Annotated in this window: 99 protein-coding genes, 1 tRNA gene, 1 other RNA gene and 2 pseudogenes (1 of these 103 running past the window's edge); 51 read left to right on the top strand and 52 right to left on the bottom strand. The window is 60.2% G+C overall.

Going from position 1 to position 115,343, the window contains the following annotated elements; all coding sequences use genetic code 11:
• Positions 1 to 948: the start of a DNA polymerase III subunit gamma/tau gene (dnaX, locus tag HX783_RS25910; protein ID WP_177018752.1), read on the bottom strand. Its footprint begins 1,113 nt before the window's first position; the window shows 948 of its 2,061 coding nt (coding positions 1-948); it begins with the start codon at positions 946 to 948; its stop codon lies off the left edge, out of view.
• A 133-nt stretch (positions 949 to 1,081) separates the two neighbouring features.
• Here dnaX and HX783_RS25905 point away from each other — a divergent pair, with 133 nt between their 5' ends.
• Positions 1,082 to 1,849, top strand: a complete 768-nt coding sequence (locus HX783_RS25905; RefSeq protein ID WP_177018751.1) for an ABC transporter substrate-binding protein — start codon at positions 1,082 to 1,084, stop codon at positions 1,847 to 1,849.
• A gap of 54 nt (positions 1,850 to 1,903) precedes the next feature.
• Positions 1,904 to 2,275 (top strand): VOC family protein, encoded by a 372-nt coding sequence (locus HX783_RS25900; protein ID WP_177018750.1) that lies wholly within the window; start codon positions 1,904 to 1,906, stop codon positions 2,273 to 2,275.
• On the opposite strand, the gene HX783_RS25895 is transcribed toward HX783_RS25900, so the two are convergent.
• Entirely contained in the window at positions 2,189 to 3,148 is a 960-nt protein-coding gene (locus tag HX783_RS25895; RefSeq protein ID WP_177018749.1) for a DMT family transporter, read from the bottom strand. The genes HX783_RS25900 and HX783_RS25895 overlap by 87 nt on opposite strands.
• Before the next feature lie 102 nt (positions 3,149 to 3,250).
• On the opposite strand from HX783_RS25895, the gene HX783_RS25890 reads away from it, so the two are divergent.
• Together HX783_RS25890 and HX783_RS25885 are read left to right on the top strand one after the other, a co-directional pair.
• Positions 3,251 to 4,114: a LysR family transcriptional regulator gene (locus HX783_RS25890; protein WP_177018748.1), complete on the top strand. Its 864-nt coding sequence runs from the start codon at positions 3,251 to 3,253 to the stop codon at positions 4,112 to 4,114.
• A 60-nt stretch (positions 4,115 to 4,174) separates the two neighbouring features.
• Positions 4,175 to 5,077, top strand: a complete 903-nt coding sequence (locus HX783_RS25885) for a DUF2167 domain-containing protein (RefSeq protein ID WP_177018747.1) — start codon at positions 4,175 to 4,177, stop codon at positions 5,075 to 5,077.
• 101 nt (positions 5,078 to 5,178) lie between these two features.
• On the opposite strand, the gene HX783_RS25880 is transcribed toward HX783_RS25885, so the two are convergent.
• The 3 genes from HX783_RS25880 to HX783_RS25870 form a co-directional block, all read right to left on the bottom strand.
• Entirely contained in the window at positions 5,179 to 5,769 is a 591-nt protein-coding gene (locus tag HX783_RS25880) for a hypothetical protein (protein WP_177018746.1), read from the bottom strand.
• Between the two features lies 1 nt (position 5,770).
• Positions 5,771 to 6,817 carry an N-acetylmuramidase family protein gene (locus HX783_RS25875; RefSeq protein WP_177018745.1) on the bottom strand — a complete coding sequence of 349 codons (1,047 nt, stop codon included), beginning with the start codon at positions 6,815 to 6,817 and terminating at the stop codon, positions 5,771 to 5,773.
• A gap of 156 nt (positions 6,818 to 6,973) precedes the next feature.
• Positions 6,974 to 7,969 (bottom strand): N-acetylmuramidase family protein, encoded by a 996-nt coding sequence (locus tag HX783_RS25870; protein ID WP_177018744.1) that lies wholly within the window; start codon positions 7,967 to 7,969, stop codon positions 6,974 to 6,976.
• A gap of 251 nt (positions 7,970 to 8,220) precedes the next feature.
• On the opposite strand from HX783_RS25870, the gene HX783_RS25865 reads away from it, so the two are divergent.
• The gene (locus HX783_RS25865) at positions 8,221 to 8,799 is read left to right on the top strand and encodes a hypothetical protein (protein WP_159958896.1); all 579 of its coding nucleotides are present in this window, start codon (positions 8,221 to 8,223) and stop codon (positions 8,797 to 8,799) included.
• 106 nt (positions 8,800 to 8,905) lie between these two features.
• Here HX783_RS25865 and ffs read toward each other — a convergent pair.
• The 6 genes from ffs to HX783_RS25835 form a co-directional block, all read right to left on the bottom strand.
• An RNA gene (ffs, locus tag HX783_RS25860) (signal recognition particle sRNA small type) lies at positions 8,906 to 9,002 on the bottom strand.
• A 232-nt stretch (positions 9,003 to 9,234) separates the two neighbouring features.
• Positions 9,235 to 10,401, bottom strand: coding sequence for a putative zinc-binding metallopeptidase (locus tag HX783_RS25855; RefSeq protein WP_177018743.1), 1,167 nt, complete (start codon positions 10,399 to 10,401; stop codon positions 9,235 to 9,237).
• A 162-nt stretch (positions 10,402 to 10,563) separates the two neighbouring features.
• Positions 10,564 to 12,921 (bottom strand): NAD-dependent DNA ligase LigA, encoded by a 2,358-nt coding sequence (gene ligA, locus HX783_RS25850; protein WP_177018742.1) that lies wholly within the window; start codon positions 12,919 to 12,921, stop codon positions 10,564 to 10,566.
• An 87-nt stretch (positions 12,922 to 13,008) separates the two neighbouring features.
• The gene (gene zipA, locus HX783_RS25845; RefSeq protein ID WP_034119293.1) at positions 13,009 to 13,872 is read right to left on the bottom strand and encodes a cell division protein ZipA; all 864 of its coding nucleotides are present in this window, start codon (positions 13,870 to 13,872) and stop codon (positions 13,009 to 13,011) included.
• A gap of 259 nt (positions 13,873 to 14,131) precedes the next feature.
• Complete coding sequence (gene smc / locus HX783_RS25840; protein ID WP_177018741.1) at positions 14,132 to 17,620, bottom strand: chromosome segregation protein SMC; 3,489 nt, start codon at positions 17,618 to 17,620, stop codon at positions 14,132 to 14,134.
• A gap of 2 nt (positions 17,621 to 17,622) precedes the next feature.
• Positions 17,623 to 18,282 (bottom strand): GntR family transcriptional regulator, encoded by a 660-nt coding sequence (locus HX783_RS25835; RefSeq protein WP_177018740.1) that lies wholly within the window; start codon positions 18,280 to 18,282, stop codon positions 17,623 to 17,625.
• 280 nt (positions 18,283 to 18,562) lie between these two features.
• Between HX783_RS25835 and xdhA the strand changes: the two genes are divergently transcribed.
• The 4 genes from xdhA (at position 18,563) to guaD (ending at position 24,668) form a co-directional block, all read left to right on the top strand.
• The gene (xdhA, locus tag HX783_RS25830; RefSeq protein ID WP_177018739.1) at positions 18,563 to 20,011 is read left to right on the top strand and encodes a xanthine dehydrogenase small subunit; all 1,449 of its coding nucleotides are present in this window, start codon (positions 18,563 to 18,565) and stop codon (positions 20,009 to 20,011) included.
• A complete protein-coding gene (gene xdhB, locus HX783_RS25825; RefSeq protein ID WP_177018738.1) occupies positions 20,004 to 22,391 on the top strand; it encodes a xanthine dehydrogenase molybdopterin binding subunit in 2,388 nt (795 codons plus the stop codon). Before xdhA ends, xdhB begins: the two co-directional genes overlap by 8 nt.
• A 120-nt stretch (positions 22,392 to 22,511) precedes the next feature.
• A complete protein-coding gene (gene xdhC, locus HX783_RS25820) occupies positions 22,512 to 23,351 on the top strand; it encodes a xanthine dehydrogenase accessory protein XdhC (RefSeq protein WP_159958910.1) in 840 nt (279 codons plus the stop codon).
• 12 nt (positions 23,352 to 23,363) lie between these two features.
• Positions 23,364 to 24,668 carry a guanine deaminase gene (guaD, locus tag HX783_RS25815; protein WP_177018737.1) on the top strand — a complete coding sequence of 435 codons (1,305 nt, stop codon included), beginning with the start codon at positions 23,364 to 23,366 and terminating at the stop codon, positions 24,666 to 24,668.
• Positions 24,669 to 24,794: 126 nt separating this feature from the next.
• On the opposite strand, the gene HX783_RS25810 is transcribed toward guaD, so the two are convergent.
• Complete coding sequence (locus tag HX783_RS25810; protein WP_015885332.1) at positions 24,795 to 25,559, bottom strand: GntR family transcriptional regulator; 765 nt, start codon at positions 25,557 to 25,559, stop codon at positions 24,795 to 24,797.
• A gap of 225 nt (positions 25,560 to 25,784) precedes the next feature.
• On the opposite strand from HX783_RS25810, the gene HX783_RS25805 reads away from it, so the two are divergent.
• Positions 25,785 to 26,975, top strand: coding sequence for a benzoate/H(+) symporter BenE family transporter (locus tag HX783_RS25805; protein WP_159958914.1), 1,191 nt, complete (start codon positions 25,785 to 25,787; stop codon positions 26,973 to 26,975).
• A gap of 37 nt (positions 26,976 to 27,012) precedes the next feature.
• Here the strand turns inward: HX783_RS25805 and HX783_RS25800 are convergent, their stop codons facing one another.
• Complete coding sequence (locus HX783_RS25800; protein ID WP_010208515.1) at positions 27,013 to 27,357, bottom strand: YggL family protein; 345 nt, start codon at positions 27,355 to 27,357, stop codon at positions 27,013 to 27,015.
• A gap of 236 nt (positions 27,358 to 27,593) precedes the next feature.
• Between HX783_RS25800 and dacB the strand changes: the two genes are divergently transcribed.
• Positions 27,594 to 29,069, top strand: a complete 1,476-nt coding sequence (gene dacB / locus HX783_RS25795) for a D-alanyl-D-alanine carboxypeptidase/D-alanyl-D-alanine-endopeptidase (RefSeq protein WP_177018736.1) — start codon at positions 27,594 to 27,596, stop codon at positions 29,067 to 29,069.
• Positions 29,070 to 29,177: 108 nt separating this feature from the next.
• Here the strand turns inward: dacB and HX783_RS25790 are convergent, their stop codons facing one another.
• A complete protein-coding gene (locus HX783_RS25790; RefSeq protein WP_177018735.1) occupies positions 29,178 to 31,562 on the bottom strand; it encodes a diguanylate cyclase in 2,385 nt (794 codons plus the stop codon).
• Between the two features lie 149 nt (positions 31,563 to 31,711).
• On the bottom strand, positions 31,712 to 33,976 hold the full coding sequence (rlmKL, locus tag HX783_RS25785) for a bifunctional 23S rRNA (guanine(2069)-N(7))-methyltransferase RlmK/23S rRNA (guanine(2445)-N(2))-methyltransferase RlmL (RefSeq protein ID WP_177018734.1): 2,265 nt from the start codon (positions 33,974 to 33,976) through the stop codon (positions 31,712 to 31,714).
• 532 nt (positions 33,977 to 34,508) lie between these two features.
• Here rlmKL and rmf point away from each other — a divergent pair.
• Positions 34,509 to 34,724: a ribosome modulation factor gene (gene rmf / locus HX783_RS25780; RefSeq protein WP_002553055.1), complete on the top strand. Its 216-nt coding sequence runs from the start codon at positions 34,509 to 34,511 to the stop codon at positions 34,722 to 34,724.
• Positions 34,725 to 34,843: 119 nt separating this feature from the next.
• Here rmf and HX783_RS25775 read toward each other — a convergent pair whose 3' ends face one another.
• The 4 genes from HX783_RS25775 to sctC form a co-directional block, all read right to left on the bottom strand.
• Positions 34,844 to 35,869: a quinone-dependent dihydroorotate dehydrogenase gene (locus HX783_RS25775; RefSeq protein WP_177018733.1), complete on the bottom strand. Its 1,026-nt coding sequence runs from the start codon at positions 35,867 to 35,869 to the stop codon at positions 34,844 to 34,846.
• 86 nt (positions 35,870 to 35,955) lie between these two features.
• Positions 35,956 to 36,411, bottom strand: coding sequence for a transglycosylase SLT domain-containing protein (locus tag HX783_RS25770; protein ID WP_177018732.1), 456 nt, complete (start codon positions 36,409 to 36,411; stop codon positions 35,956 to 35,958).
• Positions 36,404 to 36,805, bottom strand: a complete 402-nt coding sequence (locus HX783_RS25765; RefSeq protein WP_177018731.1) for a winged helix-turn-helix domain-containing protein — start codon at positions 36,803 to 36,805, stop codon at positions 36,404 to 36,406. The genes HX783_RS25770 and HX783_RS25765 overlap by 8 nt, the downstream gene beginning before the upstream one ends.
• A gap of 210 nt (positions 36,806 to 37,015) precedes the next feature.
• Positions 37,016 to 38,494 (bottom strand): type III secretion system outer membrane ring subunit SctC, encoded by a 1,479-nt coding sequence (gene sctC, locus HX783_RS25760; protein WP_371317712.1) that lies wholly within the window; start codon positions 38,492 to 38,494, stop codon positions 37,016 to 37,018.
• 251 nt (positions 38,495 to 38,745) lie between these two features.
• Here sctC and HX783_RS25755 point away from each other — a divergent pair, with 251 nt between their 5' ends.
• The 8 genes from HX783_RS25755 to cobA all read left to right on the top strand — a co-directional run bounded on the left by HX783_RS25755 (position 38,746) and on the right by cobA (position 50,203).
• Positions 38,746 to 39,972: a CmpA/NrtA family ABC transporter substrate-binding protein gene (locus HX783_RS25755; protein ID WP_159958926.1), complete on the top strand. Its 1,227-nt coding sequence runs from the start codon at positions 38,746 to 38,748 to the stop codon at positions 39,970 to 39,972.
• 13 nt (positions 39,973 to 39,985) lie between these two features.
• Complete coding sequence (locus tag HX783_RS25750; RefSeq protein ID WP_083357333.1) at positions 39,986 to 40,561, top strand: ANTAR domain-containing response regulator; 576 nt, start codon at positions 39,986 to 39,988, stop codon at positions 40,559 to 40,561.
• Between the two features lie 297 nt (positions 40,562 to 40,858).
• A complete protein-coding gene (locus HX783_RS25745) occupies positions 40,859 to 42,070 on the top strand; it encodes a NarK/NasA family nitrate transporter (RefSeq protein ID WP_177018730.1) in 1,212 nt (403 codons plus the stop codon).
• Positions 42,070 to 43,740 (top strand): bifunctional protein-serine/threonine kinase/phosphatase, encoded by a 1,671-nt coding sequence (locus HX783_RS25740; protein WP_177018729.1) that lies wholly within the window; start codon positions 42,070 to 42,072, stop codon positions 43,738 to 43,740. The genes HX783_RS25745 and HX783_RS25740 overlap by 1 nt, the downstream gene beginning before the upstream one ends.
• A 234-nt stretch (positions 43,741 to 43,974) precedes the next feature.
• Positions 43,975 to 46,428 (top strand): nitrite reductase large subunit NirB, encoded by a 2,454-nt coding sequence (nirB, locus tag HX783_RS25735; protein ID WP_177018728.1) that lies wholly within the window; start codon positions 43,975 to 43,977, stop codon positions 46,426 to 46,428.
• Positions 46,425 to 46,742: a nitrite reductase small subunit NirD gene (gene nirD / locus HX783_RS25730; protein ID WP_159958932.1), complete on the top strand. Its 318-nt coding sequence runs from the start codon at positions 46,425 to 46,427 to the stop codon at positions 46,740 to 46,742. The genes nirB and nirD overlap by 4 nt, the downstream gene beginning before the upstream one ends.
• On the top strand, positions 46,742 to 49,450 hold the full coding sequence (locus HX783_RS25725) for a nitrate reductase (protein WP_177018727.1): 2,709 nt from the start codon (positions 46,742 to 46,744) through the stop codon (positions 49,448 to 49,450). The genes nirD and HX783_RS25725 overlap by 1 nt, the downstream gene beginning before the upstream one ends.
• A 9-nt stretch (positions 49,451 to 49,459) precedes the next feature.
• On the top strand, positions 49,460 to 50,203 hold the full coding sequence (gene cobA, locus HX783_RS25720; protein WP_177018726.1) for a uroporphyrinogen-III C-methyltransferase: 744 nt from the start codon (positions 49,460 to 49,462) through the stop codon (positions 50,201 to 50,203).
• Between the two features lie 60 nt (positions 50,204 to 50,263).
• On the opposite strand, the gene HX783_RS25715 is transcribed toward cobA, so the two are convergent.
• From HX783_RS25715 to ppsA, 8 genes are all read right to left on the bottom strand, one after another.
• Complete coding sequence (locus tag HX783_RS25715; RefSeq protein ID WP_159958935.1) at positions 50,264 to 51,247, bottom strand: OmpA family protein; 984 nt, start codon at positions 51,245 to 51,247, stop codon at positions 50,264 to 50,266.
• A 107-nt stretch (positions 51,248 to 51,354) separates the two neighbouring features.
• Positions 51,355 to 51,945 carry an RNA polymerase sigma factor SigX gene (gene sigX / locus HX783_RS25710; RefSeq protein ID WP_003193286.1) on the bottom strand — a complete coding sequence of 197 codons (591 nt, stop codon included), beginning with the start codon at positions 51,943 to 51,945 and terminating at the stop codon, positions 51,355 to 51,357.
• Positions 51,946 to 52,032: 87 nt separating this feature from the next.
• A complete protein-coding gene (locus HX783_RS25705) occupies positions 52,033 to 52,857 on the bottom strand; it encodes a mechanosensitive ion channel domain-containing protein (protein WP_159958936.1) in 825 nt (274 codons plus the stop codon).
• Positions 52,858 to 52,859: 2 nt separating this feature from the next.
• On the bottom strand, positions 52,860 to 53,105 hold the full coding sequence (locus HX783_RS25700; RefSeq protein ID WP_005790375.1) for a hypothetical protein: 246 nt from the start codon (positions 53,103 to 53,105) through the stop codon (positions 52,860 to 52,862).
• Positions 53,106 to 53,190: 85 nt separating this feature from the next.
• Positions 53,191 to 54,186, bottom strand: coding sequence for a zinc transporter ZntB (locus tag HX783_RS25695; RefSeq protein WP_159958937.1), 996 nt, complete (start codon positions 54,184 to 54,186; stop codon positions 53,191 to 53,193).
• 25 nt (positions 54,187 to 54,211) lie between these two features.
• Positions 54,212 to 54,703, bottom strand: coding sequence for a ribonuclease E activity regulator RraA (gene rraA, locus HX783_RS25690; protein WP_177018725.1), 492 nt, complete (start codon positions 54,701 to 54,703; stop codon positions 54,212 to 54,214).
• A gap of 230 nt (positions 54,704 to 54,933) precedes the next feature.
• Positions 54,934 to 55,923: an alpha/beta fold hydrolase gene (locus HX783_RS25685; protein WP_159958939.1), complete on the bottom strand. Its 990-nt coding sequence runs from the start codon at positions 55,921 to 55,923 to the stop codon at positions 54,934 to 54,936.
• 106 nt (positions 55,924 to 56,029) lie between these two features.
• The gene (gene ppsA / locus HX783_RS25680) at positions 56,030 to 58,405 is read right to left on the bottom strand and encodes a phosphoenolpyruvate synthase (RefSeq protein WP_159958941.1); all 2,376 of its coding nucleotides are present in this window, start codon (positions 58,403 to 58,405) and stop codon (positions 56,030 to 56,032) included.
• Between the two features lie 178 nt (positions 58,406 to 58,583).
• On the opposite strand from ppsA, the gene HX783_RS25675 reads away from it, so the two are divergent.
• Positions 58,584 to 59,402 carry a pyruvate, water dikinase regulatory protein gene (locus HX783_RS25675; protein ID WP_058412273.1) on the top strand — a complete coding sequence of 273 codons (819 nt, stop codon included), beginning with the start codon at positions 58,584 to 58,586 and terminating at the stop codon, positions 59,400 to 59,402.
• Positions 59,403 to 59,522: 120 nt separating this feature from the next.
• Here HX783_RS25675 and HX783_RS25670 read toward each other — a convergent pair whose 3' ends face one another.
• Positions 59,523 to 60,947 (bottom strand): PLP-dependent aminotransferase family protein, encoded by a 1,425-nt coding sequence (locus HX783_RS25670; protein WP_159958943.1) that lies wholly within the window; start codon positions 60,945 to 60,947, stop codon positions 59,523 to 59,525.
• A 160-nt stretch (positions 60,948 to 61,107) separates the two neighbouring features.
• Between HX783_RS25670 and HX783_RS25665 the strand changes: the two genes are divergently transcribed.
• The 5 genes from HX783_RS25665 to HX783_RS25645 are packed head-to-tail and all read left to right on the top strand — an operon-like array spanning position 61,108 to position 66,602.
• Entirely contained in the window at positions 61,108 to 62,001 is an 894-nt protein-coding gene (locus HX783_RS25665; protein WP_017134754.1) for a DMT family transporter, read from the top strand.
• A 29-nt stretch (positions 62,002 to 62,030) separates the two neighbouring features.
• Complete coding sequence (gene moeB / locus HX783_RS25660; protein WP_177018724.1) at positions 62,031 to 63,911, top strand: molybdopterin-synthase adenylyltransferase MoeB; 1,881 nt, start codon at positions 62,031 to 62,033, stop codon at positions 63,909 to 63,911.
• A gap of 15 nt (positions 63,912 to 63,926) precedes the next feature.
• Positions 63,927 to 64,841, top strand: coding sequence for a PLP-dependent cysteine synthase family protein (locus HX783_RS25655; RefSeq protein WP_177018723.1), 915 nt, complete (start codon positions 63,927 to 63,929; stop codon positions 64,839 to 64,841).
• Between the two features lie 37 nt (positions 64,842 to 64,878).
• A complete protein-coding gene (locus HX783_RS25650; RefSeq protein ID WP_159958949.1) occupies positions 64,879 to 65,871 on the top strand; it encodes a serine O-acetyltransferase in 993 nt (330 codons plus the stop codon).
• A gap of 2 nt (positions 65,872 to 65,873) precedes the next feature.
• Positions 65,874 to 66,602 carry an alanyl-tRNA editing protein gene (locus HX783_RS25645; RefSeq protein ID WP_177018722.1) on the top strand — a complete coding sequence of 243 codons (729 nt, stop codon included), beginning with the start codon at positions 65,874 to 65,876 and terminating at the stop codon, positions 66,600 to 66,602.
• Positions 66,603 to 66,666: 64 nt separating this feature from the next.
• Here the strand turns inward: HX783_RS25645 and HX783_RS29820 are convergent, their stop codons facing one another.
• Positions 66,667 to 67,734, bottom strand: a complete 1,068-nt coding sequence (locus HX783_RS29820; protein WP_218175364.1) for a hypothetical protein — start codon at positions 67,732 to 67,734, stop codon at positions 66,667 to 66,669.
• Between the two features lie 360 nt (positions 67,735 to 68,094).
• Between HX783_RS29820 and HX783_RS25635 the strand changes: the two genes are divergently transcribed.
• Together HX783_RS25635 and HX783_RS25630 are read left to right on the top strand one after the other, a co-directional pair.
• Positions 68,095 to 69,840, top strand: a complete 1,746-nt coding sequence (locus HX783_RS25635) for an ABC transporter permease subunit (protein WP_177018721.1) — start codon at positions 68,095 to 68,097, stop codon at positions 69,838 to 69,840.
• Between the two features lie 14 nt (positions 69,841 to 69,854).
• Positions 69,855 to 71,174 carry an AAA-associated domain-containing protein gene (locus HX783_RS25630; RefSeq protein ID WP_177018720.1) on the top strand — a complete coding sequence of 440 codons (1,320 nt, stop codon included), beginning with the start codon at positions 69,855 to 69,857 and terminating at the stop codon, positions 71,172 to 71,174.
• A 131-nt stretch (positions 71,175 to 71,305) separates the two neighbouring features.
• Here HX783_RS25630 and prpD read toward each other — a convergent pair whose 3' ends face one another.
• The 6 genes from prpD to HX783_RS25600 form a co-directional block, all read right to left on the bottom strand.
• The gene (prpD, locus tag HX783_RS25625; protein WP_177018719.1) at positions 71,306 to 72,790 is read right to left on the bottom strand and encodes a 2-methylcitrate dehydratase; all 1,485 of its coding nucleotides are present in this window, start codon (positions 72,788 to 72,790) and stop codon (positions 71,306 to 71,308) included.
• Between the two features lie 117 nt (positions 72,791 to 72,907).
• Complete coding sequence (gene prpF, locus HX783_RS25620; RefSeq protein ID WP_159958959.1) at positions 72,908 to 74,098, bottom strand: 2-methylaconitate cis-trans isomerase PrpF; 1,191 nt, start codon at positions 74,096 to 74,098, stop codon at positions 72,908 to 72,910.
• 10 nt (positions 74,099 to 74,108) lie between these two features.
• On the bottom strand, positions 74,109 to 76,703 hold the full coding sequence (gene acnD, locus HX783_RS25615; protein WP_177018718.1) for a Fe/S-dependent 2-methylisocitrate dehydratase AcnD: 2,595 nt from the start codon (positions 76,701 to 76,703) through the stop codon (positions 74,109 to 74,111).
• Between the two features lie 196 nt (positions 76,704 to 76,899).
• On the bottom strand, positions 76,900 to 78,027 hold the full coding sequence (prpC, locus tag HX783_RS25610) for a 2-methylcitrate synthase (protein ID WP_177018717.1): 1,128 nt from the start codon (positions 78,025 to 78,027) through the stop codon (positions 76,900 to 76,902).
• Between the two features lie 40 nt (positions 78,028 to 78,067).
• Positions 78,068 to 78,961, bottom strand: a complete 894-nt coding sequence (prpB, locus tag HX783_RS25605) for a methylisocitrate lyase (RefSeq protein ID WP_021491517.1) — start codon at positions 78,959 to 78,961, stop codon at positions 78,068 to 78,070.
• Positions 78,958 to 79,671 (bottom strand): GntR family transcriptional regulator, encoded by a 714-nt coding sequence (locus HX783_RS25600; protein WP_177018716.1) that lies wholly within the window; start codon positions 79,669 to 79,671, stop codon positions 78,958 to 78,960. Before HX783_RS25600 ends, prpB begins: the two co-directional genes overlap by 4 nt.
• A gap of 272 nt (positions 79,672 to 79,943) precedes the next feature.
• Here HX783_RS25600 and HX783_RS25595 point away from each other — a divergent pair, with 272 nt between their 5' ends.
• The 6 genes from HX783_RS25595 to HX783_RS25570 all read left to right on the top strand — a co-directional run bounded on the left by HX783_RS25595 (position 79,944) and on the right by HX783_RS25570 (position 85,387).
• On the top strand, positions 79,944 to 80,480 hold the full coding sequence (locus tag HX783_RS25595) for an ATP-dependent zinc protease (protein WP_159958967.1): 537 nt from the start codon (positions 79,944 to 79,946) through the stop codon (positions 80,478 to 80,480).
• A 5-nt stretch (positions 80,481 to 80,485) separates the two neighbouring features.
• The gene (locus tag HX783_RS25590) at positions 80,486 to 82,018 is read left to right on the top strand and encodes an inactive transglutaminase family protein (RefSeq protein WP_159958969.1); all 1,533 of its coding nucleotides are present in this window, start codon (positions 80,486 to 80,488) and stop codon (positions 82,016 to 82,018) included.
• A complete protein-coding gene (locus tag HX783_RS25585) occupies positions 82,018 to 83,004 on the top strand; it encodes an alpha-L-glutamate ligase-like protein (protein WP_177018715.1) in 987 nt (328 codons plus the stop codon). Before HX783_RS25590 ends, HX783_RS25585 begins: the two co-directional genes overlap by 1 nt.
• 156 nt (positions 83,005 to 83,160) lie before the next feature.
• Positions 83,161 to 84,504, top strand: a complete 1,344-nt coding sequence (pabB, locus tag HX783_RS25580) for an aminodeoxychorismate synthase component I (protein ID WP_177018714.1) — start codon at positions 83,161 to 83,163, stop codon at positions 84,502 to 84,504.
• A 224-nt stretch (positions 84,505 to 84,728) separates the two neighbouring features.
• The gene (locus HX783_RS25575) at positions 84,729 to 85,031 is read left to right on the top strand and encodes a type II toxin-antitoxin system HigB family toxin (protein ID WP_177018713.1); all 303 of its coding nucleotides are present in this window, start codon (positions 84,729 to 84,731) and stop codon (positions 85,029 to 85,031) included.
• Positions 85,031 to 85,387: a type II toxin-antitoxin system HigA family antitoxin gene (locus tag HX783_RS25570; RefSeq protein ID WP_177018712.1), complete on the top strand. Its 357-nt coding sequence runs from the start codon at positions 85,031 to 85,033 to the stop codon at positions 85,385 to 85,387. The genes HX783_RS25575 and HX783_RS25570 overlap by 1 nt, the downstream gene beginning before the upstream one ends.
• 140 nt (positions 85,388 to 85,527) lie before the next feature.
• On the opposite strand, the gene thrH is transcribed toward HX783_RS25570, so the two are convergent.
• Positions 85,528 to 86,145: a bifunctional phosphoserine phosphatase/homoserine phosphotransferase ThrH gene (gene thrH, locus HX783_RS25565; RefSeq protein ID WP_122718003.1), complete on the bottom strand. Its 618-nt coding sequence runs from the start codon at positions 86,143 to 86,145 to the stop codon at positions 85,528 to 85,530.
• 150 nt (positions 86,146 to 86,295) lie between these two features.
• On the opposite strand from thrH, the gene HX783_RS25560 reads away from it, so the two are divergent.
• From HX783_RS25560 to HX783_RS25550, 3 genes are all read left to right on the top strand, one after another.
• A complete protein-coding gene (locus HX783_RS25560; RefSeq protein WP_159958981.1) occupies positions 86,296 to 87,030 on the top strand; it encodes a phosphoadenylyl-sulfate reductase in 735 nt (244 codons plus the stop codon).
• A gap of 473 nt (positions 87,031 to 87,503) precedes the next feature.
• Positions 87,504 to 89,033: an NCS1 family nucleobase:cation symporter-1 gene (locus HX783_RS25555; protein ID WP_177018711.1), complete on the top strand. Its 1,530-nt coding sequence runs from the start codon at positions 87,504 to 87,506 to the stop codon at positions 89,031 to 89,033.
• 13 nt (positions 89,034 to 89,046) lie between these two features.
• A complete protein-coding gene (locus HX783_RS25550) occupies positions 89,047 to 89,787 on the top strand; it encodes an aspartate/glutamate racemase family protein (RefSeq protein WP_177018710.1) in 741 nt (246 codons plus the stop codon).
• Here the strand turns inward: HX783_RS25550 and HX783_RS25545 are convergent.
• On the bottom strand, positions 89,762 to 90,697 hold the full coding sequence (locus HX783_RS25545) for a LysR family transcriptional regulator (RefSeq protein WP_177018709.1): 936 nt from the start codon (positions 90,695 to 90,697) through the stop codon (positions 89,762 to 89,764). The two genes, HX783_RS25550 and HX783_RS25545, sit on opposite strands and share 26 nt — an antisense overlap.
• Positions 90,698 to 90,803: 106 nt before the next feature.
• Here HX783_RS25545 and HX783_RS25540 point away from each other — a divergent pair, with 106 nt between their 5' ends.
• Positions 90,804 to 91,550, top strand: a complete 747-nt coding sequence (locus HX783_RS25540; protein WP_177018708.1) for a 3-oxoacyl-ACP reductase family protein — start codon at positions 90,804 to 90,806, stop codon at positions 91,548 to 91,550.
• Between the two features lie 140 nt (positions 91,551 to 91,690).
• Here HX783_RS25540 and HX783_RS25535 read toward each other — a convergent pair whose 3' ends face one another.
• Positions 91,691 to 92,380 (bottom strand): HAD-IA family hydrolase, encoded by a 690-nt coding sequence (locus tag HX783_RS25535; RefSeq protein WP_177018707.1) that lies wholly within the window; start codon positions 92,378 to 92,380, stop codon positions 91,691 to 91,693.
• Between the two features lie 312 nt (positions 92,381 to 92,692).
• On the opposite strand from HX783_RS25535, the gene HX783_RS25530 reads away from it, so the two are divergent.
• Together HX783_RS25530 and HX783_RS25525 are read left to right on the top strand one after the other, a co-directional pair.
• Positions 92,693 to 93,019, top strand: a complete 327-nt coding sequence (locus tag HX783_RS25530) for a helix-turn-helix domain-containing protein (protein WP_177018706.1) — start codon at positions 92,693 to 92,695, stop codon at positions 93,017 to 93,019.
• A 105-nt stretch (positions 93,020 to 93,124) separates the two neighbouring features.
• Positions 93,125 to 93,481: a DUF2784 domain-containing protein gene (locus tag HX783_RS25525; RefSeq protein WP_177018705.1), complete on the top strand. Its 357-nt coding sequence runs from the start codon at positions 93,125 to 93,127 to the stop codon at positions 93,479 to 93,481.
• On the opposite strand, the gene HX783_RS25520 is transcribed toward HX783_RS25525, so the two are convergent.
• The gene (locus HX783_RS25520; RefSeq protein ID WP_177018704.1) at positions 93,468 to 94,436 is read right to left on the bottom strand and encodes an NAD-dependent epimerase/dehydratase family protein; all 969 of its coding nucleotides are present in this window, start codon (positions 94,434 to 94,436) and stop codon (positions 93,468 to 93,470) included. The genes HX783_RS25525 and HX783_RS25520 overlap by 14 nt on opposite strands.
• A 93-nt stretch (positions 94,437 to 94,529) precedes the next feature.
• Between HX783_RS25520 and HX783_RS25515 the strand changes: the two genes are divergently transcribed.
• From HX783_RS25515 to HX783_RS25485, 7 genes and pseudogenes are all read left to right on the top strand, one after another.
• Complete coding sequence (locus tag HX783_RS25515; RefSeq protein ID WP_177018703.1) at positions 94,530 to 95,414, top strand: LysR family transcriptional regulator; 885 nt, start codon at positions 94,530 to 94,532, stop codon at positions 95,412 to 95,414.
• A 54-nt stretch (positions 95,415 to 95,468) separates the two neighbouring features.
• Positions 95,469 to 96,047, top strand: coding sequence for a DUF4337 domain-containing protein (locus tag HX783_RS25510; RefSeq protein WP_177018702.1), 579 nt, complete (start codon positions 95,469 to 95,471; stop codon positions 96,045 to 96,047).
• A 225-nt stretch (positions 96,048 to 96,272) separates the two neighbouring features.
• Positions 96,273 to 96,448, top strand: a pseudogene (locus tag HX783_RS30085) ((Fe-S)-binding protein); the annotation flags it as partial.
• Between the two features lie 9 nt (positions 96,449 to 96,457).
• Positions 96,458 to 96,811 carry a gamma-glutamylcyclotransferase family protein gene (locus tag HX783_RS25500; protein ID WP_177018701.1) on the top strand — a complete coding sequence of 118 codons (354 nt, stop codon included), beginning with the start codon at positions 96,458 to 96,460 and terminating at the stop codon, positions 96,809 to 96,811.
• A gap of 48 nt (positions 96,812 to 96,859) precedes the next feature.
• Positions 96,860 to 97,045: pseudogene (locus HX783_RS25495) on the top strand (short-chain dehydrogenase); the annotation flags it as partial.
• 193 nt (positions 97,046 to 97,238) lie between these two features.
• Positions 97,239 to 97,616 carry a c-type cytochrome gene (locus HX783_RS25490; protein ID WP_177018700.1) on the top strand — a complete coding sequence of 126 codons (378 nt, stop codon included), beginning with the start codon at positions 97,239 to 97,241 and terminating at the stop codon, positions 97,614 to 97,616.
• Positions 97,617 to 97,845: 229 nt separating this feature from the next.
• On the top strand, positions 97,846 to 98,517 hold the full coding sequence (locus tag HX783_RS25485) for a hypothetical protein (RefSeq protein WP_177018699.1): 672 nt from the start codon (positions 97,846 to 97,848) through the stop codon (positions 98,515 to 98,517).
• 83 nt (positions 98,518 to 98,600) lie between these two features.
• Here the strand turns inward: HX783_RS25485 and HX783_RS25480 are convergent.
• Positions 98,601 to 98,690: transfer RNA gene (locus HX783_RS25480), tRNA-Ser, on the bottom strand.
• A 336-nt stretch (positions 98,691 to 99,026) separates the two neighbouring features.
• Here HX783_RS25480 and HX783_RS25475 point away from each other — a divergent pair.
• From HX783_RS25475 to HX783_RS25465, 3 genes are all read left to right on the top strand, one after another.
• Positions 99,027 to 99,719 (top strand): crotonase/enoyl-CoA hydratase family protein, encoded by a 693-nt coding sequence (locus HX783_RS25475; protein WP_159959005.1) that lies wholly within the window; start codon positions 99,027 to 99,029, stop codon positions 99,717 to 99,719.
• A gap of 214 nt (positions 99,720 to 99,933) precedes the next feature.
• Entirely contained in the window at positions 99,934 to 100,680 is a 747-nt protein-coding gene (locus tag HX783_RS25470) for a 1-acyl-sn-glycerol-3-phosphate acyltransferase (protein WP_177018698.1), read from the top strand.
• Between the two features lie 42 nt (positions 100,681 to 100,722).
• Positions 100,723 to 101,694 (top strand): magnesium and cobalt transport protein CorA, encoded by a 972-nt coding sequence (locus HX783_RS25465; RefSeq protein ID WP_159959009.1) that lies wholly within the window; start codon positions 100,723 to 100,725, stop codon positions 101,692 to 101,694.
• Here the strand turns inward: HX783_RS25465 and HX783_RS25460 are convergent.
• The 3 genes from HX783_RS25460 to HX783_RS25450 form a co-directional block, all read right to left on the bottom strand.
• The gene (locus tag HX783_RS25460) at positions 101,691 to 102,416 is read right to left on the bottom strand and encodes an amidotransferase (RefSeq protein ID WP_177018697.1); all 726 of its coding nucleotides are present in this window, start codon (positions 102,414 to 102,416) and stop codon (positions 101,691 to 101,693) included. The two genes, HX783_RS25465 and HX783_RS25460, sit on opposite strands and share 4 nt — an antisense overlap.
• Before the next feature lie 215 nt (positions 102,417 to 102,631).
• Positions 102,632 to 104,779: a 3-hydroxyacyl-CoA dehydrogenase NAD-binding domain-containing protein gene (locus HX783_RS25455; RefSeq protein WP_177018696.1), complete on the bottom strand. Its 2,148-nt coding sequence runs from the start codon at positions 104,777 to 104,779 to the stop codon at positions 102,632 to 102,634.
• Positions 104,780 to 104,795: 16 nt separating this feature from the next.
• Entirely contained in the window at positions 104,796 to 106,001 is a 1,206-nt protein-coding gene (locus HX783_RS25450; RefSeq protein WP_177018695.1) for an acetyl-CoA C-acetyltransferase, read from the bottom strand.
• A 645-nt stretch (positions 106,002 to 106,646) separates the two neighbouring features.
• Between HX783_RS25450 and HX783_RS25445 the strand changes: the two genes are divergently transcribed.
• Complete coding sequence (locus HX783_RS25445; RefSeq protein ID WP_177018694.1) at positions 106,647 to 107,453, top strand: cytochrome c; 807 nt, start codon at positions 106,647 to 106,649, stop codon at positions 107,451 to 107,453.
• Positions 107,454 to 107,599: 146 nt separating this feature from the next.
• Here the strand turns inward: HX783_RS25445 and HX783_RS25440 are convergent, their stop codons facing one another.
• The 9 genes from HX783_RS25440 to HX783_RS25400 form a co-directional block, all read right to left on the bottom strand.
• Positions 107,600 to 108,403: a transglutaminase family protein gene (locus HX783_RS25440; protein WP_177018693.1), complete on the bottom strand. Its 804-nt coding sequence runs from the start codon at positions 108,401 to 108,403 to the stop codon at positions 107,600 to 107,602.
• On the bottom strand, positions 108,400 to 109,350 hold the full coding sequence (locus HX783_RS25435; protein ID WP_177018692.1) for an alpha-E domain-containing protein: 951 nt from the start codon (positions 109,348 to 109,350) through the stop codon (positions 108,400 to 108,402). The genes HX783_RS25440 and HX783_RS25435 overlap by 4 nt, the downstream gene beginning before the upstream one ends.
• A 4-nt stretch (positions 109,351 to 109,354) precedes the next feature.
• Positions 109,355 to 110,764 (bottom strand): circularly permuted type 2 ATP-grasp protein, encoded by a 1,410-nt coding sequence (locus HX783_RS25430; RefSeq protein WP_177018691.1) that lies wholly within the window; start codon positions 110,762 to 110,764, stop codon positions 109,355 to 109,357.
• A 414-nt stretch (positions 110,765 to 111,178) separates the two neighbouring features.
• Positions 111,179 to 111,520 (bottom strand): ribonuclease E inhibitor RraB, encoded by a 342-nt coding sequence (locus HX783_RS25425; protein WP_003193463.1) that lies wholly within the window; start codon positions 111,518 to 111,520, stop codon positions 111,179 to 111,181.
• 213 nt (positions 111,521 to 111,733) lie between these two features.
• A complete protein-coding gene (locus HX783_RS25420) occupies positions 111,734 to 111,970 on the bottom strand; it encodes a hypothetical protein (protein WP_159959023.1) in 237 nt (78 codons plus the stop codon).
• A gap of 103 nt (positions 111,971 to 112,073) precedes the next feature.
• Positions 112,074 to 112,679: an START domain-containing protein gene (locus HX783_RS25415; protein WP_159959025.1), complete on the bottom strand. Its 606-nt coding sequence runs from the start codon at positions 112,677 to 112,679 to the stop codon at positions 112,074 to 112,076.
• 41 nt (positions 112,680 to 112,720) lie between these two features.
• Positions 112,721 to 112,975, bottom strand: a complete 255-nt coding sequence (locus tag HX783_RS25410; RefSeq protein WP_159959027.1) for a YkgJ family cysteine cluster protein — start codon at positions 112,973 to 112,975, stop codon at positions 112,721 to 112,723.
• Between the two features lie 162 nt (positions 112,976 to 113,137).
• A complete protein-coding gene (locus tag HX783_RS25405) occupies positions 113,138 to 113,629 on the bottom strand; it encodes a translation initiation factor 2 (RefSeq protein WP_177018690.1) in 492 nt (163 codons plus the stop codon).
• A 114-nt stretch (positions 113,630 to 113,743) separates the two neighbouring features.
• Entirely contained in the window at positions 113,744 to 115,186 is a 1,443-nt protein-coding gene (locus HX783_RS25400; RefSeq protein ID WP_159959031.1) for a PLP-dependent aminotransferase family protein, read from the bottom strand.
• Positions 115,187 to 115,343 lie beyond the last annotated feature (157 nt).

Genomic DNA, 115,343 nt, shown 5'->3' with positions numbered 1-115,343 from the left:
GGCCAGCGCCAACACGCGGTCGCGGTCGCCATGGCCGTTGTCGACGCCTTCAGGCAAGGCCTGGGCGATGGCAACGCGGTGCAATACGTTAAGGATTTCCGAGAGCACGCCGTTCCAGTCCGGGCCTTGCTCCGACAAGTGGCGCACGGCTTCGAGCAACGCCTTGGCGTCGCCTTCGATCAGCGCGTGCAGCACATCAAACACCTGGCCGTGGTCGAGGGTGCCGAGCATGGCGCGCACGTCGGCGGCCATGACCTTGCCTTCACCAAAGGCGATGGCCTGGTCGGTGAGGCTCATGGCATCGCGCATCGAACCATCGGCAGCGCGGCCAAGCAGCCACAGGGCGTCGTCTTCGAACGGCACGTTCTCAACACCCAGCACATGGGTCAAATGCTCGACCACGCGCTCAGGGGTCATGTTCTTCAGGGAGAACTGCAGGCACCGCGACAAAATCGTTGCAGGAAGTTTCTGCGGATCGGTGGTGGCCAGGATGAATTTGACGTAGGGCGGCGGCTCTTCCAGGGTTTTCAACAAGGCGTTGAAGGAATGGCTGGACAGCATGTGCACTTCGTCGATCAGGTAGACCTTGAAGCGCCCACGGCTCGGCGCGTACTGCACGTTATCGAGCAGTTCGCGGGTGTCTTCGACCTTGGTGCGGCTCGCGGCGTCGATCTCGATCAGGTCGACGAAACGCCCTTCGTCGATTTCCTTGCACACCGAGCAGGTGCCGCAAGGCGTCGAGGTGATACCTGTTTCACAGTTCAGGCATTTGGCGATGATGCGCGCAATGGTGGTCTTGCCCACCCCGCGTGTACCGGTGAACAGGTAGGCGTGGTGCAGCCGTTGGCTGTCCAAGGCATTGATCAGAGCCTTGAGCACATGGGTCTGGCCGACCATTTCGCGGAACGAGCGCGGACGCCATTTACGTGCAAGAACCTGATAACTCATCGAAAACCGTCGCAACTGGGAAGCGGAAGCCGGTAATGCTAGCGGAGCAAGGGGGAAATTGCATCCGGCACGCTCGTCTAATCTGACTAAGCTCTGTGCAATGGCCCCGCAAAGGCCTGAAACCGGAGAGTGTATGCGCGTAGTCCTGGGCGCCTTATGGATGATTTCGCTTGCCAGCCTCGCGGCACCCGCGCCGTTGCGCTTCTCGGTTTCCGACAGCTGGGGCATGCCCATGGCCCAGCTGGAGGGCAACCGGCCCACCCAGGGCATTTTGTATGACTTGATGCTGAGCCTGGCCACCCAGGTCGGGCGCCCCGCCGAGTTCCACGTGCTGGCACGGGCGCGCATCGCCAATGCCATGGCGCACGGCGACATTGATGTGCGTTGCTATGTGGCCCAGGCCTGGGTCGACAACCTGTCCGGCGACTACATCTGGAGCGTGCCGCTGATGGTGCAGCGTAACGTGCTGGCCAGCACCCACACCGCGCCGCACACCGTGCAAGTGGGCACTCTGCCCGCCCAGTCGATCGGCACTGTACTCAATTACCGCTATGCGGCCCTTGAGCCACTGTTCGCCAGCGGCCAACTGACCCGCGACGACTCACGCAGCGAAGAGTTGGTGCTGCTCAAGCTGGTGGCCGGGCGCTTTGAATATGCGGTCATCAACGAATGGATACTGGACCGCTTCAACCTGAACCTGCCACCCAACCAGCGCTTGCAGAAGGTCGCGATCATCGACGAGCAAAGCCTGGGCTGCATCGTGCGCAACGACCCGAATGTGCCGGTGCAGCAGATCTTGCGCACACTGCTGCGGATGAAAATGTCGGGGGAGATCAATGACATCATCAAGCTGTACACCGGTGAGGAGGCGCAAACCCTGCACACTCCTGACAAGAACTGACAGGACTGCCTTATAGACTGGGCCCACTTAACCGCCCGCTCTCAAGGAGCCACCATGCACACCGTCGCCCATTATTTCCTGCTCTACGTCGACAGCCCGGCCACCAGCGCCAACTTCTATAGCCGCCTGCTGGACACGCCACCGGTGGAGCTGAACCCGACCTTTGCGCTGTTCATCCTCGACAACGGCGTGAAGCTGGGCTTGTGGTCGCGGCACACCGTGGAACCGGCGGCGCGCCTCACCGGCGGCGGTGGCGAGGTTGGGTTTTCGTTGCCCGACCAGGCTGCCGTCGATGCCCTGCATGATCAGTGGGTCGCGCGCGGCGCCACGATCATCCAGTCACCGACCACCCTCGACTTCGGCTACACCTTTGTTGCCGAGGACCTCGATGGCCCCCGGCTGCGCGCCTTCAGCCTGAGCGACTGACCGCCAGCGCCCCTCCAGGCTGATCGCCGCCACGCTGGCCAGCACGATCACACCGCCCAGCATCACCTGCACGGCAATGTGCTCGCCCAGCAGCGTCGCCGCCAGCAACATGGCCACCGGCGGAATCAAGTACATCGCCACCGACGCGCGGCTGACCTCGACATGTTTCAACACATAGGCCCAGGCGAGGTACGCCAAGGCGCTGGGGAAAATGCCGAGGATCAGCACCGCCAGGTTTTCCGCCAGCGGCGCCTGCCCGACGGCATCGGCCAGGCCTGGCAAGTTCACGCACAGCATCAAAGTGCCCGCCCACACCATGTAGCACGCCATCGTCAGCGGGCTGTAACGGTGGGCGTAGTGTTTCTGGATCGCGAAATAAATGCTCCACGACACCGCCGCCACCAGGATCAGCAACCCGCGCGGGTCGATGTCCCCCACGCCATGATCGCCCCAGATCACCACCAGCACGCCGAGCAACCCCAGTAACACGCAACTCCAGCGCCAGGCACTGACGCGCTCCTTCAAGCAGAAAAACGCGATCAACACACTGAACAGCGGCGCCGACTGCGCCAGCACACTCGACGCCGCCGCCGTCACCCATTGCTGCCCGTAATTGAGGCTGGTGTGGTGCAGGAACACGCCGAAAAAACCCAGCACCAGCAGCCACGGCAGATCGCGCCAACGCGGCCGGCCAATGCCCACCATCAGCGCCACGCCGCCCATGAATACCGACGCAATCAGAAAGCGCAGCAGCGCCAGCTGGCCGGGGCTGTAGCTGTGCAGCCCGATGTGCACGCCAATCGGCGAATAGGCCCAACAGAGGATGACGCTGGCGATGACTAGCGTAATCTTTACGGGTGACGGGGTATTCATCGACGGCGTCCGGCAACTGAGTAGGAATGCCGTCAGTCTTGGCCCAGGCAAGGCGCAGGACAATTAAGCGTTTCTGACTTCTGAAATCACTGGAACTGAGCAATGGAACTGGCCCAACTGAAAATGGTGCGAGCCGTGGCGCAAACCGGCAGCGTGGCCCAGGCCGCCCTGCAATTGCACTGCGTGCCGTCCAACATCACCACGCGTATCAAGCAGTTGGAAAGCGAGTTGGGCACGCCGCTGTTTATTCGTGCCGGGCGCGGGCTGGCGATCAGCGCAGCCGGTGAGATTTTCCTGGATTACTGCGAGCGCATCCTGGCGCTGGTCGACGAGTCCAAACGCGCAGTGGATGCCAATGCGATTCCCCGCGGCACCTTGCGCATCGGCGCCGTGGAGTCCAGCGCCAGCGGCCGTCTGCCGCCGCTGCTGGCGGAATATCACCGGCGCTATCCCGATGTCAGCCTGGAACTGGTCACCGGTGCCTGGGCCGAGCTGCTCGATGATCTGCAACACCATCGTCTCGACGTGGCACTGGTGGCGGCCGGAGGCAAACGCGCCAAGCTCGAACACAGCGTGGTCTACAGCGAACGCCTGGTGCTGATCGCCAGCGCCTCCAGCGCCCCAATCAACAGCGCCGAAGACCTGGCCGGGCGCACCTTGCTGGTGTGGCCACCCGGCTGCCCGTATCGCGCCGCGCTGGAACACTGGGTCAAGCCCCACGACTTCAAGCCAAGCATCGCCAGCTATGCCAGCTGGGGCACGATCATCGGTTGTGTCAGCGCGGGCATTGGCGTGGCGTTGGCGCCGGAAGGCATTCTGGCCCGCTATGAGCAGGCCAATCAGCTGGCGTCTTACCGGTTTGAGGAACTGCAGGCGGTGGACAACCTGCTGTTCTGGCACAAGGACACCCAACGGCACCTGGCGCGGGATGCGTTTGCCGGGCTGCTGCGGGAGACTTTTGGCTAACTCGTTGGGCAAATTTCAGATATTCTCCCGCGAAATTAATTCAAAATGTAAGGGACTACCATGAATTACATCCGCGCGTTGATGGCGGCGGCCGCCCTGAGCCTGTCTGCCGCACCCGTTTTTGCTGCACCCGCACCGGCTCCTGCTGAAGCCAGCGCCCCCGCCGAAACGGCCGAACACTTCCTAGCCTCACTCAAGCAGAAGACCGGCACGGTCACCCTGCCGAGCGGCATCGCCACGCTCAAGCTCAACGATGAGTTCTACTACCTCGACCCGTCGGACACCGAGCGCTTGCTGACCGATGGCTGGGGCAACCCTCCCGGCTTCAAGACCTTGGGCATGATCGTGCCGAAAGCGGTGAGCCCGTTGTCGCAAAGCGGCTGGGGTGTGATTGTCAGCTACAAGGCTGACGGGCATGTTTCCGACGAGGATGCGGCGAAAATCGACTATGCCGAACTGCTCAAGCAGATGCAGGAAGAAGACGAAGAAGACAACAAACAGCGCCAGAAACAAGGCTACGCCGGCCTGCACCTGCTGGGCTGGGCCGAGCCGCCGCACTACGACGACACCACCCACAAGATGTATTGGGCACGCGAACTCAAAGCCGACGACGCCCAGCAGACCACCCTCAACTACAGCATCCGCGTACTGGGCCGCGAAGGCGTGCTGGAGCTCAACGCCGTCGCCGCCATGGCCGACCTCGCCACCATCAAGCAGGAAATGCCCAAGGTCCTGGCCTTTACCAACTTTACCGACGGCAACCTGTACACGGACTTCAACCCAAAGACCGACAAACTGGCCACTTACGGCCTGGCTGCCCTGGTTGCTGGCGGGATAGCCGCCAAGGCCGGGTTGTTTGCCAAGATCGGCATATTCCTGCTGGCAGCGAAGAAGTTTCTGGTGGTCGGTGTGGTGGCGCTGTTCGCCCTGATCCGCAAGTTGTTCAATCGCGATAAAGCCTGAACCCAGGCATAAAAAACGCCGCAGCGTGCATGACACGTTGCGGCGTAGCGAATGGGCTCGGATCTGCGCAGTGATCAGGCCCGACAGGCAGCTGTCGCGGCTCAGTTTTTCGGCGCAGACAGCCGGCTGTATTCGTCCTGGCTGATCCAGCCGGTGTACGTATGGTCCTTGGCGTTGGTGAACTCAACGTGGGCCCAACCCTCCTTGAATGCCAGTACGCCCACCACATCATCCTTGACGATATACGGGCGCTTGGCTGCATCGGTGCCCGGCTCTTCGAGCAAGTAAGCCTTGTCGGCCGACACCGTCACCAGGCCGATCCACTGCGTATTGGCAGTCTGGGTCAGCTCCAGGCCCGTGGCAATTTCCGGCATCAGCACGCTCAGGCAGCCAGGATGCTGGCGGCCCTTTTCTACGGTGAGCGTCACGCCATCGGACGAAGCCGCCACGCTGCCGGGGTAGGCCTCGTCAAGCCAGGTGGTAAGGGCTTCGGGCTTGCCTTGCAGGTAGAACGCACAGCTGCGCGTCACGCCCTCGCCCAATTCTTCCGCGTAATAACCTTCGACCTGATGCTCAGGCGTGACCGCCAGCATCAGCCCTTCGTATTTGCCTGAATGCAAGGCTGTTTCGCCCGCAAATGCAGGCGCGATAGCGCACAACGACAAAACACCTGCTGCCAGAAAACGCGTCATCTTATTTTTTCCCTTCCAATGCTTCGTAGGCCTTCTTGATACGACGGTCATAGTCGCCGTAATCCTCGCCGTTATAGTTGCGCGCCATGGCGACATAATCTTTATTTTTCATGGCTTTGATCAACGCCGGGCTCTGGCTGCAGAAGCCGATGAAGGCCTTTAGTTGGTTGCCGGCATTAATCTTTAATGCCGCCGCGAATTCAAACACGGTCTTGTAACCACAGGAGGTGAAGTTGAACCCCATGATCTGGAACATACCCCAGGACGCCGACATCAACGCCGCTTCCTGGTCCAGAGCAAACGCGGTGGCCATGGTTTCCCAGGCCTTGGTCTGGTCCTTGTTGTTGACCTGCCACTGCGGCCCGGCTTTTCGCACATAGGGGTAGGACAGCAGTGGATGCGCCTGGTCATAAATGTGCTTGGTGTATTTGCGAAACAGGTGCCCTTCAAAGGCGATCACTGGCAACTTGGCCGGCCCGAAACCGGAACGCCCGCCGGACTCGACAGTGGCGAAGGCCTTGATGATATTCACCGAGATGCCGCTGCCCAACTGGGTAGCGGCGTTCTGGAAGTCGGTGTCGGTGAGCGTCATGCCGCCGTCGCACGTGGCCTGGAGCATCAATTGCCGGTTACGCCGCTCGGCCTCGACCATCGCACGCATGCGGTCCAGGTACACATTGACCGTGGCCTGCACCGCGTCGCCGTTGTTATTGCCGAAGACATTCAGAAAACTGGGAATGCGCATGGTCGGGAAGGCCTTTACGGGCACCTTCACCGCTTCTTCGATCAGGCTATTGAAGGTCCGACCAGTTGGGTCGATCACGCCATCAGGGTGCGCATACTTGAGATGGCGAAACTGATACTGGCTGATGCACTGCACCAACTGGCCGTCACACTTGCCGTTTTCGGCCAGCGCAAACCCCATCTTGGGAATGATCAAATTGAAAAGATACTGGATGCACTGAACATCGGCAGGCAAGTTGCGCGCTTTACCTGGCGCGCCGACCGAAGCACTGATAAGACGGGGCAACCCTGGCAGGCTTTTCATCACAGACATCCTTGTTAGTTAAAGAAGTGATAGCACTTCAGTATCAAGCCGGCACACTTGTCATAAATTGAAACAAGTGGCCGGCGGAAACTAACAATATGGTTTTGGGTTGTCCAGAGGGCGTTTGGAATGTTGTGAAATAGCCGTCATGCGCGGCTATTTTTTCTTTTCCAGCGCCTCGAAGGCTTTCTGGATGCGCTTGTCGTAATCACCATAGTCGCTGCCGTTATAGATGCTGGCCATGCCCACATAATCCTTTTTCTTCATGGCATTGAGCAGTGTCGGGTTCTTGCGGCAAAAACCGACGAACGCCATCAATTGCTGGCCGGCATTGAGCTTCATCGCGGCGACGAAATCGTACACGGTCTTGTAGCCGCAGTTGGCGAAATTGAAGCCCATGATTTGAAACATGCCGTAGGACGCCGACAGCAACGCCGCCTCCGGGTTGAGGTTAAACGCGGCGACCAGCGTCTGCCACGCCTTCGCCTGGTCCTTGTTATTGGCCCGCCACTGCGGGCCGGCCTTTTCTTTGTAGGGGTAAGACAATAAGGGATAGGCCGCGTCGTACTTTCGTTGAGTGTGCTTGCGGAAAATGTGCCCTTCGTAAGCAATCACCGGCATTTTTGCCGGCCCGAACCCGGAACGCCCACCGGACTCGACGATGGCGAAAGCCTTGATGATATTCATCGCAACAGCACCGCCCAATTGGGTGGCGGCATTCTGAAAGTCCGCTTCGGTCAACGTGACGTTACCGTCGCAGGTGGCCTGGGTGACCAACTTCTGTTTGTCCACTGCTGCCTGGATCGGTGCCGGAGCGCGCTCTGGGGTCTGCTCGACTTTTACACCGGTCGCGTTATTGACTTGAGCAACGGCCTTGCGCGCTTCCTCAACCAGGCTGTTGAACGTCCGCCCTCCCGGGTCAATCACCCCGTCCGGCTTGGCCACCTTAAGATGGTTCAACTGATAGTCGAGGATGCGCTGGACCAACAACGGGCCGCACTTGCCGTCCACCACCAAGGGTGAAACAGATTTGGGCGCAATCAGATTAAACAGACGTTGAATGTGTTGAACATCGGCAGGCACATTGCGGGCCTTGTCTGCGGTGCCGACAGAGGCACTGATAACACTGGGTAATGCTTGAAGGCTGGTCATGGCAATCATCCTTGTTGATCAACGGAGTGCCATCACTTCTTCACTACTCCAGCACCGGCTCACGTGTATCAATGAAGCTAGCAGCCCGTCCCGTTTTGTCCAGCCACGAGACGGGGCGTTGTGAAACGCTCAAGAGCGCTCACAACCCAGTATCTTTGCAGGACGCGTGCTGCCAAGACCTTGCGAGTATTCAGCCGCCAATTGCACTATTGTGGCTGCGCAAGGAGCCTCTAAAACACTCAAGGATTGAAATGAAAGCCTCTCTACTTATTTTGTCGGTCGTGGCTCTGTTGTCCGGCTGCGCATCGTCCTCGACTGCTGTCGCCCCAGACCTTTCACGCGCCTCCATCGCCGAAACCAAGTCGGTGGTATTTAACGGCAAGACATTTGTCCTGAAATACCAGAAAAATGGCTTGTGGGAATATTTCCCGGAACACGAAAGCGTCGATGCATGGACTGAAATGCTGGACTTCACTGTCGTCCCTTTGGGCGATAAACGCATCGAACCGCTGGACCTGGGTCAACGCACTGTCCAGTTGCACCAGCAGGAAAACCCGGACATGCCGGCGGTCCTGACGACGGACAACAAGACCGGGATCCTGTATCTGATGCTGTTCTTCCCCTCGTCGCTGCGCAAAGACGGACATTTCTCTGAGTACAGCTTCTTCAAGTATTACCGCGACAGCGGCACGGGCCAGATCATCATTTTTCACTTCGCCAGAAACGTAGCGGCCAAGTCACAGACACCGGAGGAGCGCTGGGAAAGCACCACGGAAATAGGCCATGAAATCGTGCCGGTGATAAAGGCATTTCCCAAGTACCGCCCGTAATGCGGTTGAGCGCGCAGCAGAAATCGCTTCGCAGACATTGATTGTCGGCAAAAACGTAAAAAATTTGGGATTTGAGGGTTACTTCGGAAGAGCGTTATGGAGGCAACCCCACCAGCCACACCCCGGCACACAATGTTCCCGCTGTGGCTGCTGCCTTCCGGCTCTGACCAGGTTCACGGGTAATCGTTGCGGGGGGACCGATGGGGTCACCATAACGACGCTGGCCTCTCGGCAAGCGGGGCCATTGTACCGATCTCATCGGAAGTTACAACCGTTGGTGCCGGATTAAAAAGCCAAGGGGTTCAAGTACTTGCCATAGTGTCGGATTCACCCTCTTTCAAATGTGGGAGCTGGCTTGCCTGCGATTGCGTCACCGAGGTGTACCTGTCACACCGAAGCGCTTGCATCGCGGGCAAGCCAGCTCCCACATTTTGATCACTGGGCCTGTAGTACCTCGTCGGCCCTGCCGCCCTCTTCCTGAATGACCAGGTGTATGAAGTGCAGCTTGGCAATCACCGCCGGCGGTAACACGAAGGGATAGAAATCCGGCTGGCCCATGCTGCGCGACAGCTCGTTGAGCATGCCGGCCAGTTCGATCCAGGCGTTGACGAATGACAGGAACGCCGCACCGCCAGGGTGTTCGGGGTCGTAGAGCGTGGTGAGCGGAAACGGCTGATAATCCAGGTCCATCTCGCGGGCGCTCATGCCAAAACCCAAGGCGGTGTCGACGGCGTCCATCATGTGCAGGTAGTGAGCCCAGGTTTCGGCCCAGTCTTCCCAAGGGTGCATGGTCGCGTAGGCGCTGACGCAGGCTTGCTGCCAGTCGGGTCGCGGGCCGTTCTGGTAATGCTGCTCGAGCGCATCGGCATAGCTGGCGCGTTCGTCGCCGAACAGGGTGCGAAAGGGTTCGAGCCAATGGCTGTTGGCGATCAACCGGTCCCAATAGTAATGACCGACTTCATGGCGAAAGTGGCCGAGCAACGTGCGATAAGGCTCGCGCATCTGTACACGGATCTTTTCGCGATGGGCGTCGTCGGCCTCCTTGATGTCCAGGGTGATCAGGCCATTGGCGTGGCCGGTGGTGGGCGCGTTGCCCTCCAGGTCGATGCCGACGAAATCAAAGGCCAGGCCGGTGTCTTCATCGACGCTTTTGGGCACCACTTGCAAGCCCAGGCTGATCAGTTGCGCCACCAGCCGACGCTTGGCGGTTTCCACTTTGCGCCAGCGCTCGGGGTTTTCCGGCACGGACAGATCGGGAATGGTGCGATTGAGGCTGCAGGCCACGCACAACGGTGCGGTGCTGTGGGCAGGAATCAGCCAGTTGCAGGCTGCCGGAGTGTCGAGGTTGGCACAGCGACGGAAGGCGCCGGCGGCGAGGTTGTCGTCTGCCAGCCACGTATCGGCGACAGGCCCAGGCTGAAGGGAGGACAGGCGGCTTTGCTGCGGCTGATAGCCCAGCAGCGCCTGGCACGCCAGGCACTGGCTGTTGCGAAAGAACAGCGATTGGCCGCAACGGCATTGCCACACCTTGCTGTTACGCGAGGTTTCGGCCATGAACGGTGCGGCGATGCGCGAACTCAGTTGCTCGAAGTAGCGAAACATGGCGATCTCTCCCTGGATGACCAAGACTAGATCATCTCCCACTGAAGATCGTTCCCACGCTCTGCGTGGGAATGCCGCACTGGACGCTCTGCGTCCGCTCTTGAACGTCGTGACGCGGAGCGTCACAGGGTGCATTCCCACGCTGAGCGTGGGAACGATCAGTCAGACGGTGATGTTGTGCTTGGCGAGGAACGCAACGAAGGCTTCTTCGTCCAGCACCTTCAAACCGAGTTCGGTCGCCTTGGCCAATTTCGAACCGGCGCCCGGCCCCGCCACCACGCAGTGGGTTTTTGCCGACACCGAACCCGCCACCTTGGCGCCCAGGCTTTCGAGCTTCTCCTTGGCCACATCGCGGCTCATCAGCTCCAGGGAGCCCGTCAGCACCCAGGTATGCCCAGCCTCCGGCAAGCCTTCGACCACCTTCTTCTCGCTCTGCCAGTGCATGCCGAAGTCCTTGAGCTGCTGCTCAATGGCCAGGGCGTGGTTGGCGTTGTGGGGGTTATCGAAGAAGTCGCGCACGGCCTTGGCCTGCTTCTCGGGCAGCGCCTGGCGCATGTCCAGCCAGTCGGCCTTGATCACGCCTTCCAGGGTGCCGAACTTGTCCGCAAGTTTCTGCGCGGCGCCGGGGCCAACACTCGGCACGTGCAGCTTGTCGAGCAAACCGCCCAACGTGGTGCTGGCGGCGAACTCGGCGCTCAGGTCGCCCTGATCCTGCAATTGCAGGGCGCATTCGTCCGGCGACAACAGCGCGCCAATCACGTCCTGGTTATGGCTGTCCTCAAAGAAGCTGTGAATCTCGTGCGCCACTTCCAGGCCGACGTCCGGCAAGTACGTCAGCACTTCCGGCAAGGCCTTCTGCACACGCTCCAGGGACGCCAGCGAGCGCGCCAGCACCTTGGCGGTCTCCTCGCCCACGTCGGGAATGCCCAACGCGTAGATGAAGCGCGCCAGGGTCGGCGTCTTGCTGTTTTCGATGGCGGTGATCAGCTTCTTGCTGGAAATATCGGCAAAGCCTTCCAGGTCGATAACCTGCTCGTACTTGAGCTTGTAGAGGTCGGCCGGCGAACCGATGAGTTTTTCATCCACCAGTTGCTCGATGGTCTTGTCGCCCAGGCCGTCGATGTCCATGGCGCGGCGCGAGACGAAGTGAATAATCGCCTGCTTGAGCTGCGCGCCACACGCCAGGCGCCCGACGCAGCGGTACACCGCGCCTTCGCTGACGGTTTCCTTGCCCTTGCTGCGCTTGACCAGTTGCGTGCGCTCGACATGCGAGCCGCACACCGGGCAGCTTTCAGGGATTTGCACCGCGCGGGCGTGTTCCGGGCGCCGCTCGGAGACCACCGACACGACTTGCGGGATCACATCACCGGCGCGGCGGATGATCACGGTGTCGCCGATCATCAAGCCCAGGCGCGCGACTTCGTCCATGTTATGCAGCGTGGCGTTGGACACGGTAACGCCCGCCACCTTGACCGGTTTCAAACGCGCCACTGGCGTGACGGCGCCGGTGCGGCCGACCTGGAATTCCACGTCAAGCAGTTCGGTCAGCTCTTCCATGGCCGGGAATTTATGCGCAATGGCCCAGCGCGGCTCACGGGCACGGAAGCCCAGTTCACGCTGCGAGGCAATGCTGTTGACCTTGAACACCACGCCGTCGATTTCATACGGCAGGCTGTTACGCCGCTCGCCGATATCGCGGTAGTAATCCAGGCAATCCTGAATGCCCTTGGCCAGTTTCAGCTCATGGCTGATCGGCATGCCCCATTTCTTCAGTTGTTGCAGGTTGCCGATATGGGTATCACTGATGTCGGTGGTCACACCGTAGCAGCAGAATTCCAGCGGGCGGCTGGCGGTAATCTTCGAGTCCAACTGACGTAAGCTGCCGGCCGCGGCGTTGCGCGGGTTGGCGAAGGTCTTGCCGCCGACTTCCAGTTGCGAGGCATTCAAACGCTCGAAACCGGCCTTGGACATAAACACTTCGCCGCGCACTTCCAGGCTCGCCGACCAGCCGCTGCCGTGCAACTTCAGCGGAATATTGCGCACGGTGCGCACATTGACACTGATGTCTTCGCCGGTGGTGCCGTCGCCTCGGGTGGCGCCGCGCACCAGCTCGCCGTCCTGATACAGCAGGCTGACCGCCAGGCCATCGAGCTTGGGCTCGCAGCTGTATTCCACCGCCGCGCCACCGCCAAACAGATCGCCCACCGGCAGGTCGAGGCCTTCGGTAACCCGGCGATCAAACTCGAGCATGGTGGTTTCATCAAAGGCGTTGCCGAGGCTGAGCATCGGAATGTCGTGCTTCACCTGAGTGAACGCCGACAACGCCGCACTGCCGACCCGCTGCGTCGGTGAATCACGCGTCACCAGTTCCGGGTGCTCGGCCTCCAGGGCCTTGAGCTCGTGGAACAGCCGGTCGTACTCGGCGTCCGGAATGCTCGGCTCGTCGAGGACGTGGTAACGGTAATTGTGCTGATCCAGTTCAGCGCGCAATTCGAGGATGCGGGTGTGGGCGGCGGTCATGGGTGTTCTCTCAGAAAGCAAAAGAGCAGCCGAAGCTGCTCAATATGTTAGTGCGCTTATTCTACTGACAACGCTGAAGTCCAATCCTCAGCGTTTCTGTGTCAGGGCGCGACGCTCGAACTCGACGATGCGCTGACGGTAGTGTTCGATGGTCTGGGCGGTCAGGACGCTGCGTTGGTCGTCCTTGAGCTCGCCGTTGAGTTCCTGCGACAGCTTGCGGGCTGCGGCCACCATCACGTCGAACGCTTGTTTCGGGTGACGCGGGCCTGGCAAGCCGAGGAAGAAGCTCACCGCCGGGGTGCTGAACAGGTCGATATCGTCCAGATCAAAGGTGCCCGGCTTGACCGCGTTGGCCATCGAGAACAGCACTTCGCCGTTACCGGCCATGCTTTCGTGGCGGTGAAAAATATCCATCTCGCCAAAGCGCAGGCCGCTTTCGAGGATGTTCTGCAGCAGCGCCGGGCCTTTGAAGCCGGCAGCGTCACGGCAGATCACGCTGATCACCAGGACTTCTTCGGCGGCCGGCTGATCGTTGACCGATTGGCGTGGCGCGCTTTTGGTCGGGGTTTCGTCAGGGAAGTCATCATCACGGCTGCTGAAGCTCGGGCCATCATCGACGTCGAGGTTCAGGTCGCCCTGATGCGGCTCGGCCACGGCAGCGCTGCCGCGTTTGCCGCGCTTGGAAGAGGGTTCACGGGCCTCACGCACCGGCGCGCTCATCGACGGCAAGTCGTGTTCGTCCAGTTGCGGCTCTTTATGGGTGTCCAGCACACGAGGCGGCCCCAGCAGCTCGGCGCTGCCGTCGTCGTCGGGCAAGTTGGACAGGTTGCGGTCCAGACGGAATTTAAGCTTGCCCTTGCCACCGCGCATGCGGCGCCAGCCATCAAAAAGAATACCGGCAATGACAATAATGCCGATGACGATCAGCCACTCGCGCAGACCGATTTCCATGTAATCCCGTGCCTCTAATAAAAAATGCTGAAAAATAAGGGGTTTAGCACCGTGCAAACCGCTTTAAAACGTGGCGCCAACTCTATGTTCTGACTGACGTTTTGCCCACGCATACGAAAAATTGACATTAAACTAGCACGACCAAAGATAACTTTACACCGTCTGTCAAAATGGCTTGAACAAATATGTCCATTTGCCACTTTCGCCAGACCGGTAAACCCGCCTACAGCGTGCTAAAAAATTTCTCTAATGGCGCGACTCAAGATTCCACCATCGCCATCGCCTCTTCGACATCCACCGCCACCAAACGCGAACAGCCCGGTTCGTGCATCGTCACCCCCATCAGTTGATCGGCCATCTCCATGGCGATCTTGTTGTGGGTGATATAGATGAACTGCACCGTCTGGGACATCTCTTTAACCAACCGAGCGTAGCGTCCAACGTTAGCGTCATCCAGCGGGGCGTCAACTTCGTCGAGCATGCAAAACGGCGCCGGGTTCAACTTGAAGATCGCAAATACCAGGGCCAATGCCGTCAGTGCCTTCTCGCCACCGGACAACAAATGGATGGTGCTGTTCTTCTTGCCCGGAGGCCGCGCCATGATCGTCACCCCTGTATCGAGTAGATCTTCGCCCGTCAGTTCCAAGTAGGCGCTGCCGCCACCGAAAACTTTCGGGAATAACGCCTGTAAACCGCCATTAATCTGATCAAAGGTATCTTTGAAGCGATTACGGGTTTCCTTGTCGATCTTGCGGATCACGTTTTCCAGCGTATCCAGGGCTTCCACCAAGTCGGCGTCCTGGGCGTCCAGATAACGTTTGCGCTCGGACTGCTGCTGGTACTCGTCGATGGCCGCGAGGTTGATCGCGCCGAGGCGTTGAATGCGTGCAGCAATACGCTCAAGTTCTTCTTCGGCGTCTTTCTCGTTGGCCTGGGCGGTCAGCGTATTAAGCACGCCGTGCAGGTCGTAGCCGTCTTCCAGCAACTGGTCTTGCAGGGTCTTGCGGCGCACGGTCAGGGCTTGCCATTCCATGCGTTGTTGTTCGAGCTGGCCGCGAATCAGCTGGGATTGCTGCTCGGCCTGGGTGCGGCGTTTTTCCGCATCGCGCAACTCGCGGTCGGCGTCTTCCAGGGCGATCTGCGCGGTCTTGAGTTCTTCATCGACGGTCATGCGCTTGTCGAGCAACTCTTCGAGCTTGAGGCGCAGCTCTTCCAGCGGCGCTTCGCCCTCCTCCAGATTGAGGCTCAATTGCTCGCGTTTTTCGGTCAGGCGTTCGGACTGCATTTCCAGGCGCTCAAGGGCCTGGCGCGTGGACGTGTGCTGAGCCTGCAGCGAACCGAGGCGCACCGCCAATTGGTGGGCGTGGTCCTTGTGCTGGCGGGCTTCCTGGCGCACACGGTCGAGGCGTTCGCGCAGGCTGTCACGCTGGGCCAGCAGCAGCTCGCGCTGCTCGGTGTCGAGCGCCATGCTGTCGAGGGCTTCCTGCAACTGCAGGCGCGCTTCGCCGATCTGTTCGTGTTCGAGGGCGCGTTGTTCGCCCATCTCGGCCACTTCCTCGTCGAGGCGAGTACGGCGCAAGGTCAGTTGCTCGACCTTGGCCTTGCTCGCCGACAGCTGGGCCTTGAGTTCGCCTTGCTGGCGCGCTTCGTCCTGCAACAGGCGGCGCAAGTGTTCGCGGCCGGTCTCTTGCTGGCGCTGGGTGGCGCGCAGGGTTTGCAGTTCGTTTTCCAGGCTTTCCAGGGTGGCTTCGCGCTCTTCGCGTTCGGCAGTCAGGTTGACGATTTCCTGGCCACGGGCCAATACGCCGCTTTCCGCTTCGCTGGCACGGCGTACGCGCAGGAAGTGCCGACCCACCCAATAGCCATCACGGCTGATCAGGCTTTCGCCGGCCGCCAGCTGACCGCGTTGGGCCAAGGCTTGCTCCAGCGACTCCACCGTTTTGACCTGACCCAGCCATGGCCAAAGATCAATCGCCGCCTCAACTTTATCCAGCAAACTGCCCGGCACTCGCGTGCCGTCAGCCGCAGGGCTGAGCAAACGCAGATCGCCCTGGGTGAAACCGGCCAGGTCGAAACCGCCAAAATCATCCACCAGCACAGCCTGCAGGTCGGCGCCTAAAACAGTCTCGACCGCCAGCTCCCAACCCGCTTCAACTTTTAACCCTTCCGCCAGGCGCGGGCGCTCGGCCAAATGCTGGTCGCGCAGCCACTCGGCAGTGCCGGTGCCAGGGTCCAACGCGGCTTGCTGCAAGGCTTCCAGGGAGGCCAATCGGCCGTTCAGCCGCTGCAAATCGCCCTGGGCCTGCTGCTGCGCCTGGGTCGCCTGTTGCAGTTGCTGACGCAATTGCTCCAGGCGCTCCACTTGTTGTTCTTCGCTGGCTTCCAGCTCTTCCAGCGTCATCTCGCTTTCGGCCAGTTGCTCGCTCAGCTCCATGATCGCCGCGTCTTCCGGGTCGGCGGCGAGCAACGCCCGCTCCTCCTGCATGCGGCGCTGGCGCTCGGCCAGACGTTCCATGCTGGTTTCCAGCTGCTGGATGCGCGACTGCTGCACCTCAGCCTGGCGGCGCGGCTCGGCAGATTGCAGGTTGAAGGCGTCCCACTGCTCCTGCCAGCCGTGCATGGTGGTTTCGGCTTCTTCCAGGGCCGCGGCGGCTTCTTCGGCGGCAGCACTGGTGATTTCCTGCTCGGGGGTGAGCATGTCCAGCTCTTCGCCCAACGTCAGCAGCAAGGTGCGGTCATGGCCCAGGTGCGATTCGGTTTCCAGGCGCGCGCGTTCGGCTTCCTTTAAATCCTCCTGCAACTGGCGCAGGCGCTGCTGGCCGTGCTGGATGCTCTGCTCCACGCGGGCGATATCGCCGCCCACCGAATAGAAGCGCCCCTGCACCAAGTTGAAGCGTTCGGAGAGGTCATGGTGGCCGTCACGCAGGCGTTCGATACTGGCATCGGCGTTACGCTGCTCGGCCACCAGCGCTTCAAAACTGATTTCCTGGGTACCGATGATCGCTTCGCGCTGGCCGACCTGATCATTCAGCGCCTGCCAGCGCAAGGCCGAGAGTTGCGCCTTGAGCTGGCGCTCTTCGCCTTTGTACTCCTGATACTTCTCGGCCGCCTGGGCCTGGCGGTGCAGGCGTTCCAACTGGCGTTCCAGCTCTTCGCGCAGGTCGGTGAGGCGAGCGAGGTTTTCGTGGGTGCGGCGGATACGGTTTTCGGTCTCGCGGCGGCGCTCCTTGTATTTGGAGATGCCCGCCGCTTCCTCGATAAAGTTACGCAGGTCTTCGGGCTTGGCTTCGATCAGCTTGGAGATCATGCCCTGTTCGATGATCGAATAGCTGCGCGGGCCCAGGCCGGTGCCGAGGAAGATATCGGTAATGTCCCGACGCCGGCACTTGGTGCCGTTGAGGAAGTAACTGTTCTGGCTGTCGCGGGTCACCTTGCGGCGAATGGAAATTTCCGCGTAGGCCGCGTATTCGCCCACGAGGGTGCCGTCGGAGTTGTCGAACACCAGTTCGATGCTGGCCTGGCTCACGGGCTTACGGCTGGTGGAGCCGTTGAAGATGACGTCGGTCATCGACTCGCCGCGCAGGTTTTTTGCCGAGCTCTCGCCCATCACCCAGCGTACGGCGTCGATGATGTTCGACTTGCCGCAGCCATTGGGCCCCACCACTGCCGCCATGTTACTGGGGAAGTTCACCGTGGTCGGGTCGACGAAGGATTTGAACCCCGCCAGTTTGATGCACTTGAGCCGCACGCTTAGGCGTCCGCCAATGCAGCGATGACCAGCGAGCAACTGCGCTGGCCGTAAGCCGAGAGCACCTGGCGAATCTGCGCCAGGTCACGCGCCAGCACGGCGGCGAGCAGTTGCTCGAACAGCGCCAGGTACTCGCTCATGGACGCCTTGCGTTGATCCAGCGCCAGGTAATAGGCGCGGTTCATCGCCGGCTGCAGGTTCTCGACGGTTTCCTGCAAATACGGGTTGTTGGCGAACGGGTACGCGGCGCGCATCACATTGAAGCTTTCTTCGACAAAGGCGCGGATGTCCTGGCGCTCGAAACTGCTGACCAAACGCTGCTGGATCTGCAGGAACGGCGCCATGTCAGCCTGTACCTGCCAGCCTTCAGCCACGGCATTACCGAGCAGGATGTACAACTCGCCCATCAACGTGCACAGGCTCTGCACCTTGTGCGCGGTGAGTTCGGTGACGTGGGCGCCACGGCGCGGCAGGATCGCGATCAGGTGGCGGCGTTCGAGGATCAATAAAGCTTCACGCACGGAACCACGGCTGACATTGAGCGCCAGCGTGACCTTCTGTTCCTGGATCCGCTCCCCAGGCTTGAGATCGCCGCGAATGATACGTTCGGCGAGGTGGTGAGCGATTTGCTCGGCGAGACTGTCCGGCGCCTTGAACGTCATGTTTTCCCTTCAAAATCTTCTATCGGTACAAGCGCGGCAGTGTAGCGCATTGGTTGGCTGATGGCGCTACGCCCACAAGCGCGAATTTGGCATGAAATAAGCAATGATTAAAAGCCAGAAGCCCCGAAAAACGCCGGTCTCAGAAGACTGGACCATAATTGAAAGTGTTGTAATCGCAGTTTCTTGACCTTCTGGTCAGAAAATCGTTGACCGAAAAGTCAGACATGACTAGATTCGGCGCAAAGCGGTTAACAACAATAATGAGTCTGCGAGGCCTTCCGTGATCCAGTTTTTACTTAACCAGGAACTCCGTAGTGAGCACGCCCTGGACCCCAACCTGACCGTGCTCAACTATTTGCGTGAGCACCTGGGCAAATCCGGCACCAAGGAAGGCTGCGCCAGCGGCGACTGCGGCGCGTGCACCGTGGTCGTCGGCGAGTTGCACACCGACGATCAAGGCGCGCAGCAGATTCGTTATCGCAGCCTCAACTCGTGCCTGACCTTTGTGTCGTCACTGCACGGCAAGCAACTGATCAGCGTCGAAGACCTCAAGCACCAAGGCCAACTGCACAGCGTGCAACAGGCCATGGTCGAGTGCCACGGCTCGCAATGCGGCTTTTGCACACCGGGTTTTGTCATGTCGCTGTTCGCCCTGCAAAAGAACAGCGACGCCCCCGACAGCCAAAAGGCCCACGAAGCCCTGGCCGGCAACCTGTGCCGTTGCACCGGCTACCGCCCGATCCTCGCCGCAGCCGAACAGGCTTGCTGCAATAAACCTGTGGACCAGTTCGACAGCCGCCAGGCCGAGACCATCGCCCGCCTCAACGCCATTGCGCCAACGCAAACCGGCGAACTCAACAGTGGCGACAAACGCTGCCTGGTGCCGCTGACCGTCGCCGACCTCGCCGACCTCTACGACGCCTACCCGCAAGCCCGCCTGCTGGCTGGCGGCACCGACCTGGCGCTGGAAGTCACGCAGTTCCATCGCACGCTGCCGGTGATGATCTACGTCGGCAACATTGAAGAAATGAAGCGCATCGACGACTTCGACGACCGCCTGGAAATCGGCGCCGCCACTGCCCTGTCCGACTGCTACGGCGCGCTGCATCACGAATACCCGGACTTCGGCGATTTGCTGCACCGCTTCGCCTCGCTGCAAATCCGCAACCAGGGCACCTTGGGCGGCAACATCGGCAACGCCTCGCCGATTGGCGATTCACCGCCACTATTGATCGCCCTCGGCGCGCAGATCGTACTGTGCAAGGGCAACACCCGCCGCACCCTGGCGCTGGAAGATTACTTCATCGACTACCGCGTCACCGCGCGCCAGGACAGCGAGTTCATCGAGAAAATCATCGTGCCCAAGGGCCACACACTGTTCCGCGCCTACAAGGTGTCCAAGCGCCTGGACGATGACATTTCCGCGGTGTGCGCCGCCTTCAACCTGAAGATCGAGAACGGCGTCATCAGCGACGCCCGCGTCGCCTTCGGCGGCATGGCAGCCACGCCCAAACGCGCGAAAAGCTGCGAAGCCGTATTGGTCGGCGCCACCTGGAATGCCGCCACGGTGGAGAAAGCCTGCGCCGCCCTGGCCGAGGATTTCACCCCGCTGTCGGACTTCCGCGCCAGCAAGGAATACCGCCTGCTCAGCGCACAGAACCTGCTGCGCAAATACTTCATCGAACTGCAAACGCCGCACATCGAGACTCGGGTGACCGCTTATGTCTAACCATCACGCCGTCGTTAAAACCCAGGCTGAGCTCGCCGAGCTGTTCGCCCAGGACCTGACTTCCGGAGTCGGGCGCAGCGTCAAGCATGACAGCGCCGCCAAGCACGTCAGCGGCGAGGCGCAGTACATCGATGACCGCCTGGAATTCCCCAATCAATTGCACCTGTATGCGCGCATGTCCGACCGCGCCCACGCGAAAATCCTCAGCATCGACACCGCGCCCTGCTACGCCTTTGACGGCGTGCGTATCGTCATCACTCACGAAGATGTGCCGGGCCTGAAAGACATCGGCCCGCTGATGCCGGGCGACCCGCTGCTGGCCATCGACACCGTGCAGTTCGTCGGCCAGGTGGTGCTGGCCGTGGCCGCCCGCGACCTGGAAACCGCGCGCAAGGCCGCCATGGCGGCGGTGATCGAATACGAAGATCTCGAACCGGTGCTGGACGTGGTCGAAGCGTTTCGTAAAAAACACTTCGTGCTCGACAGCCACACCCACCAGCGCGGTGATTCGGCAGGCGCGCTGGCCACGGCGAAAAACCGTATCCAGGGCACGCTGCACATCGGCGGCCAGGAACACTTCTACCTGGAGACCCAGATTTCCTCGGTAATGCCCACCGAAGACGGCGGCATGATCGTCTACTGCTCCACGCAGAACCCCACCGAGGTGCAGAAGCTGGTGGCCGAAGTGCTCGACGTGTCGATGAACAAAATCGTGGTCGACATGCGCCGCATGGGCGGTGGTTTCGGCGGCAAGGAAACCCAGGCCGCCAGCCCGGCGTGCCTGTGTGCGGTGGTGGCGCGCCTCACCGGCCAGCCGACCAAAATGCGCCTGCCGCGCGTCGAAGACATGCTGATGACCGGCAAGCGCCACCCCTTCTATATCGAATACGACGTGGGCTTCGACGACAGCGGCCGTCTGCACGGGATCAACCTGGAGCTGGCGGGTAACTGCGGCTGCTCGCCGGACCTGTCCAACTCGATTGTCGACCGCGCCATGTTCCACGCTGACAACTCGTATTACCTGGGCGACGCCACGGTCAACGGCCATCGCTGCAAGACCAACACCGCCTCCAACACCGCCTATCGCGGCTTTGGCGGCCCGCAAGGCATGGTCGCCATCGAAGAAGTGATGGACGACATCGCCCGCCATCTGGCCCTCGACCCGCTGGCCGTGCGCAAGGCCAATTACTACGGCAAGACCGAGCGCAACGTCACCCACTACTACCAGACCGTCGAGCACAACATGCTCGAAGAGATGACCGCTGAACTTGAGGCCAGCAGCCAATACGCCGAGCGCCGCGAAGCGATTCGCCTGTACAACGCCCACAGCCCGATCCTGAAAAAAGGCCTGGCGCTGACACCGGTGAAGTTCGGCATCTCGTTCACGGCGAGCTTTCTTAACCAGGCCGGCGCGCTGATCCACATCTACACCGACGGCAGCATCCACCTGAACCACGGCGGCACCGAGATGGGCCAGGGCTTGAACACCAAGGTCGCGCAGGTGGTGGCCGAAGTGTTCCAGGTTGAAATCGACCGCGTGCAAATCACCGCCACCAACACCGACAAGGTGCCCAACACTTCGCCGACCGCCGCGTCCAGCGGTGCCGACCTGAACGGCAAAGCCGCGCAGAACGCTGCCGAAACCATCAAGCAACGCCTGGTGGAATTTGCCGCGCGCAAGTACGACGTGAGCGAAGCGGATGTGGAATTCCACAACGGCCATGTGCGCGTGCGTGACCAGATCCTGACCTTTGAAGCGTTGATCCAGCAGGCGTATTTCGCCCAGGTCTCGCTGTCGAGCACCGGCTTCTACAAGACCCCGAAAATCTTCTACGACCGCAGCCAGGCGCGCGGTCGGCCGTTCTATTACTTCGCGTTCGGCGCGGCCTGCTGCGAAGTGATCGTCGACACCTTGACCGGTGAATACAAGATGCTGCGCACCGACATCCTTCACGATGTGGGCGCCTCGCTGAACCCGGCCATCGACATCGGCCAGGTGGAAGGCGGGTTTATCCAGGGCATGGGCTGGCTGACCATGGAAGAGCTGGTGTGGAACAACAAAGGCAAGCTGATGACCAACGGCCCGGCCAGCTACAAGATCCCGGCCGTGGCCGACATGCCGCTGGATTTGCGCGTGAAGCTGGTGGAAAACCGCAAGAACCCGGAAGACACGGTGTTCCATTCCAAGGCCGTGGGTGAGCCGCCGTTCATGCTCGGGATTGCCTCGTGGTGCGCGATCAAGGATGCAGTGGCGAGTTTGGGTGACTATCGCCATCAGCCGAAGATTGATGCGCCGGCGACGCCGGAGCGGGTGTTGTGGGGCTGTGAGCAGATGCGGCAGTTGACCGCTGCAAAAGCCGTCGAAACTGAGTTGGCTTGATCGTTCCCACGCTCTGCGTGGGAATGCCGGCATGGACGCTCTGCGTCCGCTCTTGTGACGCAGAGCGTCACGGTATGCATTCCCACGCGGAGCGTGGGAACGATCTGACTGGAGGTGACTATGAACAACTGGATCAGCGCCCTCGCCGACCTGCAAAATCAGGGTGAACCCTGCGTGCTGGTGACCATCATCGAAGAGCTCGGCTCCACGCCGCGCAATGCCGGTTCGAAGATGGTCATCAGCGCCGCGCAGACCTTCGACACCATCGGTGGCGGGCACCTGGAATACAAGGCGATGCAGATCGCCCGCGACATGCTCGTGCGCGGCCAGCAGAACACTCATCTGGAACGCTTCAGCCTCGGCGCCAGCCTGGGCCAGTGCTGCGGCGGCGTGACTGTGCTGCTGTTCGAACCGATGGGCCAGGTGCAGGCGCAGATTGCCGTATTCGGCGCCGGCCACGTCGGCCGTGCACTGGTGCCTTTGCTGGCGAGCCTGCCGTGCCGGGTGCGCTGGATCGACTCGCGTGACCAGGAGTTTCCTCAACAGATCCCCCAAGGCGTGCGTAAAATCGTCAGCGAAGAGCCTGTCGACGAAATAGCCGACCTGCCGGTGGGCAGTTACTGCATCGTCATGACCCACAATCATGCACTCGACCTGGAACTCACCGCCGCGCTGCTCAAGCGCAATGACTTTGCCTACTTCGGCCTGATCGGCTCGAAAACCAAACGGGTCAAGTTCGAACACCGCCTGCGTGATCGCGGCTTCGACACCGCGCAATTGCAACGCATGCGCTGCCCCATGGGCCTCACCGAGGTGAAGGGCAAACTACCGGTGGAAATCGCCATCTCCATCGCCGGCGAAATCATCGCCACCTATAACGCGAATTTCGGCCAGCACACCGCCAGCGCCGAACCCATTGCCAAACTGCTGCCGGCCTCGCGTCGCAGCCAAGCACTCTAAATTGAGATAATCATGCCTTTGACTCGCAAAGCCTACCGTGCCGCCATCCTGCACAGCATCGCCGACCCTGCTGAAGTGGGGATCGAAGCCTCCTATGAGTATTTCGAAGACGGCCTGCTGGTGATCGATAACGGCCAGATCAGCGCCTTGGGCCATGCCAGCGATTTGCTGCCCACACTGCCCGCCGATATTGACGTCACCCATTATCAGGATGCGCTGATCACACCGGGCCTGATCGACACCCACATCCACCTGCCGCAAACCGGCATGGTCGGCGCCTATGGCGAGCAGTTGCTGGATTGGCTCAACACCTACACCTTCCCGTGTGAAAGCCAGTTCGCCGACAAGGCCCATGCCGAAGAAGTCGCGGACATCTTCATCAAGGAACTGCTGCGCAACGGCACCACCACCGCGCTGGTGTTCGGCAGTGTGCACCCGCAGTCAGTCAATGCGTTTTTTGAAGCGGCCGAAAAACTCGACCTGCGCATGATCGCCGGCAAGGTGATGATGGACCGCAACGCGCCGGACTACCTGACCGACACCGCCGAAACCGGCTACCAGGAAAGCAAGGCGCTGATCGAGCGCTGGCACGGCAAAGGCCGTTTGCACTATGCGGTGACGCCACGTTTTGCGCCGACCAGCACCCCGGAACAATTGGCCTTGGCCGGGCAACTGCTGGGTGAATACCCGGACCTGTACATGCAGACTCACATCAGTGAGAACAAGCAGGAAGTCGAGTGGGTGAAGGAGCTGTTTCCGGAGCGCAAAGGCTATCTGGACGTGTACGACCACTACAAATTGCTCGGTGAGCGCTCGGTGTTTGCCCACGGCGTACACCTGTGTGATGACGAGTGCGCGCGACTGGCGGAAACGGGTTCGGCGGTGGCGTTCTGCCCGACCTCGAACTTCTTCCTCGGCAGTGGCTTGTTCAATTTGCCGATGGCCGAGAAGCACAAATTGAATGTCGGTTTGGGCACAGACGTGGGCGGCGGCACCAGCTTCTCGCTGCTGCAAACCCTGAACGAAGCCTACAAGGTCATGCAGTTGCAAGGCGCGCGGTTGAGCCCGTTCAAGTCGCTGTACCTGGCGACCTTGGGCGGCGCGCGGGCGCTGCGTCTGGAAGACAAGATCGGCACCTTGCAGCCGGGCACTGACGCGGACTTTTTGGTATTGGATTACAACGCCACGCCGCTGCTGAGCTATCGCTTGAAGCAGGCGAATAACATTGCCGAGACGTTGTTTGTGTTGATGACGCTGGGGGATGATCGGACGGTGTTGCAGACCTATGCGGCCGGGCAACTCGTGCACCAACGCTGATCTAAACACACCGCAAAACAAATGTGGGAGCGGGCTTGCTCGCGAATACGGAGTGTCAGTCACCAAATGCATTGACTGATCTACCGCATTCGCGAGCAAGCCCGCTCCCACATTTTTTGATCGGGTTTACAGCTTTATGGACGAGCGACCCGGTTTTTTCGTCTGTAAAAGATGCGAAAACACCGCATGCAAATCATCCGACGCGCTTTCCTCATCGAGGTTGAGCTTGCTGTCGATGTGATCCATGTGGTGCATCATCAAATTCACCGCCAGCGCCGCGTCGCGTGCTTCGATCGCGTCGATCAGCTGCGTGTGTTCATCGTAGGAACAGTGCGAGCGGTTGCCGCTTTCGTACTGGGCGATGATCAACGAGGTCTGCGACACCAGGCTGCGCTGAAAGCTGATCAGCGGCGCGTTCTTCGCCGCTTCGGCCAGCTTGAGGTGGAATTCGCCGGAGAGGCGGATACCGGCACCGCGATCGCCGCGTGAGAAGCTGTCGCGCTCGTCGTTGACCATCTGGCGCAGCTCGGCCAACTGTTCGGCCGTGGCGTGCTGCACGGCCAATTCAGTGATCGCTCGCTCGACCAGACGCCGAGCCAGGAATACCTGACGCGCTTCTTCTACACTTGGGCTCGCCACCACCGCGCCGCGATTGGGCCGCAGCAGTACCACGCCTTCATGGGCCAGGCGCGAGAGCGCGCGGCGAATGATGGTGCGGCTGACGCCGAAGATTTCGCCCAGTGCCTCTTCACTCAATTTGGTTCCGGGCGCCAGGCGTTGTTCGAGGATCGCCTCGAAGATATGCGCGTAGACGATATCGTCCTGGGTTCCGCTGCGACCGGCCTTGCCGGCTCGCGGTTGTTTCTTGAGAGGTTGCAACTGTTCGTTCATGGGCACTCGGGTTTGGAGAACGGCGGCGAATTAACGGTAATACGGCAAGCGCGTGTTGCTGGCAAGTATCACCTAAAAACACGGCACATTGTACACAACCCAATGCGCCAACACACTGTACGGCTGTTTGCGGCTGCGGCTGTATTGCAATGAGTGGTTACGTTTGAGTTTAGGCTTGAATCCGCGCCTTCACCGGCTAAACCCAGGTAAAAGGAACACCTCCCCATGACCGACGCCACCCAAGCGCCTTTGCGCCCGTTGGCCGACACTTCTGCGTCGGCCGTCGTCGCCGGCTTCATCGCCATGATGACCGGCTACACCAGCTCCCTGGTCCTGATGTTCCAGGCCGGCCAGGCCGCCGGCTTGACCACCGCGCAGATTTCTTCGTGGATCTGGGCCATCTCCATCGGCATGGCGGTGTGCAGCATCGGCCTGTCGCTGCGCTATCGCACGCCGATCACCATTGCCTGGTCCACACCCGGCGCGGCGCTGTTGATTACCAGCCTGGGCGGCGTGAGTTACGGCGAGGCCATCGGCGCCTACATCACCTGCGCAGTGCTGGTGACGCTGTGTGGGTTGACCGGCAGTTTTGAAAAACTGGTCAAGCGCATCCCGTCGTCGTTGGCGGCGGCCTTGCTGGCGGGGATTCTGTTCAAGATCGGCAGCGAGATTTTCGTCGCCGCGCAGCATCGCACCGGCCTCGTGCTGGGGATGTTTTTCACCTACTTGATCATCAAGCGCCTGTCGCCACGCTATGCGGTGCTGGCTGCGCTGGTGCTCGGCACACTGCTGTCGGGTTTTATGGGCTTGCTGGATTTCAGTGCTTTTCACCTCGAAGTGGCGACACCGGTGTGGACCACGCCGCACTTCTCGCTGGCCGCGACTATCAGTATCGGCATCCCGCTGTTCGTGGTGGCGATGACCTCGCAAAACATGCCCGGCGTCGCCGTGCTGCGGGCCGACGGCTACAACGTGCCCGCCTCGCCCTTGATCACCGCCACCGGCCTGGCTTCATTGGTACTGGCGCCGTTCGGCTCCCACGGCATCAACCTGGCGGCAATCAGCGCAGCCATCTGCACCGGGCCGCATGCCCATGAAGACCGCAACAAGCGCTACACCGCCGCGGTGTGGTGCGGGGTGTTCTACGGCATTGCCGGGGTGTTTGGCGCAACATTGGCGGCGTTGTTCGCAGCGCTGCCAAAGGAGCTGGTGCTGTCGATTGCGGCATTGGCGCTGTTTGGCTCGATCATCAATGGCTTGAGCATCGCCATGAATGAGCCGAAGGAACGGGAAGCGGCGCTGATCACCTTTATGGTCACCGCGTCAGGCTTGACGCTGTTTTCCATCGGTTCGGCGTTCTGGGGGATTGTGGCGGGAGTGTTGACGCTGCTGATTCTGAACTGGCGCAAGGCATAAAAAAACGGCGACCCTCAGGTCGCCGTTTTTTTCAGTATCACTTAGCCGCGTTGATCGGCTTTTCCGGATACCACACGTCCAGCAACGGGCTGACTTCAGCCTTGGTCAGCTCGGAACGGGTTTTCAGCCAGGCTTCGACAGCAGCGCGCTGCTCTTCGGAGACCGAGCCACGCTTCTGCAGGCAAACCAGACCGTAGTCATCGCCGCCGACATAGCCCAGGCCGTTGGCTTCCATGGCTTCTTTGATGAATGCTTCGAGGAAAGCGTCGATAGCTTCTTCACTCAGGCCTTCTTTGAAGTCCAGGTTCAGTTCGAAACCCAGCTCTTGAAATTCATCAACGCACAGTTTTTTGCGCAGACGCTGGGAACGGTTAGTCGCCATTGGAACAATCCTCATAAGTAATAACGGGCGGCACTTTAGCAGTTTAAGACGGCAATTGCCCGACTCTCTGGGACAGGCGGCCATCTGTCTGCAAAAAAACGCGCAATACCAGCTATCGTTCAGCTACAACTGGAACCACCTTGGGGCATAATGCCGACACTTTCGTGACCAATGAGGGATTTTCTTCCATACCCCTCGCCTTTTTCACCCTCCTCAGCAGCAGGGTTTTATTCTTTATGATCAAATCTTTCCGTTCCCATTCTTTACGTTCAATGTTTTTTGCCGGTCTTCTTCTACCGCTGGCCTTTTCTGCCACTGCCGCCCCGATCAACAACACCCTGCCACCCAACGTTGCGCAGGCCCTGCAAAAAGCCAAACTGCAAAATACCGCGCTGTCCTTGGTGATGCTGCCCCTCACCGGCCCAGGCACGCCGACGGTGTTCAACGCCGACGTTTCGGTGAACCCGGCCTCGACCATGAAGCTGGTCACCACCTACGCGGCCCTGGAAATGCTCGGCCCCAACCACCAGTGGAAAACCGAGTTCTACACCGACGGCACCCTCAGCGGTGGCGTGTTGCACGGCAACCTGTACCTCAAGGGCGGCGGCGACCCCAAGCTGAACATGGAAAAACTCTGGCTGCTGATGCGCGACCTGCGCGCCAATGGCGTGCAGCAAGTCACCGGCGACCTGGTGCTCGACCGCAGCTTCTTCAACCAGCCGCAATTGCCCGAATTCAATGACGACGGCAACGACGAGAACAAGCCGTTCCTGGTCAAGCCCGACGCCCTGCTGGTCAACCTCAAGGCGCTGCGCTTCGTCACCCGCAATGACTCGGGCCGCGTGATCGTGTCGGTCGAGCCGCCGATTGCGAGCATTCGCATCGACAACCAGGTCAAAGTCTCCAACGCCAAGCAGTGCACCGGCGACGTGCGCTACAGCCCGGTCACGGCCGCCGATGGCAGTGTCACCGTAACCGTCAGCGGTCAGTTGGGCGATGGCTGCAGCTCGCAGACTTACCTGTCGCTGCTCGACCACGCGACCTACACCGCCGGCGCCGTGCGCGCGATCTGGCAGGAATTGGGCGGCACCATCCAGGGCCGCGATATCCAGGCGCCTGTGCCCAAGGACGCCAAAGTCCTCGCCCGCGCCTTCTCGCCGGACCTGGCGGAAATCATCCGCGACATCAACAAATACAGTAACAACACCATGGCCCAGCAGTTGTTCCTGAGCCTGGGCGCACAGTTTCGCAACGATGCCGACGGCGACGATGCCAAGGCGGCACAGCGCGTAGTGCGCCAGTGGCTGGCGAAGAAAGGCATCACCGCGCCGCACCTGGTGATGGAAAACGGCTCCGGCCTGTCGCGCGCCGAACGCGTCAGCGCTCGCGAGATGGCAGCCATGCTGCAAGCCGCCTGGAAAGGCCCGTACGCCGCTGAATACATCAGCTCGCTGCCGATTGCCGGCACCGACGGCACCATGCGTAAACGCCTGAAAACCACGGCCATGCGCGGCGAAGCCCACGTCAAGACCGGCACCCTGAACACCGTGCGCGCCATCGCCGGCTTCAGCCGCGACAACAACGGCAATACCTGGGTGGTGGTGGCGATCCTCAACGACTCGAAACCGTGGGGCGCGTCGTCGGTGCTGGATCAGGTGCTGCTGGACCTGTATCGCCAGCCGAAGCTGACGGCGGCGGCACCGGTACTTTAAAAACCACACAGATCCAAGGTGGGAGTTGGCTTGCCTGCGATGCAGGCACCGAGGTGTATCAGTCACAGTGCGGTGATGCGATCGCAGGCAAGCCAGCTCCCACATTATTCAGGCACGCAGTCTTTCGGCTTCCACCCGATCCCTGCCCGCCTGCTTGGCCACATACACCGCCGAATCTGCGCGCAGCAGCAGCCCATCAATGCCTTCATCGATGCGCCAGCTCGCCACACCAAAACTGGCGGTCACGATGCCCACCGCGTCCATCGGCGCACTGCGCAGCGACTGCCACAATTCCATTGCCAGGCTGTACGCCTGATCGCGATCGGTGTGCGGGCACAACACCACAAACTCTTCACCGCCCAGGCGACAGAACACATCGGTGCGCCGCAGGCGCTGGCTGATACGCGTGCACACCTCCTGCAACACACCATCGCCGACCGCGTGCCCGTACTGGTCGTTGATGCGCTTGAAGTGGTCGATGTCGAGCATGATCAACGACAGCGCCCCCGAGGTACGGTTAAGCCTGAGCATCTCGGCCTTGAGGCGATCGTGGAAATAGCGGCGGTTATGAATACCCGTCAGCGAGTCGGTGATCGACAGCGCGCGCAGTTCTTCCTCCACGCGCTTGAGATCGGAGATATCCGACACATAGCCGTGCCAGAGCGTGCCGCCGCCCGGTAATTCTTCTGGCGTAGCTTCGCCGCGAATCCAGCGCAGGCCGCGTTGCGGCAGCAGCACGCGGTATTCTTCGCGCCAGTGGCTCAATTGCAGTGCCGACAAGCGAATCGACAGGCGTACCCGCTCGACATCCTGCGGATGGATGCGCTCGAAGACTTTGCCCGCGTCCTGCTGCAGCACGCCGGGCTCGATTTCATAGATATCGCGCATGCCATCGCTGGCGTAGATGAAACGTCCGTTGTCCTGGTGTTCCAGGACGAATTGGAAGATCCCGCCGGGTACATGGGCACTGAGTTTTTTCAGCAACCGGTCCCGCGCCGCCAGCGCCTCGTAGGCGCGTTTCTGTTCGGTGACATCCAGGTAAATCGCTAAATGCCCGACCCATAAACCATGGTCATCCAGCAGCACGGTGCCGAGCATGTTCACGGTCAACGGGCTGCCATTTTCACGCAACAGCGTCCACTCCCGCGCCTCGTGCAGGTTGTCCGGGCTCTCCACCAGCATCGCCTGGCTCGGCGGGATGCGCTTGCCCATGGCCACACTCAAAGCGGCCGAACGCGCTTCGAGTTCGGCGGCCAGGTGCAGGCTTTCCAGGGTCATGCGCCCCAGCACGTGCTCGGACTTATAGCCCAGCATCTGCTCGGCACCGGCATTAAACGTATTGATCACACCGCGCAGGTCGGTGGCGATGATCGCCACTTGAGTCGCCGCGTTCAGCACGCTGCGCAATTGCCCGTGCGCATCGCGCAACTCTTGCTCACGCAGGCGCAATTGCACGGTGCGCTGCTCCACCAGTTTGAGTGCGCGCTGGCGTTGGCTGACCAGCACGTACAGCAAAGCGCTGAGCAATAAGCTCAGCAGCCCGCCCATGGTCAGGATGGTACTCATCGAGGAATGGTTGGCCTGGTCGAAGACCTGGCTCGCGCGCAATGTCAGTGCATACACGTGGTCGCCGAGGGTCAGACGCCGCGCGGCGCTGAGGTCACTGATGCCGACCGCATTGCTGGAGGCATACAGCACGCGCTGCTGGGCATCGGAGGTGTCGACGATCTGCATCACCAGGTTGTCGCGGTTCGGCTTGGGCAGACCATCGGCCACCAACTGACGCATGCTGATCACCGCCATCACAAAACCGCTGGGTTCAGCGTTGGGCAGCTTGCTCACGGGCGCCACCAATAAAACCCCGGCGGCATAGGCCGGCTCCACACCCACCAGTTGCATCGGCTGGGACACCGCCGGCTTACCGCTTTGTTGCGCACGCTCAAGGGCCGAGCGCCGCAGCGGCTGGGCCAGCAGATCAAAACCCAGGGGTGAGCCCAGCAGGCTTTGGGTCTGGCTGTACAGCACCGGCACGTATTCATCGCGCTGGGGGGCCGGCGCCAGCTCACCCGACGAATTCAATTCACGGATGCTGAAGGCTGCGCCGAGCTGAAGTGAGATCTCGTGTTCAAACGCGCTGCGTTGATCGCGGAATATCCGCGGCGCCCACGCATACGCACGGGCGCGTAGCAGCAAGGGTTGGGCGAAGCCGTCAAACTCGGCACGGGACACGTCACTGGAATTGACGAAAAAACGCTGCAGGCTGGCCAGCCGTTGCTCCTGGTCTTCAAAGCGTTCCTGCAGGCGCGTGTAGCGCTCGTTGACCAGCAACTGGAAACGCTGGCGAACTTGTTGCTGATAAAGATCGGCGGCGGCCCAGGCAACGAGCACCGTCAGCGCGCAACCTGCCAGTAACACCACCAATGCCACCAGCCAAGCCGACGCCTGCTCACTGATAAAGCCTAGGATCTTGGGGCGGACGGCATGCATCGGCATAGGCAACACTCACAACGCCAGCGTGCAGGGCTGTCACTTTGGCTAGGGCTTAAGTTATAGCCATGAGGCCACTGTTTGACCAGCGCAAAAAAGCCGCAAGCCCAGAAAATGCTGGGCTTGCGGCTTTTTGGTGCAACCTGGTACCGGGATCAGCGCGCGGTGATTTTCCAGGCCCGGTGAATCTTCGCATTGCGCGCGAAATCCGGGTCGAGGGTCTTGTCGCTGATTTCTTCTACCGCATAACGTTCGCTGAGGTTGTCTTCCAGTACGAACTTGCGGAAGTTGTTCGAAAAGTACAGCACGCCGCCCGGTGCCAGGCGCGCCATGGCCAGGTCGAGCAATTGCACGTGGTCACGCTGCACGTCGAAGATGCCTTCCATGCGCTTGGAGTTGGAGAAGGTTGGCGGGTCGATGAAGATCAGGTCGAATTCATCGCGGCTGGCTTCCAGCCACGCCATCACATCACCCTGCTCCAGGCGGTTCTTGTCAGAGAAGCCGTTAAGCGAGAAGTTGCGACGTGCCCAGTCCAGGTACGTCTTGGACAAGTCGACGCTGGTGGTGCTGCGCGCGCCGCCCTTGGCCGCGTGCACACTGGCAGTGGCGGTGTAGCAATACAGGTTGAGGAAACGCTTGCCGGCCGCCTCTTTCTGAATGCGCATGCGCATCGGGCGGTGGTCGAGGAACAGGCCGGTGTCCAGGTAATCGGTGAGGTTGACCAGCAGCTTCACGCCGCCCTCGCTGACCTCAGTGAATTTGCCCTGGGCACTCTGGCGCTCGTATTGCTTGGTGCCGCTCTGACGCTCGCGACGCTTGACCACCACGCGGCTCTTGTCGACGTTCAGCGCCTGGGGAATCGCGGCCAAGGCATCGAACATGCGCGCGGAGGCTTTTTCCGGGTCGATGGATTTCGGCGCAGCGTATTCCTGCACATGGACCCAATCGTGGTACAGGTCGATGGCCATGGAGTATTCCGGCATGTCGGCGTCGTACACGCGGTAGCAGTCCACGCCTTCGCGCTTGGCCCATTTGCCCAGTTGCTTGAGGTTCTTCTGCAGACGGTTGGCGAACATCTGCCCGCCTTCGCTCAGGCGTGCCTGCTCAACCACCGGCGCCGGGGCCGGCTTGATCGGGTTACCGTTCTTGTTGTACTGGCGCTCAACCGGCTCGGTCGGGGCTTGATCGTAAGCGGCTTGCTCACGTTCGGCCTGGCGCTGTTCCGGCGTGCGGCGCTCGCCCGTCACGAACTGGTCCGGGTTGACCTTGATCAGCAGCAGCTTGCACGGCAACGCGCCGTTCCAGAACGAATACTGTTTGTGGCTGCGAATGCCCATGCGTTTGCCCAGGTCCGGCGCGCCGGTGAACACCGCCGCTTCCCACCCCATGCACGCCTGACGCAGGCGCTCGCCAAGGTTCTGGTAGAGGTACAACAGGCTGGCTTCGTCACCCAGACGCTCGCCGTACGGTGGGTTGCAGATCACCAGACCTTTCTGATTCTGGTCCGGGCGCGGCTCGAAGGTGCCGACTTCGCCCTGGTACACCTTGATCCAGTGGCTCAGGCCTGCACGTTCGATGTTGTTGCGCGCGGGCTGAATCAGGCGTGGATCGGCTTCGTAGCCACGCACCCACAACGGCGGCTTGTTCATGCCAATGGCCGCACGCTCGGTGGCTTCGGTGTGCAGCTTTTTCCACAGCGCCGGGACGTGGCCGAGCCAGGTGGTGAAGCCCCACAGTTCGCGGTTGAGGTTGGGGGCCATGTCGGCGGCAATCATTACACCTTCGACCAGGAAGGTGCCGACACCGCACATCGGGTCAGTCAGCGCGCCGCCTTCGGCAGCAATGCGCGGCCAGCCGGCGCGAATCAAAATCGCCGCCGCCAGGTTTTCCTTCAACGGCGCCGCGCCCTGCTGCAAGCGGTAACCGCGCTGGTGCAGGCTGTGGCCGGACAGGTCGAGGGACAGAATTGCTTCGCCGCGGTCCAGGCGCAGGTGGATACGCAGGTCCGGGTTGATTTTGTCGATGGACGGGCGTTCGCCGGTCGGGGTGCGCAGCTTGTCGACAATCGCATCCTTGACCTTCAGCGCGCCGAAGTGGGTGTTGTCGATGCCCGAGCCGTGCCCGCTGAATTCCACCGCCAAGGTGCCATCCGGGACCATGTGGTCGGCCCATTCGATGTCCAGTACGCCGTGGTAGAGGTCTTCGGCGTCCTTCATCGGGAAGCGCTTGAGCACCAGCAACACGCGGTTGGCCAGGCGCGACCAGAGGCACAGGCGGTAGGCGGTTTCCATGTCGGCCATGCCGCGCACGGCCGAGGTGTGCTCGCGGGCTTCCTCAAGGCCAAGCCCGACGGCTTCCTCGATCAGCAGGCCTTCGAGGCCCTTGGGGCAAGTGAGGAAGAGTTCAAAACGGTCCGACATGGGGCATTCCAGGCTTTTCAGCAATAAATGAACGGGCGACGCATCGCCGGCTCGGTTTTCAATCAAGCACTTTTCTTGAAGAGCGCTCGCGTGGCACGAATGTGCCGTTCCACCCCGGCTGCCAGGCCTTTCGGCCAAAATTTCCGGGGCAGATAAATAAATGATCGCAACAAAAAGAAATATTCCGACCCTTCGTCGAATAATAACCGACTGCAACGGGCGGGTATTCTCACTAAAGGATTAAACCCATCCTCTTTGCAGGGCACATCATAGCTGGGTTTGCCCAACAAATGGGGCGAAAAGCCAGCCCAGCTTATGGCTATAGCATCGTTATCGTTACGTGCTTATGACAAAACGATCATTGAATCCATGTGACCTATTGGTTAGAACTCAACACAGGTTGACGCCGTAACGACGTCGACACATTGGCTCGCCACGCCGGCAGCGAGCCCACCAACGGCAGAAAAACTCTGCCCGGCCTCGGACGAGGCCGAAGGATATCAAGACAGTCAACAAGTGAGGGAAACACCCTATGAGAAGACTTAAGCGTGATCCGTTGGAAAGAGCATTTTTACGCGGATATCAATATGGCGTTCATGGCAAATCCCGTGAGCTTTGCCCATTTACTCTACCGTCGGTACGCCAAGCCTGGATCAACGGCTGGCGAGAAGGACGCGGCGACAACTGGGACGGTATGACTGGCACTGCGGGAATCCACAGACTCAACGAACTTCACGCCGTCGGCTAACACAGGGCACTTAATCCGACACACCACCTTGAAGATTATGTAACGACTTAACCACGCACGCCCCATCAGGGCGGCGGGCTTCGGCCCAGGGGCTCCTTTAGGGAGCCCTTTTTATTGCCTCAAGCTTTGGGCAACGCTGCAATCGCATCCACCGACTCGCGAATCAACGCCGGCCCTTTATAGATGAAGCCGGAGTACAACTGCACCAGGCTGGCGCCGGCGGCAATTTTCTCGGCCGCATGCCTGCCTTCGGTGATGCCGCCCACGGCGATGATTGGCAAGCGCCCCGCCAACTCAGCCGCCAGCACCTTGACGATGTGAGTGCTCTTGTCCCGCACCGGTGCACCCGACAGCCCGCCCGCTTCATCACCATTTGCCAGCCCTTCAACGCCGACACGGCTGAGGGTGGTGTTGGTGGCGATTACCGCGTCCATGCCCGATTCCACCAAGGCTTGGGCGACCAGCACGGTTTCTTCATCACTCATGTCCGGGGCGATCTTGATGGCCAGCGGCACGCGCTTGCCATGGCGCACGGCCAGGTCTTCCTGGCGCTGGCGCAAGGCTTCGAGCAGTTGCTTGAGGGAATCGCCAAATTGCAGGCTGCGCAGGCCCGGCGTATTGGGCGAACTGACGTTGACGGTGACGTAGCTGGCGTGGGCGTAGACCTTGTCCAGGCAGATCAGGTAATCATCCACCGCATTCTCGACCGGCGTATCGAAGTTCTTGCCGATATTGATGCCGAGGATGCCCTTGTATTTCGCCGCTTGAACCCGCGCCAACAAGTGATCAACGCCCTGGTTGTTGAAGCCCATGCGGTTGATGATCGCCTCGGCTTCCGGCAAGCGAAAGATCCGTGGTTTCGGGTTGCCCGGCTGCGGCCGTGGCGTCACGGTGCCAATTTCGACAAAGCCGAAGCCCAGTTGTGCAAAACCGTCGATGGCCGCGCCGTTCTTGTCCAGGCCTGCCGCCAGCCCAACCGGGTTAGGGAAATCGAGCCCCATCACCGATACCGGCATCTTCGCCGGCGCTTTGCATACCAGGCCATTAAGCCCCAGGCGGCCACCGGCGCCGATCAGGTCCAGGGACAGATCGTGGGAAGTTTCCGGGGAGAGTTTGAACAACAGCTGGCGGGCCAGGGTATACATGGGCGGGCTAGACTCGGATGGCGGCGAAAGGTGGCGCCGATTATAGCCGGGGTGGCACGCCAGGTGCGAGGTACGCCGCTCAATCGTCAGTGGCGTTGCGCAACCAACGCCTCGTACTGCGCCCAGATTTTTTCGGCATAACGCAGGCGCAACGCCTCTCGCTCCGGTGCCACCCCGGCATTGTAGGAGCCCACCGCGGTCCAGTTATAGCCGAAACGCTGGATAAACTCGGCAAGGATCGAAGCGCCCACTTCCACCGACAAACACGGCTCAGTCAGCAATCTTTCCTCGGTAATCCCCTGCTTGGCCAGGCGAGGCAGGTGCATGCTGTTGATCTGCATCAAGCCGATATCCCGGGAGCCATCGCTGTTGTTAGGGTTCAGCGCCTGCACCCGGTAACCCGACTCAACTGCAGCAATCGCCTGCAACAGCTCCGGCTCGATATCGTAGCGGCGGGCAACATCGTCCCAGCAACTGGCCCAGGCGTGATGGCTACTCATCAGTACGCTCAACAGCAGGCCTTGGCCCAATCGCTTAATCATGTGCCACCTGGCCGCACGCCGAACAGATGTACTGCGCACGTCCCCGACCAGCCTGACGCGATGCGTGCAGCTCGACTTTTACCGCACAGGTAAAGCGATAGCCTCTGCCATAGATCGTCTTGATAAAGTCTTTGTCTTTTTTCAGGTGTTTGCGCAATGCATAGATGCAGCGCGTGAGTGACTCCTCAGCCACCTCGCCACGCGGCCAGACCGACGCCAGCAACCGGTCCTTGGTCATCAACTCGCCACCGGAGGCCAACAGCAGCCGCAGTACATGCCACTCCTTGGGTGGCAACTGGATATCCACGCCTTCGCCCGTCAACTGGCCATCGCCATACAAGGTCCATCCAGCAAACACCCGTGAGGTGGTAGTCACATCATTCGCGATGGTCATACGCACCTCTGCATCCGACTAATGACATTTAATTACTTGCTTCCAGAAACGGCCAACACGGCAACCCCACGACTATAAAAACCTGACCGGCAAACAACGTTAAGAAAAAGCGCCTGTAGTCGAGGATTTAGGCACGCACCTCGTAGGACTTTTCTCCAGCGCGCAACGCATGTTCGGGCAATCGTTCAGAAGCCTGCTTAAAGGGCTATTTCATTCCGGCACTTCAAGGTGTTCACGTACAAACGCACGTTGCACTTGCTCATATTGGCGCTGCGTCAATGGCGGCGGTCCGACGGCACCGGCGAGCAGCTTGAGTTCGCTTCCAACGGCCCGCGCCTGGATCACAAACAGCCGCACTTCGGAGCGTCGAGCACGGCCGGTCATGTCAGTGTCGCGTCGAAAACCGCCCAGCCAAAGGCGCCTGCCCGGCGGTACACGCACCACGGTGCTGATTCCCACTCGCCCCACCTCCCCCGCCGAGCCAGATTTGACCTTGCTGTCCAGTTGACGGTCATCCTTGATGTTCAGCTGCATTTCGATCTGGTTCGCTTCGGCAAAACGCGCAAGCACACTGGCCTCGGTGCCATACTGCACGGGCTGCCATTCATGGCTATCGCTGCCGGGACTGGACAGGTAGAACGTATGGTTGTCCTGGAAAACCGCCGGAACATTCTCTTGGGTAAGGATCACCGGAAAAGTAACGATCCGCGCTTTGCGCCGGCGCTCCAGCACACCGAGCTGCGCCATCAAGCGGTTATCCTCCAAAGGTTCCAATACGCGTGTCACTGAGGCCCCGGTGCCTGTTTCCTCGGCCCAGGCCGCGCCCATTTTCTCGAATTCGCTGCGTTCCACATCGACCTGCCAAAGCGACACTTCAATCGGCCGCTTGGGTTTGTCGAGCTGCACCACCAGTTCCTCGATCGCCTTCACTTGCTCAGGCTTACCCTTGATCAACAGGCTGTTGGAGTCGGGGTAAGCAATGACTACCAGGCCCTTGTCGGCCAGCAAACTCGCGGGGCGCTGCGTGTCATTTTTTTGCTCGCTGGCCAGCACGGTTTCGATCATCGAGGCCATGCCCGATACATTCACCTTCTCGCCGCCCATGACGTACTGACGGTCTGCCACGTGGGTGTTGAACACCTGCACCACGCCGAACGTCTGGGCGCCCACACGCACCTCAGTGCGTGGCCTGTCCATCAATTGGGCCAGGTGCAGCACCTGGTCTACATAGTTGGGCGGCCCGGACACGTAGAAGGTCCGCCCTGCGCTCTGCCTGAGCGGGTAACGTGATTCATCAAGGCCAGAACGGCGCATGAAGCCGCGCAACCTGTCGACCGAAATATGCCGCAACGCCACCGCCGAGCTTTTTGCCTCCCCCGCGTCATAGAGGTAAATCACCTGCCCGTCGCTGTACCAGATCAGGCCCTGCTGCTCGGCGACCGCCTCCAAAGTGTGCTGCGCCGCCCCCAGGTCGAAGGTTCCGGAAAGGGTTCTGCGCGCCACCTCGCGGCTGACCACCACCGGCAAGCCCAAAGGCACCGACAGGGCGGTAAAAAACGTATGCAGGCTTTCATCCCGCGCTTGATAGGTTTCGCCCATGACAGGTGCGATGGCCAGCAACAGTGCCAGGCACAGCAGCCAGCGATGCAACCCGAAGCGGTTCATCATGGCTGGCGAATCGATAGTCACCGTAGGTGTTCCTGACAGTCTGGCGCAAAGAGGTGGCCATACTGAAAGACCGGCGCGTTTCAATCTTGATGGAAAGTTGACGGGGCCTTGGGCATGCCCATCCGTGGCATGTGCCTTGCTATGGACATTGCATCAGAGCGCGCGCCAACGTCGGAACGCGCTTACGGACAAAGGCGTCGTGACCCTGCATTGGCCTGCATCGCCATCTGTGGGCACGGTGCTTTTTTTTTGAGAGAAAAAGGTAGGTGTTGATGAACGATTCGGTCGGTAAAAACCCGATGAATACTGCGCTGGCCTGGGTAAACGGCAGTGACGCCCCGGAAAAGAGCAGCCTCGACCTGGGTTTCATGGCACTGACCGACTGCGCCTCGCTGGTGGTCGCCGCCACCCAGGGTTTCGCGCAACCTTACGGCCTCACGCTGAACCTCAAACGCCAAACGTCCTGGGCCAACCTGCGCGACAAACTGGTCAGCGGTGAGCTGGACGCCGCCCATAGCCTGTATGGGTTGATCTACGCCGTGCACTTGGGCATCGGCGGCGTCGCGCCCACCGACATGGCCGTGTTGATGGGGCTCAACCAGAACGGCCAGAGCATCAACCTGTCCCATGGCCTGCAACAGCAGGGCGTGACCACTCCTGAGGCATTGGATCGCCACGTGCACCAAAGCCGAACAAAACTGACCTTCGCCCAGACCTTTCCCACCGGCACCCACGCCATGTGGCTGTATTACTGGCTGGCGAGCCAAGGTATTCATCCGTTGCAGGACGTCGACAGTGTGGTGGTGCCACCGCCGCAGATGGTCGCGCACCTGCAAGCCGGGCGCATCGATGGGTTTTGTGTCGGCGAGCCCTGGTGTGCCAGCGCGGTCAAGCAGAACCAGGGGTTCACGCTGGCGACCACTCAGGCGATCTGGCCGGACCATCCGGAAAAAGTTTTAGGCTGCACCCAGGCCTTCGTCGATCAATACCCGAACACGGCGCGCGTGCTGGTCATGGCGATTCTCGAAGCCAGCCGCTTTATCGAAGCCAGCCAGGAGAACCGCCGCTCCACCGCGCAATTGCTCAGCGCCCGTGACTACCTGGATGCACCGCTGGACTGCATCGAGCCGCGCCTGCTCGGCGCCTATGACGACGGCCTCGGCAACCAGTGGCAAGACCCGCATGCCCTGCGGTTTTTCGGCAATGGCGAGGTGAACCTGCCTTACCTCTGCGACGGCATGTGGTTCATGACCCAGTTTCGGCGCTGGGGCTTGCTGCGCGAAGACCCGGACTACCTCGGCATCGCGCGCCAGGTGCAGCAACTGGAGCTGTATCGCCAGGCCGCCGCTGCCGTCGGCGTGCCGGCAACCGTGCAGGACATGCGCAGCAGCCAATTGATCGACGGCAAAATCTGGGACGGCTCCGACCCCGCCGCCTATGCCCGCAGCTTCCGCTTGCACGCTATGGCGGACGCTACCAGCCGCCAGGCGTTGCGCTGACAGGACGACGACTATGTTGCGAATCCTGTTGATCAACGACACCCCGCGCAAGGTCGGGCGCCTCAAAGCTGCATTGATCGAGGCCGGATTCGAGGTCATCGATGAGTCCGGCCTGACCATCGACCTGCCCGCGCGCGTCGAAACGGTGCGCCCGGACGTGATCCTGATCGATACCGAGTCACCCGGCCGCGACGTGATGGAGCAAGTGGTGCTGGTCAGCCGCGACCAACCGCGGCCGATTGTGATGTTTACCGACGAGCACGACCCCAATGTGATGCGTCAGGCGATCAAGTCCGGGGTCAGCGCCTACATCGTCGAAGGCATCCAGGCCCAGCGCCTGCAGCCGATCCTCGATGTGGCCATGGCCCGTTTTGAAAGCGACCAGGCCCTGCGCGCCCAGCTCCAGGCGCGCGATCAGCAGTTGGCCGAGCGTAAACGCATCGAACTGGCCAAGGGCATGCTGATGAAAATGAAGCACTGCAATGAAGAAGAGGCCTACACCCTGATGCGCCGCCAGGCCATGAGCCGCCAGCAGAAGCTGATCCAGGTGGCGGAGCAGATCATCGCCATGAGCGAGTTGCTCGGCTGATCCGGCGCACGTTTTGTGTAGGCAACGCGGAGCGTCACAGGATGCATTCCCACGCGGAGCGTGGGAACGATCAGCATCAACGCGTTTTTGGCGCAGCTCTTGCTAAGCATTCATCACAGGTAACCAACGGCGGTTGCCCCTTCTACGACAAAGACGTCGCCCATCCGGTTTGCGCTCGCGAACCCGGTGGCGGCGTTTTTTCGTTTTGGCCCCAGAGCCTGGGGCCGATGGGGTGGCCTTCAACCGGCGGCCCCATCACTTGGCCTTCTTACAAGACCCCAACCGTTGAGGTGCGTGATGAAATCAAGCTTCTGGAAATCCGGGCACACCCCGACCCTGTTTGCCGCGTTCCTGTATTTCGACCTGAGTTTCATGGTCTGGTACTTGTTGGGCCCACTGGCGGTGCAGATCGCCGCCGACCTGCACCTGACCACTCAACAGCGCGGCCTGGTGGTGGCCACGCCGATCCTGGCCGGCGCCGTGCTACGTTTTCTGATGGGCATGCTGGCCGACAAACTGTCGCCCAAGACCGCCGGGCTGATTGGCCAGGTGATTGTGATTGCCGCTCTATTCGGCGCGTGGAAACTTGGCATCCACAGCTACGAGCAAGCCTTGCTCCTGGGCATGTTCCTGGGCATGGCCGGCGCGTCGTTTGCGGTCGCCCTGCCCCTGGCGTCCCAGTGGTATCCGGCTGAACACCAAGGCAAGGCCATGGGCATCGCCGGTGCCGGCAACTCCGGGACAGTGTTTGCGGCCTTGCTCGCACCGGTGCTGGCGGCCGCGTTTGGCTGGAGCAATGTGTTCGGCTTCGCGCTGATTCCCTTGGTGATCACCCTGGTCGTCTTCGCTTGGCTGGCGCGCAATGCTCCTGAACGCCCGAAAGCCAAATCCATGGCCGACTACTTCAAGGCGCTGGGCGACCGCGACAGCTGGTGGTTCATGTTCTTCTACAGCGTGACCTTCGGCGGCTTTATCGGCCTGGCCAGCGCCCTGCCCGGCTACTTCAACGACCAGTACGGCCTGAGCCCGGTGACGGCCGGCTACTACACCGCCGCCTGTGTGTTTGGCGGCAGTTTGATGCGCCCATTGGGTGGCGCCCTGGCGGACCGTTTCGGCGGGATTCGCACCCTGCTCGGCATGTACAGCGTGGCGGCCATCTGCATCGCCGCGGTGGGTTTCAATCTGCCAAGTTCTTACGCGGCCCTGGCACTTTTCGTCTGCACCATGCTCGGCCTTGGCGCAGGAAATGGCGCCGTGTTCCAACTGGTGCCCCAGCGTTTTCGCCGTGAAATCGGTGTGATGACCGGCCTGATCGGCATGGCCGGCGGTATCGGCGGCTTCGCCCTCGCAGCCGGCATGGGCGCGATCAAACAAAGCACCGGCAGTTATCAGATGGCGCTGTGGTTGTTCGCCAGCCTGGGCGTACTGGCCTGGTTTGGCCTGCACGGCGTTAAACGTCGCTGGAGAACCACCTGGGGTTCGGCCGCCTTGACCGCCGCGCGCGTCTGATGGGCCTGCAACTGAGCGTCGCCCACGCCAGCGCCATCGGCCCTCGGGCGGAAAACCAGGATGCGCTGCGCGTGGTCACACCCGTGGCCGAACTGGCGGCGAGCAAGGGTTACTTGTGCGCCATCGCCGATGGCGTCAGCCAATGCGCCGATGGCGGCCTGGCCGCGCGCTCGACCTTGCAGGCGCTGGCGCTGGACTACTACGCCACGCCGCAAACCTGGGGCGTGGCGCAGGCGCTTGAACGTTTGTTGCTGGCGCAAAACCGCTGGCTGCAAGCCAACGGCGGTGGCCAGCCGCTGCTGACCACCCTGAGCGCCCTGGTGTTCCGCGGCCAACGTTTCACCCTCGCGCATGTCGGTGATTGCCGGGTGTATCGCTGGCTCGACGGCGAGTTGCAGCGCATCACTGAAGACCACGTGTGGGAGCAGCCGGGCATGCAGCATGTGCTCAAGCGCGCCCTCGGCCTGGACCAACACCTGGTGCTGGATTTTCTCGACGGTGAACTGCGAGCAGGCGAATGTTTCCTGATGCTCAGCGATGGCGTGTGGGCGACCTTGGGTGATCACAGCATCAGCGCGATCCTGCGCGAGCAAACCGATCTCGATGTGGCGGTGACCACCTTGGTCAACGCCGCGCACCTGGCTGCCAGCCAGGACAATGCCAGCGCGTTGCTGGTGCGCATCGACCAGCTTGGCGCCGCCACCCTCGGCGATGCATTGGTGCAGCTGCAGCAATGGCCGCTGCCACCGCCGCTGAAGCCCGGGCAACGTTTTGAAGGCTGGCAGGTTGAAAGCGTTGTAGCGCAGAGCCGGCAGTCCTTGCTGTATCGGGTACGTGATGCCCAGCAGCAGCCGTGGCTGCTGAAAACCTTGCCGCTCAGCCGCGACGATGACAGCGATGCCGGCCAAGCCCTGTTGTCGGAGGAATGGTTTCTGCGCCGGGTGGCCGGGCGCGCGTTTCCGGAAGTCCACGCCGCCAGTGGGCGTCAGCATTTGTACTACGTGATGCGTGAATATCCGGGGCAAACCCTCGCGCAACTGTTTCAACAGCAAGGTCCATTGCCCCTGGCGCAATGGCAGTCCATCGCCGAGCGGTTGCTGCGGGCGGTGGGCCTGCTGCATCGACGGCAGATCCTGCACCGTGACATCAAGCCGGAAAACCTGCTGCTGGGCGACGATGGCGAACTGCGGGTGCTGGATTTCGGCCTGGCCTACTGCCCGGGGCTCTCCGAAGACCGCGCCCACCTGCTGCCCGGCACCCCGAGTTTTATCGCTCCGGAAGCATTCGGCGGGGAGCCGCCTACGCCGCAACAGGATTTGTACAGTGTCGGCGTCACGCTCTATTACCTGCTGACCGGGCATTATCCCTACGGTGAAATCGAAGCCTTCCAACGCCCGCGTTTCGCCCAGCCGGTCAGCGCCAGTCGCTACCGCCCCGACTTGCCGGACGGGTTGCCGCTGAGTCTGGAGCGCGCCGTGGCGGCGCAACCGGCGCAACGTTATGAAACCGCCGAAGAGTGGCTGCTGGCGCTGGAACAGGCTGACCGCCGGGAATTAAGCGTACGGCCACGGCCACTGCTGGAGCGCGAGCCACTCAAGGTCTGGCAAACCCTGGCTACGGTTTCGCTGCTGATCAATCTGGTGCTGGTGTATTGGTTGCTGCACCACTAAAGGGCGATTTCCCACACGATTTCGATGGCAACCCCACTAAACCGGGCGCCTGACGACTTGGCACAACGGCTGCATTACTTTCATCAACAACACACACACATAGCCGCCCCTTCAACGTCGAAGGGTCGAGCTTCCCGAGAGAACGGGACCGGACAAAGGTGTCCTCGCCAGGTAACTGGCGGGGACGCCTTTTTTTGTTTGCACGGAATTTGTCGAGCCATTGCGGAGAACGACATGAAAAAACTCAAATTGGTGATGATCGGCAACGGCATGGCCGGGGTTCGCACCCTTGAAGAATTGCTCAAGCTGAGCAGCGACCTGTACGACATCACCGTGTTCGGCGCCGAGCCCCACACCAACTACAACCGCATCCTGCTGTCGCCGGTGCTGGCCGGTGAGCAGACCTTCGAAGAGATCGTGCTCAACGACCTGAGTTGGTACCTGGATAACCACATCAAATTGTTGCTCAACCGCAAAGTGGTGCAGATCGACCGGGTCAAACGCATTGTGATTGCCGAAGACGGCACCGAAGCCGAATACGACCGCCTGCTGATTGCCACCGGTTCGACCCCGTTTATTCTGCCGATCCCCGGCAATACGTTGCAGGGCGTAATCGGCTACCGCGACATCGCCGACACCCAAGCCATGATCGACACCGCCAAGACCCACAAGCACGCCGTGGTCATTGGCGGCGGCCTGCTCGGCCTGGAAGCCGCCAACGGCCTGATGCTGCGCGGTATGCACGTGACCGTGGTGCACATCGGCGAGTGGCTGCTGGAGCGGCAACTGGACAAGACGAGCGGCCAGTTGTTGCAAACCGAACTGGAAAACCGTGGCCTGGTGTTCCGCCTGTGCGAACAGACCCAGGCGCTGCATGACGCCGGCAATGGCCGCGTCGGTTCGGTGCAGTTCAAGAACGGCGACATCATCCCCGCCGACCTGGTGGTGATGGCGGCCGGCATCCGCCCTAACACTGAGCTCGCGGAAAAATCCGGCATCCCGTGCAACCGTGGGATTCTGGTCAACGACACCCTGCAAACCTACGACCCGCGCATCTATGCGATTGGCGAGTGCGCCAGCCACCGTGGCATCGCTTATGGCTTGGTCGCGCCGCTGTTCGAACAGGCCAAGGTCTGCGCCAACCACTTGGCGCAGTTGGGCTTTGCCACTTACAAAGGCTCGGTGACTTCGACCAAATTGAAGGTGACCGGTATCGACCTGTTCTCCGCCGGCGACTTCATGGGCGGCGAAGGCACCGAGACTATTACACTCTCCGACCCGATTGGCGGCGTGTATAAAAAACTGGTGATCAAGGACGACATCCTCGTCGGCGCCTGCTTGTACGGCGATACGGCGGATGGCGGTTGGTACTTCCGCCAGATCCGTGAGAACCACGCGATTGGTGAGATCCGCGATCACTTGATGTTCGGTGAAAATGCTCTGGGCGATGTAGGCCATCAAGGCCAGGACAAAGCCATGAGCATGGCCGACAACGCCGAAGTCTGCGGTTGTAACGGCGTGTGCAAAGGCACCATCGTCAAGGCGATCCAGGAACACGGGCTGTTCAGCGTCGACGAGGTCAAGAAACACACCAAGGCCGCCAGCTCTTGCGGTTCCTGTGCAGGGTTGGTGGAACAGATCCTGATCAACACCGTGGGCGGTGCCGCCGACGTCAAACCGAAAAGCGAAAAGGCCATTTGCGGTTGCAGCGACCTCAACCATGGGCAAATCCGCCAGGCCATCCGCGACCAGCATCTGCTGACCATCGCCGGCACCATGAGCTACCTGAACTGGCGCACGCCCAACGGCTGCGCCACCTGCCGCCCGGCCCTCAACTATTACCTGATCTCCACGTGGCCGGGTGAAGCCAGGGACGACCCGCAATCGCGCCTGATCAACGAACGCGCCCACGCCAATATTCAGAAAGACGGCACCTACTCCGTGGTCCCGCGGATGTGGGGCGGTGTGACCAATCCGTCTGAGTTGCGGCGCATCGCCGACGTGGCTGACAAGTACAACGTGCCGATGGTCAAGGTCACCGGCGGCCAGCGCATCGACTTGCTGGGCATCAAGAAGCAGGACTTGCCCGGCGTGTGGAAAGACCTCGATATGCCGTCCGGGCACGCCTATGGCAAATCCATCCGCACCGTGAAGACCTGCGTCGGCAGCGAGTTCTGCCGCTTCGGCACACAAAACTCAACGCAGTTGGGCATTGAGCTGGAGCATGACCTGTTCAATATGTGGTCACCGCACAAGGTCAAGCTGGCGGTGTCCGGCTGCCCACGTAATTGCTCGGAAGCAGGCATCAAGGACGTGGGAATAATCGGCGTCGACTCCGGCTGGGAGATGTACATCGGCGGCAACGGCGGGATCAAGACGGAAGTCGCAGAGTTCTTCGTCAAACTCAAAACCGCCGAAGAAGTGCGCGAATACAACGGCGCCTTCCTGCAGCTCTATCGCGAAGAAGCCTTCTACCTTGAGCGCACCGTGCACTACCTGCAACGGGTGGGCATGGAGCACATCAAGAAAGCCGTGCTGGAAGACCCGGCCCGGCGCCAGGCGCTCAACGAGCGCCTGCAATTCTCGCTGTCGTTCGAGCAGGACCCGTGGAAAGAGCGCCTGGAGCAGCCGCTGCTGAAAAAGGAATTTGAAGTCATCCCCGTCAAACAGCTGGAGGTGCCGGCATGAACTGGCTGGATATCTGCGCCCTGGAAGAAATCAACGCCCTGGGCTCGCGCATCATCAATGGCCCAAAGGGTGACATCGCGATTTTCCGCACCAGTGACGACGAAGTGTTCGCCCTCGACGACCGCTGCCCGCACAAGGGCGGCCCCCTGTCCCAAGGCTTGATCTACGGCAAGCGCGTGGCCTGCCCGCTGCACAACTGGCAGATTGATCTGGCCTCCGGCGAAGCCCAGGCGCCGGACATCGGCTGCGCCCACCATCACCCTGCCCGCGTGGAAAACGGCCGGGTCATGTTGGCCCTGCGGGACGCAGGTTGATGGACCGCCAAGTCACCGCGTCCACCTGCTGTTATTGCGGGGTGGGTTGCGGCGTGCTGATCGAGCATGACGGCGCGCAGATCCTCGGTGTGCAGGGCGACCCAGACCACCCGGCGAATTTTGGCAAGTTGTGCAGCAAAGGCTCAAGCCTGCACCTGACCGGCGACTTGGCCGCCCGCGCGTTGTACCCGGAACTGCGCCTGGGCAAAGGCTTGGCGCGCGCGCGCACCGATTGGGAGACCGCCTTGGAACACGCGGCCAACGTGTTCGCCGAGACCCTCAGCGAACACGGGCCGGACAGCGTGGCGTTCTACATCTCCGGGCAGTTGCTGACCGAGGACTATTACAGCTTCAACAAACTGGCGCGCGCGCTGGTCGGCACCAACAACATCGATAGCAACTCGCGGCTGTGCATGTCCTCGGCGGTGGTGGGCTACAAGCGCAGCCTGGGCGCCGACGCGCCGCCGTGCAGCTATGAAGACCTGGAATCCAGCGACTGCGTGATGATCGTCGGCAGCAACATGGCCTACGCCCACCCGGTATTGTTCCGACGCCTGGAGGAAGCCAAAGCGCGGCGCCCACAGATGAAAGTGCTGGTGATCGACCCACGGCGCACGGACACCTGCGATTTGGCTGACCTGCACCTGGCCATCCTGCCGGGAACGGATGTGGCCCTGTTTCATGGGATTTTGCATGTATTGCTATGGGAAGACTGGATCGACCGTGAATTCATCCAGGCGCATACCGATGGGCTGGTCGAGTTGAAGCGACTGGTGCATGACTACACGCCGCAAATGGTCACGCAACTGTGCGGGATCAGCGTCGAGCAGCTGCGGCTGTGCGCGGAATGGGTCGGCACCTCCAGCAGCTTTCTGTCGCTGTGGTGCATGGGCCTGAACCAATCCACCGCTGGCAGTGCAAAAAACAGCGCGCTGATCAACTTGCACCTGGCCACTGGGACGATTGGCCGGCCGGGCTGTGGGCCGTTTTCCCTGACGGGACAGCCGAATGCCATGGGCGGGCGCGAAACCGGTAGTTTGTCGAACTTGCTGCCGGGCCATCGCGAAGCCGCCAACCCTGAACACCGTGCAGAAGTCGCCGCCTATTGGGGCGTTGAATCGTTGCCGGCGCCTACCGGGTTGACCGCGATAGAGCTGTTCGAGCAAATCCAGGCCGGCAAGATCAAGGCCGTGTGGATCGCCTGCACCAACCCCGCGCAATCGCTGCCGGACCAAAACCGCGTACGTGCGGCATTAGCGGCGTGCCCTTTCGTGGTATTGCAGGAGGCGTTTCGTACCACCGAGACGGCCGCCTATGCCGACTTGTTGCTCCCCGCCGCCAGTTGGGGCGAAAAGGAAGGCACCGTGACCAACTCCGAACGGCGTATTTCCCACGTGCGCCGCGCCATTGCCCCACCTGGCGAAGCACGGCCGGATTGGGCGATTACCGTTGATTTTGCACAGCGGCTGGAGCGTCGCTTGCGGCCGGGGCTGGCCAGCCTGTTTGCCTTTGAGCAACCGGCGCAGATTTTTGATGAATACAAGCTACTGACCCGCGACCGCGACCTTGACCTGTCGGGCATCAGCCATGCCCTGCTCGATCAGATCGGGCCGCAGCAATGGCCGTTTCCCGCGGGCGCGCAAACGGGAACGCCGCGTCTGTATGCCGATGGCGTATTCCCGACTGACAGCGGCCGGGCGCACTTTGTCGCCGACCCTTACCGCGCCGCCAAGGAGCCGCGCGATGCGCGCTTCCCGCTGACCCTGATTACCGGGCGCCTGCGTGATCAATGGCATGGCATGAGCCGAACGGGCACGGCAGCGCAGCTGTTCGGCCATGTCAGCGAGGCGTTGCTGAGCCTGCACCCGGATGAATTGCGCCGTCATCGTTTCAAAGAAGGTGATCTGGTCAACCTGAAGAGCCGGCGCGGCAACGTGATCGTCGCCGTCAACAGTGACGACAGCGTGCGCCCAGGTCAGGCATTCCTGCCGATGCATTGGGGTGATCGTTTTCTCAAGGGCGGCGTCAATGCGCTGACCCAACCGGCGTTTGACCCGTTGTCGAAACAGCCGGAACTCAAGCACAGCGGCGTGCGCCTTGAAGCGGTACACCTGCCGTGGCAGCTGTTCGCGCTGATTGAAGGAAATGTTCAGCAACACTTTGAAGCACTGCGCCCACTGTGCGAAGGCTTTGCCTACGTCAGCTTGAGCCTGGCGGGACGCGAACGTCCGGCGCTGCTGGTACGTGCGGCGCATACCGAGGCGCCCGACCTGCAACTATTGACCCGCATCGACGAACTGCTGGGCCTCAATGATGGCCCTGTCATGGCCTATGACGACCCGCGCCGCTCGATCGGCAAGCGGGTAAAAATCGAAAAAGGCCGTATTACCGCGTTGCGCCTGGCGGGCGAAACCCTGGCCCGGCATTGGCTGCAAGGCCTTTGGCTGGAAGGCCGTACCGACGATCAACTGCGCCGCTGGCTGTTGGCGCCGCTCAGCGCGCCACCGGGCGGTGCGGCAGCCAGCAACAAGACGCTGTGCAACTGCAGGAACGTCAGCGAAAACGCGGTGTGCGCCGGTATTGCCCGTGGCCTGAACCTGGACGGGCTTAAACAAGAATTGGGCTGCGGCACGCAATGCGGCTCCTGTGTGCCGGAAATCAAACGTCTTTTGGCCAGCAACTCGCAGCCAATCGCAATCAGTGTGTGAGGGTAAAACATGAGCGCAAAAGTCTGGCTGGTGGGCGCTGGGCCCGGGGATCCGGAGCTGTTGACCCTCAAGGCGGTGCGGGCCCTGCACGAGGCCGATGTGGTGTTGATCGACGATTTGGTCAACCCGGCCGTGCTGGAACACTGCGTTGAGGCGCGGGTGATCACCGTTGGCAAGCGCGGCGGGTGCCGTTCGACGCCCCAGGATTTTATCCACCGCTTGATGCTGCGTTATGCACGCCAAGGCAAGTGCGTGGTGCGGCTTAAAGGCGGTGACCCGTGCATTTTCGGCCGGGGCGGCGAAGAAGCGAGGTGGCTGCGCGCGCGCGGGGTGATGGTAGAACTGGTCAATGGCATTACGGCAGGCCTGGCGGGGGCAACCCAGTGCGACATTCCGCTGACCTTGCGCGGTGTCAGCCGAGGCGTAACGCTGGTCACGGCACATACCCAGGACGACAGCAGCCTGAACTGGCGCGCGCTGGCCGAGGGCGGGACGACATTGGTGGTGTACATGGGCGTGGCGAAGCTGGAGGAGATTCGTCTGCAACTGCTGGAGGGCGGAATGGCAGCGGATATGCCGGTAGCGATGATCGAAAATGCATCGCTGCCCCAGCAGCGGGAATGCCGCAGTCATCTTGCGCGTATGCACGCGGATGCACTGTCATTCGCCCTGAAGAGCCCGGCGATCCTGGTGATCGGCAGTGTTGCCGCCACGAATCAGGCCGCTTGCGTTGCGGTTTCAGCCGGCGGCTGAGGTAAATTTCAGGCGAAAAAAAGCCCGGCCTAAGCCGGGCTTTTTTTTACCACTCAGTAATTACTGAGCAGCTTGAGCTTCTACCGAGGCTTCTACGCGACGGTTGATAGCGCGGCCAGCTTCAGTTGCGTTGTCAGCAACTGGGCGGGATTTGCCATAACCAACCGAGCTTACACGGTTAGGAGCGATACCGTCTTTGACCAGAACTTGCTTGACCGCGTCAGCACGACGCTGGGACAGCTTCTGGTTGTAAGCGTCAGGACCGACGGAGTCAGTGTGACCTTCAACAACGGTGGTGGTTTGTGGGTACTGTTTCATGAAGTCAGCGAGGTTTTTCACGTCGCCGTAGCTGTTAGGCTTAACAACCGACTTGTCGAAGTCGAACTTCACGTCCAGCTCAACACGAACAACCTGAGCAACTGGAGCTTCTGGCTCTGGAGTTGGCTCTGGAGCTGGTGCTGGGGTAGGAGCTGGAGCAACTGCGCCAGCGTTGCCGCCGAAGTTTACGCCCAGGCCGACCAGTGCGGAGTAATCCCACTTGCCGTTGTCCAGGTTGTAGTCGGACTCAACACCAGCACGTGCGAACAGGTTGTTGGTGAAGTAGTACTTCACGCCAGCGCCAGCGATAGCCAGGGTGGACTGGTCGCGACCTTTGTGGCCGTCAGCTTCAACGTTGGTACGGCTCTGGTGACCGAAACCACCTTCTACGTATGGACGCAGGGAATCAACACCAGCCTGACCGAAGTGGTACTGAGCAGTCACGCTGCCAGTGTCACCTTTGATCTTCTGGGAACCAGTACCGTCGTTCGAACGGGTGTGGTTGGTGGTGTCGTAGTTCAGGTTGATCGACACGTCGTCGGTCAAGAAGTAACCGATGCTGGCGCCAGGGTTGTAGCCGTCTTCGATGTGCTTAACGCTATCGTTGAACTGCTTTTTGTAGAACAGCTGGCCTTCAACTGCGCCTTGGCCTTGTGCCAGTGCGCCGAAAGAAGTAGCGGCAATAAGAGTACCAATGGCCAAGCCCAAGGTGTTTTTCAGTTTCATCCGTTAAATCCCCATCTGGTGATTGTAAAGCAGTCCCACAAACCGGGGGACAACTCGGCGACAAGTCTAACAGAACTTGCCTACACGTAAGAGATATTTGCCACGCACTAAGTTTCAGTCTCGCCCGCAAATTTCTCACGTAATTTATCAAGAGCGCGTTTGTAACGCATTTTTGTAGCACTCAAACCCATGTGCATGATGTCAGCAATTTCCTGAAACTCTAGCTCTGCGACAAATCGAAGCACCAGAATTTCTCGGTCAATCGGATTCACATGCACCAACCAGCGATCGAGTCCGCCCTTCTCCTCGGGTGCCGGCGCCTTTTCTTCAGACGCTTCCTCAAGGGGGTCCAGACTCAAAGCGTCCATCAAGCGACGCTTGCGCCGTTCCTTACGATACTGCGTGATGCACTCGTTGTACGTGATGCTGTAGAGCCAGGTCTTGAACTTCGATTTGCCCTCGAAGTTCTTGAGGCCGTACAGCACCTTGAGCATCACTTCCTGACAGACATCATCCGCATCTCTATCGTTCCCTAAATACCTTGAACAAACGTTGAACAGAGTGCGTTGATATCTGCGCATCAATTCTTCGTACGCGCGTGTTACGTGAAACAGCTCCGTGTGCGAGCGCGCGACCAACTCCTCATCAGAGAGCTCACGGGGGTCATAGCGCGTGGACAGCGTTTGGGCTTTATTCAAAACAAGTCGTGCCGACAGTCAGGTCAATGTCCGCTGCAGCCCGGTCACCCGGGTTCGCGGCGGCGTACATTAGCAGGGTTTGCCGTGTTAGCGGCTACTGACCTGCTGCTCCAGGAGAATCCGATTGGACAGTGACACCAGTTCACCCTCATCGGTCAGCACCGTAGTTTTCACGGTACCGATCTCCTCGATTTGCCCTTCGACCTCGCCCACACGCACCTGCTGCCCTACCTGATACAACTCACGCACATAGATTCCCGCAAGAATCTGCCCGGCAATTTCCCGGCTTCCCAACCCCATGGCCAGCGCAACGGCCAGACCAACGGTAATCAAAACAATCACAATCACGTGGTTAAGCAGGTCAGTTTTGACCTCCAACTGGCTGATCGCGACCGAAATACTGATGATGATCACCAGGCCTTGGGCAATTCGACCCAGGCCCGCAGCATAGTCCAACCCCACGCCTTCGGCCGCCCCGCGCACCAGCCCATTGGCCAGTTGCGCCAGTAAAACACCTACCAGCAGCACAAGCGCGCCGCCGAAAACCTTCGGCAAATACAGCGCCAGCATGTCGAGCGTAGCTGAAACTCGCTCAAGTCCAAGGGATTGAGCAGCAGAAACCAGAAAAATAAGTAAAACGAACCAGTAGACGATCTTCCCGATCAGGGTAGAGATCGGCACTTGCAAGCCGGCACGCCCCAACAGCTTGGTCAGGCCGGTGCCTGCCATCAAGCGGTCCAGGCCCAGTTTGGCGAGCAATTTGGACAGCAAGGTGTCGAGCAGCTTGGCCACGACAAACCCGAGCAGTACCAGGACCAGCGCCCCAAACAGGTTGGGAATGAAATTCGCCACTTTGGTCCACAATGCGGTCATCGCAGTGACCAGGCTCTGGGTCCAGAGATCAAGTTCCATATTCAATCAGCCTTATCAGCAGTGCGAGCAAGAGGTTTACGACGGGACACCGGCGATACATGGGCCGAACCATTGTTCAGGGCCATCATCAACGCCGGCAGCCAACGACCGAGCAGACCGAACAAGTCACCCGCCCCTACCTGACGGTTGGCGGTTTTCAACACGCGGCCAAGGCAAGCATCGTCGTCACGGTTGGACGGCGACGCATTGAGCATGTCACGCAAAGACTGTTCGAACGGATCGTGCATAAAGACCTCTCGCAAGTGTTTTAAAAGACGAGGGTTAAATTCCTGGGGTCACATGGCCCCTTCGTACGTTCAGGTCATATTCAGGTCAAACCCAGCGCAATCGTCGAAATAGCCACCATTGTCCCAGTGCGACGGCCACCATCATCAGGCACGCAATCACGAATCCATAAGGGCTGCCAGAGAACGGAATGCCGCCCACATTTATACCCAGCAAACCGGTGAGAAAACTCATCGGCAGGAAGATCCCGGTGATGATCCCGAAGCGATACATGGTGCGATTCATGCGCAGGCTCAAACGCCGGTCTTCGGTCTCAAGCACAAGCCCCACGCGCTCCCGAGCCAATTCGAGCTCTTCAAGGTAACGCGTCAGGCTGTTGTGTAATTCGTTCCAATAGTCGGCATCGTCGTCACAGAACCAAGGCAATTTGATGCGCGTGAGCTGGGCGAAAATATCCCGCTGCGGCGCAAGAAAACGTTTGAGCCCAGCGGCTCGACGACGTATCTGCAAAACGTTGCCATGCTCCGGAGTATACCGTTCGTCGGCATCCAGTTTTTCTTCTTCGATATCGACGACTTCAGACAGGTCGGTGACCAGATCCTGCACTTTATTGGTCAGGTATTGCGCCATATAAAGGATGAGCTCGGACGCGGTCTTCGGCCCTTTTCCTTCCGCCAGTTGCACCAGTAGCTCATCGGTTGCGCGCAGCGGGCGCAGGCGCAGGGAAATCACGCGACTGGCCGCAGCGAAAATGCGCACCGATACCATGTCTTCCGGCTCGGCGCCGGGGTTAAGGTTGACCCCGCGCAGAAACAGCAGCAATTCTGCGTCGGGCAGCGGCAGCAAGCGCGGACGGGTGTTTTCCTCCAACAGCAGGTCGCAGGCGAACTCGCTCAAGCCGCTGGCTTTACGCAGCCACGTCTGGGTCTGCGGGTGGCTGCGATCCCAATGCAGCCACAGGCTTTCCTGTGGCTGAAGCTGCAAGTCGTCAAGCTCAGTCCGGGCAATCGAACGCGCACCGCCTTTACCGTCCAGCACCAGGGCGTGCACCAGCCCCCATTGCGCGTTTTCTTCCTCGAACATCCTCACCCCTATCGGCTACCGCGGTTTATTCAGGCATTTTCAGCGGGCGTGGCGAGACGATCACGCCATTATTGTCCGCATAGATGTATTCGCCTGGGCGGAAGGTCACGCCGGCGAAAGTCACGATCACATTCAGGTCGCCAATGCCGCGCTTGTCGGTTTTCATCGGGTGGGTTGCCAACGCCTGCACCCCAAGATCAGTCTGGGCGATGACATCGACATCACGGATGCAGCCGTAGATCACCAGCCCTTCCCAGCCGTTCTTCGCGGCTTTCTCGGCGATCATGTCGCCCAGCAACGCGCGACGCAGTGAGCCGCCACCGTCAACCACCAACACTTTGCCGGCGCCAGGCTGGTCGGCCTGTTCCTTGACCAGGGAGTTGTCTTCGAAGCACTTGATGGTGACGATTTCGCCGCCAAAGGAGTCTCGGCCACCGAAATTGCTGAACATCGGCTCAACCACCTGCACCAGGTCCGGGTAGGTGTCGCACAAGTCGGGCGTCACGTAATGGTTCATCGAGAAACTCCTGTCGTTAAAGAAGAGGTCGAACATCCCACGGTGTACATCAGAAAAACGCATCGCAACAGGCATTCTTTAGGCAGTTGCCCGTCGGCGGCGGCCATGATCAGACCCATCTCATCGCAACGCAATAACCACTGCGCGACTGAATATGACCAGAAGCGTTTAATCCGTCATATATTAGCCGCAACCACACACGAGTGAAACGCCCTTGGCAGAGCGCCGGGTCAAACCGCTTCCAGTGCCTGGGATTCTGCCCCGGCTAACGGTGACAGCGGATCTTTCAACCAGCGCTCCACCAAAGGCCATACCTCAGCCTGCGCGGCTTTGCTGACCAGCATCTCAACGTGCCCGAAATCCCCGGTAAAACCTTGCTGGCGCCCCAGGCACAGGTATTGGCGATGCTCCGAACCGACTTGCTCGAACAGCTTGCGGCACGCCCAATCCGGATCCTGCCGGTCGCCCGCCGCGCTCACCGCCAACAGCGGCACGTCAACGTCTGCCAGACCTTTCCACCAGTCCTGCTTGCCATCGCCAAAACGACCGAACAGGCCGTTCCAGCGCATGGCTTCGATCATCACGCCTGCCGGCTCGTCCTCCGGGCCGCGCTTGAGCCGCGAACCGGACACTTCACCAAAGCGTTTCAGGAGCAAACGACCGGTCCACTCCAACGGTGGAATCTTCAACGGCCAATGGGTGCGGCTGACCTGACAGCCAAACAGCGCCACCGAGGCCACTGCCGGCGCGCCCAGGTGCTGGCCGCCCAATGCCGCCGCCAGGGCCGTGCCGCCCAGGGAATGCCCGACCCAATGCGGAATTTGCGCACTTTGCTCACGCACAAACGCGCCAATGGCCGGTAAATCGTAACGCGCATAGTCGGCGACACGGTTCCTGGCATAGTCGTGATTGCGTTTGGACAAACCGTGCCCGCGCATTTCCGGGATCCACACATCAAAACCCTGGCGCGCCAGGTAAGCGCCCAGGCCGATGCCTTTGGGCGAGTACCAGAAACGCCGGTTGGAAAAACTGCCGTGCAACAAAATAACCGGCGTGCCCCGGTTTTCCGGGACATCGGCCAGGCCCAAACGCGTCACGGCCAGCTCGACGGTGCCGTCGGGGCTGTTGCCGGGTTTGAGGCGGTACACATCTTCACTTAAGTCGCCACGACGTTCAGCGCTGATCAGGGCGACGGGAAACAGGTTGCTGCTGCTTTGCATAATGCTCTTGCACAAAAAAGGGCGGCGTCCGGAAGGAGTTCCGCCCTGCACAGATAAGAATGCCGGTCACCCTTGGCGAGTGACCGGCACTTTTGACGTATCGACCTTAAGCGGACGCTTGGCCTTCCGCGAGGAAGAACCAGGTTTCCAACACGGAGTCAGGGTTCAGCGAGACGCTCTCGATACCCTGCTCCATCAGCCATTTGGCCAGGTCCGGGTGGTCGGAAGGGCCTTGGCCGCAGATGCCGATGTACTTGCCGGCCTTGTTGCAGGCCTGGATGGCGTTGGCCAGCAGCTTCTTCACCGCAGGGTTACGTTCATCGAACAGGTGCGCGATGATTCCCGAGTCACGGTCCAGGCCCAGGGTCAGCTGGGTCAGGTCGTTGGAGCCGATGGAGAAACCGTCGAAGAATTCCAGGAACTCCTCGGCCAGGATGGCGTTGGACGGCAGCTCGCACATCATGATCACGCGCAGGCCGTTTTCACCACGGCTCAGGCCGTTTTCTGCCAGCAAGTCGACCACCTGGCTCGCTTCGCCCAGGGTGCGCACGAACGGCACCATGATCTCGACGTTGGTCAGGCCCATCTCATTGCGTACGCGCTTGAGGGCACGGCATTCCAGCTCGAAGCAGTCGCGGAAGGCTTCGCTGATGTAACGCGAGGCGCCACGGAAGCCCAGCATCGGGTTTTCTTCTTCCGGCTCGTAGAGCTTGCCGCCGATCAGGTTGGCGTATTCGTTGGACTTGAAGTCCGACAAACGCACGATGACCTTTTTCGGATAGAACGCCGCCGCCAGGGTGCTGATGCCTTCCACCAGTTTCTCGACATAGAAGCCGACCGGGTCGTTGTAGCCGGCGATGCGCTTGTCGACGCTTTCCTTGATGTCCGCTGGCAGGCCGTCGTAGTTCAGCAGGGCCTTGGGGTGCACACCGATCATGCGGTTGATGATGAATTCCAGGCGGGCCAGGCCCACACCGGCGTTCGGCAACTGCGCGAAATCGAAGGCACGGTCCGGGTTGCCGACGTTCATCATGATCTTGAACGGCAGGTCGGGCATGGCGTCGATGGAGTTTTGCTTGATATCGAAGCCCAGTTCACCTTCAAAGATGAAACCGGTGTCGCCTTCGGCGCAGGACACGGTCACGCCCTGGCCGTCTTTCAACAGTTGGGTGGCGTTGCCGCAACCCACTACCGCTGGAATCCCCAGCTCACGCGCGATGATCGCCGCGTGGCAGGTACGCCCGCCGCGGTTGGTGACGATGGCGCTGGCGCGCTTCATTACCGGTTCCCAGTCCGGGTCGGTCATGTCGGAAACCAGCACGTCGCCGGGCTGGACTTTGTCCATTTCGGACACGTCCTTGATGATCCGCACCTTGCCGGCGCCGATGCGCTGGCCGATGGCGCGGCCCTCTACCAGCACGGTGCCGGTTTCCTTGAGCAGGTAGCGCTCCATGACGTTGGCCGAGGTGCGGCTTTTCACGGTTTCAGGGCGCGCCTGCACGATGTACAGCTTGCCGTCGTCACCGTCTTTGGCCCACTCGATGTCCATCGGGCACTTGTAGTGCTTTTCGATGATCATCGCTTGTTTGGCCAATTCGCTGACTTCAGCGTCGGTCAGGCAGAAACGCGCGCGCTCGGCCTTGTCGACTTCAACGGTTTTCACCGAACGACCGGCCTTGGCCTCGTCGCCGTAGATCATCTTGATGGCCTTGCTGCCCAGGTTGCGGCGCAAGATGGCCGGACGGCCTGCCTCAAGCGTGTGTTTGTGGACGTAGAATTCGTCCGGGTTCACTGCGCCTTGTACGACGGTTTCACCCAGGCCGTAGGCGCCGGTGATAAACACCACGTCACGGAAACCGGATTCGGTGTCCAGGGTGAACATCACGCCGGCCGTGCCGGTTTCCGAACGCACCATGCGCTGCACGCCGGCAGACAGGGCCACCAGCTTGTGGTCGAAACCCTGGTGTACGCGGTAGGAAATGGCGCGGTCGTTGAACAGCGAAGCGAACACTTCCTTGGCGGCGCGGATCACGTTTTCGACGCCGCGAATGTTCAGGAAGGTTTCCTGCTGGCCGGCAAAGGAGGCGTCCGGCAAGTCTTCGGCGGTGGCCGAGGAGCGCACGGCAACGGCCATGTCCGGGTTGCCGGCCGACAGGGTGGCGAAGGCGGTGCGGATTTCTTCGTTGAGCTTCTCGGGGAACTCGGCTTCCATGATCCATTGACGGATCTGGGCACCGGTCTTGGCCAGGGCGTTGACGTCATCGACGTCCAGGGCGTCCAGCGCGGCGTGGATCTGAGCATTGAGGCCGCTCAGTTCGAGGAAATCGCGGTAAGCCTGGGCCGTGGTGGCGAAACCACCGGGCACCGAGACACCAGCGCCTGCAAGATTACTGATCATCTCGCCGAGGGATGCGTTCTTGCCCCCCACATGCTCTACATCATGGACGCCGAGCTTATCGAGGGAAACTACGTACTCTACCAAGGTGATCTCTCCACTTTCTGTGTTGGAAAAGCTCAGGACGCCGGCTGCTCAGTAGGAGCAAACGCCAGCGCTTGTGGCCTGGACCTGGAAAATAAGTGAGAATGCGGCCCACTGCGGGACGGCAAAATCGCGCCTATCATATCCAAGATTCGCCATCAGCTTAAGGCCCAGGGCTCAAATGAAACGATCTGCTTTCTTTATCTCCGACGGCACCGGCATCACAGCCGAAACATTGGGCCAGAGCCTGCTCGCGCAGTTCGAAAACATTACCTTCGCCAAATTCACGCGGCCCTATATCGACAGCGTGGATAAAGCGCGGGCCATGGTACAACAAATCAATCTGGCGGCTGAAAAAGACGGTTTTCGGCCGATCATTTTCGACACCATCGTCAATCAGGACATCCGTGAGATCCTCGCAACCTCCAATGGTTTCATGATCGACATCTTCTCCACGTTCCTGGCGCCGCTGGAACAGGAGTTGAGTGAACACTCCTCCTATTCTGTAGGAAAGTCCCATTCCATTGGGCACAACTCCAATTATATGGAGCGTATCGAGGCGGTGAACTTCGCCCTGGACAACGATGACGGCGCCCGCACGCACTATTACGACAAGGCCGATTTGATCCTGGTGGGCGTGTCCCGCTGCGGCAAGACGCCGACGTGCTTGTATATGGCCATGCAGTTCGGCATCCGCGCGGCCAACTATCCGCTGACCGAAGACGACATGGAGCACCTGACACTGCCGGCCGCCTTGCGCGCGCACCAACACAAGCTGTTCGGCCTGACGATTGACCCGGATCGGCTGACGGCGATCCGCAATGAGCGCAAGCCCAACAGCCGCTATTCGAGCTATGCACAGTGCGAGTTCGAAGTGCGCGAAGTGGAAAATCTGTTCCGTCGCGAGAATATTGCGCACATCAATTCCACGCATTTCTCGGTGGAAGAGATATCGGCGAAGATTTTGGTGGAGAAGGGTGTAGAGCGCAGGTTCAAATAGTTGTATTGCCTGATCTGGCCCCATCGCAGGCAAGCCAGCTCCCACAGTTGACTGAGTTCCAACACTGGAATGCATTCAAATGTGGGAGCTGGCTTGCCTGCGATGAACGATAACGCGGTCCTACAGGTGAAACCTGCCACCGCCCTGCCCCAACGCCGTCGCCAGCGCATCAAACCCCGCCCGCAACAACTGATCATCCCCCGACGTGTTGCAGATGCTCGCCCGAATAAACTGCGGCACCGCCGTTTGCCCGACGGCAAAGGCTTCGGCCGTGGCGATCAGGTAATTATTCTGCTTAAGCTCTGCCTCAATTTCCGACGCACGCCATGGCTCCGGTACTTCAATCCAAAAGTGCGGGCTGTTGAGGTGAGTGCGGTATTCAAGGCCGGCCAACAGGTCGCCCACCAGGGCTTTGCGGCGGCTGATCTCGTTGATCTGCTGGCGTAGCAGGTATTCCGCCGTGCCGTTTTCGATCCACTGCGTTGCCAGCTCCAACGTCACCGGCGTGGCCATCCAGCAGGTTGAGCGCAGGGCTGCAGAAATACGGCTGACCAGCGCCGGTGGCGCGTGCACATAGCCCACCCGTAATCCGGCGGACACGGCCTTGCTCAGGCTGCTGATCAAAATCGTACGTTCAGGCGCGAAATGGCTGAGGGGCGGCGGCCGGTCTTCGACCAATACGCCGTGGGCTTCGTCTTCAAGAATCAGCAGGTTGTGTTCACGACAGACTTTGACCAAGGCTTCCCGGCGCGCCACCGATAACACCGCCGTCGTCGGGTTCTGGATAGTGGGCGTGCAATACAACGCCGAAACCCGGTGATTACGACAGACTTCATCCAGCGCGCCCGGCAGCACACCTTCTTCGTCCATCTCCAGGCCGATCAGCCGTACGCCGAGCATGCGCGCGGCCGTGATCAGCCCAGGGTAGGTAAGCTGTTCAGTGACCACCGTATCGCCCGCCCGCAACAGCGCCATCATCGCGCAGAGCAAGCCATGCTGGCCGCCATTGACGCAGATGACCTGCTCGGGAATCGGGTGAAAATCTCGCTGCACCAGCCACTGCGCCCCCGCTTCACGATAGCGCGGCAACCCTGCATCCGGGGTGTAAGCGCTGATGTCCTGGAGGAACTTGGCGTTGGTCGACAGGGTTTGGAAGCTCTGGGCCAGAAACACGGTTTCCTGCCCAGGTATATGCATGTTGCGGCTCATGTCGAAGTAATGACGCGGCTCCTCGCTGACGTTGCGAAAGCCTTCGTCACGCTGGCGCTCCATCCCACGCTTGCGCACGAATGTGCCGTCACCCACCCGCGCCACCACCAACCCCAGCCGTTCCAGCTCGCCGTAGGCGCGGCTGATGGTGCCGATGGTCACACCCAGATTGTCGGAAAGCACCCGATGGGGCGGCAGTTTTCGTCCGGGTTCAATCAAGCCTTCGAGGATGCCGCGCTCCATCACATCGGACAGGCGTTTGTACTTCACGCCCTGACCGCTGGACAACCCCTCACGCATAATTGACACCATGTCAATATTTGTTTTGACAGCCATCATTCGCCCTAATAGTGTGCTTTTACGGGTTCAATCACCGGATGAAACAACTTAATACACAGTCAATATAGAGTTCAATTCCGGCTCAGGGAAGCAATAAACGATGCCAATGTCCGCCGTTCTTGAAAACACAACAAAAACAAAAACTCAGAAACAGTGGTTGGCCGGCCTGGTCACCAGCGTGATGTTTCTTATCGTGTGCCTGAGTTGGGGCACCACGTGGCTGGGGATCAAGATCGCCGTCGAAAGCGTGCCACCGCTGACCTCGGCGGGCTTGCGCTTCCTGATCGCGTTCCCGCTGTTCCTGTGTTTTGCCCTGGTGCGCCGCGAGCCGATCTTGTTCCCGCGCGAAAGCCGCTGGTTCTTCGTATTTGTGACCTTGTCCTACTTCAGCGTTCCCTATTACCTGCTCAACTACGGCGAGATGCATGTTTCCTCCGGCCTGACCGCCCTGCTGTTCAGCTGCATGCCGGTGTTTATCCTGATCTTCTCCGCGCTGTTTCTGCGTGAGCGCATCTATTTTTCCCAGGTGGTCGGCATCGGCATCGGTTTCGGCAGCCTCTACATGATCATCAAGAGCCAGGGCCTGCACCTGGACCACGCCGAGTTCTTCGGGGTACTGGCGATTCTGACCGCCGCAATCATGCATGCCTTGTGCTACGTCATTACCAAGCAAAAAGGCAGCGCCATCAGTGTGATCACCTACAACACCCTGCCCATCGGCATTGCCGGGCTGATGCTGTTCGTGGCGGGCCTGTGGTTTGAAACACCGACCTTCGAAAACATCACCCTGCGCTCCTGGAGCGCGCTGTTTTACCTGGGGTTGGTGGCATCGGTGGGCGGTTTTATCGTGTACTTCATGCTGCTAAAACGCTTGAGCCCGATCATTTTGTCGTTCGTATTCATCATTTTCCCGGTGTTCGCGGTGATCATCGGCGCCTGGTACGAAGGCGTGGAAATCTCCCGAGACCTGATGCTGTACTCGGCCATCCTGCTGGCCGGTTTTGCGATCACCAAGTTGCCGGTTGAAAAACTCCTGGCCAAGAAAAATTGACCCTCCAATACCAGCAACGCGAGAGAAACATGGAAGTCCTCCGCCCCACCGCCCTGGAACAGATCTACGCCCACGCCAGCCGCAGTTACCCCGAGGAATGCTGTGGTTTTGTCTTCGCCGATGGCAGCGTGTATCTGGGCAGCAATATCCAGAATGAGTTGCACCGCAAGAACCCCGAGATGTACCCGCGCAGCGCGGCCAACGGCTACACCTTTTCAGTCGCCGACACCCTGCTGATGAACAAAGCGTTTCGCAGCGACAACCCGGTGGTGGTGATCTATCACTCCCACCCGGATGTCGGCGCCTATTTCAGTGACGAAGACCAGGACAAGGCACTGTTCCTGGGTGAGCCGATCTACCCCGTCAGCTACTTGGTGGTGGACGTTCGTCAGGGCCATGCCCTGGGCTCAAAGCTGTTTGCCTGGGATGGCAAGCATTTCGCTCTTCAACCCTTCAACGACCTGCACACGGAGTTGTCCATGAACGCTGTCTCTTTCCCCGATATTCTGGTTCGCGTGGCCAAGCTGCCGGAATCGACTCTTGAGGGCACCGGATCGACATTGCGCGAAGTCATTGAAAACCTCTGCAACAGCCACCCGCAGCTGCGCGCTCATCTGTTCCACGAGAAGAACAACCAGCTCAAGGAACACTTCCTGTTTACCGCCGAGGAAGAACTGATCGGTGCCGACGACCCGTTGCCGGAAAAAGCCAACATCGAAGTGCTGCTCGCCACCTCCGGCGGCATTGGCATAGACGCTTTAAGCAATGAACCTGCCCTTAGTAATGAGGAAGTACAGCGCTACGTGCGCCACATCACCCTGCCGGGCGTCGGTCGCGAAGGCCAATTGAACCTGAAAAAAGCCAAGGTACTGATCATCGGCACCGGTGGCCTGGGCTCGCCCATCAGCCTGTACCTGGCGGCAGCCGGGATCGGCACCCTGGGCCTGGTGGATTTCGACGTGGTGGAAAGCAGCAACCTGCAACGCCAGGTCGTTCACGGCAACAGCACCCTGGGCATGCCCAAGGTCGAGTCCGCCAAGCAACGCCTGCAAGACCTCAACGCGCATATCCAGATCAACGCGCACAACACTGCGCTGAACGTCGACAACGCACTGGAGCTGGTCGGCGCCTACGATCTGGTGATCGACGGCACCGATAATTTCGACACGCGCTACCTGGTCAACGACGCCTGCGTACAACTCGGCAAACCCTTGGTGTACGGCGCCATCTACCGCTTCGACGGGCAGATCAGCGTGCTCAACTATAAAGGTGGGCCGTGCTATCGCTGCCTGTTCCCAAGCGCACCGCCGGCGGAACTGGCGCCCAACTGCAGCGCCGGTGGCGTGATCGGCGTGCTGCCGGGTGTGGTGGGGATGATTCAAGCCACCGAGGCCATCAAGCTGCTGATCGGCATTGGCGAGCCGTTGTCCGGCCGCTTGATGCGCTTTGATGCACTGGCGATGAAATTCAGCGAAATTCGCTTCAAGCGCCGCGCCGACTGCCCGTGCTGCTCGGAACTGCGCCACAGCGAAAGCGTAGCGCCGGCGGTCTGCGCCGATGCCATCCCAAGCCAACCCTCCCTCGCCGAGGAACGCTACATCAAGCCGCGCGTACTCAAGCAAGTGCTTGAACACCACCGCAGCGCCGACGTGCTGCTGGATGTGCGCGATGCCAGCGAGCTGGAGGTGTGCAAATTACCCGGCGTGGTGCATATCCCGCTGGCCGAACTGGACGGGCAGCTCGACAGCCTCAGCCGCGACAACACCCACTACCTGATCTGCTACGCCGGCACCCGCGCCGAGCAAGCCGCCAGTACCTTGCTGGCCGCCGGTTTCGCCAACACCAAAGTCCTGCAGGGCGGCATGAAACATTGGGTTCGCGACGTCGAACCCGACATGCCGTTGTACTGAGCCGAGGGCTGACTGATGTTGCATAACTCCATTCTCGACGTCATCGGCCACACGCCGATTGTGCGTCTGGCGCAGTTTTCCGAAGACCTCGGCATCGAGGTCTACGCCAAGCTCGAATCCCTCAACCCCGGTGGCAGCCACAAGGCGCGCATCGCCCTGGGCATGATTCTCGACGCCGAGCGCCGCGGCGTGCTGATGCGTGATTCCGGGCAGACCATCATCGAACCCAGCGGCGGCAATACCGGCATCGGCCTGGTCATGGCCGGTAATGTACTGGGCTACAAAGTGGTGCTGGTGATCCCCGACAACTACAGCCCCGAAAAACAGAAACTGCTGCGGCTTTACGGCGCCAAAGTAGTGCTGTCAGACAGCCGCCTGGGGAATAATTCCCACGGCGAAAAGTGCATGGAACTGCAGCTGGAAAACCCCAGCTACGTGATGCTCAACCAGCAGCGCAACGGCGCCAACCCGCAAACCCACCGCGACACCACCGCACCGGAAATCCTCCGCGCCTTCGGTGAGCGGCGCGTGGACTACTTCGTCAGCGGCATCGGCACGGGTGGCCACATCACCGGCATCGGCGAAACCCTCAAGGCTGCGTGGCCGGCCATGCGCGTGATGGGCGTGGAGCCCGAAGAGTGCGACCTGCTCAAGGACCAGCACGCGCCCCACCATATCCAGGGCCTGTCGATCGGCTTGATCCCGAGCATTCTCAATGTGGACGTGATCGACGGCATGCTCAAGGTGTCGCGCCAGGCGTGCATCGACATGATGAAACGCATCATGCGCACCGACGCCATCAGCTTGGGCTTGTCCTCTGCCGCCAACATGGTTGCCATCGCGCAGCTCGCCCCTGAACTGCCGCCCGAAACGGTGGTGTTGACCATGGTCTACGACAATGCTGACAGCTACCTGCCCAGTTTCGAATAACCGGTTTTCCAACCATCCAGAATTCGGGGGTGCCTCCATGGGAGGCTTTATCGACATGCAACAGCTGCACGATGAGCTGCTCACCCACCTCATCAAGACCCTGACGCCTGCGCAGATCAAGCAGCTGGAACCGCACCTGGCGCCGCTGATCCAGAACGCCGCCCAGGCGGTGGCCGAAGACTTGATCGCGTATGCCTATCGCGACCCGGCATCCCGTGGTCGCGGCGAGTTGATCCTGGAGTCTTACGCCTCGTTCAAGGCGGTGCTGTTTTACCGCCTTGCCCACCTGGTGTGGAATTTCCCCGACCAGACCAACGGCGTGTTTTCGCGTATGGCCCTCAAGCTCAGCAACCAGGGCAAAATCCTCTCCGGCGCGGAGATTCACCCGGCGGCCAAAATCGGCCGACGCTTCGTGCTGGATCATGGCTACGGCACCGTCATCGGCGAAACCTGCGAGATCGGCAACGACTGCTACATCCTTTGCGGCGTCACCCTGGGCGCCCGTGGCATTGCCAACAACCCGGACGGCAAACGCCACCCGCGCCTGGGCAACAATGTAGAGGTGGGCGCCGGCGCCCGCGTGCTGGGTTATGTACTGATCGGCGACAACGTATTTATCAGCCCCTCGTGTGTGATCACCCAGGACGTGCCGGCCGGCACCAAGGTCAAGGTGGTCAACCAGGTTCAGTTGCAGAAAAACGCTGAGTCCGACCACGGCAATTATCTGGGCGCCTTCGCCCTGGATGAGCGTTTGCACGTGGTCGGCGAAGTCAGCGCCAGTCACAAGGTCACGGTGCTCGACGCCGACTTTCACCCTTTGCAGGGGTTGATGCTGGAACCCACAGTGAAAGAGCGTCATCACCTGCAATTTCGCCTGCGCCGTCTCGACATCGGCGAGCAGTTGCCGCGCCTGCCGTTGAACCTGAAAGTCTGCGGGCCGGAATTTGAAATCACCCTGCTTTCCCCCCCTGGCTTGAGTGCAATGGTGCGTCACCTGTTGCAAGCCAGCCCACTGATTGTCGGAGGTTGAACATGTCTGTGCACACCATGGAAACCCTGGCGCTGTTCGACAGCGCGCCCTACCAGAACGCCTTCAGCGCCCGGGTGATTGCCGTCAGCGAACACAGCATCGCCCTGGAGCACACGTTGTTCTACCCCACCGGCGGCGGGCAACCGGGAGATACAGGGCACCTCACCCTGGCCGATGGCACGCGGGTCGAGGTCATCGGCACCGTGCGCGACCCGGTGTTGCGCTCGATCATCTGGCACCAAGTGGATCATTGCCCTGAGCAGTTGACCGCAGGCGTGCAGGTGGACGCGGGCCTGGATTGGGAACGGCGCTACCAGCACATGAAAATGCACACCTGCCTGCACTTGCTGTGCTCGATCATCGATGCGCCCGTGACCGGTTGCAGCATCAGCGCGGACAAGGGCCGCCTGGATTTCGACCTGCCGGAAATGACCCTCGACAAAGACAGCATCACCCGCGACCTCAACGCGCTGATCGAACAAGCCCATGCGGTGAAAACCCTGTCGATGCCCGCCTCGGAGTACTCAACCCTGCTGCAGATCACCCGCACCCAGGCGGTTGCGCCGCCGGTGATTCAAGGTTCGGTACGCGTGATCGACATCGCCGGTATCGATATCCAGCCGTGCGGCGGCACCCACGTGATCAATACGGAAGAAATCGGCCGGGTGTTCTGCGAGAAAATCGAGAAGAAGAGCAAGCACAACCGCCGGGTGATTCTGCGGTTTGAGTGAGAGATTGATGCTGACGCGAGCTAGTGTGAGCGTTAACTCACACTAGCCAATCCACTGTCGTGCTTTATTGGTTTTGCCCGCTGATTTGCTTAGTCAAGGTGTCCACCTGCGCTTTAAGTTTCGACGTCTTCTGCGCAAAATCCTGTTCCATCTCAGCAATTTGCTTCTCAAGGTCCTGGTTTTTCTGGTTCAGGTAAGCCACGGTGCCGGGGGCAGGCGCTGTTGAGTCATTGGCTGGGGCTGGCTCTTCATTTTGTGGAGGGGCGGCGGTTTTAGGCTTGACGGGGTCTGACGAACCCGTCTCGGGTGTGCCTGACGACTCGGGAGCTGTCTGCTTTTGAGGAGCACCTTTGCTGAACGCTGCAATCAGTTCATCCAATTTATCCGACACCATCTTCATTGCGCCTTGGAATTCCTCAAGTAATTTTGAAAACCGATTTTGAATATCGGTTTGTTGTTTAGCCACGTCATCCAGCCCTTGAGGCTGGCTTTGCTCTGTCCCCTGAGTGCTCTGAGTATCCTGAGAGCCCTGAGTACCCTGAGAACCCTGAGAACCCTGAGAACCCTGAGTACCCTGAGAACCCTGAGAACCCTGAGTATCCTGAGAACCCTGAGTATCCTGAGTATCCTGAGAGCCTTGAGTACCCTGAGTGCCCTTATTGCCCTGTGTACCCGGCGTGGAAGAAGTTTGAGGTGGGGCCGACTGGCCATCCGCGCGACGGTTAGTGGGCGGAGCATCCGGCGTCGCGGGCGCCTGTTCAGGCTTTTTACCCGACTTCTTGATTTCTTGAAGCAACTTGTCTATTTGGGCATAGAGATCATTCAGCGTCTTCCCAACTTTTTCTCTCAACGATTTGTGTTTGGCGATCAGTTGATTATTTTTCTCAGTCAGCGCCGCGATCTCGGACGTTGAATCAGCGCCCTGAGTCGGCTGGTTGACGATTTTGTTGTGGCTGGAAAACTGACCGCGCTGTTCAGGGCCCACTTTAGGACTCGGCGGCGTTGAACCTGGCGAATGAGTGGGCGAGTTGGCGGGTGCGCCGGCAGTGTCGCCGGAACCGGCAGATGGCGGCGTTGGTGGGGTTCCGTAGTCATATCGGGGCGCATGTTGTTGATTATTTACAGTAGACATAAAGCACCTCTTCAGTCTCTAGCTGGGTCCGCGTATTGGGTTTGCCGGACAACCTGGCACAGCAGGTCACCCGTCTACCTGATTGGCATGCATCGGAAACCAGTTCCACGGGAGTAAGAAATTTGAGGTGCTGCTTGTGACAAGGTCAAAACGCGTCGATGCCCAAGCGACGTTTCGTACAGGAAACTGACAGCAAATTTATGTGCTTGTAACATTCAGAAACGTACAATTCCGCCAGCAACGCCTCGTTGCCCCTGACTCACGAAAACAGCGCCCGCCCTTCGCGGTGGGTCATTCGTGCAGCAGCTAAGCTCACTCCCATCACGCCCCTGAACCTGAACGCTGCAGGACTGACTGCCTATGAACAAAGTGTTCCGCGATTACCTGCCAGCATCCACATTGCGCTTGCTGCCCAACCGCTGGGACTTGGTCGCCCTGCCTTTGGTGATTGGCTTTCTACTGTTTTTCTCGATCACCGCCCGTGAAACCTGGGCGCCCATTGCCACGCTACAGAGTGAAGTGATCTCCCTTGACCCGGCCAACCTGCCGGAGTACGCGATGCGCACCACCCTGCGCATGCTCGCGGCGATGGTCGCAGCGTTGGTGTTCACCCTGTTGTACGGCACCCTGGCGGCCAAAAGCCGGCGCGCCGAGAAACTGCTGGTGCCGGTGCTCGACATCCTGCAATCGGTGCCGGTGCTCGGTTACATCTCTTTCACCGTGACGTTTTTCCTGTTGCTGTTCCCGGGGCGCGTGCTGGGTGCCGAGTTCGCGGCGATCTTTGCGATCTTCACCAGCCAGGCCTGGAACATGACATTCAGCTTCTACCAGTCGCTGCGCATGCTGCCCCATGACCTGGTGGAAGTGTCGACCAACCTGCGGCTCTCCGGCTGGCAGAAGTTCTGGAAGCTCGACGTGCCCTTCGCCATGCCTGGGCTGGTGTGGAACATGATGATGAGCATGTCCGGCGGCTGGTTTTTTGTGGTCGCCTCCGAAGCCATCACCGTCGGCGACAAGACCATCACCCTGCCGGGCGTGGGTTCGTACCTGGCCCTGGCGATTGCCCAGAAAGACCTGCACGCCGTGGGCTACGTGATCCTGGCGATGATTGTGGTCATCCTTATGTACGACCAGCTCCTGTTCCGCCCACTGGTGGCCTGGGCCGACAAGTTCCGCATGGAAACCACCGCCTCCCAGGGCGCCGCGCCGCAATCCTGGGTGCTCAACCTGATCCAGCGCACCCGCGTGGTCCAGCGCATCCTGCGCCCGATTACCCGTTCCTTCAGCCGTATCGGCAACAAGCGTTTCAGCCTCGCGGGCGGTGCGCTCAAGGCCTTGCCGGCAGAAACACCCAAGGCGTCAAAAGTGATCGACTGGGTGTGGGGCACGCTCATCGCGCTGCTGGCCGCGTATGCGCTGTATCACATCGTGCAGTACGTCGGCACCGAAGTGACCTTTGCCGAAGTCGGCCACGTGTTTTTGCTGGGCCTGATTACGCTGCTGCGGGTAACCGGGCTGATCTTGATCGCTTCGCTGATCTGGGTGCCATTAGGCGTGATGATCGGCCTGCGCCCCGCCCTGGCGGAAAAAATCCAGCCGCTGGCGCAGTTCCTTGCGGCGTTCCCGGCGAACCTGCTGTTCCCGGTATTCGTCATCGTGATCCTGCACTACAAGCTCAACCCGGATATCTGGCTGAGCCCGTTGATCGTGCTGGGCACCCAGTGGTACATCCTGTTCAACGTGATCGCCGGGGCCAGCGCGTTTCCCAATGACTTCAAGGAAGCCGCCGCTAACTTCCGCATTCGCGGCTGGCTGTGGTGGCGCAAGGTGATGTTGCCGGGGATTTTCCCGTACTACGTCACCGGTGCCATTACCGCCTCGGGCGGCGCGTGGAACGCCAGTATCGTGTCCGAGTACGTGTCCTGGGGCCAGGACAACGTGGTCGCCCACGGGCTCGGCGCCTACATCGCCCAGACCACCGCCGCCGGCGACTTCCCGAAAATCGCCTTGGGCGTGGTGGTGATGTCGATCTTCGTGGTGGCATTCAACCGCGCGGTCTGGCGACCTATGTACGCCATCGCTGAAAACAAACTTCGTCTGAATTGATGGGATTCGCTGTGATGAATACCTCTACCGAACACGCTGCCGACACCCCGGAAATCTACTCGCTGAAAAACGTCAACCGGGTTTTCGGCAAAGGCAAAGACGAGCTGCAAGTGCTCAGCGGCGTAGACCTGAGCCTGCATGAAGGCGAGATCGTCGGCATGCTCGGCCGCTCAGGCTCGGGCAAGTCCACGCTGCTGCGCATCATCGCCGGGCTGATCCAGCCGTCATCGGGCGAAGTGCGCTACAACGGCGCGCCGCTCAACGGCCCGGCAGAAGGCGTGGCCATGGTGTTCCAGACCTTTGCGCTGTTCCCCTGGCTGACCGTGCTGGAAAACGTTGAAGCCGGCCTGCAAGCCTTGCAGGTCGAGCGCAAGGAAAGCCGCCGCCGCGCCCTGGCCGCCATCGACCTGATCGGCCTGGACGGCTTTGAAAACGCCTACCCGCGAGAGTTGTCCGGCGGCATGCGCCAGCGCGTGGGCTTTGCCCGTGGCCTGGTGGTCAACCCGACCTTGCTGCTGATGGACGAGCCGTTCTCGGCCCTCGACGTGCTCACCGCCGAAACCCTGCGTACCGACCTGCTGGACTTGTGGAGCGGCAAACAGCTGCCGATCAAGTCGATCCTGATCGTGACCCACAACATCGAAGAAGCGGTATTGATGTGCGACCGCATTCTGGTGTTGTCGTCCAACCCTGGCCGCGTGGTCGCCGAAATCAAAGTGCCGTTTGCGCACCCGCGCAACCGCCTGGACCCGACTTTCAGGCAAATGGTCGATGACATCTACGCGCTGATGACCGACCGGCGCAGCGCCGATGCCAAAGGCATACCCGAACTGAAAATGGGCAGCCTGTTGCCGGAAGTGTCCACCAACTTGATGGCCGGCCTGATCGAAACCCTGGCTGCCGAGCCTTACAACGGCCACGCCGGTTTGCCGACCGTGGCCGAGCGACGCTTGCTGGAAGTCGACGACCTGTTCCCGGTGGCCGAGATGCTTGAGCATCTGGGTTTCGCCGAACTCAAGGGCGCCGACATCACCCTCACCGACGCCGGCAAACTGTTTGCCGACTATGGCACCCAGGAACGCAAAACGCTGTTTGCCGAGCACTTGATCCGCCACGTGCCGCTGGCCGCGCGCATCCATCAGGTGTTGCTGGAGCGCAGCGGGCACCGGGCGCCACGGGTGCGTTTCGAGCAGGAGCTGGAAGACTCGATGACCGAAGCCTTTGTCGAAAAAACCCTGGAAAGCGTGGTGGCGTGGGGGCGCTATGCGGAGATTTTCTCCTATGACGACCACACCGAGACGTTCAGCCTGGATGATGTGGAAGGCAGTATGTAAGCCCTGAGCGAACGCAGATCTAAATGTGGGAGCGGGCTTGCTCGCGAATTCGGTGGGTCAGTGACAGATGAATTGCCTGGCACTCCGCTTTCGCGAGCAAGCCCGCTCCCACATTGGCTCGGTGGTGTTTGTCAGATTACAAATAAGTCCACAAACCGGTTAACCGCCGTGGCCTCAAGTCTTTCCTGATCCTTGCACAGCGCAAAAATCTCCCCACTGCGCTGCGCGGTAAACCGCGTGGCCAGGTTGGCCTTGAACTTGTCTTCCAGCAAGGGAATGCCGTCCACCCGGCGACGGCGATGCCCAATCGGGTATTCCACCGCCACCTGCTCGGTGCTGGAGCCATCCTTGAAAAACACCTGCACCGCGTTGGCGATGGAGCGCTTGTCGGCCTCCAGGTATTCGCGGCTGTAGCGTGGGTCTTCCACGATGACCATCTTCTGGCGCAGCTCATCGATAATCGGGTGAGCCGCGTGAAACTCATCCTCATACTGCTCGGCCACCAAGTTGCCGAAGGCCAGCGGCACGGCGGTCATGTACTGCAGGCAGTGGTCGCGGTCAGCGGCGTTGGCCAGCGGGCCGACTTTGGAGATGATGCGGATCGCCGACTCGTGGGTGGTGATCACGATGCGCTCGATCTCATGCAGGCGCTCCTTGACCTGCGGGTGCAACGTCACCGCCGCTTCGCAGGCGGTTTGCGCATGGAACTCGGCCGGGAAACTGATCTTGAACAGCACGTTTTCCATCACGTAGGTGCCGTAGGGCTGGGACAGGCTGAACGCACGCTTGTCTTCAGGCTTGAGTGCCAGGTCCTTGTTGGTGTGGCTGAACAGTACGTCATAAAACCCCCACTGCGGCGCGCTCAACACACCCGGAATGCCCATCTCGCCGCGCATAGCGATATCGGCCAGACGCACGCCCCGACTTGACGCATCGCCCGCCGCCCAGGATTTGCGCGAGCCGGCGTTCGGTGCGTGGCGATACGTGCGCAGTGCCTGGCCATCGACAAACGCGTGGGACAAGGCTGCGAGCAGTTGCTCACGGTTGGCACCCATCAGTTTGGCGGTCACCGCCGTGGAGGCGACTTTCACCAGCAGCACATGGTCAAGGCCGACACGGTTGAAGGCGTTTTCCAGGGCAATCACGCCCTGGATCTCATGGGCCATGATCATCGCTTCGAGCACGGCGCGCACGGTCAGCGGCGCGTCGCCATTGGCCAGGCGTTTTTGCGAAAGGTGGTCAGCCACGGCGAGGATGCCGCCGAGGTTGTCGGATGGGTGGCCCCATTCGGCGGCGAGCCAGGTGTCGTTGTAGTCGAGCCAACGCACGATGCAGCCAATGTCCCAGGCGGCTTTGACCGGGTCCAGGCGGAACGACGTGCCAGGCACTCGCGCGCCGAACGGGACGACAGTGCCCTCCACGATTGGCCCCAGGTGCTTGGTGCATTCGGGGAAGCGCAGGGCCAACAGGCCACAGCCGAGGGTGTCCATCAGGCAGTTGCGCGCGGTGTCCAAGGCGGCCTGGGACTCGATGCGGTAATTGAGGACGTAATCGGCAATGTCCTGCAGGACCTGATCGTAGTCCGGGCGGTTGTTCTGGTCGACGTTGGCGCTCATGGCAGTTCTCCAAAAAGGGTTGGGGTTAGTCCTCGGGCTTACGGTTGATCGAGTTGTGGCCGGTCTCGTTGCCAGCCTTGGAATGGAGCCCGCTCCCACAGGGTTCGGTGCAAGCTATTAAAAGGCGTCGCCGGGCACGCGCACGAAACCTTCCATCAACACCCGCGCGCTGCGGCTCATGATGGCTTTCTTAACGACCCATTCGCCGTTCACCTGGGTCGCCTCGGCGCCCACACGCAAGGTGCCGGACGGGTGCCCGAACCGCACCGCGTTACGCTCAACACCACCCGCCGCCAGGTTGACCAAGGTGCCGGAAATCGCCGCCGCCGTGCCAATCGCCACCGCCGCCGTGCCCATCATCGCGTGGTGCAGCTTGCCCATCGACAGCGCGCGCACGAGCAAATCCACATCGGCGGCCTTGATCGCCTTGCCGCTGGACGCCACGTAATCCGCAGGCTTGGCCACAAACGCCACCTTCGGCGTGTGCTGGCGCTGGGCGGCTTCGTCCAGATGCTTGATCAAGCCCATGCGCAAGGCGCCGTAAGCGCGCACGGTTTCAAACATTGCCAGGGCTTTCGGGTCGCTGTTGATCGCGCCTTGCAGCTCGGTGCCGGTGTAGCCGAGGTCTTCGGCGTTGATGAAAATCGTCGGGATGCCCGCGTTGATCAGCGTCGCCTTGAAGGTGCCGACACCGGGCACTTCGAGGTCGTCGACCAGGTTGCCGGTGGGGAACATCGAACCGCCGCCGCCCTCTTCCTCCGCCGCCGGGTCCATGAACTCCAGTTGCACTTCAGCGGCCGGGAAGGTCACGCCGTCGAGTTCGAAGTCACCGGTTTCCTGCACCGCGCCGTCAGTGATCGGCACGTGGGCAATGATGGTCTTGCCGATATTGGCCTGCCACACCCGCACCACGGCCACGCCGTTGCGGGGCACGCGGGCGGGGTCGACCAGCCCGGCGCTGATAGCGAACGAACCGACCGCCGCCGACAAGTTGCCGCAGTTGCCGCTCCAGTCGACAAAAGGCTTGTCGATGGACACCTGGCCAAACAGATAGTCCACGTCGTGGTCGGCGCGGGTGCTCTTGGCCAGGATCACCGTTTTGCTGGTGCTCGAAGTGGCGCCGCCCATGCCGTCGATTTGCTTGTCGTAGGGATCGGGGCTGCCGATCACCCGCAACAGCAAGGCATCGCGCGTGGCGCCCGGCACCTGCGCCGCTTCGGGCAGGTCCTTGAGGCTGAAAAACACGCCCTTGCTGGTGCCGCCACGCATATAGGTGGCGGGGATCTTGATTTGCGCTGCGTGTGCCATGGTTATCCCCTTAAGCGGTCGCCGCCGATTCCAGGAAGTCCTGGGCAAAACGTTGTAACACGCCGCCGGCCTCGTAAATCGACACTTCTTCGGCGGTGTCCAGGCGGCAGGTCACCGGCACTTCAACACGTTCGCCATTTTTGCGGTTGATCACCAAGGTCAGCTGCGCGCGCGGGGTGCGCTGGCCGACCACGTCATAGGTTTCGCTGCCGTCGATGTTCAGGGTGTGGCGGTCGGTGCCCGGCAGGAATTCCAGCGGCAACACGCCCATGCCCACCAGGTTGGTGCGGTGGATGCGTTCGAAGCCTTCGGCGGCAATCGCTTCCACACCCGCCAGGCGCACACCTTTGGCCGCCCAGTCGCGGGACGAACCCTGGCCGTAGTCGGCGCCGGCAATAATGATCAGCGGCTGCTTGCGCTCCATGTAGGTTTCGATGGCTTCCCACATCCGCGTGACCTGGCCTTCCGGCTCGATACGCGCCAGCGAACCCTGCTTGACCTTGCCGTTCTCCTGGACCATTTCGTTGAACAGTTTCGGGTTGGCAAAGGTCGCGCGCTGCGCGGTCAGGTGGTCGCCGCGGTGAGTCGCGTAGGAGTTGAAGTCGACTTCCGGCAAGCCCATTTTCGCCAGGTATTCACCGGCGGCGCTGCCCGGCATGATCGCGTTGGACGGCGACAGGTGGTCGGTGGTGATGTTGTCCGGCAGCACGGCCAGCGGGCGCATGCCCTTGAGCGGCCGCGCACCGGCCAGCGCGCCTTCCCAATACGGCGGGCGACGAATGTAGGTGCTTTGCGGGCGCCAGTCGTACAGCGGCGCGACTTTCGGGCCGGTGTCCTCGTGGATCGCGAACATCGGGATATAGACGGCGCGGAACTGCTCCGGCTTGACTGAGGCCTTGACCACCGCGTCGATTTCTTCGTCGCTCGGCCAGATGTCTTGCAGGCGGATTTCCTTGCCATTGGCGTCGAGGCCGAGCACGTCCTTTTCAATGTCGAAACGGATGGTGCCCGCAATCGCGTAAGCCACCACCAACGGCGGCGAAGCCAGGAACGCTTGCTTGGCGTACGGGTGAATGCGCCCGTCGAAGTTGCGGTTGCCCGACAGCACGGCGGTGGCGTACAGGTCGCGGTCGATGATTTCTTGCTGGATGACCGGGTCGAGTGCGCCGGACATGCCGTTGCAGGTGGTGCAGGCGAACGCCACCACGCCGAAGCCGAGTTTTTCCAACTCGTGACCCAGGCCCGCGTCCTCCAGGTACATGGCCACGGTTTTCGAACCCGGTGCCAGCGAGGATTTGACCCACGGTTTGCGCGTCAGCCCCAACTTGTTGGCGTTACGCGCCAGCAGGCCGGCAGCAATCACGTTGCGCGGGTTGCTGGTGTTGGTGCAGCTGGTGATGGCGGCGATGATCACCGCGCCGTCGGGCATTTGCCCCGGCACTTCATCCCACTGGCCGGAGATGCCCTTGGCCGCCAGGTCGCTGGTGGCCACGCGGGCGTGCGGGTTGCTCGGCCCCGCCATGTTGCGCACCACGCTGGACAGGTCGAAGGTCAGGCCGCGCTCGTATTGCGCGCCTTTCAGGTCATCCGCCCACAGGCCGGTGTGGCGTGCGTACTGCTCGACCAGGGTGACTTGTTCGTCTTCGCGGCCGGTGAGTTTCAGGTAGGCGATGGTCTGCTGGTCGATGTAGAACATCGCCGCCGTGGCGCCGTATTCCGGGGCCATGTTGGAGATGGTCGCGCGGTCGCCCAAGGTCAGCTTGGAGGCGCCTTCGCCGAAGAACTCCAGCCACGCGCCGACCACTTTTTGTTTACGCAGGAACTCGGTGAGCGCCAGCACCATGTCGGTGGCGGTGATGCCGGGCAGCAACTTGCCGGTGAGCTCCACGCCGATGATTTCCGGCAGGCGCATCCACGACGCGCGGCCGAGCATCACACTCTCGGCTTCGAGGCCGCCGACGCCGATGGCGATCACACCCAGGGCGTCCACGTGTGGCGTATGGCTGTCGGTGCCGACGCAGGTGTCAGGGAAGGCCACGCCGTCGCGCACCTGGATCACCGGGGACATTTTCTCCAGGTTGATCTGGTGCATGATGCCGTTGCCGGGCGGGATCACGTCGACGTTTTTGAAGGCCTTTTTGGTCCACTCGATAAAGTGGAAACGGTCTTCGTTGCGGCGGTCTTCAATGGCGCGGTTTTTCTCGAACGCGTCCGGATCAAAACCACCGGCTTCGACGGCCAGGGAGTGGTCGACGATCAGTTGGGTCGGCACCACCGGGTTGACCTGGGCCGGGTCACCGCCTTGCAGGGCGATGGCGTCGCGCAGGCCGGCGAGGTCGACCAGCGCGGTCTGGCCGAGAATGTCGTGGCACACCACGCGCGCCGGGAACCACGGAAAGTCGAGGTCGCGCTTGCGTTCGATCAGTTGGCTCAGCGAGGCGTTGAGGGTGGCCGGGTCGCAACGGCGCACGAGGTTTTCCGCGAGCACGCGCGAGGTGTACGGCAAGGTGGCGTAGGCGCCGGGAGTGATTGCATCGACAGCCGCACGGGCGTCGAAGAAATCCAGGCGGCTGCCGGGGAGCGATTTGCGAAATTCAGTGTTCATCGTCAGGACTCGGTCACGGTAGTTACAAAAGAAGCCGACTGATCCAGAGGTGGAATGCGATCAAAATGTGGGAGCGGGCTTGCTCGCGAATGCGGTGTGTCATTCAACACACATGGCGACGGTTAAATTGCATTCGCGAGCAAGCCCGCTCCCACATTTGATTTGGTTACCACTTCAGAATCCCCAGACCTCCCACTCAGCGACGTTCGATTGGCACGAACTTGCGCTGTTCTACGCCGATGTACTCGGCGCTTGGACGGATGATGCGGTTGTTGGCGCGCTGCTCGAACACATGCGCGGCCCAGCCTGTAAGCCGCGAGCAAACGAAGATCGGCGTGAACAATTTGGTCGGAATACCCATGAAGTGGTACGCCGAGGCATGGTAGAAGTCGGCGTTGGGGAACAGTTTCTTCTGCTCCCACATGGTCTTGTCGATGGCTTCCGAGACCGGGAACAGCACCTTGTCGCCCACTTCATCAGCGAGTTTTTTCGACCAGCCCTTGATCACTTCATTACGCGGGTCGCTGTCTTTGTAGATCGCGTGGCCGAAGCCCATGATCTTGTCTTTGCGCGCCAGCATGCCGAGGGTGCCTTCGACTGCTTCCTCGGCCGAGCCGAAACGCTCGATCATTTCCATCGCCGCTTCGTTGGCACCGCCGTGTAGCGGGCCGCGCAGGGAGCCGATGGCAGCGGTGACGCAGGAGTAAAGATCCGACAGGGTCGAGGCGCACACGCGGGCGGTGAAGGTCGACGCGTTGAATTCGTGCTCGGCGTAGAGGATCAGCGACACGTTCATGACTTTCTCGTGCAGCGCGCTCGGCTTTTTGCCATGCAGCAGGTGCAGGAAGTGGCCGCCGATGCTCGGCTCGTCGGTCACGCAGTCGATGCGCTTGCCGTCGTGGCTGAAGCGATACCAGTAGCACATGATCGCCGGGAACGCGGCGAGCAGGCGGTCGGTCACGTCGCGCTGCACGGAGAAGTCTTTCTCCGGCTCGATGTTGCCCAGGAACGAGCAACCGGTGCGCATCACGTCCATCGGGTGGGCGTCGGCAGGGATGCGCTCCAGCACTTCTTTCAGTGCCTGGGGCAGGTCGCGCAGCTTGCCGAGTTTGGCGGTGTAGGCGGCCAGTTCGGCTTGGGTTGGCAGCTCGCCGTACAGCAGCAGGTAGGCGACTTCTTCAAATTGCGCATCGGCGGCCAGTTCGCGCACGTCGTAGCCGCGGTAGGTCAAGCCGGCGCCGGCCTGACCCACGGTGGACAGTGCGGTCTGCCCGGCCACCTGGCCACGCAGGCCGGCGCCACTGAGTACTTTTGCTTCAGCCATGTTCGTTCTCCAATCTTGAATTTATTAGGGAGCCACAGGGTTACTTTTTGGCGGCAAACAGCGCGTCGAGCTTCTGCTCGAAGGTGTGGTAGTCGATGCGATCGTAAAGCTCCATGCGGGTTTGCATGGTGTCGATCACGTTCTGCTGGGTGCCGTCGCGACGAATCGCGGTGTAGACGTTCTCGGCGGCCTTGTTCATGGCGCGGAAGGCCGAGAGCGGGTACAGCACGATGGAAACATCGGCAGATTTCAACTGTTCGGTGGTGTACAGCGGCGTCGCGCCGAACTCGGTAATGTTGGCCAGGATCGGCGCTTTCACACGGGAGGCGAACAGCTTGTACATCTCCAGCTCAGTGATGGCTTCCGGGAAGACCATGTCGGCGCCGGCTTCGATGCAGGCGGCGGCACGTTCCAGCGCAGACTCCAAACCTTCGACCGCCAGGGCGTCAGTGCGCGCCATGATCACAAAGCTGTCATCGGTGCGTGCGTCCACGGCGGCCTTGATGCGGTCGACCATTTCCTGCTGGGACACGATTTCTTTGTTCGGGCGATGACCGCAGCGCTTGGCGCCGACCTGGTCTTCGATATGGATGGCGGCCGCGCCGAACTTGATCATCGATTTGACCGTACGCGCCACATTGAAGGCCGAGGAGCCGAAACCGGTGTCCACGTCCACCAGCAGCGGCAGGTCGCACACGTCGGTGATGCGGCGCACGTCGGTCAACACGTCATCCAGGCCGGTGATGCCCAGGTCCGGCACGCCCAGAGAGCCCGCCGCGACGCCGCCACCTGACAGGTAGATCGCCTTGAACCCGGCGCGCTTGGCCAGCAGTGCGTGGTTGGCGTTGATCGCACCGACCACCTGCAATGGGTGTTCGCTGGCGACGGCGTCACGGAAACGCTGGCCGGGTGTCGTTTTATTGTTCGAACTCATGACTCACCTCGTGATTGGGGAGCGCCGTCCGGGAAGTGACGGGCAATGTTGCGTTTGGACGCGCCGATATGCCGGCGCATCAACAATTCGGCCAGTTCACCGTCACGCTCGGCGATCGCGTCAAGAATGCGGTGATGCTCGGCAAAGGCCTGGCGTGGACGATTGGGGGTCGCGGAAAACTGGATGCGGTACATGCGCACCAATTGATACAGCTCGCCGCAGAGCATTTGGGTCAGGGTGCGATTACCGGCGCCTTGAATTATCCGGTAATGAAAATCGAAGTCGCCTTCCTGCTGGTAATAGCCGACACCGGCCTGGAAGGCCGCATCGCGCTCGTGGGTGTGCAACACCTGGCGCAACTCTTCGATCTCGGCGTCGGTCATGCGCTCGGCGGCCAAACGGCAGGCCATGCCTTCGAGGGATTCGCGGATTTCATAGAGTTCGATCAGCTCGGCATGGCTCAAGGACACGACCCGCGCGCCAACGTGGGGCACGCGCACCAGCAGGCGCTGGCCTTCGAGGCGGTGGATCGCTTCGCGCAGCGGGCCACGGCTGATGCCATAGGTGCGCGCCAGTTCCGGCTCTGAAATCTTGCTGCCGGGGGCGATCTCGCCCTTGACGATGGCGGCCTGGATACGCCGGAAGACGTTCTCCGACATTGTCTGGGAATCGTCTGACGGCGCCAGGGAGGCTTCCGCTTGATCGAGCATATTGTCGACACCTTTAAAAGCAATGCGGCAAAAACTAGCCAATCAGCCCTTAATAGTCAAAGAATAAATCCACATTGTCGACAATCGTCTAATAACCCCTTCTGCACGTTCTCGGGGCATGGCCGCCTGCCAGCGCTGGCGCCAAAAAAGCATCATGTTAGAATGCCCGCCGCATTTGCCTGACATCATTTGATGAAACGGCGCACGAGGGAGCTTGCGCAGCAATGCCAGTCGCCTTGAATTAAACATCGCACTGCACCGCCTCAGGATCTATGAGACTCAAGCCCTTCCTTTTAATGTGTTGCCTTATGTGCTTACCGGGCCTTGGCGTTGCCGCCGAGAAGACCGTGTATGGCCTGAATGAATACGCAAAACTTGCCGGCATTGACCTGGAAGTGGCAGCCAAACTCGACACTGGCGCCAAGACCGCCTCGTTGAGCGCCCGCGACATCAAGCGCTTCAAGCGCAACGGTGAATCCTGGGTACGCTTCTACCTGGCCATCGACACCGCCCATTCCCACCCCATCGAACGCCCTCTGGCCCGCGTCAGCAAGATCAAGCGCCGCGCCGGTGACTACGACCCCGATGAGGACAAGAACTACACCGCCCGCCCAGTGATTGCACTGGACATCTGCATGGGCACCGCTTTACGCAGCATCGAAGTGAACTTGACTGACCGCAGCGCATTCCAATACCCGCTGCTGATCGGCTCCGAAGCGCTGAAACGCTTTGATGCGCTGGTCGACCCCAGTCTTAAATACGCAGCGGGCAAACCTGCCTGCGCCGCTGACGCTCCTACCGCCGAGTAAACCGAATGCGCTCTTTGACCCTGCACCTGAAAATCCTGATCACCATCCTGGTGGTGTTGGGTATTTCGGTCACCGCCTACCAGATTTTCGTGCTGGGGATTCCCGTCACCGAGGACGCCACCGACGACCTGTGGAACATCGACGCCAAGGTCGAGTTCGTCGCCAACCCCAAGGACCCGGTGAAAATTTCGATGTTCGTGCCGCCCCTGAGCCGCGACTTCGTCAGCCTCAATGAAAGTTTCATCTCCAATAACTACGGCGTGAGCGTCAACCGCACCGATGGCAACCGCAAGGTCACCTGGTCGGCCCGCCGCGCCAAGGGCAACCAGACGCTGTATTACCGCCTGGTGCTGACCAAGCGTTACAGCGGCGAAAAGGTCAAGGTCAAAGGCCCGACCTTCCGCGACAGCATTGCCGTGGAAGGCCCGGAAAAAATCGCCGCCGAAGCCTTGCTGGCGCCGATCCGCCAGCACTCGGCGGACGTCGAGACGTTTATTACCGAAGCGATCAAGCGCACCAATAACCTCAACGACGACAATGTGAAGCTGCTGCTGGCGGGCGACCCTTCGACGCCGCACAAGGCCAAAATCGTCGAGTTATTGCTGTCCATCGCCCATGTGCCGGTGGAAAAAGTCCACACCATCCGCCTGGTGGCCGACCAGCCGCAAACCCCGGAACTGTGGCTGCGCAGCTTCAATGGCAATGACTGGTTGTACTTCAACCCGGAAACCGGCGAGCAAGGCCTGCCGGCCGACCGCCTGCTGTGGTGGACCGGCGATGAAAACCTGATCACGGTGGATGGCGGCAAAAAAGCCATGGTGACCTTCAGCCTGAACAACAGCGAAATGAACGCGATTCGCCTGGCCAAGCTGACCGACGAAAACACTGACGCCAATTTCCTCGAATATTCGTTGTACGGCCTGCCACTGCAAACCCAGCAGACCTTCATGATCATGGTGATGATCCCGATTGGCGTGCTGGTGATCCTGATCCTGCGCAACCTGATCGGCCTGCAGACGCTGGGCACCTTTACCCCGGTGCTGATCGCGTTGGCGTTCCGCGAGACGCAGTTGGGCTTCGGGATTGTGCTGTTCACCATTATTACCGCGCTGGGCTTGTCGCTCAGGTCCTATCTGGAACACTTGAAGTTGCAGATGCTGCCGAGGCTGTCGGTGGTGCTGACCTTCGTGGTGGTGCTGATTGCAGCCATCAGCCTGTTCAGCCACAAGCTGGGCCTGGAGCGCGGGCTGTCGGTGGCGCTGTTCCCGATGGTGATCCTGACTATGACCATCGAACGCCTGTCGATCACCTGGGAAGAACGCGGCGCCAACCACGCGCTGAAAGTGGCGATTGGTACGCTGTTCGCCGCCTCGCTGGCGCACATCATCATGAGCGTGCCGGAGTTGATCTACTTTGTGTTCACCTTCCCGGCGATCCTGCTGATCCTGGTGGGCTTCATGCTGGCCATGGGGCGTTATCGCGGCTACCGCCTGACCGAGCTGGTGCGTTTCAAGGCTTTCCTCAAGGCTGATTCGTAATGTTCGGCTTCTGGAAGACCTGGAAGGCCCTCGAAGCGCGGGGGATCATGGGCATCAACCGGCGTAACGCCGACTACGTGCTCAAGTACAACAAGCGCAGCCTGTACCCGATTGTGGATGACAAGATCATCACCAAGGAGCGGGCGATGGCGGCCGGCATTCACGTGCCGGAAATGTACGGGATCATTTCCACCGAGAAGGAAATCGACAAGCTCGACGAGATCATCGGTGGGCGCAGCGATTTCGTGATCAAGCCGGCCCAGGGCGCCGGCGGCGACGGCATCCTGGTGGTGGCCGACCGGTTTGAAGGGCGCTATCGCACGGTGTCCGGCAAGATCATCAGCCATGAAGAAATCGAGCACCAGATCTCCAGCATCCTCACCGGCCTGTATTCCCTGGGCGGCCACCGCGACCGCGCGCTGATCGAATACCGCGTGGTGCCCGACCAGATCTTCAAGAGCATCAGTTACGAAGGCGTACCGGATATTCGCATCATCGTGCTGATGGGCTACCCGGTGATGGCCATGCTGCGCTTGCCGACACGCCAGTCCGGCGGCAAGGCCAACCTGCACCAGGGCGCGATTGGCGTGGGTGTCGACCTGGCTACCGGCCTGACATTGCGCGGCACTTGGCTGAACAACATCATCACCAAACACCCCGACACCACCAACGCGGTAGACGGCGTGCAACTGCCCAACTGGGACGGTTTCATGACGTTGGCCGCCAGCTGTTATGAGTTGTGCGGGCTGGGTTACATCGGTGTGGACATGGTGCTGGACCAGGAAAAAGGCCCGCTGATCCTCGAGCTGAACGCGCGGCCGGGGCTGAATATCCAGATCGCCAACGACTGCGGCCTGACGTTGCGTACCCATGCGGTGGAAGCGCGGTTGGAGGAGCTGAAGGCTGCGGGCGTGACGGAAACGCCGGAAGAGCGAGTGAAGTTTGTGCAGGAGATGTTTGGGCATATTCCTGCGGTGGAAGGTTGATATCAGTCCGCCTGTGACGCAGAGCGTCACGGTATGCATTCCCACGCGGAGCGTGGGAACGATCAGTAGCGACTAATCACCGAACATCCCCTCTAGGAGCAAATCCTACGGGGGACTACAATCCCCTCCCCCGCGCCATTAGCTGATCCACCCCGCATGTCGACCTGTTCCGTACACCCGCTGCCCTACCGGGCCAACCCCGCCGACTACTTCGCGGCGATTCGCCATGCCCCCGGCGCGGTGCTGCTCGACAGCAGCCGCCCGGCTGCCGAGCGTGGGCGTTATGACCTGCTCAGTGCCTGGCCGCTGGAAACGCTGACGGTACGGCCTGACGAAAGCGGCGGTGATTTCCTGCAGCGCTTGCGCGAAAACCTGACGCAACTGGGTGAGGCGGCATTGCCCGCCGGTTTGGAACTGCCCTTTGCCGGCGGCTTGATCGGTTACCTGAGCTACGATTTCGGCCGGCATCTGGAACGCATGCCGCAGTTGGCGGTGGATGACCTGCACCTGCCGGATGCACGCTTCGGGCTGTATGCCTGGGCGCTGACCAGCGATCATCAGGCGCGCACCAGTCAGTTGGTTTTTCACCCGGCGCTGGCCGCCAGCGAACGGCAACGCCTGATCGACCTGTTCAGCCTGCCTGCCTCTGAGGCATCGGCTAGCTTCGCGCTTCGCGGCCCAATGGCGCCGGACCTCAGCGCCGAGGCTTACCGCCAGGCCATCGTGCGCATCCAGGACTACATCCAGGCCGGTGACTGCTACCAGGTCAACTTTGCCCAGCGCTTTCGCGCGCCGTGCATCGGTGATCCATGGGTGGCCTACTGCGCCCTGCGCGAGGCCTGCCCGACGCCGTTTTCCGGGTTCCAGAGCCTGCCGGATGACGGCGCGGTGCTGAGCCTGTCGCCGGAGCGCTTTGTACACATCAGCCAGCGCCGCGTAGAAACCCGCCCCATCAAAGGCACCCGCCCGCGGGGTTTGACGCCCGCAGAAGATGCGGCCAATGCCGCCGAACTGCTCGCCAGCCCCAAGGATCGCGCCGAAAACTTGATGATCGTCGACCTGTTGCGCAACGACCTTGGCCGCACCTGCCGCACCGGTTCGGTAAAAGTGCCGGAGTTGTTCAGCCTCGAAAGCTACCCCAACGTGCACCATCTGGTGAGCAGCGTCACCGGTGAGTTGGCCGACGACAAAGACGCCCTCGACCTGATCGCCGGCAGCTTCCCTGGCGGCTCCATTACTGGCGCGCCGAAGATTCGTGCGATGCAGATCATCGATGAGCTGGAGCCGACCCGACGTGGGCTGTATTGCGGCTCGCTGATGTATCTGGACGTGCGCGGCGAGATGGACAGTTCCATCGCGATTCGCAGCTTACTGGTGAAGGACGGGCAGGTGTGCTGCTGGGGCGGCGGCGGGATCGTGGCGGATTCGCAGTGGGAGGCGGAGTATCAGGAGTCGCTGACCAAAGTGCGGGTGTTGTTACAAACCTTGGAAAGCCTGTAGCGCCTGGCGCTGCGTGGCTTTCGGACGTTAAAGCCGCGGTCAGAAAAAGCCTGAATCAGAACGGTCGTGGACGGAGTACCGGCTGGGCGATAGCGTCCGGCTGACCGCCCACCGCCGTCTGTGAAGGATCACATGAAACGACTGCCAACTCGTCAGAAATTATTTCCGCGATTGCATATCCATCGAGCCGCACCTAATATCTCCCGAAATGGGAGGTGTCAGCAATGCGGATAATCGCGCTCTCCACCTTACGAACATTCTGGGAAAGCCATCCCGCTTATTGCGATGCAAAAACGCCGCTGGTCGAGCTGTATCGACATATGGAAAAGACCACGTATTCAACGCCACAAGCACTCAAGGCAGCGCTCAGAACAGCGAGCATTCTCAAAGGCGGCAGGGTTGTATTCAACGTGGGCGGCAACAAGTATCGAGTGATCATAGCGATCGATTATCAGCGACAGCTGGGGTTCATACGCTTCGTGGGGACCCACGCGCACTACGACCAGATCAACGCGGAGACCGTGTAATGAACATAAAACCTATTCATTCCCAGGAAGACCTGACTGCGGCGCTCGCACGCGTCGAGCAGCTATGGGGCGCGGAGATTGGCTCACCAGAAGGTGACGAGCTGGAAATCCTCGCCGTACTTATTGAGAAGTATGAGGCGGAACATTATCCAATGCCGCCTTCGGACCCGGTGGAAGCGATTAAATTTCGCATGGAGCAGTTAGGCATGACCGCCCGTGACCTTGAGCCGTTTATAGGCACGAGCGGGCGGGTTTCTGAAGTGCTGAATCACAAGCGCAAGCTGAGCCTGGCGATGATCAAGCGCCTACATGAAGGGTTGAGTATTCCTTATGAGCGGTTGCTGGCTGGGGCCTAACATGGAACATGTGCAGTGGCTGTACCGGCCCCTTCGCGAGCAAGCCCGCTCCCACATTTGATCGCGTTCTCACAGGATGAACGTGGTCGAATGTGGGAGCGGGCTTGCTCGCGAAGGGGCCAGCAGCATCAGCCGGAAACTTACAGGCTCAACGACCGATTCGACGCCTTGATGAATTCTTTTTTCAAGTCCTCAAACGTATGCACCGCCGGGAACTGCGGGAATTCGCGGATCACATTCTCCGGTGCATGGAACAGGATCCCACGGTCAGCTTCACCGAGCATGGTGGTGTCGTTGTAGGAATCGCCGGCGGCGATCACACGGTAGTAGAGGGTTTTGAACGCCAGCACCGATTGGCGCTTCGGGTCTTTCTGACGCAGCTGATAGCTCACCACCCGGTCATTTTCGTCGGTAATCAGGCGATGGCAGAGCAAGGTCGGGAAGCCCAACTGGCGCATAAGCGGTTGGGAAAACTCGTAGAAGGTGTCTGACAGGATCACCACCTGGAAACGCTCGCGCAGCCAGTTGACGAACTCGACGGCGCCGTCCAGTGGCTTGAGGGTGGCGATCACTTCCTGGATGTCGGCGAGCTTGAGCCCGTGTTCATCGAGGATGCGCAGGCGCTGCTTCATCAGCACGTCGTAGTCGGGAATGTCGCGGGTGGTGGCGCGCAGGGATTCAATACCGGTTTTTTCGGCGAAGGCGATCCAGATTTCCGGAACCAGCACCCCTTCCAGGTCGAGACAGGCAATTTCCACAAGACACTCCCATTAGATGTTGTTAGTTGAGCGAGCAAAAGGACTGCCGAACTCTAGCGACTCAAGCTGGCCGCCGCAACGCAGGGCGGATTTGATACCATCGCTTCCCTATAGAGCGCTCAGCGCCACTGACCTGTAGGAACCGTCCTGATGAACCAAGCCTTCGACGTCGTTGAACTCGCCACGACTTATGCCAACAAATCCGCTCAGGACATCCTCAAGCTGGCGTTCAGCCAGTTCGGTGATGACCTGTGGATTTCCTTCAGCGGTGCCGAGGACGTGGTGCTGGTCGACATGGCCTGGAAGCTGAACAAGAACGTCAAGGTGTTCAGCCTCGACACCGGCCGGCTGCACCCGGAGACCTACCGGTTTATCGAGCAGGTGCGCGAGTTCTACAAGATCGACATCGAACTGATCTCGCCGGACCAGAGCAAGCTGGAGCCCTTCGTCAAGCAAAAGGGCCTGTTCAGTTTCTACAAGGACGGCCATGGCGAATGCTGCGGCGTGCGCAAGATCGAACCGCTGCGTCGCAAGCTGTCCGGCGTAAGTGCCTGGGCCACCGGCCAGCGCCGTGACCAGAGCCCCGGCACCCGCAGCCAGGTGGCGGCGTTGGAAATCGATACGGCGTTCTCCACGCCGGAACGCACCCTGTACAAATTCAACCCGCTGGCGCAGATGACCAGCGAGGAAGTCTGGGGTTACATCCGCATGCTCGAGCTGCCGTATAACAGCCTGCATGAGCGCGGGTTTATCAGCATCGGCTGCGAGCCGTGCACCCGCCCGGTGTTGCCGAACCAGCATGAGCGTGAAGGCCGCTGGTGGTGGGAGGAAGCCACGCAGAAGGAATGTGGGCTGCATGCTGGGAATATCATCAGCAAGGCCTGATCGCTGACACGGTCCAAAAATGTGGGAGCGGGCTTGCTCGCGAAAGCGGTGGTTCAGTCGATGTATTCGGTGACTGGCAGGACGCATTCGCGAGCAAGCCCGCTCCCACATTTTGATTTTTGGGGGGGCACAAATTTTGTACACAACTATGTAACTATCGGTGCCATTTATGTGTGCAATTCATATTTTTTCGCACCAAAACGTAACACCCCTCCTCGTGTGCTGTTTGCCTCTTCAAAAGAGCGCCTCCCGTCCAAAAAATAAATACCTGTTCAAACGGTCAATTTATATCGCTTTAAATTCAGCTAGTTATTTTATTAATCAGTAAAAACGAATTTACCCACAGTTTTTATAGATCGAAAACTGGCACGCATGTGGCTTAAGGTGAATTACGCTTTGTATACAATAAATACAAAACCTACATACACTTTGCCATCTGCAACGCTCGTGCAGATGCGCCGGAGCCTGCCGGAATGCGTACAAGCCTCTCGAATAACATCGCACTGGATCTGCCCTCCTCCGCCCTGAGCCCCGAGGCGCCAAGCCCCGGCCCGCTGGTACTCAGTTCGCGCCTGCATAACAGAGACCTGGCGCCCACCAAGGTCGAAGGCCGACGTTGGGGCCGCTACAGCATCTTTGCGCTGTGGACCAATGACGTGCACAACATCGCTAATTATTCATTTGCCATCGGTTTGTATGCGCTGGGACTGGGCGGCTGGCAGATTTTGATGTCGCTGGGCATCGGTGCGGCGCTGGTGTACTTCTTCATGAACTTATCGGGTTTTATGGGCCAGAAGACCGGCGTGCCTTTCCCGGTTATCAGCCGCATCAGTTTCGGCATTCACGGTGCACAACTTCCGGCGTTGATTCGTGCGGTGATAGCGATTGCCTGGTTTGGGATCCAGACCTACTTGGCTTCGGTGGTTTTTCGCGTGCTGTTGTCGGCGATTCACCCGGGCTTTGCCGACTATGACCACAACTCAATCCTCGGCCTGTCGACCCTGGGCTGGGCGTGTTTCGTGGCGATATGGTTTGTGCAACTGGTGATCCTGGCGTACGGCATGGAAATGGTGCGCCGCTATGAAGCATTCGCCGGGCCGGTGATCCTGGTGACGGTGGCGTCGCTGGCCGGTTGGATGTACTTCCAGGTTGGCGGCAATATTGCCTGGTCGATCCGCGAGCCGCTGAGTGGCGGCGAGATGTGGCGCAATATCTTCGCCGGCGGCGCGCTGTGGTTGACCATCTACGGCACGCTGATCCTCAATTTCTGCGACTTTGCTCGCTCCTCGCCCTGCCGCAAGACCATCCTGGTCGGTAATTTCTGGGGCTTGCCGGTGAACATCCTGGTGTTTGCCGCCATCACCGTGCTGCTCTGTGGCGGGCAATTCCAGCTCAATGGCCGGGTGATCGAAAGCCCGACCGAAATCATCGCGGCCATCCCCAATACCTTCTTCCTCGTGCTGGGCTGCCTGGCGTTCCTGATCGTCACCGTGGCGGTGAACATCATGGCCAACTTCGTCGCCCCCGCGTTTGTGCTGAGTAACCTGGCGCCCAAGTACCTGAACTTTCGCCGCGCCGGATTGATCAGCGCCACCCTGGCGGTGCTGATCCTGCCGTGGAACCTCTACAACAGCCCGCTGGTGATTGTGTATTTCCTCTCCGGCCTGGGCGCACTGCTGGGGCCGCTGTACGGGGTGATCATGGTCGATTACTGGCTGATTCGTAAAAGCCAGGTGGATGTCTTGCAGCTGTATAGCGAAGCCCCCAATGGCGTTTATTACTACAGCCGTGGGGTCAATTTACGCGCGGTCGCGGCGTTTATTCCTGCGGCAGTGATCGCGATTCTGTTGGCGCTGCTGCCCGGCTTTGCCAGCGTCGCACCGTTTTCCTGGCTGTTTGGCGCCGGTATTGCAGGGCTGTTGTACCTGTTGATCGCCAAGCGTCAGCCGTTCTACGCCGATATCAGCGGCGAAAGCATTGCAGTCGATAACGTCAGTCACTAACCAAGGACATTCCATGCGTATCCTCGTGGTCAACGTCAACACCACCGAATCCATCACCGAAACCATCGCCCAACAGGCGCGGGCCGTGGCCGCGCCCGGCACCGAGATCGTCGGGCTCACCCCGTACTTTGGCGCCGAGTCGGTGGAGGGCAACTTTGAGAGCTACCTGGCGGCCATTGCGGTGATGGACCGAGTGATGGCTTACGACCAGCCGTTTGATGCGGTGATCCAGGCCGGTTATGGCGAGCATGGTCGTGAAGGCTTGCAGGAATTGTTGAACGTGCCGGTAGTGGACATCACCGAAGCGGCAGCCAGCACAGCGATGTTTTTGGGCCATGCCTATTCGGTAGTGACCACACTGGACCGTACCGTGCCGTTGATCGAAGACCGGCTGAAACTTGCCGGCCTGTATCAGCGCTGTGCCTCGGTGCGCGCCAGTGGCATGGCCGTGCTGGAGCTGGAAGAGGATCCGCTGGCCGCCATGGAAGCTATCGTGCGCCAGGCGGAACTGGCCATCCGCGAGGACAAGGCCGAGGTGATCTGCCTCGGCTGCGGCGGCATGGCTGGGCTGGATGAGCAGATTCGCCAGCGTACGGGTGTGCCGGTGGTGGATGGGGTGACGGCGGCGGTAACGATTGCTGAGTCGCTGGTGCGGCTGGGGTTGTCGACGTCGAAGATCAGGACTTATGCGACGCCGCGGCCGAAGAAGGTTATTGGCTGGCCTCGGTCTACAGCCGTGCCTGAACCGCGCTGAATCGCTGGCCCCACCGCTGCTCGGCAAACTGCTCAATGATGAAGTCCACAAACGCCCGGGTTTTGCCGGGCAGCAGTTTGTGTTCGGCGTAGTAGATAGAGATGTTGCCATCGTCGACGTACCACTCGGGCAACACCCGCACCACCGCGCCGCTGTCGAGAAACGGCAACGCCATCGGCATGCTCACCAGCGCAATACCCAGGCCTTGGGCGCTGGCGCAACAGGCGGCTTCGGAATCGCTCATGGTCATGCCGGGCTTGAGCACCAACGGGCGTTGCTCACGCTCCGGGCCGGTAAGCTGCCAGGAGCGCACGCGGCCGGTTTGCGGAGAGCGGATCAGGATGCCCAGGCACCGCGATAAATCTTCGGGCGCCTGCACTGGCAGGCGTCGCGCCAGATAATCCGGCGCAGCCACCAGCACCCGGTGCGCCGGCGTCAGCTTGCGCGCCACCACCCCCGGCGGCAGTTCAAAACCACCGCCAATAGCCGCATCGAAGCCCTGGCCGATCAAGTCGACCTGGCGGTTATCGAAATGCCAGTCCGGGCTGATATCCGGAAAGCGCCGCATAAACTCCCCCAGCAGCGGCACCACATAACGATTACCGAACACCGTGCCCATGCTGACCTTGAGCGTGCCCACCGGCCGCCCTTCGGCGCTGGCAAGGTTGGCCACGGCGTTCTGGATGGTGGTGAGGCTACCGCTGACTTCGTCGAGGAACAGCTTGCCGGCCTCCGTCAGGGTCAGGCGGCGGGTGCTGCGCTGGAACAGCCGCACACCCAGGCGCGCTTCCAGCTTGGCAACGCTTTTGCCTACCGCCGCCGGGGTCAGGCTGAGGTGCCGGGCCGCCTCGGCAAAGCTGCCGCCTTCGGCGCTGCGCACAAAGCATTCGATACTGCCAAAGCTTTCCATATCGCCACACTCTAAACTTTTGGTTTACACAGACTATAGCAATCACGGTCTACCGGGCTGGCGGGGTGAGGTCGATACTCGACTCATCAACTACCTGGAGATCGACATGACCACACACAACCTCACTGGCAAAGTTGCCTTGATTCAAGGCGGTTCCCGCGGTATTGGCGCCGCCATCGTCAAGCGCCTGGCCGCAGAAGGCGCAGCCGTCGCCTTTACCTACGTCAGCTCGGCGGCAAAAGCCGAAGAATTGCAAAACAGCGTGATCGACGCAGGCGGCAAAGCCTTGGCCATTCAAGCTGACAGCGCGGATGCCACGGCGATTCGCAATGCGGTCAACGCCACCGTCGAAGCCTTTGGGCGCCTGGATATCCTGGTGAACAACGCCGGTGTATTGGCCATCGCGCCTCTGGAAGACTTCAAGCTGGAAGATTTTGACCAGACCTTGGCGATCAATGTGCGCAGCGTATTTATCGCCACCCAGGAAGCGGCCAAACATATGGGTGAAGGCGGCCGTGTGATCAACATCGGCAGCACCAATGCCGAGCGCATGCCGTTCGGCGGTGGTGGGCCGTATGCGATGAGCAAGGCGGCACTGGTGGGGTTGACCAAGGGTTTGGCGCGGGACCTGGGGCCGCGCGGCATCACGATAAACAACGTGCAGCCTGGGCCGGTGGACACTGACATGAACCCGGCGAACAGTGAATTTGCCGAGACGTTGATTGGGTTGATGGCGGTGGGGCGTTATGGGCAGGTGGAGGAGATTGCGAGTTTTGTGGCGTATCTGGCGGGGCCTGAGGCTGGGTATATCACCGGTGCAAGCTTGACCATTGATGGTGGTTTCAGCGTCTGATCGGAAAGGTCTTCAGAACACTGCGAAACCAAATGTGGGAGCGGGCTTGCTCGCGAAGGCGGCGTGTCAGTCAATGAATACATCGACTGATGCACCGCTTTCGCAGGCAAGCCAGCTCCCACATTTTTGTCCCTGTTTATTCAGGGGAAAGGGGGTAGGCCGTAGGCGGCCAGGTCGAAGTCTGCGAGTTTGCGGATGATCTGGTCGGCATGCGCGTACTTGCTGTCGGCCATGGCTTCATCCGGCACGGCGATGGCGGTCATATGGGCGGCCTTCGCGGCGGTTACGCCGAACGGCGAATCTTCGAATACCAGGCAGTCTTCTGGCGCCACGCCCAGGCGGCGTGCGGCGGTGAGGAAGATGTCCGGCGCAGGCTTGGCGGCACCGACTTCCGGGTCATCAGCCGTCACGATGGTGCCGAACAGGCTAAACCATTCGCGGTGCAAGGTGGTCTTGTGGCCAAACGAATTGCGCGACGAACTGGTGCCCACCGCGATTGGAATGTTATGCGCCTTCAAGTGCCGCACCAGCGCTTCGGCGCCGGGCATGCCCAAGGCCTTGGGGAACCGCTCGCTCATCAGCGGTTCACGAATTTCGAGAAATTCAGCCGGTGTAATCGGCAAGTCCAGTGCCTTGACCACATAGTCAGCCAGGTCCTGTGCGCCACGGCCGATGATGTGTTGCTTAATGCCCCAGTCATAAGTGCGGCCGTAACGTTCGGCGATGATCTGCGTGACTTCGGTGTAGATGCCTTCAGTGTCCAGCAACAAGCCGTCCATATCGAAAATCACGGCCTTGATTGGACCGACTGCAGTACGCGGTGCATTCATCACAACAGAACCTTGGGAGAAGGACTAAAAGGATTCAGCACAATAGCGGCCCAGGTTGCCTGCAAGCAACCTTTGCGGCTCGGTATTGATAACCACACTGATCAACTACGCCAAGGCAGTTGTGGGCAAACGCGCGCGTCGTAACGTTTGCGAAGTAAGGCTTACATGCAGCAACAGCTTCGATCAGCTGGCCTCGGGAGACAGGCTAACGTTGGAAGGTACCCGGCTTAGTGTATTTGCAAAAAAGGCCCTAAAAACTTGTTAAAGCCTTATCAAAAAATAAGCCTTAAATAAGGCTTAAGCAGGAAAAACATGATCAGTGCGTCCCCCCACATACAAGTCATCAATGACCTGGAAGGCAAGCCTGCGTTTGTGGTGATCCCTTACGGGCAATACCTCGCACAGCAAGGCCGAAACCACCTTATTCCGTATCAAGTCGTCAGCCTGATTATCGATGGGGTCAGCCCCATCCGCGCCTGGCGCAAGCACCTGAACTTGACCCAGTTAGAAGTGGCCAACCGCCTGGGAATTTCACAATCCGCTTTCGCCCAACAAGAAGCGGTGAACAAACCTCGCCGGGCAACGCGGGAAAAGATAGCCAAGGCGTTTGGCATTAAGGCCACTCAACTGGAGCTATAGCGTTACTCAGGAAAATCCGCGTCCTCATTTACCTCAGCCACACGTTAAAATCAGCTGTAACACCACGGCGCCTGAAGCCGACCAACCTTAAAAGCGAACCCACACATGCTCTATCGCGTCGCCGCCGACAGCCTGGTGCTGTTTCACCTGTGTTTCATCCTGTTCGTTCTGTTCGGCGGTCTGTTGGCGCTCAAATGGCGGCCGGTCATGTGGCTGCACCTGCCCGCCGCCGCCTGGGGTGTGGCCGTGGAAGTGTTCCACCTGCCCTGCCCGCTGACCCGCTGGGAAAACCTGCTGCGCCACCTCGCCGGGCAGGACGGTTATGGCGGTGGGTTTATCGAGCATTACATCCTCACGCTGATCTACCCGGCGGGGCTGACCCCAAACATTCAATTGGTGCTCGGGGCGCTGGTGTTGCTGATCAACATCGCGGTGTATGTGCACTTGATCAGGCGGGCGTAGGCAGGCAGCCCAGGTCGACCAATGTGGCTTCCACCGCCTGTTCCAGCGGCGTGTGCGGTTCCCGCCCCAGCGTCGCAACCAGTCGCCTGTTATCGAGTAACAGCGGTGTTTGCCACAGGTAACGCATCTCCTGCATCTCGCGGATGGTGACGACAAAGGGCGCCATCAATTTCATCAACCACCACGGGAAGCGACCTACGCGTGGTTGATGGCCCGTCCTACGCAATACCACGCGCTGGATCGCCTGGGTCATCTGCCTGCCATCGGTGTCCACGTGCCCCGCCATATGAAAGCGCGCGAACGCATCAAGGCTAGCCCGCCGCTCAATCAACTCAAGCAGAGTGCGCGCCACATCCGGGAGGTACGCCCATTGATGTGCCACACCGGGAACGCCCGGATAACTCACGGCGCTCACGGGCTTGCCGGGCTTGACCAGCCCTTGGGCAAACCAGTTGTTAGCCACCCGCGCACCGAAAAAGTCCCCGGCGCGCACGATCAACACCCGCGCGCCCTGGCGGGAAGCCTGCTCCAAACGCTGCTCCAGCTGCACGCGGATCGCGCCTTTGCGGGTTTGCGGGTGCTGCGGCGAGTCTTCGTGCAGCACAGGAAAGGCGTCCGGCCCGAAGTTGTAGACCGTACCGGGCAACACGATGGTCGCGCCCTCGGCGATGGCCGCCGCAATGCTGTTGTCGATCATCGGCAATACCAGCTCAGCCCAGTTGCGATAACCCGGCGGGTTGACCGCATGCACGATCACCGCGCAACCAAGGGCAGCACAGAGCACGTCTTGACGATTGAGCGCGTCGCCCTTAAGCCAGGACAAGGTCGAGTTCTCACGCCGGGCTTTGTCCACATCCCGGGTCAACGCACAGACCTCCCAGCCCGACGCGCTCATCTGCCGCGCCACTTCGCCACCAATCCCACCCGTTGCACCCAATACCAGAACCTTGCCCATGACCTTCTCCTAAATATGTTGGTGAAGCCATTTTGTGGGCCACATCGCTATAGATAAATTGCCGAAGAGCATCCAGCCGCTATACATTTATGCATGGCAGCAAATATTGGTTGGGAGCTTTACCGGTCATTCCTCGGCGTACTCAAGGAAGGCTCGTTGTCGGGGGCCGCACGGCAGCTCGGCATCACACAGCCCACGGTCGGCCGGCACATTGCTGCGCTGGAAACGGCGCTGGGCGTGGTGCTGTTCACCCGCTCGCCTACCGGGCTGTTGCCCACTGCCGTCGCCCACACGATGCGCGCCCACGCCGAAACCATGGAACGCACCGCCGCCGCCCTCGAACGCGCGGCGTCCTCAAAGGGCGATGAAGTGCGCGGCGTGGTGCGGGTCTCCGCCAGTGAAGTGGTCGGCGTGGAGGTGTTGCCGCCGATCATCACCGAACTGCGCCGCCAGCACCCGCACCTGCGCGTTGAATTGATCCTCACCAACCGCCTGATTGACCTGCTGCAACTGGAAGCCGACATCGCCGTGCGCATGGTGCGCCCCAGCCAGGAGCAACTGCTGGCGCGACGCGTGGGCTTGATCGAAGTGGGCCTGCATGCCCGCGATGACTACCTGCAAGCACACGGCACTCCACTTCAAATGCAGGACTTGGTCAGCCACTCAGTGATCGGCTTCGACCAGGAAAACGCGTTTATCCGCAGCCTGGCCATCAAGGGCTTTGAGCGCAGCGCCTTTGCCCTCAGCAGCGACAGCGACTTGGCGCAATTGGCGCTGATCCGCGCCGGTGCCGGTATCGGCGGCTGCCAAGTGCAACTGGCCAAGCAGGACCCACACCTGCGGCGGGTGCTGCCTGAAGGTTTCGCGTTCAAGATGGACACCTGGGTGACCATGCACGAAGACCTGCGCAACAGCCCGCGCTGCCGGGTAACCTTCGATGCGCTGGTCGCGGGTTTGCAGCGTTACGTACAGGCTTGAGACAGCTTCACTGGTAAAGAATCAGTCTCCCTCATTCCGTTCGTAGACGCCCCCATGTCCGAAGCCTTCGAAGTCCCCAGCCCCCACGAAAAACACATCGAACACACCACCGAACATGCCCACGGGCGCGGTGACAATTTCGCCAGCCGCATCGCCGTGATGACCGCGCTGATGGCCACCCTCGGCGCCATGCTCAGCTACCAGGCCGGCTCCACCGAGAGCGAAGCGGCGATGGACAAAAACAACGCCGCCATCATCAAGACCGAAGCCGCCAACCAGTGGAACTACTACCAAGCCAAGTCCAGCCGCCAGAACCTGGCGGAACTGGCCACGCACATTCCCGGCGTGGATGCCGCGCATTACAAGGATGAGATCGAGCGCTACAAAGGCCAGAAGGAAGAAGTGCGCAAGCAGGCCGAAAAGCTTGAGGCCACCTCCAAGGAATGGGATCAAAAATCCGAGGAAGCCCTGCACCAGCATCACCGCTGGGCCCAGGCGATGACCGCGATTCAGATCGCGATTTCATTGGCGGCGATTACGTTGCTCACGCGCAAGGAATGGCTCAAACGCATGTCCTACACCGCCGGCGGCGTAGCCGTAGTACTGGGCACCCTGGCCTGGCTACACCTCTAACAAACTGAACACAGTCAAAAAAATGTGGGAGCGGGCTTGCTCGCGAATACGGTCTTTCAGACACATAGAGATGACTGACCCGCCGCCTTCGCGAGCAAGCCCGCTCCCACATGTAATCTCCAGTGTTTTCAGGATTGGGCTCTGCCGTCACCTCGCTATATAGTAAAATGCACAACGCCGTTCCACCCGAGGACATCCCGGTAACCGCACACCCCAAAGAAGCCCGAGCTGTACCGCTACGCCGAGAAACAGGCCATGGGCTGGCGACTCAACCTCGACATCAAAGGCCACCGCATGGCGATTTCGAGCACTGCCCGAATGCCGGGCTGTGGACTCTGGAAATCCAGATTGCCCACCCGAGCAAGCCCTACGGCGCTTTTTACGAAGACTTACTCGCTTAAGGAATACCTATGGAACACTCCACCCAATTTCCTGTGCTGCTGTTTTCCTATGGCACCTTGCAGGACAAGGCCGTGCAACTGGCCAACTTCGGCCGGGAGTTAGTCGGGCAGCACGACGCCATGCTCGGCTATTCGCAGAGCTGGGTAGAAATCACCGACCCGGAAGTACTGGCCACCAGCGGCAAGACCCACCACCCGATCGTCGCGCCGACCGAGGAAAAGGCTGCCAGCGTTGAAGGCATGGTCTTTCAGATCAACGAGCAGGAACTGACAGCGGCGGATGCCTATGAAGTGTCGGACTACAAACGCGTGTCCGTGGCGCTGGCTTCGGGCCTGACTGCACGGGTGTACGTGCAGGCGTAATCCGACGGCATGCGCATGAGCATCTGTATGAGGCAACGGAACATGGGCCTCGACGCCGCAAGTTGTCGGCTTCGGGCTGTCACCCAAGTTCTTGAGAACCTTGCACTACGTAGCGAAATAAGTAGTGATGCAGTTGTGCTCAGCGACTTTGCCCTGCTCTGCTCAATTCCGCTGCGCGACGGCTGCGACCTGCTGGATGTCATAGCGCGGCGGATGGACATGCCGCGCGTATGATCTAAGAACGCCCCGTTTTCAAACGCCACAACCCCCCAGGTCTCTGCCGAAACCTGGGGGTTTTGTTTGTCTCGTATTTGACGCCACGTCCCTCGCTTTAGAATTCAAGGGCTCGCCTATACACTTCGCTGCAATGGAACCTGCGGGATTCCCCTCGATTCAGCCCTGACTCAAATAACAAGACCCTATAAAAATGAAAATAGTGTTCATCGCAACGCTGGGAATGTTAACGCTCATTCAAACATCACTGTCCTTCGCAGAAAATACCAATGGGAAAAACCTGTTCTTACAGCGATGCGCCATGTGCCACGGAGCTGATATCAAGGGAACAGGACCATTAGCGAACAAGAGCAACCCGCCGACACCTAACCTCACAACACCTGCGTTCAAGAAGCGACTCAATGACTATCCGGGCGTTATTGTATCGTCGGTAATACTCCGCCCCAATGGAGACTTGATTCCAAGAACGTTGCGAGAGAATGGTGTGAAGGTAGCGCCGCACGCTTGGACGATTAATGATCTGCGCGACTTGAACCAATACATGAGTGACGTAATTTCGAAAAAACGATAATTTTCAAATAGGAAAAATCATAAAATATAAAAGCTGACGAATTCATTCCCGCGCCATGACCTCTTTAGAGCTAAAATAATCTCACCTCCTTTTTTCGTGACACTAGCTTTTCATCTTGAATTTCACGAACAACAAAACCAAACAACCTGTTACCTATTGCTAAACGTTTACACATTTCGCTAAAACTACTGCAGTAGATTCAGCTATACGTCCAACATGGAGAATTTCAGTGGATAAAGAAACAATAGTTAGCACCGTCACTTGGCACCTCGAATTTGCTGCATTTTCGGCCGCTGAGATCACGAACTTCAAACCTCCTGCCGATGCATTCAAAATGCGCATGCACTATTCGCTCTATGCATCAAACCTCCTTGGCGCCGTTGACGCGGTTCGAGATGCTCTCGGTACAGGTTTTGAGACTAAGATTAAGAGCGCACTTTCCCTCGGAAGATTTTCAGGTGAAGAGGTGCTAGGGTACTTGAGAGAGCTGCGCAACGGCGCCGTACACCGGGGAGTTGATCTTACTGCCGGAGGATTGGTGATGGGCGACGTAGTATGCGCAGTCGCTCCGAGCCAAGTGACCAACCGAGGCGGTGAAAAGGTGTATTCCGCTCCCACTCAGTTGCTAATTGACCTGTTCCGACACGGCGATGAAAAAATGAAGCCTATTTTAGAAGAGGCCCTTGAACCAGCGCTGTCTACTTTATCTGCCTCGGCATCTGAATGTGACGTTGCCCAAGCCTACGACTTCATTGACTCAGTAGCCCACATGCCTGAATGGGTGAAGAAAAAGGCCCGGCAATCTCTCAGCGCGGAAATGATAACTGCCGCACGGCAGCATAGCTGCGAGAAATTAAGACGCCTGCTCAACATGCCGTTCGGCCAACGCCTAGCGTCGTAGCGGCTGATACACGTTTTTTGCTTTTCTGAAACTACAAAACCCTTGGCTTCTTTCGAAACCAAGGGTTTTGTTTACATCGAATGTGGCGGTGAAGGAGAGATTCGAACTCTCGATACAATTTCTTGTATACACACTTTCCAGGCGTGCTCCTTAAGCCACTCGGACACTTCACCGTATCTCGTCAAACCAGTTCAGTCTGTCGAGGCGCGCTAATGTAGTCGAAAGCCTTTCTGATGGCAAAGGTTTTTTTCAGAATTTTCATGCGGTTAGACGGTTATGCCGTTGCCCGCCCGGCAAGGGGCGGTGATTGTGCCATTCTCGGGCATTGGCGGTGTGTGTTTGGGATGGTCGCCGCGCCCTGCTTCGGGCCGTCTAACCTTGGGGATGCGGGAAAAGTCTGACTGGGTAGTCAGTCACGGCGCTTTACCGGGGCGGGCGTGGTGGGTAACGTCTGCGCATGCGCTTCTATAAACAGCCTATCTATAACAAATCCTACAAGGAACCGCGTCATGAGTGAGTTGATTGCCTACCACCTCGAAGACGGTATCGCGACCCTGACCTTGAGCAACGGCAAGGTGAATGCCATTTCTCCGGCGGTGGTCAGTGAATTTAATGCGGCACTGGATCAGGCCGAGAAGGATCGGGCAGTGGTGATCATCACCGGCACGCCGGGGATTCTGTCGGGTGGTTATGATTTGAAGGTGATGACGGCCGGGCCTAAAGAGGCGATCAGCCTGGTAACGTCGGGCTCGACGTTGGCGCGTCGCCTGTTGTCGCACCCGTTCCCGGTGATTGTGGCGTGCCCTGGGCATGCGGTAGCCAAGGGCGCGTTCCTGCTGTTGTCGGCGGATTATCGAATTGGCGTGGAAGGCCCGTTCAGCATTGGCCTGAATGAAGTGGCAATCGGTATGACCATGCACCACGCCGGTATCGAGCTGGCGCGGGATCGTCTGCGCAAGTCGGCGTTTCATCGTTCGGTGATCAATGCCGAGATGTTCGACCCGCAGGGCGCCTTGGGCGCTGGCTTCCTCGATAAGGTGGTAGCACCGGAGGAGCTGCATGCGGCGGCCCTGGAAGCGGCGCGTCAATTGAAGAAGATCAACATGAACGCCCACAAGCACACCAAGCTGAAGGTGCGTAAGGCACTGCTGGAAGCCTTGGATGATGCAATCATTCAGGATCAGGGCCACAACCTGGGTTGATGCCTTACAAGCTGCCGTTCTAGAGCCCGACCTTGAGTCGGGCTTTTTCTTACAAACTAATCCGAAATAACCTAAACCGCTCTAGCCGGGCGATATCGGCACACGCTGAAACATGTGCTTAAACATCGCCTATCTCCTACGTCTGTAGGGGCAATTGCCGAATACAGTGCACATCCGTACACTGCGCCACCTTTTGTCCCGATGGGCCGTGTCGATGCTTTTTTTGTTACGTATGTTGTTGATGGGCCTGCACTTTATCGTCGCCGGTGTGCTGGGCGTGCTGTTGGGTATCTGTCGGCCGTTCAACCCGGACAACAGCCGCCTGTGTGCTCGCCTCTATGGGGTGCCTGCGATGTGGCTGTTGCGCCTGAAGGTGAAGGCGGATGTCGACTCGCTGCGCGACAAGCCCGGCACGTGCGTGATCATCGCGAACCACCAGTCCAACTACGACCTGTTTGTGCTGGGCACTGTGGTGCCGCATCGCACGGTGTGTATCGCCAAGAAAAGCCTGAAATGGGTGCCGCTGTTCGGCCAGTTGTTCTGGCTGGCGGGCAATGTGCTGATCGACCGTGGCAACGCGCACAAAGCGCGGCGCGCGATGCTCACCACCACGCATACCTTGCAACACGAAGACACCTCAATCTGGGTGTTCCCGGAGGGCACGCGCAACCTGGGCAAAGGGCTGCTGCCGTTCAAGAAAGGCGCGTTTCATATGGCAATTGCAGCCGGCGTTCCGATCGTGCAGGTGTGTGTGAGTAATTACGTCACGCACATGCAGCTTAATCGCTGGAACAGTGGTGATGTGCTCATACGTTCGCTGCCGCCGATTCCTACTGAGGGGCTGACTTCGGATGACATCCCGCAGTTAATGCAGGCGTGCCAGAAACAGATGGATGAATGCGTTGCAGCGATGGACCGCGAACTGCAAAGCGCCGTAACAATCGAACTCGCTTCCAGCTAAGCTGCCCAACACCTGTCCTCCTAATAAGAAGCGATCAGCACCATGGGTAGAGTTGTTGCGGCGGCCGTTTACAGCGCCGGTAAGAAAGTCACTGATATCACCCTCGACGAAGGCGCAGCCTGGGCCGCCAAACCCGACCACTTTGTGTGGATCGGCCTGGAAGAGCCCAACGCCCACGAGCTGGCAAACCTGCAACGCCAGTTCAACCTGCATGAATTGGCCATCGAAGACGCCCTGGAAAAGCACAGCCGCCCGAAGCTGGAAACCTTCGGTGATGCGCTGTTTATCGTCACCTATTCACCGGTGCGCGAGAACGGCAAGCTGGAGTTTATCGAAACCCATATCTTCGCCGGCAACGGCTACATCATCACCGCACGCAACGGGCATTCGGCGTCCTACGGCTATGTACGCCAACGCTGTGAGGCGCGGCCGTTATTGCTGGAGCATGGGGAAGATTTCGTACTCTATGCGTTGCTGGATTTCGTCACCGAAAACTACCAGCCGGTGAGCGAAGCGATCCACGCCGAGATAGATGAGCTGGAGCGCAACGTGCTGTGCAGTTCACTGAGCGAGCGCGATATCCAGAACCTCCACGGCCTGCGCCGCGACGTGCTACGGCTCAAGCGCTACGTGGCGCCGATGGTGGAGATCAGCCAGGAATTGCAGAAGCTGAGCTTCCCGTTTATCGACAAGAACATGCGCCCCTACTTCCGTGATGTGCAGATCCACGTGACGCGGCAGATGGAAGACCTCACCACCCTGCGCGATATTGCCAGCCAGACCATCGAGATCGGTGTGTTGCTGGAGGCTTCACGCCAGAGCGTGGTGCAGCGTAAGTTCGCCGCGTGGGCGGCGATCCTGGCGTTCCCCACGGCGGTGGCGGGGATTTATGGGATGAACTTCCAGAACATGCCCGAGCTGCAATGGCACTACGGCTATTTTGCGGTGCTCGGGTTTATTGCGGTGGGCTGCACCAGTTTGTGGGCCAGCTTCAAGCGTTCAGGTTGGCTTTAAGCCGCTGCATCTGGCTTGTGCGCGACAAAGCGCATCATCCATTCCGCCACGGTGACGCCGTGGTGGTCGCGCTCAAGGCTTGCGACGCCGTTGGTGTAGACCTTTTCGCCCAGAGTTGTCTGAAGAATCTCCAGCAGCTCGCGGGAATAGTCGTGGATGAATTCCGGGTGACCCTGGAAACACAGCACCTGGTCGCCGATGTGGTAAGCGGCGAACGGGCAAAAAGCGCTGGAGGCGATGACGGTGGCGTTTTCCGGCAAGGTGGTCACTTGGTCCTGGTGGCTGATCAGTAGCGTCAACTCTTCCACTTCCGGGCTCATCCACGGCGCTTTTGCGTCGAGTTTGTAGTCGTGGATGCCCATGCCCCAACCCTGGCCGGCGCGTTCGGTCTTGCCGCCCAGCAGCAGTGCCAACAGTTGGTGGCCGAAGCAGATGCCGAGCAACTTGTCGCCGCGCTCATAGCGCTGGAGCAAGTAGGTTTTGAGGGTCTGGATCCACGGGTCGGTGCCAAAGGAATCGGCCTTGCTGCCGGTGACGAGGTAGGCGTCAAACACTTCATCATCCGACGGGTATTCGCCCTGCACCACGTTGTAGACCACGAATTCGGCGGCAATCGGTTGCTTGGAAAACAGGCGCTTGAACATCTGCCCGTACCCTTGGTACTGATCGATCAAACCTGGACGCAGGATATCGGTTTCCAGGATACAGACGCGTAGCGACATAAAAAATACCTGACACGGTGATGGGAATAATGCACACCCCAGAGCCTGCCTTGAAATGTACCTGCAAAGCAAGTCCCGCCAGGTGACTCACTGTGGGAGCTGGCTTGCCTGCGATGGCGTCATATCAGCCGAGCTGTGCTTTGGCTGATACACCGCTATCGCGGGCAAGCCCGCTCCCACATGGGTTTTCTGTGATTCAGTGTAGGGTGTTTCGGTCAGGCGAATATTTCTCCTCGTGCCGCTTTCTCAAGCAACAACGTCGGCGGCGAGAACCGTTCCCCATACTGCTCCGCCAGGTAACGCGCCCGGGCGATGAAGTCGTTCAGGCCGTACTGGTTGATAAACTGCAGCGCGCCGCCACTCCAGGCGGCAAAGCCGATGCCGAAGATCGAACCGACGTTGGCGTCAGCCGTGGACATCAACACGCCCTCCTCCACACACCGCACGGTTTCGATGGCCTGGATAAACAGCAAACGGTCGCGCACATCCTGTGGCGCAATCTGTTTATCGGGCTGTTCAAACCGCGCTTTCAGCTCGGGCCACAGGTGTTTCTGCCCACCTGCCGGATAGTCGTAAAAACCACCGCCGGCCGCCTTGCCCGTGCGTTTGTACTCGTTCACCAACAGGTCGATCACCTGCGTCGCCGGATGCGTCGGCAGCGCCTTGCCTTCCGCCTGCAGGTCTTTCGCCGTTTGCTGTCGGATATGGCTCATCAAGCTGAGCGACACTTCATCCGACACCGCCAATGGCCCCACCGGCATGCCGGCTTTGCGTGCTTCGGTTTCGATCATCGGCGCAGCCACGCCTTCGCCGAGCATGGCAATGCCTTCGTTGGTAAAGGTGCCGAACACCCGCGAGGTAAAAAAGCCGCGATTGTCGTTGACCACGATCGGGGTTTTCTTGATTTGCAGTACGAAATCAAAACCTCGGGCCAGGGTTTCGTCGCTGGTGTGAGTACCCTTGATGATTTCCACCAGGGGCATCTTGTCGACCGGGCTGAAGAAATGCAGGCCGATGAATTTGCCTTGATCGGGCACGGCGTTGGCCAGGCCACTGATGGGCAAGGTCGAGGTGTTGGAGGCAATGACGGCGCCTGCACCGACCACATTTTGCGCAGCGGCCGAGACTTTGGCCTTGAGGTCACGATCTTCAAAAACCGCCTCGATGATCAGGTCGCAGCCAGCCAGGTCGGCATCAGCGGCCGTAGGATTAATCCGCGCCAAGGTGGTTTCCCGCTGTTCGGCGGTCAATTGCCCACGGCTGACCTTCTTGTCCAGCAGCGCAGCGCTATGGGCCTTGCCCTTTTCAGCAGCGGCCAAGTTGACGTCTTTGAGTACCACGTCGATGCCCGCACACGCGCTGACGTAGGCAATACCCGCGCCCATCATGCCCGCGCCGAGCACGCCGACTTTGCGCGTGATGTACGGCGTAAAGCCTTGTGGCCGCGAGCTGCCGGCGTTGATTTCATTGAGCTGAAACCAGAACGTGCCGATCATGTTTTTCGCCACCTGCCCGGTGACAAGCTCGGTGAAGTAACGGGTTTCGATCAGGTGCGCAGTGTCGAAATCCACTTGGGCGCCTTCCACGGCGGCGCAGAGGATTTTCTCCGGGGCCGGGAAGCAGCCTTGGGTTTTGCTACGCAACATCGACGGCGCAATCGCCAGCATTTGCGCCACTTTCGGGTGGGAAGGCGTGCCGCCAGGAATCTGATAACCCTTGGTGTCCCAAGGCTGCCTGGCTTCAGGATTGGCGAGAATCCAGGCGCGAGACTTGGCCAGCAGCTCATCGCGGCTAGTCGCCAACTCATTGATCAACCCCGCTTGCAGCGCCTGTTGCGGCCGCACTTTTTTGCCCTCCAGCAAATACGGCAAAGCCTTCTCCAGCCCCAGCATGCGCACCATGCGCACGACCCCGCCGCCGCCCGGCAACAAGCCCAAGGTGACTTCCGGCAAGCCGAGTTGCACCGCCTTGTCGTCCAGCGCGACGCGGTAATGGCACGCCAGGCAAATCTCCCAGCCGCCGCCGAGTGCTGCGCCATTGATGGCGGCCACCACCGGCTTGCCGAGGGTTTCCAGGCGGCGCAGTTGGGCCTTCAATACCCGCACGCCGTCGTAGAAATCCTTGGCGTGGGCCTTATCGACTTTGATCAGTTCGTTGAGGTCGCCGCCAGCGAAAAAAGTCTTCTTCGCCGAGGTGATTACCACACCAGCGATGTGGTCCTTTTCCGCTTCCAGGCGTGCGACGGTGGCCGCCATGGCCTCGCGGTACACGCCGTTCATGGTGTTGGCGCTCTGGCCGGGCATGTCGAGGGTCAGCACCACGATCTGGTCCTGGCCTTTTTCGTAACGAATGGCTTCGGTCATGTCAGGTTCCTTGGGCTCAGAGGCGTTCGATGATGGTGGCGATGCCCATGCCACCGCCGACACACAAGGTGGCCAGGCCGTAGCGTTGCTGGCGCACTTCCAGTTCGTCGAGCAGAGTGCCGAGGATCGCGCAGCCCGTGGCGCCCAGCGGGTGGCCCATGGCGATGGAACCGCCGTTGACGTTGACCCGCGCAGCATCGATGCCCATGTCCTTGATGAACTTGAGGACGACAGACGCAAACGCTTCGTTGACTTCAAACAGGTCGATGTCTTCCACGCGTAAACCGGCCTTGGCCAGGGCTTTGCGCGTAGCCGGTGCCGGGCCGGTGAGCATGATGGTCGGATCGGTGCTGGTGACTGCCGTGGCGACGATGCGCGCGCGCGGTTGCAGGCCTAACTCGCGGCCTTTGGCTTCAGAGCCGATCAACATCAGCGCCGCACCGTCAACGATGCCGGAGCTGTTGCCCGGTGTGTGCACGTGGTTGATGCGTTCCACATGGCTGTAGACCCGCAACGCCGTGGCGTCAAAGCCCATCTGACCCATCATTTCGAAACTCGGTTTGAGCTTGCCCAGGCCTTCGAGGGAGGAGTCGCCACGGATGAATTCGTCGTGGTCCAGCAGCACGATGCCGTTCTGGTCCTGCACCGCGATCAGCGACTTGTTGAAGGAACCGTCTGCGCGTGCCCTGGCCGCTTTCTGTTGTGAGTGTAGGGCGAAGGCGTCGACGTCCTGGCGGGTGAAGCCTTCCAGGGTCGCGATCAAGTCCGCGCCGATGCCCTGGGGTGTGAAGTGGCTGTGCATGTTGGTCTGCGGGTCGAGCACCCAGGCGCCGCCATCGCTGCCCATGGGCACCCGCGACATGGATTCAACACCGCCGACCACCACCAGGTCTTCGAAGCCGGAGCGCACTTTCATTGCGCCGAGGTTCACCGCTTCCAGGCCTGAGGCGCAGAAGCGGTTGATTTGTACGCCGGCGACGCTGACGTCCCAGTCCGCCACCAGCGCGGCGGTCTTGGCGATGTCGGCGCCCTGGTCGCCCACCGGGGTGACACAGCCGAGGACGATGTCATCCACCTGGCGTGTATCGAGGTCGCTGCGTTGTGCCAGCGCAGTGAGCAGGCCTGCCACCAGATTTACCGGTTTGACGCTGTGCAGGGCGCCGTCGGCCTTGCCCTTTCCCCGGGGCGTGCGTATCGCATCAAAGATCAAAGCTTGGGTCATGACTTCCTCGAACGCTGTGCGTGTGTCCCCTACCTTAGGCCCGATTGACACGGTTTCAATGACGGATGCGCTCATTGCTTTTGACCCCCACGCTCGGACGAACGGTAGGGTGCTATGGGAAACGCCAGGTTAATCGTTTTAGCTGTCTAGCCAAGGCATTGGCGCCAAGATGGCGATAGGCCTCATGCCTTTTTAAGTAGAAATAATGATTAGCTGATATGAAATGGATCTAAGCCACGAAGAACGAGGGCTCTAAGGTTCAATCAGTAAGAAGTTGCTGCCGGGTTTTGCTGGGGCAACTGTAAGAAAAGCGACACGTCACGTTGCGATACTGAAAAAAACGGCACGCATTTGACGCTCAGGAATAACAACAAAAGGCAGTCAGCCATGTTCAAACATACCAAAGTACGTCAGGCGGGACTTATTCTGTTCGCCACCACACTGATTCTGATCTTGCCCAACTTGACCAAGGTTATTGGGTGACGACGCGACCCTCACATTCTGTGCACTCATTGCACCAGGACTGCAGCTTTTGGCAGCACCTGCCGGGACATTGCGTATAGCGGTCCTGTTGCAGGGGCTGTCTTTTTGCGTGCGAATTTCCGGTATCGTGAGCGCCATCGCCACTTCGAACCGGGCTCTCTCTTGAAATCGATCCTTGCCTTCCTCGCCTTGCTGTTGACCTTGCCGGCAACGGCTGCGCAGTTGACCATCGAGTTGGATAACAGCAGCAAGACCTGGCAAACCGCCGACCTGCTCAAGCACCCGGCTGTGCAGACGGTACAGATCGTCGATGACGTGTCCTACAAGCGCAATATGACGTATCGCGCGGTTCCGCTGGCCTCTCTCCTACCAGGCTTGAAGCCTGAAAATCACCTGCAAGCGGTTGCCCTTGATGGGTTCGCCGCCGAGCTGGCGGCGGCGCCACTGCTGGAAAAACACGGCGCACGCGCCTGGCTGGCGGTGGAAGACCCAGCCCATCCGTGGCCCGCGCTGGCAGAGGGCAAGCCGAGTGCCGGGCCGTTCTATCTGGTATGGACCGACCCACAGGCAGGGAACATCAGCCCGGAGCAGTGGCCGTTCCAGATGTCCGGGATCAAGCAATTGAAGACGGTAGCCGAACGCTTTCCTGCGTTGTTGCCGGACCCGAAATTAGCCGCGAATGACCCGGTCAACCAGGGCTTCGCGCTGTTTCAGAAGAACTGCCTGGCCTGTCACCGCTTGAATGGCGCTGGCGATGCGCAGGTGGGGCCGGACCTGAATATTCCCTACAACCCCACCGAGTATTTCAGCGGGGATTTCCTCAAGCGTTATATCCGCGATCCGCAAAGCCTGCGGCATTGGCCACAGGCGAAGATGCCGGCGTTCGCTGCCAGTGTGTTGCCGGACAGCGAGCTGGATCTGCTGGTGGGGTATTTGAAGCATATGGCGGGGCGTAAGCAGCAGCCTTGAGCCTGGCAAAGACGCTGAAAACACCACCGTTCACTGTGGGAGCTGGCTTGCCTGCGATGGCGGTCGGTCAGTTAACCCACTTACAGCTGACCCGCCGCTTTCGCAGGCAAGCCAGCTCCCACATTTGATCTGCTTCGTTCTGAAGATTATTGCTGCTGCACCAAAATCACCGGTGTCGGCGCCACAAACACCTTGGCGTGCATCTGCTCATGCCCGCCGCCTCGGCGCATGCCGCGTACCGGGCAGGCGTCGAGGTAATCCAGGCCTACGGCCAACTTTAAATGCCGCTCCGGCCGGGCCAATTGGTTGGTCACATCGAAGCTGTACCAGGCGTCATCCAGCCAGGCTTCGGCCCAGGCGTGGCTGGCCAGGTGCGTGCTGTCCTCCGAGTACAAATACCCCGACACATACCGCGCCGGAATCCCCAGGCTGCGCGCGCACGCCAGGAACGCATGCGTATGGTCCTGGCACACCCCCGCACGCCCGGCGAAGGCCTTGGCGGCGCAGGTGTCGACTTCGGTGGCACCGGGCGTGTAGACCATCGACTGGTTGAGCGCGTGCATCAGGTCGATCAATGCCGTGCGGTCACGGCGTAGATGGCAGTGCTGCTCGGCGAAGCCACGCAGGGCCTCGTCAGGTTCGGTCAGGCGCGTGCTGCGCAGGAACGGAAACGCCGACTGGCTCTCGTGTTCAGCTTCACGCAATTCGTCGATATCCACTTGGCCACGCGCGCCGATGATGATGGCGTCGTGGGGCTCGTCGAGTGTCAGCACATGCAGGATATTGCCAAACGGGTCGACCTGGGCGCGCACCGGGCGCGGCAAATCCAGCTGCCAACTGAGCACGTGCTGGCGCTCGCTGTCGTGGGGTGTGAGCCGCAGGTATTGGATGCTGGCGCGTACCTGGTCTTCGTAGTGGTAGGTGGTTTCGTGGCTGATGGAGAGTCTCATGCGGCCTCCAGGTAGGAACTGTAGATGGCGTCGCCCAACTGGCGAACCAAGGGGATAAAGTCGGTCAGCCAGGCGTGCAGGCCTTCCTCGAGGATTTCGTCAATCGCGGTAAAGCGCAGGCGCGCGTCCATCTCGGCGGCCAGGCGCTGGGCCGGGCGACCGTTGAGGCCTGGCAGGCTGGCGAGGATCTGGTCGATCTCTTCGCTGCAGGCGCGCAGCGAACGCGGCACGTCGGCACGCAACAGCAGCAACTCCGCGACTTGCCGGGCGCCGGGGGCGTCGCGGTAGATCTCGGTGTAGGCCTCGAACGACGACAATGCGCGCAACAAGGCGCTCCATTGATAATAGGCGTGGGCCGTGCCGTCACTGACGGCGGCGGCCTGGTCGCCGGCCATTTCGTAGCGCGCATCGAGCAGGCGCAGGGTGTTGTCGGCACGCTCGATAAACGTGCCCAGGCGAATAAAACGGAACGCATCGTTACGCATAATGGTGCCGTAGGTGGCGCCGCGAAACAGGTGCGAACGCTCCTTGACCCATTCACAGAACCGGCTCATGCCGTAGCGGCTGAGCCCCTGCTGGGCGATATCGCGAATATCCAGCCAGGTGGCGTTGATGTTTTCCCACATGTCGGCGGTGATTCGCCCACGCACCGCATGGGCGCTGGCCCGCGCGGAGCCGAGGCAACTGTAGATGCTGGCCGGGTTGGCCGCGTCCAGCGCGAAGAAGTGCAGCAGGCGCTCGGCGTGCAGTTCGCCGTGGCGCTCGTGGTAATCATCGAGGGTGCCGGTGATCAGCAGCGGCATCGCCAACTCATGCAGGCCATCGCCGCGTCCGTCCTGGGGCATCAGCGACAACGAATAGCTGACATCCAGCATGCGCGCGAGGTTTTCCGCGCGTTCCAGGTAGCGCGACATCCAGTACAAATCCGAGGCAGTTCTACTCAACATGGCATCAGTCCTCCACCACCCATGTGTCTTTGGTGCCGCCGCCCTGGGACGAGTTGACCACCAGCGAGCCTTCACGCAGGGCCACGCGGGTCAAGCCGCCGGGGACCACACGGGTTTCCTTGCCGGACAACACAAACGGCCGCAGGTCGATATGGCGCGGCGCAATACCGTTTTCGACGAAGGTCGGGCAGGTGGATAAACACAGCGTCGGTTGCGCGATATAGGCGTGGGGCTTGGCCATGATGCGGGCGCGAAAGGCTTCGATTTCGGCTTTGGTGGACGCCGGGCCCACCAGCATGCCGTAGCCGCCGGAGCCCTGGGTTTCCTTGACCACCAGCTCGGGCAGGTTGGCCAATACATGGGACAGCTCGTCAGGCTTGCGGCATTGGAACGTAGGCACGTTCTTCAGGATCGGTTCTTCATCCAGGTAAAAACGGATCATCTCGGTGACGAATGGGTACACCGACTTGTCATCCGCCACCCCGGTGCCAATCGCGTTGGCCAGCACCACATTGCCGGAGCGATACGCCGCGAGCAGGCCGGGCACGCCGAGCATGGAATCCGGGTTGAAGGCCAGCGGGTCGAGGAACGCGTCGTCGAGGCGGCGGTAGATCACATCGACAGCCTTGGGGCCGTCGGTGGTGCGCATGAATACGCGGTCGTCGCGCACGAACAGGTCGGCGCCTTCCACCAGTTCCACACCCATTTCTCGAGCGAGAAACGCATGCTCGAAGAACGCGCTGTTGAAGCGCCCAGGTGTGAGCACCACCACGCTGGGGTTATCCAGCGGGCTTGAGCTTTTCAAGGTGTCGAGCAGCAGGTTGGGGTAATGGTCGATGGGTGCTATGCGCTGGGCGGCGAACAGCTCGGGGAACAGGCGCATCATCATCTTGCGGTCTTCGAGCATGTAGCTGACGCCGCTCGGCGTGCGCAGGTTGTCTTCCAGTACGTAGTAAGTGCCGTCGCCATCGCGTACGAGGTCGACCCCGGAGATGTGGGAATACAGATCGCGGTGCAGGTTCAGGCCCTGCATGGCCAGTTGGTACTGCTCGTTGGCCAGCACTTGTTCGGCGGGGATGATCCCGGCCTTGATGATGCGCTGCTCGTGATAGAGGTCGGCGAGAAACATGTTCAGCGCCTTGACCCGTTGGATGCAGCCGCGCTCGACGATCCGCCATTCACTCGCCGGAATGCTGCGCGGGATGGTGTCAAAGGGGATCAGGCGCTCGGTGCCCTGCTCGTCCCCATAAAGGGTGAAGGTGATCCCGGCGCGGTGGAACAGCAAATCAGCCTCACGCCGGCGCTGGGCCAGCAGCTCGGCCGGCGTGTCGGCCAACCAGCGGGCGAACTCGCGGTAATGGGGGCGGACCAGCCCTGCCCCGTCGTACATTTCATCGTAATAAGTGCGGATCATGCCGTACTCCTTGTCACCCGGGCGCTAGAACCATCGCAAGGCCCGTGCCAGCGGCATAAACACTTAAAAATCAGTGAGTTGAATAAACCCCGGAATCTAGCCGCACCGTCCTGGTGCGCAGAATGCCCGGCGTCAGGTCCCGCGCTTCATCACAATGCGGGCTTTGACTATCAACAGCATAGCCAGAGTTGATTTCACTGCCCGCCTGCCCCTGCGGATAATCACTCCCATCTGCTGAACAGGATGCGTCCTACAGCTTCAGCGAACCGCTCTTCCCTTTAGGCCACCCTCTTTGGGTGGCTTTTTTTTGGTGCAGGAACCTGCAACGCAAGTTCTGCGAATATTTCTGGCGCACAAACAAAATCGGCCGACCCAAAGGGTCAGCCGATACGCTGTGTTGCTCATAAAGTGCCGCTACATGGGTAACCCACGCACCTCCTGCTTGACGCCCCATCCCTCGATGATCCCGCCCAAAGGCTCGACCACCGCTTCAAAGTCTTGCTCGAAGTCTCCTATGCCGTCGTAGGTTGCGAACATGATTTTGCTCAGTTCCAGGTACCAGGCGCCATCATCGCGCGCGCTGACCTGGGCATTCAGGGATTCCCCACGAAATCGACCCGCAGCTCTGCGCGCCCGTTCCTCATCCGGGAAAATGGCGTAGAACTCAATGGGGTGGAAACGTGAGAAGTCAAAACCGCCTTCTTTCATGCGGCGCAGTACGTTGGTGCTGATGTCTTCTTGATAGGCTGTGCTCATGAAACGTCCTCCTCAAACTGATGGATAGACTTTCCGTGCTTCCCGAAGACCGCGCCCTGCTGGCGCGGGTGCTACGGCATTAACGTCACCGCGGGAAAACAAGCATGTAGCTGACAAGACCAGACCTTAGCGATTCATTCGCTGATCTCACTTGCAGAGTAGCGCGAAGCTATCACCTCCACCAGAGGCGCTTGAATGACATACAGGGAATGTTCAGGCGGCGGGCGAGATGTCGAGGATTTGAATGCTGTTCTGGTCTTTGAGAATCTTGACCGTAGGCTCGGGTTTACGGCCCTCAAGGTCATTGAGGTCGAGCTCGGCAGCCACGGGCACGAGCTTGTTACGAATCATGTGTGCCGCATCTTCGAGGCTGGGCTTGTGATCGCAGGTGAACTGCTCGACGGACTGGACGCCGTGATCATCAACGAAGGTAATTTGCCACGTTTGCATCGGTGCCTCCTCGATAAAACCCGTGTGTGGGCTTACAACTATCTGGACCTTGAGGGCTCGGCAAACGTTCCACTCAAGTCAGGAGGCACCCGATTAACTGCGGTTATTTTTCAGCGTGTTCTTTCAACGCTTTCAAGGTGTTGAACGGCGCGTCCACCACGAACTTGTTGGCCAACCACGACGGCACGCTGCCACCTGGCTCGGTGTGCACCTGGTAGGTCACTTCGGTCTGGTTGTCGCCTTTGGGCACCAGCTTCCAATAGCCATCTACCTGGGCCACGCGCACGTAGCCTTTGACTTCCGGCTGGTAGGTCGGCACTTCCAGCAGTTTACGGGTCACGGTGCCGTCAGCCGCCTTGGACGTGGTGATCTCAAGGATCGAGTCGCGGTCGGTCACAGGGAACGGTGCCTTGAACTGGGTGTAGGTCCAGCTCTTGTCACCTTCGGTCTTGAGCAGTTTTTGCGATTTGCATTCATGGATCCAGGAGCAGGCACCGGCCACGTCTTCCTGCAGGGCCTGGATCTTGGCGACCGGCGCCTTGATCACGGTCACACCGCGATAGGCCTTGTACTTGGAGCCGGCAATTTCGCTCAGGGACACCTTGATACCGTCTTCGTCCTTGGCGACTTGCCAATCCTCAGCCTGGGCAGTGGCAGCAAACAACACTGTAAAACCGCACAACACAGCCATTCGTTTCAGCGAACCCATCGTTGTATTCCTTATTGTTGAAGTTCTGATAGTAAAGCCCATCAAGCCGCCGTCATCTGCTCCCACCAACCGATCAACCGGATCGCATCGGCCTGGTCAGTGCCACAGACATCCGGATCCGCCTTGAAATCACTGCACACCGCTGGGCGTTCCGGTTGGCCAAACAGCTGGCATAGCTGTTCGACCGACAGGTGCAGGCAGCGTTCGCCCGCCGGTTTGCCGTTAGGCATGCCCGGTAATGGCGAACTGATGGAGGGGGCGATGCAGCATGCGCCACAGCCTTCACGGCATTTCATGACCAGCAGGTCCTCGACGACTCAATATGGATGGCCGGGCTAGAGTACGCCCTTAAACAGCCGTTTTAAAATGGTCTAACAGGGGTTTTTCGCAGAAAACAAAAGTGACTGACCAGTCTGCGACAGATGGTCAGTGGGCAACGTCACCTTTGCGGGAAAAATTTATTGCTTGAATTCGAAGTCCAGCGCGGCGCCTTCCACGTCGCGGCGCTCCTCGTTGCGCAGTTGCAGCTTCATCTCATTGCTGAGCAGGCGACCGTTGATCTGGAACGCACTGTTGTCGGCGGGCTTTTCACCAAACATCGGCGGCAGCAAGGGCACGCTCTTGGGTTTGGGCATGGTACCGATGGGTTGCAAGTGCCTGACCATTTCCGACGGCAGGGACAAGTCCAACTGTGCCGATGGCAGTTTGGTCTGGGCCACTTCATGGGCGGACTTGGATTTGCTCGCAATCGGTGCGCGCTTTTTAACGGTGGCGGCTTTCTTCTTGGTCGCCGGGGCTTTTTTAGCCGGGGCCGCCTTTTTCGCGGGAGTTTTCTGCGAGGCATTGGCGGCGGGCTTGTTTTCAGCCACAGGGGCTGCCGCCAGCACCGTGCCGACATTGCACAGGCTTAACAGGCCAATCACCACAGCAGCGCGAAAAATAGAGGTCATATCGCCAACAGCATTAACGGCAGAGGGCCATATGCTCGCTTGTTGTGCGCGGCCTGACAAGTCTGGTGATTAGCCAGCTACCGTTACTGTCCCCTTTAGACGCCTCAACCGACGCTATAAAAGTCCGGCTGCGGTTTCCTGACACAGCTGGCTGGCCAGCATCCCCAACGTCATCAGCGCCCGCTCTGCCTCGCGGTTCCACGGCGTACCGCAATTGAGGCGAATACAGTGGTTGAACTGTTCCGTATTACTGAAAATTACCCCCGGTGCGATGCTGATGCCCTGCTGCAATGCGCGTACGTGCAGTTCCTGGGTATTGACCCGTCCGGGCAAACTGACCCACAAGATGAAGCCGCCGGTCGGGCGAGTCATCTGTGTGCCTTCCGGGAAGTATTGCTGCACCGCCAATTGGAAGGCGCTGAGATTCTTGCGGTATTCCTGGCGGATGTAACGCAAATGGCGGTCGTAACCGCCGTTCTCCAGGTAGGCCGCAACCCCCATCTGGGTCACGCTGCAGGCCGAGTGGGTGCTGAACATCTGCAGCCGCTGGATTTCCTGCTGGTATTTGCCGGCGATCATCCAGCCGATGCGCACACCGGGAGACAGGGTCTTGGAAAAGCTCGAGCAGTAGATCACCCGGTCGAGGCGGTCGTAGGCTTTCAGGGCCTTGGTGCGGCCCAGTTCGAACATCAGCTCGCCGTAGATATCGTCCTCGACAATCTGGATATCGAAATCCGAGGCCAGGCGCAGCAACTGTTTCTGGCGTTCCTCGGGCATGGTTGCGCCCAACGGATTGCTCAAACGCGTGGTCAGCACCAAGGCCTTGATCGACCATTGGTTGGCCGCCAGCTGCAGGGCCTCAAGGCTCATGCCGGTGGACGGGTCGCTGGGGATCTCGATGACTTTGAGGCCCAACAGGTCAGCCAGTTGCAGCAAGCCGTAATAGGTCGGTGATTCGGCGGCGATCAAATCGCCTGGGCGGGTCAGCACGCGCAGCGACATCTGCAACGCATCGACACAGCCGTGGGTGATCACCACTTCGGAGGGGTCTACCACCACGCCGGCATCGCGCATGCGAATCGCCACCTGGCGGCGCAGCGGCTCAAAACCGGGGCTGAACATGTAACTGAATGCCCGTGGGCTCTGGAAGCGCGTGACCTTGGCCAGTTGCTGGTGCAGCGCACGTACCGGCAGGTAATCCACACTCGGCACGGCGGCGCCCAACGGGAATACGCCTTCGCGGCGTGACTCGACCAATACCTGCTGGATGATGCTGCTGCGGGTGACCAACCCCGGGCGCTCGACCCGCGCGATGTCCGGCGTCGGTGCCGTCAGCGCCGGGGTCTGGTGCACGTAGTAACCCGACTGCGGCCGCGCCCGGATCAGCCCCTGGTCTTCCAGGTTGGCGTAGGCCTGCAACACGGTCGCGTGGCTGACGTTGAGCTGGGAGCTCATCTTGCGCACCGAAGGCACACGCTCGCCGGGTTGATAGACACCACGGCGGATGTCCTCAGCCAGTTGCTGGGCGATACGTTGGTAGAGCAACAGATTGGTCATGACGCAGCACTCGATTTCACGGGTATTTTATTTTTGTGTGAAACATACCGGCACAGTTTAGAAGTGTACGGGGACAGTTGCGAGAATAGTCGAGCGCGGGCGGCAGTGATAGAAAAAACTGTGAGGGTGTACCCCGAACAAAAATGTGGGAGCGGGC

It is taken from the genome of Pseudomonas sp. D2002, from assembly GCF_013385735.1.
Lineage (GTDB): Bacteria > Pseudomonadota > Gammaproteobacteria > Pseudomonadales > Pseudomonadaceae > Aquipseudomonas.
The sequence above is the reverse complement of the archived record's forward strand: the minus strand, read 5'-3'. Positions and strand labels throughout refer to the sequence as shown.

Coding starts and splice junctions, on each gene's coding strand:
- prpC (WP_177018717.1), bottom strand. CDS start 78,027: ATGGCTGAAGCAAAAGTACTCAGTGGCGCCGGCCTGCGTGGCCAGGTG.
- HX783_RS25790 (WP_177018735.1), bottom strand. CDS start 31,562: ATGCCGATGCATGCCGTCCGCCCCAAGATCCTAGGCTTTATCAGTGAG.
- HX783_RS25775 (WP_177018733.1), bottom strand. CDS start 35,869: ATGTATACCCTGGCCCGCCAGCTGTTGTTCAAACTCTCCCCGGAAACT.
- HX783_RS25435 (WP_177018692.1), bottom strand. CDS start 109,350: ATGTTGAGTAGAACTGCCTCGGATTTGTACTGGATGTCGCGCTACCTG.
- HX783_RS25405 (WP_177018690.1), bottom strand. CDS start 113,629: ATGACCTCTATTTTTCGCGCTGCTGTGGTGATTGGCCTGTTAAGCCTG.
- rlmKL (WP_177018734.1), bottom strand. CDS start 33,976: ATGTCGGACCGTTTTGAACTCTTCCTCACTTGCCCCAAGGGCCTCGAA.
- HX783_RS25880 (WP_177018746.1), bottom strand. CDS start 5,769: ATGACGCGTTTTCTGGCAGCAGGTGTTTTGTCGTTGTGCGCTATCGCG.
- HX783_RS25700 (WP_005790375.1), bottom strand. CDS start 53,105: ATGCACGATCCGTTCGAACAGTCTTTGCGTGACATGCTCAATGCGTCG.
- HX783_RS25490 (WP_177018700.1), top strand. CDS start 97,239: ATGAAAATAGTGTTCATCGCAACGCTGGGAATGTTAACGCTCATTCAA.
- HX783_RS25725 (WP_177018727.1), top strand. CDS start 46,742: ATGGACCGCCAAGTCACCGCGTCCACCTGCTGTTATTGCGGGGTGGGT.
- HX783_RS25745 (WP_177018730.1), top strand. CDS start 40,859: ATGAAATCAAGCTTCTGGAAATCCGGGCACACCCCGACCCTGTTTGCC.
- HX783_RS25420 (WP_159959023.1), bottom strand. CDS start 111,970: ATGCAAACGTGGCAAATTACCTTCGTTGATGATCACGGCGTCCAGTCC.
- cobA (WP_177018726.1), top strand. CDS start 49,460: ATGAGCGCAAAAGTCTGGCTGGTGGGCGCTGGGCCCGGGGATCCGGAG.
- HX783_RS25575 (WP_177018713.1), top strand. CDS start 84,729: ATGCGGATAATCGCGCTCTCCACCTTACGAACATTCTGGGAAAGCCAT.
- rraA (WP_177018725.1), bottom strand. CDS start 54,703: ATGAACCATTACGTGACGCCCGACTTGTGCGACACCTACCCGGACCTG.
- HX783_RS25400 (WP_159959031.1), bottom strand. CDS start 115,186: ATGACCAATCTGTTGCTCTACCAACGTATCGCCCAGCAACTGGCTGAG.
- HX783_RS25415 (WP_159959025.1), bottom strand. CDS start 112,679: ATGGGTTCGCTGAAACGAATGGCTGTGTTGTGCGGTTTTACAGTGTTG.
- nirD (WP_159958932.1), top strand. CDS start 46,425: ATGAACTGGCTGGATATCTGCGCCCTGGAAGAAATCAACGCCCTGGGC.
- HX783_RS25900 (WP_177018750.1), top strand. CDS start 1,904: ATGCACACCGTCGCCCATTATTTCCTGCTCTACGTCGACAGCCCGGCC.
- HX783_RS25675 (WP_058412273.1), top strand. CDS start 58,584: ATGAAACGATCTGCTTTCTTTATCTCCGACGGCACCGGCATCACAGCC.
- xdhB (WP_177018738.1), top strand. CDS start 20,004: ATGTCTAACCATCACGCCGTCGTTAAAACCCAGGCTGAGCTCGCCGAG.
- HX783_RS25705 (WP_159958936.1), bottom strand. CDS start 52,857: ATGGAACTTGATCTCTGGACCCAGAGCCTGGTCACTGCGATGACCGCA.
- HX783_RS25475 (WP_159959005.1), top strand. CDS start 99,027: ATGAGTGAGTTGATTGCCTACCACCTCGAAGACGGTATCGCGACCCTG.
- HX783_RS25805 (WP_159958914.1), top strand. CDS start 25,785: ATGACCGACGCCACCCAAGCGCCTTTGCGCCCGTTGGCCGACACTTCT.
- HX783_RS25585 (WP_177018715.1), top strand. CDS start 82,018: ATGTTCGGCTTCTGGAAGACCTGGAAGGCCCTCGAAGCGCGGGGGATC.
- HX783_RS25895 (WP_177018749.1), bottom strand. CDS start 3,148: ATGAATACCCCGTCACCCGTAAAGATTACGCTAGTCATCGCCAGCGTC.
- HX783_RS25835 (WP_177018740.1), bottom strand. CDS start 18,282: ATGACGTTCAAGGCGCCGGACAGTCTCGCCGAGCAAATCGCTCACCAC.
- HX783_RS25715 (WP_159958935.1), bottom strand. CDS start 51,247: ATGAAACTGAAAAACACCTTGGGCTTGGCCATTGGTACTCTTATTGCC.
- HX783_RS25510 (WP_177018702.1), top strand. CDS start 95,469: ATGTCCGAAGCCTTCGAAGTCCCCAGCCCCCACGAAAAACACATCGAA.
- HX783_RS25440 (WP_177018693.1), bottom strand. CDS start 108,403: ATGAGACTCTCCATCAGCCACGAAACCACCTACCACTACGAAGACCAG.
- nirB (WP_177018728.1), top strand. CDS start 43,975: ATGAAAAAACTCAAATTGGTGATGATCGGCAACGGCATGGCCGGGGTT.
- HX783_RS25550 (WP_177018710.1), top strand. CDS start 89,047: ATGCGTATCCTCGTGGTCAACGTCAACACCACCGAATCCATCACCGAA.
- HX783_RS25810 (WP_015885332.1), bottom strand. CDS start 25,559: ATGAACGAACAGTTGCAACCTCTCAAGAAACAACCGCGAGCCGGCAAG.
- HX783_RS25870 (WP_177018744.1), bottom strand. CDS start 7,969: ATGACCAGCCTTCAAGCATTACCCAGTGTTATCAGTGCCTCTGTCGGC.
- prpD (WP_177018719.1), bottom strand. CDS start 72,790: ATGAGCGCCAACGTCGACCAGAACAACCGCCCGGACTACGATCAGGTC.
- HX783_RS25650 (WP_159958949.1), top strand. CDS start 64,879: ATGGGAGGCTTTATCGACATGCAACAGCTGCACGATGAGCTGCTCACC.
- HX783_RS25545 (WP_177018709.1), bottom strand. CDS start 90,697: ATGGAAAGCTTTGGCAGTATCGAATGCTTTGTGCGCAGCGCCGAAGGC.
- HX783_RS25645 (WP_177018722.1), top strand. CDS start 65,874: ATGTCTGTGCACACCATGGAAACCCTGGCGCTGTTCGACAGCGCGCCC.
- ligA (WP_177018742.1), bottom strand. CDS start 12,921: ATGACCGCCGCCCACACCCGCATCCTCGAATTGCGCGCTGAACTGGAT.
- HX783_RS25905 (WP_177018751.1), top strand. CDS start 1,082: ATGCGCGTAGTCCTGGGCGCCTTATGGATGATTTCGCTTGCCAGCCTC.
- HX783_RS25560 (WP_159958981.1), top strand. CDS start 86,296: ATGAACCAAGCCTTCGACGTCGTTGAACTCGCCACGACTTATGCCAAC.
- HX783_RS25855 (WP_177018743.1), bottom strand. CDS start 10,401: ATGTTTCGCTACTTCGAGCAACTGAGTTCGCGCATCGCCGCACCGTTC.
- HX783_RS25695 (WP_159958937.1), bottom strand. CDS start 54,186: ATGTTCGAGGAAGAAAACGCGCAATGGGGGCTGGTGCACGCCCTGGTG.
- HX783_RS25600 (WP_177018716.1), bottom strand. CDS start 79,671: ATGCTCGATCAAGCGGAAGCCTCCCTGGCGCCGTCAGACGATTCCCAG.
- pabB (WP_177018714.1), top strand. CDS start 83,161: ATGTCGACCTGTTCCGTACACCCGCTGCCCTACCGGGCCAACCCCGCC.
- HX783_RS25800 (WP_010208515.1), bottom strand. CDS start 27,357: ATGGCGACTAACCGTTCCCAGCGTCTGCGCAAAAAACTGTGCGTTGAT.
- HX783_RS25500 (WP_177018701.1), top strand. CDS start 96,458: ATGGAACACTCCACCCAATTTCCTGTGCTGCTGTTTTCCTATGGCACC.
- HX783_RS25655 (WP_177018723.1), top strand. CDS start 63,927: ATGTTGCATAACTCCATTCTCGACGTCATCGGCCACACGCCGATTGTG.
- HX783_RS25410 (WP_159959027.1), bottom strand. CDS start 112,975: ATGAAATGCCGTGAAGGCTGTGGCGCATGCTGCATCGCCCCCTCCATC.
- HX783_RS25460 (WP_177018697.1), bottom strand. CDS start 102,416: ATGTCGCTACGCGTCTGTATCCTGGAAACCGATATCCTGCGTCCAGGT.
- HX783_RS25535 (WP_177018707.1), bottom strand. CDS start 92,380: ATGAATGCACCGCGTACTGCAGTCGGTCCAATCAAGGCCGTGATTTTC.
- HX783_RS25540 (WP_177018708.1), top strand. CDS start 90,804: ATGACCACACACAACCTCACTGGCAAAGTTGCCTTGATTCAAGGCGGT.
- HX783_RS25865 (WP_159958896.1), top strand. CDS start 8,221: ATGAAAGCCTCTCTACTTATTTTGTCGGTCGTGGCTCTGTTGTCCGGC.
- HX783_RS29820 (WP_218175364.1), bottom strand. CDS start 67,734: ATGTCTACTGTAAATAATCAACAACATGCGCCCCGATATGACTACGGA.
- HX783_RS25430 (WP_177018691.1), bottom strand. CDS start 110,764: ATGATCCGCACTTATTACGATGAAATGTACGACGGGGCAGGGCTGGTC.
- HX783_RS25685 (WP_159958939.1), bottom strand. CDS start 55,923: ATGCAAAGCAGCAGCAACCTGTTTCCCGTCGCCCTGATCAGCGCTGAA.
- HX783_RS25555 (WP_177018711.1), top strand. CDS start 87,504: ATGCGTACAAGCCTCTCGAATAACATCGCACTGGATCTGCCCTCCTCC.
- acnD (WP_177018718.1), bottom strand. CDS start 76,703: ATGAACACTGAATTTCGCAAATCGCTCCCCGGCAGCCGCCTGGATTTC.
- HX783_RS25630 (WP_177018720.1), top strand. CDS start 69,855: ATGAATACCTCTACCGAACACGCTGCCGACACCCCGGAAATCTACTCG.
- HX783_RS25890 (WP_177018748.1), top strand. CDS start 3,251: ATGGAACTGGCCCAACTGAAAATGGTGCGAGCCGTGGCGCAAACCGGC.
- prpF (WP_159958959.1), bottom strand. CDS start 74,098: ATGGCACACGCAGCGCAAATCAAGATCCCCGCCACCTATATGCGTGGC.
- prpB (WP_021491517.1), bottom strand. CDS start 78,961: ATGAGTTCGAACAATAAAACGACACCCGGCCAGCGTTTCCGTGACGCC.
- HX783_RS25635 (WP_177018721.1), top strand. CDS start 68,095: ATGAACAAAGTGTTCCGCGATTACCTGCCAGCATCCACATTGCGCTTG.
- HX783_RS25455 (WP_177018696.1), bottom strand. CDS start 104,779: ATGACCGAAGCCATTCGTTACGAAAAAGGCCAGGACCAGATCGTGGTG.
- moeB (WP_177018724.1), top strand. CDS start 62,031: ATGGAAGTCCTCCGCCCCACCGCCCTGGAACAGATCTACGCCCACGCC.
- HX783_RS25875 (WP_177018745.1), bottom strand. CDS start 6,817: ATGAAAAGCCTGCCAGGGTTGCCCCGTCTTATCAGTGCTTCGGTCGGC.
- HX783_RS25450 (WP_177018695.1), bottom strand. CDS start 106,001: ATGACCCAAGCTTTGATCTTTGATGCGATACGCACGCCCCGGGGAAAG.
- HX783_RS25885 (WP_177018747.1), top strand. CDS start 4,175: ATGAATTACATCCGCGCGTTGATGGCGGCGGCCGCCCTGAGCCTGTCT.
- HX783_RS25595 (WP_159958967.1), top strand. CDS start 79,944: ATGAGACTCAAGCCCTTCCTTTTAATGTGTTGCCTTATGTGCTTACCG.
- HX783_RS25670 (WP_159958943.1), bottom strand. CDS start 60,947: ATGGCTGTCAAAACAAATATTGACATGGTGTCAATTATGCGTGAGGGG.
- HX783_RS25515 (WP_177018703.1), top strand. CDS start 94,530: ATGGCAGCAAATATTGGTTGGGAGCTTTACCGGTCATTCCTCGGCGTA.
- HX783_RS25770 (WP_177018732.1), bottom strand. CDS start 36,411: ATGATTAAGCGATTGGGCCAAGGCCTGCTGTTGAGCGTACTGATGAGT.
- HX783_RS25765 (WP_177018731.1), bottom strand. CDS start 36,805: ATGACCATCGCGAATGATGTGACTACCACCTCACGGGTGTTTGCTGGA.
- rmf (WP_002553055.1), top strand. CDS start 34,509: ATGAGAAGACTTAAGCGTGATCCGTTGGAAAGAGCATTTTTACGCGGA.
- HX783_RS25530 (WP_177018706.1), top strand. CDS start 92,693: ATGATCAGTGCGTCCCCCCACATACAAGTCATCAATGACCTGGAAGGC.
- HX783_RS25425 (WP_003193463.1), bottom strand. CDS start 111,520: ATGAGCACAGCCTATCAAGAAGACATCAGCACCAACGTACTGCGCCGC.
- HX783_RS25750 (WP_083357333.1), top strand. CDS start 39,986: ATGTTGCGAATCCTGTTGATCAACGACACCCCGCGCAAGGTCGGGCGC.
- xdhC (WP_159958910.1), top strand. CDS start 22,512: ATGAACAACTGGATCAGCGCCCTCGCCGACCTGCAAAATCAGGGTGAA.
- dacB (WP_177018736.1), top strand. CDS start 27,594: ATGATCAAATCTTTCCGTTCCCATTCTTTACGTTCAATGTTTTTTGCC.
- guaD (WP_177018737.1), top strand. CDS start 23,364: ATGCCTTTGACTCGCAAAGCCTACCGTGCCGCCATCCTGCACAGCATC.
- HX783_RS25525 (WP_177018705.1), top strand. CDS start 93,125: ATGCTCTATCGCGTCGCCGCCGACAGCCTGGTGCTGTTTCACCTGTGT.
- zipA (WP_034119293.1), bottom strand. CDS start 13,872: ATGGAAATCGGTCTGCGCGAGTGGCTGATCGTCATCGGCATTATTGTC.
- HX783_RS25470 (WP_177018698.1), top strand. CDS start 99,934: ATGCTTTTTTTGTTACGTATGTTGTTGATGGGCCTGCACTTTATCGTC.
- HX783_RS25740 (WP_177018729.1), top strand. CDS start 42,070: ATGGGCCTGCAACTGAGCGTCGCCCACGCCAGCGCCATCGGCCCTCGG.
- HX783_RS25590 (WP_159958969.1), top strand. CDS start 80,486: ATGCGCTCTTTGACCCTGCACCTGAAAATCCTGATCACCATCCTGGTG.
- HX783_RS25755 (WP_159958926.1), top strand. CDS start 38,746: ATGAACGATTCGGTCGGTAAAAACCCGATGAATACTGCGCTGGCCTGG.
- HX783_RS25520 (WP_177018704.1), bottom strand. CDS start 94,436: ATGGGCAAGGTTCTGGTATTGGGTGCAACGGGTGGGATTGGTGGCGAA.
- HX783_RS25570 (WP_177018712.1), top strand. CDS start 85,031: ATGAACATAAAACCTATTCATTCCCAGGAAGACCTGACTGCGGCGCTC.
- HX783_RS25465 (WP_159959009.1), top strand. CDS start 100,723: ATGGGTAGAGTTGTTGCGGCGGCCGTTTACAGCGCCGGTAAGAAAGTC.